This window comes from bacterium, assembly GCA_021372615.1.
Lineage (GTDB): Bacteria > Armatimonadota > Zipacnadia > Zipacnadales > UBA11051 > JAJFUB01.
The window spans coordinates 1-115,343 of record JAJFUB010000013.1; the positions used below are offsets into that span (position 1 = coordinate 1).

Annotated in this window: 77 protein-coding genes and 1 tRNA gene (1 of these 78 running past the window's edge); 38 read left to right on the forward strand and 40 right to left on the reverse strand. The window is 67.3% G+C overall.

Annotated elements, in window-relative coordinates; genetic code table 11:
* Positions 1 to 189: 189 nt before the first annotated feature.
* From LLH23_01105 to LLH23_01125, 5 genes are all read left to right on the forward strand, one after another.
* Complete coding sequence (locus LLH23_01105; GenBank protein ID MCE5237074.1) at positions 190 to 1,299, forward strand: Gfo/Idh/MocA family oxidoreductase; 1,110 nt, start codon at positions 190 to 192, stop codon at positions 1,297 to 1,299.
* 230 nt (positions 1,300 to 1,529) lie between these two features.
* Entirely contained in the window at positions 1,530 to 4,127 is a 2,598-nt protein-coding gene (locus LLH23_01110) for an insulinase family protein (protein MCE5237075.1), read from the forward strand.
* A 27-nt stretch (positions 4,128 to 4,154) separates the two neighbouring features.
* Complete coding sequence (locus LLH23_01115; GenBank protein MCE5237076.1) at positions 4,155 to 4,715, forward strand: SIS domain-containing protein; 561 nt, start codon at positions 4,155 to 4,157, stop codon at positions 4,713 to 4,715.
* A gap of 79 nt (positions 4,716 to 4,794) precedes the next feature.
* Positions 4,795 to 6,357 carry a VanW family protein gene (locus tag LLH23_01120; GenBank protein MCE5237077.1) on the forward strand — a complete coding sequence of 521 codons (1,563 nt, stop codon included), beginning with the start codon at positions 4,795 to 4,797 and terminating at the stop codon, positions 6,355 to 6,357.
* The gene (locus LLH23_01125; protein MCE5237078.1) at positions 6,354 to 7,370 is read left to right on the forward strand and encodes an alcohol dehydrogenase catalytic domain-containing protein; all 1,017 of its coding nucleotides are present in this window, start codon (positions 6,354 to 6,356) and stop codon (positions 7,368 to 7,370) included. The genes LLH23_01120 and LLH23_01125 overlap by 4 nt, the downstream gene beginning before the upstream one ends.
* Positions 7,371 to 7,382: 12 nt before the next feature.
* On the opposite strand, the gene LLH23_01130 is transcribed toward LLH23_01125, so the two are convergent.
* Positions 7,383 to 11,606 (reverse strand): VCBS repeat-containing protein, encoded by a 4,224-nt coding sequence (locus tag LLH23_01130; protein ID MCE5237079.1) that lies wholly within the window; start codon positions 11,604 to 11,606, stop codon positions 7,383 to 7,385.
* Positions 11,607 to 11,726: 120 nt separating this feature from the next.
* Complete coding sequence (locus LLH23_01135) at positions 11,727 to 13,745, reverse strand: hypothetical protein (protein ID MCE5237080.1); 2,019 nt, start codon at positions 13,743 to 13,745, stop codon at positions 11,727 to 11,729.
* 164 nt (positions 13,746 to 13,909) lie between these two features.
* On the opposite strand from LLH23_01135, the gene LLH23_01140 reads away from it, so the two are divergent.
* From LLH23_01140 to LLH23_01155, 4 genes are all read left to right on the forward strand, one after another.
* Entirely contained in the window at positions 13,910 to 16,771 is a 2,862-nt protein-coding gene (locus tag LLH23_01140) for a LamG domain-containing protein (GenBank protein MCE5237081.1), read from the forward strand.
* Positions 16,772 to 16,909: 138 nt separating this feature from the next.
* Positions 16,910 to 17,743, forward strand: a complete 834-nt coding sequence (locus tag LLH23_01145) for a zinc ribbon domain-containing protein (GenBank protein MCE5237082.1) — start codon at positions 16,910 to 16,912, stop codon at positions 17,741 to 17,743.
* Positions 17,744 to 17,796: 53 nt separating this feature from the next.
* A complete protein-coding gene (locus LLH23_01150; protein MCE5237083.1) occupies positions 17,797 to 20,268 on the forward strand; it encodes a DUF4091 domain-containing protein in 2,472 nt (823 codons plus the stop codon).
* Positions 20,269 to 20,346: 78 nt separating this feature from the next.
* On the forward strand, positions 20,347 to 22,389 hold the full coding sequence (locus tag LLH23_01155; protein ID MCE5237084.1) for a hypothetical protein: 2,043 nt from the start codon (positions 20,347 to 20,349) through the stop codon (positions 22,387 to 22,389).
* 56 nt (positions 22,390 to 22,445) lie between these two features.
* Here the strand turns inward: LLH23_01155 and LLH23_01160 are convergent, their stop codons facing one another.
* Positions 22,446 to 23,732, reverse strand: coding sequence for a carbon-nitrogen hydrolase family protein (locus LLH23_01160; GenBank protein MCE5237085.1), 1,287 nt, complete (start codon positions 23,730 to 23,732; stop codon positions 22,446 to 22,448).
* 133 nt (positions 23,733 to 23,865) lie between these two features.
* Here LLH23_01160 and LLH23_01165 point away from each other — a divergent pair, with 133 nt between their 5' ends.
* The gene (locus LLH23_01165) at positions 23,866 to 24,876 is read left to right on the forward strand and encodes a Gfo/Idh/MocA family oxidoreductase (protein ID MCE5237086.1); all 1,011 of its coding nucleotides are present in this window, start codon (positions 23,866 to 23,868) and stop codon (positions 24,874 to 24,876) included.
* A gap of 76 nt (positions 24,877 to 24,952) precedes the next feature.
* Here LLH23_01165 and queC read toward each other — a convergent pair whose 3' ends face one another.
* Together queC and LLH23_01175 are read right to left on the reverse strand one after the other, a co-directional pair.
* Positions 24,953 to 25,606, reverse strand: coding sequence for a 7-cyano-7-deazaguanine synthase QueC (queC, locus tag LLH23_01170; GenBank protein MCE5237087.1), 654 nt, complete (start codon positions 25,604 to 25,606; stop codon positions 24,953 to 24,955).
* A gap of 10 nt (positions 25,607 to 25,616) precedes the next feature.
* A complete protein-coding gene (locus tag LLH23_01175) occupies positions 25,617 to 27,542 on the reverse strand; it encodes a DUF4838 domain-containing protein (protein MCE5237088.1) in 1,926 nt (641 codons plus the stop codon).
* Between the two features lie 95 nt (positions 27,543 to 27,637).
* Between LLH23_01175 and LLH23_01180 the strand changes: the two genes are divergently transcribed.
* Complete coding sequence (locus LLH23_01180; protein MCE5237089.1) at positions 27,638 to 29,173, forward strand: Na+:solute symporter; 1,536 nt, start codon at positions 27,638 to 27,640, stop codon at positions 29,171 to 29,173.
* Positions 29,174 to 29,179: 6 nt separating this feature from the next.
* Here LLH23_01180 and queD read toward each other — a convergent pair whose 3' ends face one another.
* Both queD and LLH23_01190 read right to left on the reverse strand, forming a co-directional pair.
* On the reverse strand, positions 29,180 to 29,551 hold the full coding sequence (gene queD, locus LLH23_01185; GenBank protein MCE5237090.1) for a 6-carboxytetrahydropterin synthase QueD: 372 nt from the start codon (positions 29,549 to 29,551) through the stop codon (positions 29,180 to 29,182).
* 29 nt (positions 29,552 to 29,580) lie between these two features.
* Positions 29,581 to 30,972 (reverse strand): LamG domain-containing protein, encoded by a 1,392-nt coding sequence (locus LLH23_01190; protein MCE5237091.1) that lies wholly within the window; start codon positions 30,970 to 30,972, stop codon positions 29,581 to 29,583.
* 80 nt (positions 30,973 to 31,052) lie between these two features.
* On the opposite strand from LLH23_01190, the gene LLH23_01195 reads away from it, so the two are divergent.
* The 3 genes from LLH23_01195 to LLH23_01205 all read left to right on the forward strand — a co-directional run bounded on the left by LLH23_01195 (position 31,053) and on the right by LLH23_01205 (position 33,767).
* Positions 31,053 to 32,192 carry an aldose 1-epimerase family protein gene (locus LLH23_01195; GenBank protein MCE5237092.1) on the forward strand — a complete coding sequence of 380 codons (1,140 nt, stop codon included), beginning with the start codon at positions 31,053 to 31,055 and terminating at the stop codon, positions 32,190 to 32,192.
* 174 nt (positions 32,193 to 32,366) lie between these two features.
* A complete protein-coding gene (gene gcvH, locus LLH23_01200) occupies positions 32,367 to 32,801 on the forward strand; it encodes a glycine cleavage system protein GcvH (GenBank protein MCE5237093.1) in 435 nt (144 codons plus the stop codon).
* A 180-nt stretch (positions 32,802 to 32,981) separates the two neighbouring features.
* Positions 32,982 to 33,767: a lipoate--protein ligase family protein gene (locus tag LLH23_01205; GenBank protein MCE5237094.1), complete on the forward strand. Its 786-nt coding sequence runs from the start codon at positions 32,982 to 32,984 to the stop codon at positions 33,765 to 33,767.
* Between the two features lie 21 nt (positions 33,768 to 33,788).
* On the opposite strand, the gene LLH23_01210 is transcribed toward LLH23_01205, so the two are convergent.
* The 4 genes from LLH23_01210 to LLH23_01225 are packed head-to-tail and all read right to left on the reverse strand — an operon-like array spanning position 33,789 to position 38,506.
* Positions 33,789 to 36,707 (reverse strand): DUF4838 domain-containing protein, encoded by a 2,919-nt coding sequence (locus LLH23_01210; protein ID MCE5237095.1) that lies wholly within the window; start codon positions 36,705 to 36,707, stop codon positions 33,789 to 33,791.
* Positions 36,708 to 36,731: 24 nt separating this feature from the next.
* On the reverse strand, positions 36,732 to 37,160 hold the full coding sequence (locus LLH23_01215) for a DUF1844 domain-containing protein (GenBank protein MCE5237096.1): 429 nt from the start codon (positions 37,158 to 37,160) through the stop codon (positions 36,732 to 36,734).
* Between the two features lie 5 nt (positions 37,161 to 37,165).
* Positions 37,166 to 38,236, reverse strand: a complete 1,071-nt coding sequence (rtcA, locus tag LLH23_01220) for an RNA 3'-phosphate cyclase (GenBank protein ID MCE5237097.1) — start codon at positions 38,234 to 38,236, stop codon at positions 37,166 to 37,168.
* 6 nt (positions 38,237 to 38,242) lie between these two features.
* The gene (locus LLH23_01225) at positions 38,243 to 38,506 is read right to left on the reverse strand and encodes a hypothetical protein (GenBank protein MCE5237098.1); all 264 of its coding nucleotides are present in this window, start codon (positions 38,504 to 38,506) and stop codon (positions 38,243 to 38,245) included.
* Positions 38,507 to 38,622: 116 nt separating this feature from the next.
* Here LLH23_01225 and LLH23_01230 point away from each other — a divergent pair, with 116 nt between their 5' ends.
* Together LLH23_01230 and LLH23_01235 are read left to right on the forward strand one after the other, a co-directional pair.
* Positions 38,623 to 40,059, forward strand: coding sequence for an aspartate ammonia-lyase (locus LLH23_01230; protein ID MCE5237099.1), 1,437 nt, complete (start codon positions 38,623 to 38,625; stop codon positions 40,057 to 40,059).
* 3 nt (positions 40,060 to 40,062) lie between these two features.
* Complete coding sequence (locus tag LLH23_01235; GenBank protein ID MCE5237100.1) at positions 40,063 to 41,091, forward strand: nucleotide-binding protein; 1,029 nt, start codon at positions 40,063 to 40,065, stop codon at positions 41,089 to 41,091.
* Between the two features lie 189 nt (positions 41,092 to 41,280).
* Here LLH23_01235 and LLH23_01240 read toward each other — a convergent pair whose 3' ends face one another.
* Complete coding sequence (locus tag LLH23_01240; protein MCE5237101.1) at positions 41,281 to 42,069, reverse strand: alpha/beta hydrolase; 789 nt, start codon at positions 42,067 to 42,069, stop codon at positions 41,281 to 41,283.
* 197 nt (positions 42,070 to 42,266) lie between these two features.
* Here LLH23_01240 and LLH23_01245 point away from each other — a divergent pair, with 197 nt between their 5' ends.
* Together LLH23_01245 and LLH23_01250 are read left to right on the forward strand one after the other, a co-directional pair.
* A complete protein-coding gene (locus LLH23_01245) occupies positions 42,267 to 43,586 on the forward strand; it encodes a PQQ-like beta-propeller repeat protein (protein ID MCE5237102.1) in 1,320 nt (439 codons plus the stop codon).
* A 59-nt stretch (positions 43,587 to 43,645) separates the two neighbouring features.
* Entirely contained in the window at positions 43,646 to 46,489 is a 2,844-nt protein-coding gene (locus tag LLH23_01250) for a DUF1080 domain-containing protein (protein MCE5237103.1), read from the forward strand.
* 14 nt (positions 46,490 to 46,503) lie between these two features.
* On the opposite strand, the gene LLH23_01255 is transcribed toward LLH23_01250, so the two are convergent.
* Together LLH23_01255 and LLH23_01260 are read right to left on the reverse strand one after the other, a co-directional pair.
* Positions 46,504 to 48,537: a hypothetical protein gene (locus LLH23_01255; GenBank protein MCE5237104.1), complete on the reverse strand. Its 2,034-nt coding sequence runs from the start codon at positions 48,535 to 48,537 to the stop codon at positions 46,504 to 46,506.
* On the reverse strand, positions 48,480 to 52,832 hold the full coding sequence (locus LLH23_01260) for a beta-galactosidase (protein MCE5237105.1): 4,353 nt from the start codon (positions 52,830 to 52,832) through the stop codon (positions 48,480 to 48,482). Before LLH23_01260 ends, LLH23_01255 begins: the two co-directional genes overlap by 58 nt.
* Before the next feature lie 78 nt (positions 52,833 to 52,910).
* Between LLH23_01260 and LLH23_01265 the strand changes: the two genes are divergently transcribed.
* Positions 52,911 to 57,032 (forward strand): hypothetical protein, encoded by a 4,122-nt coding sequence (locus tag LLH23_01265; GenBank protein ID MCE5237106.1) that lies wholly within the window; start codon positions 52,911 to 52,913, stop codon positions 57,030 to 57,032.
* A gap of 62 nt (positions 57,033 to 57,094) precedes the next feature.
* On the opposite strand, the gene LLH23_01270 is transcribed toward LLH23_01265, so the two are convergent.
* A complete protein-coding gene (locus tag LLH23_01270; GenBank protein ID MCE5237107.1) occupies positions 57,095 to 61,054 on the reverse strand; it encodes a hypothetical protein in 3,960 nt (1,319 codons plus the stop codon).
* 321 nt (positions 61,055 to 61,375) lie between these two features.
* On the opposite strand from LLH23_01270, the gene LLH23_01275 reads away from it, so the two are divergent.
* The 12 genes from LLH23_01275 (at position 61,376) to LLH23_01330 (ending at position 74,846) form a co-directional block, all read left to right on the forward strand.
* The gene (locus LLH23_01275; protein ID MCE5237108.1) at positions 61,376 to 62,623 is read left to right on the forward strand and encodes an MFS transporter; all 1,248 of its coding nucleotides are present in this window, start codon (positions 61,376 to 61,378) and stop codon (positions 62,621 to 62,623) included.
* A 505-nt stretch (positions 62,624 to 63,128) separates the two neighbouring features.
* A complete protein-coding gene (locus LLH23_01280; GenBank protein ID MCE5237109.1) occupies positions 63,129 to 64,676 on the forward strand; it encodes a 2-isopropylmalate synthase in 1,548 nt (515 codons plus the stop codon).
* Positions 64,677 to 64,921: 245 nt separating this feature from the next.
* Positions 64,922 to 66,184 carry a 2,3-bisphosphoglycerate-independent phosphoglycerate mutase gene (locus tag LLH23_01285; protein MCE5237110.1) on the forward strand — a complete coding sequence of 421 codons (1,263 nt, stop codon included), beginning with the start codon at positions 64,922 to 64,924 and terminating at the stop codon, positions 66,182 to 66,184.
* Positions 66,185 to 66,259: 75 nt separating this feature from the next.
* A complete protein-coding gene (locus LLH23_01290) occupies positions 66,260 to 67,558 on the forward strand; it encodes a hypothetical protein (GenBank protein ID MCE5237111.1) in 1,299 nt (432 codons plus the stop codon).
* Complete coding sequence (locus LLH23_01295; protein MCE5237112.1) at positions 67,558 to 68,292, forward strand: hypothetical protein; 735 nt, start codon at positions 67,558 to 67,560, stop codon at positions 68,290 to 68,292. Before LLH23_01290 ends, LLH23_01295 begins: the two co-directional genes overlap by 1 nt.
* Positions 68,293 to 68,297: 5 nt before the next feature.
* Complete coding sequence (locus LLH23_01300) at positions 68,298 to 69,971, forward strand: DUF4127 family protein (protein ID MCE5237113.1); 1,674 nt, start codon at positions 68,298 to 68,300, stop codon at positions 69,969 to 69,971.
* Positions 69,972 to 70,190: 219 nt separating this feature from the next.
* Positions 70,191 to 71,258 (forward strand): hypothetical protein, encoded by a 1,068-nt coding sequence (locus tag LLH23_01305; GenBank protein ID MCE5237114.1) that lies wholly within the window; start codon positions 70,191 to 70,193, stop codon positions 71,256 to 71,258.
* Positions 71,259 to 71,299: 41 nt separating this feature from the next.
* Complete coding sequence (locus LLH23_01310; protein ID MCE5237115.1) at positions 71,300 to 71,806, forward strand: hypothetical protein; 507 nt, start codon at positions 71,300 to 71,302, stop codon at positions 71,804 to 71,806.
* An 8-nt stretch (positions 71,807 to 71,814) separates the two neighbouring features.
* Positions 71,815 to 72,360 carry a 16S rRNA (guanine(966)-N(2))-methyltransferase RsmD gene (gene rsmD / locus LLH23_01315; GenBank protein ID MCE5237116.1) on the forward strand — a complete coding sequence of 182 codons (546 nt, stop codon included), beginning with the start codon at positions 71,815 to 71,817 and terminating at the stop codon, positions 72,358 to 72,360.
* Positions 72,361 to 72,392: 32 nt separating this feature from the next.
* A complete protein-coding gene (gene coaD / locus LLH23_01320; protein MCE5237117.1) occupies positions 72,393 to 72,884 on the forward strand; it encodes a pantetheine-phosphate adenylyltransferase in 492 nt (163 codons plus the stop codon).
* 50 nt (positions 72,885 to 72,934) lie between these two features.
* A complete protein-coding gene (locus tag LLH23_01325; protein MCE5237118.1) occupies positions 72,935 to 73,429 on the forward strand; it encodes a hypothetical protein in 495 nt (164 codons plus the stop codon).
* 205 nt (positions 73,430 to 73,634) lie between these two features.
* Positions 73,635 to 74,846 (forward strand): acetate kinase, encoded by a 1,212-nt coding sequence (locus tag LLH23_01330; protein ID MCE5237119.1) that lies wholly within the window; start codon positions 73,635 to 73,637, stop codon positions 74,844 to 74,846.
* A 25-nt stretch (positions 74,847 to 74,871) separates the two neighbouring features.
* On the opposite strand, the gene LLH23_01335 is transcribed toward LLH23_01330, so the two are convergent.
* The 11 genes from LLH23_01335 to LLH23_01385 all read right to left on the reverse strand — a co-directional run bounded on the left by LLH23_01335 (position 74,872) and on the right by LLH23_01385 (position 86,326).
* Positions 74,872 to 75,918: a THUMP domain-containing protein gene (locus tag LLH23_01335; GenBank protein MCE5237120.1), complete on the reverse strand. Its 1,047-nt coding sequence runs from the start codon at positions 75,916 to 75,918 to the stop codon at positions 74,872 to 74,874.
* 207 nt (positions 75,919 to 76,125) lie between these two features.
* Positions 76,126 to 77,277 (reverse strand): hypothetical protein, encoded by a 1,152-nt coding sequence (locus tag LLH23_01340; GenBank protein ID MCE5237121.1) that lies wholly within the window; start codon positions 77,275 to 77,277, stop codon positions 76,126 to 76,128.
* 50 nt (positions 77,278 to 77,327) lie between these two features.
* A complete protein-coding gene (locus LLH23_01345) occupies positions 77,328 to 78,956 on the reverse strand; it encodes a hypothetical protein (GenBank protein MCE5237122.1) in 1,629 nt (542 codons plus the stop codon).
* A complete protein-coding gene (locus LLH23_01350) occupies positions 78,953 to 80,596 on the reverse strand; it encodes a proteasome accessory factor PafA2 family protein (GenBank protein ID MCE5237123.1) in 1,644 nt (547 codons plus the stop codon). The genes LLH23_01345 and LLH23_01350 overlap by 4 nt, the downstream gene beginning before the upstream one ends.
* A gap of 18 nt (positions 80,597 to 80,614) precedes the next feature.
* Positions 80,615 to 82,318: an ATP-binding protein gene (locus tag LLH23_01355; GenBank protein ID MCE5237124.1), complete on the reverse strand. Its 1,704-nt coding sequence runs from the start codon at positions 82,316 to 82,318 to the stop codon at positions 80,615 to 80,617.
* Complete coding sequence (locus tag LLH23_01360; protein ID MCE5237125.1) at positions 82,315 to 82,881, reverse strand: hypothetical protein; 567 nt, start codon at positions 82,879 to 82,881, stop codon at positions 82,315 to 82,317. Before LLH23_01360 ends, LLH23_01355 begins: the two co-directional genes overlap by 4 nt.
* Positions 82,869 to 83,819, reverse strand: coding sequence for a hypothetical protein (locus tag LLH23_01365; GenBank protein MCE5237126.1), 951 nt, complete (start codon positions 83,817 to 83,819; stop codon positions 82,869 to 82,871). Before LLH23_01365 ends, LLH23_01360 begins: the two co-directional genes overlap by 13 nt.
* A gap of 68 nt (positions 83,820 to 83,887) precedes the next feature.
* Positions 83,888 to 84,160 (reverse strand): hypothetical protein, encoded by a 273-nt coding sequence (locus tag LLH23_01370; GenBank protein MCE5237127.1) that lies wholly within the window; start codon positions 84,158 to 84,160, stop codon positions 83,888 to 83,890.
* A complete protein-coding gene (locus tag LLH23_01375) occupies positions 84,144 to 84,752 on the reverse strand; it encodes a hypothetical protein (protein MCE5237128.1) in 609 nt (202 codons plus the stop codon). Before LLH23_01375 ends, LLH23_01370 begins: the two co-directional genes overlap by 17 nt.
* Before the next feature lie 16 nt (positions 84,753 to 84,768).
* Positions 84,769 to 85,245, reverse strand: a complete 477-nt coding sequence (locus LLH23_01380; protein MCE5237129.1) for a hypothetical protein — start codon at positions 85,243 to 85,245, stop codon at positions 84,769 to 84,771.
* Positions 85,238 to 86,326: a ThiF family adenylyltransferase gene (locus LLH23_01385; protein ID MCE5237130.1), complete on the reverse strand. Its 1,089-nt coding sequence runs from the start codon at positions 86,324 to 86,326 to the stop codon at positions 85,238 to 85,240. The genes LLH23_01380 and LLH23_01385 overlap by 8 nt, the downstream gene beginning before the upstream one ends.
* 539 nt (positions 86,327 to 86,865) lie before the next feature.
* Between LLH23_01385 and LLH23_01390 the strand changes: the two genes are divergently transcribed.
* Positions 86,866 to 88,200, forward strand: coding sequence for a hypothetical protein (locus tag LLH23_01390; GenBank protein MCE5237131.1), 1,335 nt, complete (start codon positions 86,866 to 86,868; stop codon positions 88,198 to 88,200).
* Between the two features lie 29 nt (positions 88,201 to 88,229).
* Here LLH23_01390 and LLH23_01395 read toward each other — a convergent pair whose 3' ends face one another.
* The 9 genes from LLH23_01395 to LLH23_01435 all read right to left on the reverse strand — a co-directional run bounded on the left by LLH23_01395 (position 88,230) and on the right by LLH23_01435 (position 98,146).
* Entirely contained in the window at positions 88,230 to 89,030 is an 801-nt protein-coding gene (locus LLH23_01395; GenBank protein ID MCE5237132.1) for a helix-turn-helix domain-containing protein, read from the reverse strand.
* A gap of 18 nt (positions 89,031 to 89,048) precedes the next feature.
* Complete coding sequence (locus tag LLH23_01400; protein MCE5237133.1) at positions 89,049 to 90,317, reverse strand: radical SAM protein; 1,269 nt, start codon at positions 90,315 to 90,317, stop codon at positions 89,049 to 89,051.
* Complete coding sequence (locus tag LLH23_01405) at positions 90,314 to 91,513, reverse strand: radical SAM protein (GenBank protein ID MCE5237134.1); 1,200 nt, start codon at positions 91,511 to 91,513, stop codon at positions 90,314 to 90,316. Before LLH23_01405 ends, LLH23_01400 begins: the two co-directional genes overlap by 4 nt.
* A complete protein-coding gene (locus LLH23_01410; GenBank protein ID MCE5237135.1) occupies positions 91,483 to 92,061 on the reverse strand; it encodes a hypothetical protein in 579 nt (192 codons plus the stop codon). The genes LLH23_01405 and LLH23_01410 overlap by 31 nt, the downstream gene beginning before the upstream one ends.
* 13 nt (positions 92,062 to 92,074) lie before the next feature.
* Positions 92,075 to 92,965 (reverse strand): hypothetical protein, encoded by an 891-nt coding sequence (locus LLH23_01415; GenBank protein ID MCE5237136.1) that lies wholly within the window; start codon positions 92,963 to 92,965, stop codon positions 92,075 to 92,077.
* On the reverse strand, positions 92,962 to 93,957 hold the full coding sequence (locus LLH23_01420) for a radical SAM protein (protein ID MCE5237137.1): 996 nt from the start codon (positions 93,955 to 93,957) through the stop codon (positions 92,962 to 92,964). Before LLH23_01420 ends, LLH23_01415 begins: the two co-directional genes overlap by 4 nt.
* Positions 93,954 to 95,258 (reverse strand): B12-binding domain-containing radical SAM protein, encoded by a 1,305-nt coding sequence (locus tag LLH23_01425; GenBank protein ID MCE5237138.1) that lies wholly within the window; start codon positions 95,256 to 95,258, stop codon positions 93,954 to 93,956. Before LLH23_01425 ends, LLH23_01420 begins: the two co-directional genes overlap by 4 nt.
* A 147-nt stretch (positions 95,259 to 95,405) precedes the next feature.
* A complete protein-coding gene (locus LLH23_01430; GenBank protein MCE5237139.1) occupies positions 95,406 to 96,758 on the reverse strand; it encodes an MFS transporter in 1,353 nt (450 codons plus the stop codon).
* A gap of 26 nt (positions 96,759 to 96,784) precedes the next feature.
* The gene (locus LLH23_01435) at positions 96,785 to 98,146 is read right to left on the reverse strand and encodes a glycosyltransferase family 4 protein (protein MCE5237140.1); all 1,362 of its coding nucleotides are present in this window, start codon (positions 98,144 to 98,146) and stop codon (positions 96,785 to 96,787) included.
* A gap of 244 nt (positions 98,147 to 98,390) precedes the next feature.
* Here LLH23_01435 and LLH23_01440 point away from each other — a divergent pair, with 244 nt between their 5' ends.
* The 6 genes from LLH23_01440 (at position 98,391) to LLH23_01465 (ending at position 106,699) form a co-directional block, all read left to right on the forward strand.
* Complete coding sequence (locus LLH23_01440) at positions 98,391 to 99,956, forward strand: DUF1549 and DUF1553 domain-containing protein (protein MCE5237141.1); 1,566 nt, start codon at positions 98,391 to 98,393, stop codon at positions 99,954 to 99,956.
* A gap of 88 nt (positions 99,957 to 100,044) precedes the next feature.
* Entirely contained in the window at positions 100,045 to 101,352 is a 1,308-nt protein-coding gene (locus LLH23_01445) for a DUF1501 domain-containing protein (protein MCE5237142.1), read from the forward strand.
* A complete protein-coding gene (locus tag LLH23_01450; protein ID MCE5237143.1) occupies positions 101,352 to 103,634 on the forward strand; it encodes a PPC domain-containing protein in 2,283 nt (760 codons plus the stop codon). The genes LLH23_01445 and LLH23_01450 overlap by 1 nt, the downstream gene beginning before the upstream one ends.
* A gap of 79 nt (positions 103,635 to 103,713) precedes the next feature.
* Positions 103,714 to 104,745: a hypothetical protein gene (locus LLH23_01455; GenBank protein MCE5237144.1), complete on the forward strand. Its 1,032-nt coding sequence runs from the start codon at positions 103,714 to 103,716 to the stop codon at positions 104,743 to 104,745.
* A gap of 202 nt (positions 104,746 to 104,947) precedes the next feature.
* The gene (locus tag LLH23_01460; protein ID MCE5237145.1) at positions 104,948 to 106,564 is read left to right on the forward strand and encodes a PQQ-binding-like beta-propeller repeat protein; all 1,617 of its coding nucleotides are present in this window, start codon (positions 104,948 to 104,950) and stop codon (positions 106,562 to 106,564) included.
* A 58-nt stretch (positions 106,565 to 106,622) separates the two neighbouring features.
* Positions 106,623 to 106,699, forward strand: a tRNA-Met gene (locus LLH23_01465).
* Here LLH23_01465 and LLH23_01470 read toward each other — a convergent pair.
* The 5 genes from LLH23_01470 to LLH23_01490 all read right to left on the reverse strand — a co-directional run.
* Complete coding sequence (locus LLH23_01470; protein MCE5237146.1) at positions 106,656 to 108,365, reverse strand: recombinase family protein; 1,710 nt, start codon at positions 108,363 to 108,365, stop codon at positions 106,656 to 106,658. The two genes, LLH23_01465 and LLH23_01470, sit on opposite strands and share 44 nt — an antisense overlap.
* Before the next feature lie 274 nt (positions 108,366 to 108,639).
* Positions 108,640 to 110,751 carry a phage/plasmid primase, P4 family gene (locus tag LLH23_01475; protein ID MCE5237147.1) on the reverse strand — a complete coding sequence of 704 codons (2,112 nt, stop codon included), beginning with the start codon at positions 110,749 to 110,751 and terminating at the stop codon, positions 108,640 to 108,642.
* A gap of 429 nt (positions 110,752 to 111,180) precedes the next feature.
* Positions 111,181 to 113,184 (reverse strand): hypothetical protein, encoded by a 2,004-nt coding sequence (locus LLH23_01480; protein ID MCE5237148.1) that lies wholly within the window; start codon positions 113,182 to 113,184, stop codon positions 111,181 to 111,183.
* A 99-nt stretch (positions 113,185 to 113,283) separates the two neighbouring features.
* Positions 113,284 to 113,955, reverse strand: a complete 672-nt coding sequence (locus LLH23_01485) for a hypothetical protein (GenBank protein MCE5237149.1) — start codon at positions 113,953 to 113,955, stop codon at positions 113,284 to 113,286.
* A 29-nt stretch (positions 113,956 to 113,984) separates the two neighbouring features.
* Positions 113,985 to 115,343, reverse strand: partial view of a DEAD/DEAH box helicase family protein gene (locus LLH23_01490; GenBank protein MCE5237150.1) — the end only. Its footprint extends 1,560 nt past the window's final position; the window shows 1,359 of its 2,919 coding nt (coding positions 1,561-2,919); its start codon lies off the right edge, out of view; its stop codon occupies positions 113,985 to 113,987.

Consider the following 115,343-nt stretch of genomic DNA (forward strand, 5'->3'; position numbering starts at 1 on the left):
GGAAGCCACCCTAACCACGCTCCAGGCGGGGTCCCTGTCGGCTTCGCCGACACCCCGCCCTGACCCGCGAGCGCCGTTCTCCCGACAGTACAGGGTCACACCCGACCTGGATTCCCGGTTCCCCTATCCCGCCGTTCGCCCTATAATGCGGTGGCCTCACCTCACACTCAGCAACCCCGGAGCACAACCATGGCGCTTGAGAAGACCCGCATCGGCATCATCGGCTGCGGCGGCATCATGTATGCGTACGCCACCGCCAAGGACCGTCTGGACATCCTGGACATCGTCGCCTGCGCAGACCTCCTGCCCGAACGGGCGCGGGCGAAGGCGGAGGAGTTCGGCATCCCCAAGGCGTGCAGCGTGGACGAGCTGCTGGCCGACCCCGACATCGAGATCGTCGTCAACCTGACCATCCCCAGGGTCCATGCCGAGATCTCCCTCGCGGCCCTGCAGGCCGGCAAGCACGCCTACAGCGAGAAGCCGCTGGGCGTCACGCGCGAGCAGGGGCGGGCGATCCTGGCCCTGGCCCAGGAGCAGGGCCTGCGGGTCGGCTGCGCGCCCGACACCTTCCTGGGCGCCGGCGGCCAGACGTGCCGCAAGCTGCTGGACGACGGCTGGATCGGCGAGCCCATCGGCGCCAGCGCCTTCATGATGTGCCACGGGCCCGAGCGCTGGCACGCCGACCCCGACTTCTTCTATCACCCCGGCGCCGGCCCGCTGTTCGACATGGGGCCGTACTACCTGACGGCGCTGACGAACCTGCTGGGCCCGACCGCCAGCGTGGCCGCCTCCGCCACGATCTCCTTCCCCGAGCGCGTCATCGGCTCGCAGCCGCACTACGGCGAGGTCATCCGGGTGGACACTCCCACGCACGTCAACGGCCTGCTGCAGTTCGCCGGCGGCGCGGTGGGCACCATCTCCACGAGCTTTGATGTCTGGGCCAGCACGCACGTGCCGATCGAGATCTACGGGACCGAGGGCACGATGGTGGTGCCGGACCCGAACTCCTTCGGCGGGCCGGTGCGCCTGAGGCGCTGCGAGCACACGGAGTGGACCGAGGTGCCGCTGACGCACGGCTACGCCGAGCAGAACCGCGGCCTGGGCCTGGCGGACATGGCCTACGCGATCCGCTCGGGCCGGCCGCACCGCGCCAGTGGCGAGCTGGCCTACCACGTCCTGGACATCATGCACACGCTCTACGAGGCCTCGGACCAGCGCCAGTATGTGGAAGTCTGCAGCAGCGTCGGGCGCCCGGAGCCCTTCCCGGTGGGCCTGCAGCCGCGCACGCTGGACGCGTAGCGAATGCGGAGAGAGGCGGGAGGGGGAGAGGACGGCGTCCTACCCCCTACTACCCCCTACCCCCTCCCTGAAGGGAGGGGGGGACGGCACGGCCACGGCGACGTTGCCGTTACCCTCGACCCTTGACCCTGAACCCTTGACCCCCCGGCGGCAACTGTGCGACAATGCGGGCGGACCCCACCGCCGTACGGGGTCTGTCCCCATTTCTATGGTAGAGGCTGCTGACGGACATGCGCAGAGCACTGTGGCTGTCACTGTGGCTGTGTCTGGCGACGTGGGCGCTGGCCGCGCCCCGGCAGGAAGTGCTCGACAACGGGCTGACCGTGGTGCTCGATGAAGATCACAGCGCACCGGTCGCCACGGTGCAGCTCTTCGTGGGCACCGGGAGCGTCCGGGAGGGGGAGTACCTGGGGACCGGCATCAGCCACCTGCTCGAGCACGTCATCAGCGACGGCAGCCAGACGCGGACCCGCGAGCAGATCGAGCAGGAGCAGGCGCGCCTGGGCAACAACGCCAACGCCTACACCAGCACCGATGTCGTCAGCTACTATGTCATCACCTCGGGGCCGCAGACCCTCGCGGCCCTGGACCACCTGGCCGACTTCGTCTTCCACCCGACGTTCCCGGCCGAGGCCGTGCAGACCCAGCAGGGGATCATCGCCCGCGAGATGGCCCGGGGCCAGGACGACCCCGGCCGCGAGCTGTACTACGAGTTCGCCGGGCTGATGTTCCGCGTCTCGCCGGCCGGCGCGCGGATCATCGGCACCCTCGACCAGTTCCAGCGCCTGACGCGCGACGACCTGGTCCGGCTCCACCAGCGGTACTACGCCCCCGGCAACATGGTGCTGACAGTCGTCGGTGACTTCGATACCGCCACGGTGCTGGGCCACATCCGCCAGACGCTGGCCCCGCTGCCCGAGCGCGTGACCCCACGCGCGGCGCTGCCGTCCGAGCCGCCGCAACTATCGCCCCGCCGCTCCGAGCGCCACCAGGCCGGCCTGTCACGGGCGTACTTCATGCTCGGCTATCCCACCGTCAGCCTCTTCAGCCCCGACATGTACCCGCTCGATGTCGCGGCCTACGTGCTGACCAACGGTGGCGCCTCGCGGCTCGTGTCGCAGCTCCGTGATGAGCAGGGCCTCGTGGATGCCGTCAGCAGCGCCTCGGCCACGCCGGCATACGACGCGGGCTACTTCGCCGTGTCCGCCGAGACGACGCCGGAGAAGGTCGCCGCCGCCGAGCAGGCGATCCTCGCCGCGCTCCAGCGTCTCGGGCGCGAGCCGGTGTCGGCCGCCGAGCTGGCCCGCGCCAAGCGCCAGAAGGAAGCCGACCTCGTGTTCTCGGGCGTGACGACGCAGGGCCGGGCCGAGCGCTACGGCAACGACCTGCTGACCGCCGGCGACCTGCACTTCTCCGAGCGCTACGTCGAGGGCATCCGCCGCGTCACGGCCGCCGACATCCAGCGCGTCGCCCGCCGCTACTTCATCCCCGCCCACTACAACTTTGCGCTCCTCGCGCCCCCCGAGGCATCACCGACGGCCGCCACGCCGTCTGCCCAAGCCCCGTCCGCGAGCGCCGCCGCGAGCATCCACGAGGCGAGGCTGAGCAACGGCCTCCGGCTGCTCGTGCAAGAGAACCACGCCGTACCGGTCGTGAACTTCTTCGCGGCCGCCCCCGGCGGCCTGCGCTACGAGTCCGAGCGCAACGCCGGCCTCACCAGCCTGATGTCCGCGATGCTCGTGCGGGGCACCAGGACCCGCAGCCGCCTGCAGATCGCCCAGGCGCTCGAGAACGTCGGCGGGGTGCTGTCGCCGTACTCGGGCCGCAACAGCTTCGGCGTGTCGGCACAGGTCCGCAGCGAGGACCTGCCCCTCGCCCTGACCCTCGCCGCCGACGTGCTGGCCCACCCGACCTTCCCGGAGGAGGAACTGCAGCAGCAGAAGCAACTGCAGCTTGCCGCCCTCGCGGCGCGGGCCGATGACGTGGACACCTGGGCCAGCGACCTGATGCTCCAGACGCTCTTTGCGCAGTACCCGTACCGCACCCCCACTGCTGGAAAAAGAGAGAGTGTCGAGCGCCTGACGCGCCAGGACCTGCTGTCCTTCCACCAGGCCCTCGTCCGGCCCGAGACGATGGTGCTCGCCATCTTCGGTGACACGACCCCGGCGCAGGCCCAGGCCCTCGCCGAGCGCGCGTTCGGGCAGATGCAGGGCCATGGCGCCACGCTGCAGCCAGCGCCCGCCGAGCCGCCCCCGGCCGAGCCGCGCGTCCAGACCGTCGCCCGCGCCCAGCAGCAGGCAATCATCACCTACGGCTTCCGGGCCGGGACCGTGACCGACGCGAGCCGCTACGCGCGGGATGTGATGACCGCGGTGTTCGCCGGCCTGGGCTACCCGGGCGGGCGGCTGCACACCGCGCTGCGCGGCGCCCAGCTCGTCTACGCCACGTGGGCGTACGCCGTGCCCGGCCCCGACACCGGCTTCTATGTGATCTACGCGGGCACCGCCCCCGAGAAGGCCGCTGCGGCGCAGCAGCGGATCGAGCAGCTCGTCCGCGAGCTACAGGCCCAGCCGCCGACCGCCGAGGAGCTGGCCCTCGCCAAGACCGTGGCCATCGCCAACCACGCCGTCGGCCTCGAGAGCAGCGGCGACCGCGCGCAGGCGGTGGCTCTCGACGTGCTGTACGGCCTCGGCCCCGGCGAGATCTTCCGCTATGCCGATGAGATCAACAAGGTGACGGCCGCGCAGGTCCAGGAGCAGGCCCGCACGATCCTCGACTGGCCCCACCGGGTGCAGATCGTCACCACACCGCAGCAGGACCGTCCCTGAGCGCCCTGACCTGTGGAGGTTGCCCCCATGCACACCAACGCGACGTTCCCGGCCATCGTGCCCGAAGAGATCCATCACGTCATCTCCGCCATCTCGCCCGCGCAGGTCGAGGCCCTGATGCAGGCCATCACCGACGCCGACGGGGTGTTCGTGTGCGGCGCCGGCCGCAGCCTGCTGATGATGCAGGCCTTCGCCATGCGCCTGGTGCACCTGGGGATGCAGGCCTACGTCGTGGGCGAGACCATCACGCCGGCCATCGGGCCGGGGCATCTGCTCATCGCCGGCACCGGCTCGGGCCAGACGCGCATCACGCTGGCCATGCTCGAAGCCGCCCAGGCCCGCGAAGCCAAGATCGCCGCCCTGACCGCGCACCCGCAGTCGCCGATCGGCCTCGCCGCCGACCTGGTGGTCGAGATCCCCACACCCGTGACCGTCGCCCGGGGCGTCGTCCGGGCCAGCGTCCAGCCCCCCGGCTCATTATTCGAGCAGTGCCTGCTCGTGTTGTGTGATACAATGGTAATGATGTTCATGCAGCGGCTCGGCGTGACGGAAGAGCAGATGCGCGACCGCCACACCAAGCTCGAATAGCCCGCGGGGGATGGGCCCCGGTCACTGCACCGCCATCGCAGCCCTATCCGCAGAAAAAAAAGAGAAGAGCACACCTGTCGTGAAGTGGATCATCTATTCCCTGATTGCCTTGCTGTTGGTCCTCGCCGTAGCCGCCGGAGCCCTGAGCGTCAGCACCAGCCAGTTCCGCAAGAGCGATGTCATTGCCCAGCACGTCACCATCGCCGGGGTGGACGTGGGCAAGCTCACGAACGCGGAGGCACGGCAGAAGCTCGAGGCCGAGTGGTTGCCGACGCTGCCGCAGACCGTGTCGGTAGAGGTGGGGGGAGAGACACGCAAGCTATCCTGTGACAAGCTCGGCCGCCAGCCTCAGATCGAGCAGGCCGTCGCGCAGGCCTGGCGTGTCGGCCGCGAGGGCGGCCTCATCGCGCAGTTGGCTACTCGCCTGCGCATGATGAGGTCGGCGCTGGACATCCCGGTCAAAATCACGGTGGACGAGACGGACATGAGCGCCGAGCTGGTGCGACTGGCGGCGCAGGTGGACCGCGAGCCGGTGGACGCCAGCGTCACGGTCTCGGCCGATGACGACGTGACCGTGGTCCCGGGCAAGCCCGGGGTGAAGCTGGATCGCAAGGCCTCGGCCGCAACCCTCACCGACGCCCTGACGCAGTTGAGCCAGGAGCCGGTGAAGCTCGCATCCGCCGAGGCCCAGCCCCGCGTGTCGGCCCAGGACCTGGCACACCTGGAGGTCGTGCTCGGCAGCTACCACACTCCGTACAACTCCGGCAAGGTAGACCGCACGCACAACCTCGGCCTCGCCATCCAGGCCATCAACAAGACCATCGTCATGCCCGGCGAGGAGTTCTCGACCGACAAGACCATCGGCCCGCGCATTGCCGAGCGCGGCTTCCGTGAGGCGCCGATCTTCCAGGACGGTGAGGTCACGCCGGCGACCGGCGGCGGCATCTGTCAGATCGCCACCACCATCTACAACGCCGCGCTCTTTGCCGGGTTGGATGTCGTCGAGCGCCATCACCACTCCCAGCCCGTCACCTATGCTCCCGCCGGCCGCGATGCTACGGTCTACGCCGGGCAGCTCGACCTGCGCTTCCGCAACACGACCGGCTTCCCGATCCTCATCCTGGGGTCGGTCGGCGGCGGCGAGGTCAGCCTGAAGATCATCGGCAAGCGCGAGGCCAACCGCAAGGTGCGGCTGGAGCGGTCAGGCCTGGCGAGCATCCCGTATGACACCAAGGAGATGCCTGACCCCACCCTCGACCTGGGCAAGCGGAAGGTAGACAAGCCGGGCCGCAAGGGGATCAAGGTGACGGTGACGCGCGTCATCGTCCAGCCGGACGGCAAAGAGAAGCGTGAGACGCTGCACAGCGACGTGTACCGGCCGCAGACCGAAGTCATCCACGTCGGCACCAAGCCCACGTTCTACAAGGGCAAAGACGGCAAACCGATCGTCGGTCCCGACGGCAAGCCGGTGCCGGTGAAGCTCGGCCCGGACGGCAAGCCCCTGCCCTACAAACCGCCCGGCGCCAAGCCGGCCAAGCCGGCGAACGGACACACCGCCGCCAGGGGGGCGGCAGTGAAAAAAACAGGCGCCAAGCCGGCCGGCACCGCCCGGCCTAAGACGAAGACCGGAGCCCGATCATGAAAGCAGCCAGGATGTTTGCGGTGCGTGACGTGCGCGTCGTGGAGAGCCCCACGCCGGAGCCGGCCCCGACTGAAGTGCTCCTGCGCGTGAGGGCCTGCGCCATCTGCGCCTCGGACCTGCACATGTACGAAGAGGGGCACAGCAGCGGCGTCTACCCCTCCGGCCCCATCATCCTGGGCCACGAGTTTTCCGGCGAGGTCGCTGCCTGCGGCGCGGACATGACCGACTGGCAGATCGGGGAGCGCGTCGCCTGCGAGCCCAGTTGGCACTGCAGCCACTGCGACATGTGCGAGCGCGGCCTGACCAACCTGTGCCGCCACATCATCTTCCCCAGCTACCCCGACCGCGACGGGGCCATGGCCGAGTACATCGCGGTCCCCGGGTTCTCGCTGGCGAAGCTGCCCGGCAACGTGGACTTCATCGGCGGCGCGCTGGCCGAGCCGCTGGGGGTGGCCCTGCACGCTGTGCGCCTCTCCGGCCTGCAGCCGGGCATGAAGATCGCCATCCTGGGGGCCGGCGCGATCGGCCTGTCCATTCTGCAGACCTGCCAGGCCTTCGGCGCCGGGGAGATCTTCGTCGCCGAGCCCCGTGAGGGGCGCCGCGCCGCCCCGGCACGCCTGGGAGCCAGGGTCGCGGCCAGCGCCGAAGAGCTGAAGCCGTTCTGGGAAGGCTCCCCCGAGCCCGACGTGGTGTTCGAGGCCGCCGGCGGGGATCACAGCTTCGCCGAGGCACTGGACCTCGCCCGTCCCGAGGGCAAGGTCATGGTGCTGGGCATCCCCTCGCTCGACCTGCAGCAGTACTCGGCCAAGATCCCCCGCCGCAAGGAGGTGACCGTCGTGTTCTGCCGCCGGTCGCGCAACACGCTGCACGAGTGCCTCGCGATGCTCAGCGACGGTCGGCTCAAGAGCGAGGCTTTCCCGACGCGGAACTACACGCTTGACCAGTCGTCCGAGGCCCTGGAGGACTCGATCCGCCGCGAGGGCGCCGTCGTCCGGGCCATCGTCTGCCCGTAGGGTCCTTCCCCGCTACGGCAGCTTGATTGCCGCCACCTGCCCGTTGCTCTCCGTCACCACCGCCTGGCTTCCGACGATGGCGAGGCTCTCGGCGCGGGCCGGCAGCGGATGCAGCGACTGCACCTTGCCGTCCTTGCCCAGCACCGCGACCCCGGCCGCTCCGCAGCAGGCGACCAGCCTCGCACCGACCACCAGGGCCAGGTCGCTGCAGCCATCGGGCAAGCCGGTGCGCCAGACGATCTTCCCCTCGCCACTGACGGCGAAGACGCTGGCGCTCTCGGCGGCGCAGATCAGCTCTTGCTTCCCGTCGCCGTTGACATCCAGCGGCAGCATCCGCGTCACCTTGTCCCCCAGGTTCAGGTCCCACAGCCGCTGTCCGGCCGCGTCGTAGGCGTAGAGCAGCCCGCCATCCACGCCGGCGAACACCTCGGGCTTGCCGTCGCCCGTGACGTCCGCGGCGGCGACGGCCGTCATCTCGGGACCAATGGCCCCACCCCGCCACAGGCGCTTGCCGTCGTGCTCAATCACATTGAGCGTGTAGTACACATCTCCCGCCACGATCTCATCCTTGCCGTCCCCATCCAGGTCGGCAGCCGTCCCGACCGTTGCCGAGTGTGCGTAGATCACGTGCCCCCAGAGTTGCTTCGCGGTCGCGTCGTAGGCGAAGTACTGCCAGCTCTCCACGCCGCAGATGACCTCCGGGCGCCCGTCGCCGTTGACATCGCCGGGGAAGACGGTCATCACATCACTGTCAATACCGCGGAAGCGCGGCGGCCGCGCCGTCCACAGCAGCTTGCCGTCACTCGACAGCAGGCCCACTGTCTGCGCGTCCTGCCCGAACATGACCTCAGCCCGCCCATCGCCGTTCACATCGGCGCAGGCCAGGCTGTTGATCCGCGCGCGCTCCTTGCTTGCGTACTCCCAGACTGTCCGGCCGCCGGCGTCCAGCGCCCGGCACTGCCCGCCCTCGCCCCCGATGACCGCCTCGCTTGCGCCGTCACCGTTGAGGTCGCCGGCCGCCAGTGCCGTGACGCGAGGGCACTGACCGGTACGCAGACCGCGCACCTCCACCTCCGCTACGTAGACGGAGCTTTGCTCATTGGCCGGGGAGATCGTCAGGCGTAGCTGTTGCGCCTGCTGCCCGACGGGCAGCTCGAAGATCGTGTTGACGTTGCCGCCCCACGACTGCGTGCCCGTCTCGGCAAAAGCCCCCGGCATGGGGCGGATGTCCTTCCGGAAGCCGTCGCTGCTCAGCTCCAGCTTGCGGTCCTTGACCGCCCACGTCTCGTTCATGTGCCACTCGCGCAGCACCACGCTCCGCACCCGGGTGTCCTCCACGAACGCGATGTTGATGACCGCGGTCTGCCCCGCGGGCCACATGACCGAGCCCGCCGAGCTGCTGTACTGCCCGTCGCACAGCTTGCTCACAGGCCCGCGGGCGGCGGTCGGCTCGGGGCTCGAGGTCACTTCGGCCACCGGCAGCGCAGTCGGTAGCGGGTCAAAGCCGGGGGCTTCCCACGCCGGCGCCGCGGCCGCTTGCGGCCGCCCGGTCGTCGCCCCGGCCGCCGCCATCGCCGGCAGCGCCCGCGTCTGCTCGATGACTCGGAGCAGTTCCGGCAGCATCGGCGCGGCCGGGATCGTGACGGCGTGCCTCCCGGCGGCCTGATGGATGCTCACAGGCGCCGCCGCGCCAAGCTGGACCGTCACTGTCACATCGCCGGTGCTGACAAGACAGCCAGTGCCGTCCTTGAGCAGCAGCTCCAGCGACACCGGCGCCGAGGCCGTGATCTTCGCGGTCCCGGCGGTGAGGCTCGTCGCGCCGAACAGCCGGATGGCGTCCTGGCCGAGCACCAGGGCCGCGCCCCGGAACGTCAGCCCGGGCAGCTCCGCATCGCCCAGGCACGCCACCTCGGCGCTGCCGGCACGCTCGATGACGACCACGCCGGGCCGGACCTGCCGCGCCTGCGTCTCCTGCCACTGCTTCGCGTCCCCTGAAGTGATGACATTGATGAAGCGGTGCGACTGACCGGCGCGGAGGGGCAGGCCGATCTGCTCGGAGAAACGGCTGACCGGCATGTTGCCGCTCTGCTTGAGGTTCTCGAGCCGTGCTGGCTCGCCCGTTACATTGCAGACTGCCAGCCGCATCGGCGGGCTGCTGAGCAGAAGCGAGTTGTCTCGCACGCTCGCCTCCCCCCACGGTCGCCAGCAGCAGCGCAGGGCATAGTCGCCCGCCGTGAGAGCCTTGATCTCGTCGGCCACCAGCAGGTACTCGTTCGGCCGCCAGAGCATCGTGCGGGTCCAGTCGGCCCCGTTGTACTGGGTGAGGGTCGTTTGCGTACAGCCGGCGTTCGTGAGCATCTCGGCCCGGTCGAGTCGCGTCACAGCCGGCGTCAACTCCGCCTGTCCGTCGCGAATGATGACCATGCTGCTGTGGTACTTGGGGCTGTTCTTGATGTACTCGCCGTCGCACAGCAGCGGCAGCCCGCCGCGCGCGTAGCGCAGGATGGCATTGGCATCGAAGTGCATGTGATTGCCCCGACCGAAGCCATCCAGCAGCAGGTACTCATCGTTCCTGTCCCAGCCCGCGCGCAGGGAGAGCTTGTTGAAGGTCAGTTCGTAGGGCACGTTGGGGGCGGTGCGGTACTGCGCACCGACGGCGCAGTCGTCATAGTTGGGCCTGGGGAGGGGGCTTGCGACAATGCCGACCTGATCTCTGGGCTCGCGCGGCTCCAGGCGGACCGCGTAGCCCTGACGCAGCGGGTGCTGCGCGCCGCCGCTGGTGTGCTGCGCCCCCCACACGAACTCAGGGTCACGGGCATACCAGGCGGCCAGTTGCATGACGTCACCCAGCCCGCCCGAACCCATCTCCCCGGAGTTGTCGCCGAACGCCACCTCGTAGCCGGCGTTATCCATGACCTGCAGGGCGTCCAGCGCTGCCCGCCGCATGTGGCCTTCGGTGAAGAACGCCATGTCGCCCTGGGACAGGGAGTAGAGGGCGCAGTGCATTATCGGCAGCCACTGGTACGAGGCAGCATCCTCCATGGGCTTGCTGGTGTGCTTGAGGCCGTTGAAGACCCCGTGCGCGGCCTTGATCCAGTCCTCGGCCCACGCTGCGTGGTAGTGGCGCTGCATGTACTGCCCGGCGAACAGCAGGCCGAGAGCAGGGAAGGTGTTGTGGTTGTGGACGATGCGCGTGTTGGTGAGCCACTTCTCGCGCACGTCGGGCCGATCATGCCCCTGGTACAGGACGCACTCCAGGCCCAGGCGCACGACGAGGTTGGTGTAGTCGAGGCGCTCCTGGTCCTTGAAGAGCCCGCTCTCTTCCAGCAGATCCCACAGAATGGCGATCTGGAACGTCCAGGCATCGCGGAAGTCGTTGTCGTAGCGCCTCATGCCGTCCTGGTTGATGGTCTTGTCGGTGCGGTAGTACTCCAGCAGCGCGGCCATGGCGCCCTTGTAGGCTTCACCCCACCCCGGGTCGCCACTGCGCTGGAAGTTCAGGCCGGCACGGACCACCGCGGAGGCTCCACTGCGGCCCTCCCCGGGGCTCATGAAGCTCTTGCGGATGCTGGCCACCTGGTCCGGGACGCTCTGTGCAGCCAGCACCGGGACCCCCTGGTCGAGGCGGTCCTGCGGGTCGAACTTCAGGTCAAGCAGGCGCCCCAGCGTCAGCGCGCCCTGCCGCCCCTTTGCCTTCGCGAGGGCGGCGAAGGCCTCGGCGGCTCTCTGCGTCCCCTCGGGGAAGCTGCCGCCTACGAGGATTGCGTTCTGTCCCGTCCCGAAGGGGTCGTGTACCGAGCGGATCTCGTAACCGGTCCGCCCGGTGAAGCCCTGGTCGAGGCATACGAAGAAGTTGTGGTACAGCCGGGCGACATGCCGGTTGTTGTCCAGATGGCCCAGGAGGATGACCGGCTGCCTGAGGAAGTCCTCGCGCGCCAACTGCTGGTCGGTGAGGAGGGGCACGGTCACGCCGGTGGCAGCGGTGATGGCCTGCTGTACGGTCACAGCGGCCTGGCGCCAGGCCGGATCGTCGGCATGGCAGATGACCGCCTTCGCCTGGCCATCCACCACGATCGGCGTGTCCAGACCCAGGGGTCTGAGCTGCCCGGGCTTCACTTCCATGCTCTGGAGGAGGGCCTGTTGCTGGGCCAACTCCTCGGGTGCGGCTGCGCATGCCACCCCCGCGGCAAGCAGGGCCACTGCGACCGTCAACGTCCAGCCATGTCGGAGCATCATCTCACCTCAGCGTGTTGCTTCGACGGCCGGGGGCCAGCAGCCTGCAGAACGCACTTCGCCGGAGACATGGCCTGTCTCCGGCGAAGCTTCCGTGGGCGCTGGGGTCAGTCCCCTGCGGCGTTACTGGTTGATGCGGCGCTGCTGAATCTGCTGGTTGTTGAGGAAGCGCAGGTTCAGGTTCAGGCTGGTGCCGGGCAGGTTGTTCCAGTCACCAGGCGCGAGCTGGGCGCGGCTGTTGGCCTGCGTAGCGATGCCGCGGAACAGCGCCTGGCCGACCTGACCGTTGGCGAAGGTCTCGACGCGCAGGTCGAAGAGGCCCGCAGTGCCGGTCTGGACCTGCAACTGGTTGTCGTCAATGATACTCACCTGGGCTGCTCCGGCGCCCAGGTTCAGGCCCTGCAGATTGTACACGCGCTCGGCAGCCTGCACGTGGATGACGTGGATCTGCGACGGCTGCAGGGCGGGCGGGCTCGGCAGCTCGAGGCTACGGGTCGGGGTGAGGATGCGGTTGAGCCTCAGTTGGCCCTGGCCGGCAAACTCGGCACGGAAGACGCTGCCGGGTTGGAAGAAGCTGAGCCGCTTGGACCCGCCACCCGCGACGGTGAAGGTGAGGTTCTTGTTGGTGGCGTTGCTGAAGATGAAGATGGCCGGGCCGGTGTACTCCTGGCCGGCGGCCTGTACGGGAACGTAGCGCATCGAGTTGGGGATGCGCGTGTTGGGGTCGGCGTTCTCCGCCCCGTCCGCTCCGTAGAACTGGTGGCCGCCCTCATCCTCGATCTGCTGGACGCTGCCGCCCTCGACGACGGCCACGACCGTGCCGGTGGCCGAGGCTCCCGGCCCGCCGGCTGCCGTCGGCAGGTGCGGCGGCCTCATGCACTCATTGTAGGACATGCAGACCATCTTGTTGGCGGTGCCGTAGCTGTTGGCGTGGAAGCTGCTGTTGTTCCAGTCCACGTAGGCTGTGCTCTTGTCCGGCCCGCCGGTTTCGTTCTCAGCATACGGTTCGTTGTTGTCGTACCAGATGATGCGGTGCTGAGAACCCGAGATCGCCGTGCTGTAGGGCACGACCGCGTGGCCCCAGTGACCGACGTACCAGAATCCCACGACCGGCCGGTTGATCGCCTCGTAGACGAGACTGTTGATGCGGTCCCAGGCCTCCTTGTGGTCCTGGTTGTTCCACAGGTCGTTGATGGTCACAGCCATCTCGGCGCTGAGTTGCCCGCCTTGGTCCTCCTGCACCGACTCCTTGGTCTCGTTGCACCAGTCATAGAACCAACAGAACGGCTGCGGGTGTGAGGTGAACCAGGTGCGGTGGTAGGTGGTCATGTTGCCGTTGCGCAGGCGCAGGCTGGAGTTGCTCATGCCGTAGCAGTTGCCGCCGCCGCCCACGCCCTTGTAGGCCGAGTCATACCAGCTCTGCGCAGCGGGTCGGTGGGTGCCGTTGGAGTACTCCACCGCCGACTGACCGAAGAAGTCGCGGTACAGGTGCCAGGGGATGGTGGGCGCGCCGAAGTTGGCGAACTTCCAGCCGTATATGCCCCGGTAGCCACGCGTTGCGCAGCAGCGGTAGCTATAGGCGCTGCTCTCGTTGGTCGCCGAGCGTCGCACCCTCACCTCATGACTGGTGGCCAGAGGCGTGCCCGCGGGGATCTGGAAGCACAGCGAGTTGGGGAAGAACTCCACGTCTGGTCCGTAGTAAGTTGTGGCCCGCTCGACACCATCCCACAGCACCTTGTCGGCGGCCTGCAAAGAAGTCCCCATCACGACGACCCACGTGTTGGGCGGAGCGCCGTAGGTGGGCCAGCATGAGGTGATGCGCGGTTTCAGGACGAACACCGTGCCCGGACGCAAGAGCACGGCCTTGTAGGCCGGGGAGTAGAACTGCGCCCCGTACTGCTGGTCCATGGCCGTCAACAGTACATGCTGCAGGTCGGCGGGCAGAGCCTGGAACTGCTTCAGGGCCACATCCTGCTTGTCCGGCGCGAGTTTCTGCCGGACCAGCAGGTTCTTGAAGGTGTCCCCCAAGGACAGGGGCTTCATGAGCAACTGGGCGCGGGGCTGCAGTACCGGCGGCGCGGCCCAGGCCACAGCCGTTGCCGCGACGACGAGCGCCAACGTCAATGCACATCGCCTTGCCATCTTCCTACACCTCCTGGAGGTCTGCGTAGTCACAACATGACAGTCAGTATTGCATCATTGTACCACCATTCTACATTCCCTGCGCCTCCGGCAACCTCTTCTTTTGCTCATAGGATTGGGGCCGTCCATGGCGAAATACCCCCTATCCTCCGGAGGTTACGCCAATGCGGTACGCAACGACTGTCTGTCTACTGCTCTGGGCCGCCACCTGCCAGGCGCAGACCCGTCCGCTCGTTACCATCAGCTTCGACCAGGACCTCAACGGCGCCACTGCGGCTGGAGTGCTCGCCGGGACCGCCGAGGGCAAGCCTGTGCTGGCCGCCGGCAAGATCGGTCAGGCACTGAAGTCCGGGCCCGCGACAGGGTATGTGGACTACCCGGCGGACCTGCTCAAGCGTGAGGCTGGAACGGTGGAGATGTGGGTCTGTCCCCTGGACTGGGTGCCCTCCGAGCACGCCTTCCACGTCTTCTTCGACACGCGCGGCGAGGGCGCGCTGTATCTGTACAAGTACCTCGACGGCAACAATCTGCTCATGCTGACCTGTGAGAATGCCAACGGTCCGTACTTCTCGACGGCACGCAGCCTCACCTGGACGCCCGGCGAGTGGCACCATATCGCCGGCACGTGGTCGGCCCATGGCGTACGCGTGTACGTCGACGGCCAACCGGCGACGACCTTGCCCGCCCAGGGCGCGCTGCCCCTCAAGCTCGGCCCCACCTTCCGCATTGGCGACCATCCCTGGCACATCGAGCGCCAGACCAACTCCCTGATTGACGAGGTGCGGATCTACGACCGGGCGCTGTCCCCGGCGCACATCGCGGCCCATGTGCAAGGCAACTACGACTTCGTCGCTCCGTTGGCAGCGGGGCAGACGCTGCTGAACTACGAACTTGACCCACTCAAGGGTGAGGTCACAGCAAACCTCTCCACCGGCGGCGCGGACGTGCCCGACGACCAGGTGCGGGCGAAGATGGCCGTCGTGCCCAAGGGCCAGCCGCTCGGCGACGTCGCCGAGCGGAAGCTCACAGGCGGGGAAGTGGCAGCCACGCTGCCCCTCGATGTCTCCAAGCCCGGCCAGTTCGAGGTGGTGGTCCAGGTTCTGCAGCAGGGGAAGCAGGCCTTCGAACTGCGGCGCGACCTGATCGTGCCGGACATGACAGCCTGGCGCGGCAACAAGCTGGGGCTCGAGGACAAGGTCATCCCGCCGTGGACGCCGGTGAAGGTGAACGGCAAGGTGGTGTCGGTATGGGGGAGAGAGTATGACTTCGACTACGGTAACGGCGTCAGGCAGATCACGTCGGGCGGCGTGCCCCTTCTGGCGGAGCCACTGTCGATCGAGACCTTCACGGGGAACGCGAACAGCGGTCTCTTTGGCGGGAGGACAGTGATCGTCAATGCGACCGGCACTGAGGCCACCGTAGATGGCAACCTGCCCCTGCCGCAGATGAAGATGCACACCGCTGTGAGCTATGACGGTCTCGCCCGTATCGAGCTGTCCGGGAAGCCGGTTGAACCCCTCCAGACGCTGACGATAGACATCCCCGTCCGCCCCGAGGTCGCCATGTACCGCCACCGCTACGGCTCTGGCTGGGACACCAGCAAGCAGACCGGCCTGCTGCCCGAGGGGCAGGGCGTCGTGGACCACGACAGGTTCATCCCATACTACTGGCTGGGCAACAACGACCGGGGGCTGTTCTGGTTCTGCGAGAGCGACGAGATGTGGCCGAACGGCCAGTCGCCCGACGCCGTGCAGATCATCCGCGAGGCGGGCAAGGTCACGCTGCGCCTGAACCTCCTCGCGAAGGGGCAGAAGCTGCCGGACAACTGGAAGTTCGTCTTCGGCCTCCAGGCCACGCCGGTCAAGCCGCTACCGAAGGACTGGCGCAAGTGGCGGCTGCAGCCGGGCCGCAACGGCAACGTCGCCATCATGTGGCCGAGCCCCGCCAAGGACTCCATCCGGTACTTCGGCTACCCCGAAGCCACCGACCCGGCCCCGCACGCCGAGCGGATCGCCAAGCTGCACGAGGGGGGCGTCAAGGCCGTGCCATACCTGTGTCTGAGCTTCCTGTCGGGGGCCTGCCCCGAGTGGCCGTTCTTCAGCAAGGTCTGGGGCATGGGTCCGGTGGATGCCTCCTCGTCGGATGTGGCGGCCTATGGTGTTGGCTTCGCCATGGTCTCTCCCGTGGCGAAGGACTACGCGGACTTCATCGTCTGGAAGAACAGGCAGTTCATAGACCGGTATGGCATTGACGGGCTCTACCACGACAACACCCACCCGTACAGCTCCACCAATCTGGACGCCGGCTGCGGGTATGTGCGCGATGGGAAGGTACACCCGACGTTCCCCATCCTCGGCTACCGGGATTTGTACCGGCGCATGTACGCGGTGCTCAAGCAGTCGCCCCGCGAGACCTTCAGCATGGCGCACATGTCCGGCAAGGTCACGATCCCGATCCTGGCCTACGAGGACAGCTATCTCGACGGCGAGCATTTCCGGAGCCGTGTGAAGGACAGCTACATGGACATGTTCGGCCTCGACACGTTCCGGGCCGAGTACATGGGCCGGCAGTGGGGGATCGTGCCCTACTTCCTGCCCGAGTTCGACGCGGAACACGCCAAGCAGGTCGAGCCGACGCGCGGCCTGATGGCCTTGCTGATGCTGCATGACACAGCGGTCTGGCCGATCTGGTGCAACGCGACGGTGGCCAATGAGGCCCTGGCCGCCCTGGATGAGTTCGGCTATGTGGGTGCTGACTTCGTCGGCTACTTTGATGACCCGAGCCCGGCGGCGACGGACATGAAGGACGTCTATGTCAGCGCCTACCGCAAGGGCGGACGAACATTGCTGATCGTGGGGAACGTGAGCCGCGAGGACCGCCAGGGACAGGTCACGCTGAACGCCAGGTGCGTGGGCGCACCGAGGCAAGCGCTGGACTGGCCGAGCAAGCAGTCGCTGCCCCTGGCGGCGGGCAAGCTCGATCTATCGGTGTCAAGGCTGGGATACCGCATGGTGTGCCTGGAGTAGGCACGTCCCCCCCAAGGCCCGTAGGAGGCCTCTGGCGGAGTACCGGCGAAGATATGTTGGGTTAGCGGGTGATGATGGCGACGGTGCATGCCTGAACGGCCAAGCCATGGGACCGGCTACACGGCAAAGGAGCGGTCTATGCAGTGCCCAAAGTGCGGCGTTGAGAATGATGAGAAGCTCAGGTTCTGCCGAGCATGCGGCGGCGCCCTGGCAGCAAACCTGCCGGCTGAGCCGGCGCCAATGGCCGCCACGGAGCCGCTGCCGGTCGTGACGCCCCCCGCGGCCCCACCGCCTGCCGCGCCGCCGCCTGCTCCCCCGACACCGGCGATACCGCCAGTGGCTGCCCCGCCGCCGGTCTACACACCCCCTCCGGCGCAGACAGCGCCGCGCAGCAACACGCCGCTCATCATCGGCCTGGTGATCGGGGCGGTACTCCTCGTGCTCATCGCCGCTGTGGGCATCGCCGGCTTCTATGCCTGGAAGACCATGGGCAGCCGCGTCAGCACAACCGTCACCACGGCAACGCAGAACCTGCCCGATGATAGGTCCGGTACGACGACCTCCTCCGGAGCGGAGGAGGGCGACAAGGAGGCGTCCGCCGAGGACGGGACGGGTGAGTCCGGCGCCCAGCCGGTCTCCTCGACCGATCCGGTCGCCGAGGCTACCGTGGTGCTCGAGAAGTACCTCGCCGCCGACTTGGGGAACGACGGGCAGGAGATGAAGAAGTACCTGGGAGGCCAGGCGGCAGCGCGCTTCAACCCCGACGTGGTTGGCCAGGAGGACCTGACGGTCCACAGCAAGCAGATCACGGCCCACAATGTCCGCGATGACAACACGATCGAGTTCACTGTGTCCGTCGAGTGGTCGCCGTCGGACAGCAGCGCAGTGAAGACCGAGACGCAGAGCTACGTGTTGAAGCGAACCGAGCGGGGGTGGCTCATCTTCAGCACGCCGGAGTTCCCTGAAGGGTAGCCTGCCAGGACTTGAGCGTCCCCGTCCACACGGCTTCTCGGGAGGCCCACATCATGCAGCCCACAGCACTCGTCGTAATCCTGCTGCTGTTCGTGCTGAGCGTGGTTCACGCCGGCACGCCTCTGTTCAGCTTCGAGAACGATGACGAGATCACCGTGTGGCGCGCTCGGTCCCCCCAGCAGGACACGCTGGCGCGCGTGCCGGAGTTCGCCAGCGCCGGGCGAACCGCCATGCGCTTCCACACTCCGCAGTGGAGAGAGGGCATGGAGCAGTGGCCCGCCTTCGAGGCCAAGCCCCCCGTGCAGGACTGGCGCGCCTTCGACCGCCTCATCATTGACGTGACGAATCCCGGGCCGCGCGAGTTCTTCAGTGTGTTCATCTCCGACAGCAAGGTTCCGTTTCGCGAGGGGCTGTCGTTCGGGTTAACACTGCCCGAACGTGGCTTCAAGCGCTATGTCGTGCCGCTCAGCTTCCCTGAGAAGGTCAACAAGGGCGATATCGCCATCCTGCACTTCTTCAGCCAGCGCCCAACCAGCGAGATGGCGCTGTACCTGGACAACCTGGTGCTGCTCAAGCCTGGCGAACAGGCACCGGCGCTACCGGCAACCTTCCTGTCGCAGATCGCTCAGCTGGCGATGGGCAACCTCGACGTGCTTGAGCAGCAGATCAGCCAGCATCACGAAGCCCTGCGGGCGCGCTGCCGGACGGAGCAGCAGCGCGCCGGACTGCAGCTCCGCATCGGCGGGTTGCAGCGTGACGTGAAGGCGGCGCGCGAGGCAGCCACCTCGCCAGACCTGACCACCGAACGCCTGGCAGAGCTGCAGGCGGAACTGCCCCGGCTGCCCCAGCGCCTGCAACGCGTGGAGGCCATGCTGCAGTTCGAGTTGGCCTTCGACGAGACCGGGCTACCCAGCGACAGGCTCCTCGTGGGCTTCGCCAGCTCCATGGAGAAGGTCCTGCCGCGTGACGTCTCGTGCCGGCCGGGTGTCAGTCGCCGCGTCCACCTGAGCCTCGCCCGCAACGAGAAGGAGAGCTTTCAGGTCCTGGTGACGCCGCGCACCGGCACCGTGAAGGGCGTGCAGGTCAGCGTGACTGACCTGCGCACCCCGGGCGGCGCGGTGCTGAGCGCTGAGCATGTCAACTGCGATGTGGTAGGCTACGTCGAGACGAAGACGCGGCCACCGTACCAGGTCTCGTACGTGGGATGGTGGCCCGACCCGATCCTCGACTTCCTGGGCCCCGTCGAGGTCAAGGAGGGCGACCTACAGTCCTTCTGGGTCCGCGTGCGGGCCCCCAGGGACCAGGCGCCGGGGCTGTATCGGGGCAAGCTGCAGGTAGCTGCCGAGGGGACGCAGCCACTCAGCTTCGACCTCAGCGTCCGCGTCTATCCCTTCGCCCTGCCGGACTGCACGCCGCTGCCGACCGCCATCACCTTCTTCGAGCACCCGGACCAGATGGGCGGCAAGGGCCGCTGGCCCCAGATGAAGATGGCCTATGCGGACTTCCTGGCGGACTACTACATTGACTATGACAGCCTCTACCGCAGCGGGCCACCGGACTTCGAGATTCTGCGGCACCTGCACGACCGGGGGCAGCTCTGCGCCTTCAACCTGGGCAACGTGTTCAATGGCGGCGCGCCGGAGGAGAACTTCGAGCAGGAGGTCGCCAAGGTCATCGAGCGACTACGGCCCGGATATGAGCAGGCCAAGCAACTGGGTCTGCTCGACCACGCCTACATCTACGGCTTCGACGAGCGCGGCGCAGATCAGTTCCCGCTGCTGGAGCGCTGTGCCCAGGAACTGCGCAAGGCTTTCCCCGAGGTCGTCCTCATGACGACGAGCTACGATGCCAGCTACGGGATGGCCTCGGTCGTCAACACCATGGATGCCTGGTGCCCGCTCACGCCCTCCTTCGTCCCGGCCAAGGCGGAGCAGGCGCGGGCGGCGGGCAAGTACGTCTGGTGGTACATCTGCTGCGGCCCGCACAACCCCTTCGCCAACTGGTTTGTGGAGTATGCCGCCATCGAGTCGCGCCTGCTCATGGGCGCGATGGCCGCCCGACAGCGGCCCGATGGCTTCCTGTACTACTCGCTGAGCATCTGGAACCAGAACAGGCCCATCCAGAGCGGGCCGTTCACCGACTGGAACCCCGTGAGCTGGACGACCTACCATGGCGACGGGTCCCTGTTCTGCTCAGGCGTCGACGGCAAGCCGGTTCCCACCATCCGCCTGGAGAACTACCGCGACGGCCAGGAGGACTATGCCTACGCCGTCATCCTCGAGCACATCATCAGGGCCTATGAAGCGAGACCGAGTCTGACCGGACAGGAGCGGGAGTGGCTGGCGGAGGCGAAGGCCGCGCTCCGAGTGCCCGAGAAGCTGATGAAGACCATGAGTGACTACTCGCATGACCCGGCCGTGCTGTACGCTTGGCGCGACCGGGTGGCCGAGGCCATCAGCGCCTCGGGCATGACGGACATGGACCCGTGGGGCAAGGACTTCGGGGTACGCGGGTTCCGCAGATGAGGTGTGGTGCGGCCAACCACGTTGGCAGTACCGCCTAGGCCACATGGCCGGTGAGGCTGGCCATGACAACAGTTGACCATGCAAGACCGCATCATGCATACAACCCATGAGCGCTCGGCGCCGGGGCCCCACCCCGGCGCCCGCGGTGTCACGCCGCGCGCTCTGCTCATCGCCTGTCTGCTGCTCCCCCTGAACGCCTACTGGGTCATCCAGATGGAGGTCGTGCGCTACCAGGGGCACCCCACCACGGTCTCTCTGTTCTACAACTCGGTCTTCATCCTGCTGGTGTTCCTGCTCGTCAACCACCTGCTCGCCAAAGTCTTCCCGCGTTGCGCCTTGCACCGCAACGAAATGCTGGTCATCTACCTGATGGTCACCATCGCCTCGGCGCTGGGGAGCCATGACCTGATCGAGGTAGTGGCCCCTCAGGTGGTGACGCCCTTCTACCTGGCCTCGCCTGAGAACAAGTGGGAACAGCTGTTCTTCCAGTACATCCCCAACTTCATCAGCATCCGCGACCCGCGGATCTTCGAGCCGGCGTTCGAGGGCTACAGCACCTTCTTCACCAAGGAGCGGATGCTGGCCTGGGCCGTACCCGGAGGAAGCTGGGCCATCTTCCTGGCGGTGCTTAGCACCATCATGCTGGCGATGAACGCCCTGCTGCGCCGGCGCTGGATGGACCTGGAGAGGCTGAACTACCCCATCACACACCTGCCACTGGACCTGAGCGAGCCCGGCCTGCCGCTACTGCGCAACAAGCTGATGTGGGTGGGCTTCGGCCTGGCCGCGCTGGTGGACATCATCAACGGCGTCCACGAGTTGGTGCCCGCGTGGCCGCTCATCAAAGTGCGCGTGGTCCACTACGACCAGTACATGGGGACGCTGCTCAAAGGCTACCCCTGGAGGGCTCTGGCGGGTACGCGCATCTCGTTCTACCCGTTTGCCGTCGGCCTGGGGATGCTGCTGCCGCTGGACCTGGCGTTCTCCTCATGGTTCTTCTACCTGTTCTGGAAGGCACAGCGGCTGGGGGCGCTGCTGGTCGGGATGGACAAGATCCCGGGCTTCCCGTACGTCGAAGAACAGTCCTCGGCCGCTTACCTGGGGCTGACAGCCTTCGCGCTGTGGATGGCCCGGCACTACCTGCGGAACATCTGGCAAGACCTGACATCGCGGGGACGGGGGCAGGCGAAGGTGGGCGAGAGGGGCGCCGCCGGGCCGGCGCCGCCCCCGCAGGGCGCCGCGCCCCTCGACGCTGGGGAGCCCATGGCCTATCCCGTGGCCCTGTGGATCATCGCTGCCGGGTTCGTGTTCCTGCTGCTGTTCGCCCACGCCCTGGGCATGTGGGCCTGGGTCGCGATCATCTTCTTCGCCATCTACTTCGGCATCTCACTGGCGGTCACCCGCGTGCGGGCCGAACTGGGGCCGCCCGCCCACGATCTGCATCGCGGCGGCCCGGACCTGATCCTCACCAACCTCTTCGGCACCGACCGCACGGTACTGGATGCCCAGCAGCTGACGTCCTTGAAGCTCTGCTTCTGGTTCAACCGCGCGTACCGGGCCCACCCCATGCCGATCCAGCTCGAAGCCTTCAAGATCGCGCAGATGTCGGGCATCAAGCAGTCCTCGATGGCCTGGGCGCTGACATTGGCGACGTTTGTCGGTGTGTTCTCGGCGTGGACGGCGCAGGTGCACCTGTTCTACAGCTATGGCATGGCGGCGCGGGCGGGGGGCACGAGCCGCTACTTCGGCCAGGAGCCCTTCACGGAGCTGGCCTCGTGGCTCAACGCCCCCTTCCACACGCGTTGGCCGCGCATCGGCGCCTATGTCGTGGGCTTCCTCTTCACGTGGCTGCTGATGACGTTGCGCGTCAACTTCATCTGGTGGCCGTTCCACCCCGTCGGCTACGCAATCTCCAGCAGTTGGTCCATGAACTGCCTGTGGCTGCCGATCCTGATCGCCTGGTGCATCAAGTGGGTGATCCTGCGCTACTTCGGCTTCAAGAGCTTCCAGAACGCCATCCCGTTCGCATTGGGCCTGGTGCTGGGTGAGTTCGTCGTCGGTAGCCTGTGGACGATCATCGGCATCGCGCTGCAGATCAACACGTATAGCTTCTGGGTGTAGGGCTCAGAGGCCGCGTGGGCGGGCGTGTCCTCACGCCCGCAGCCTGGCCGCATGCGCTACCTGTTCTGCGTCAGCATCAGCGGCCCGTACGTCGGCTCCCGCCGCTCCCACCAAGCCACCCCACGGAAGGTTGCCCACGTCCACGTCCGCGGCAGGACACTCAGGTCCACGTCCGCGTGCACCAGCCGCTTGTCCGCCGCGAGGGCCAGGACGTTGCCATCCGGCCCGAAGATCCCCGTGCCGTTGCCGTTGTTGCGCGAGATGACCATCCAGAGCTGGTTGTCCATGGCCCGTGTGCGCTGGATCGCCAGCCAGCGGTCCATCTCGAAGTCGCTGTCCATGCCCGTCCAGTAGCGCTGGGCGCGGTGATCGCCCATGATCGGCAGGCAGAGGATCTCAGCGCCCAGGCGGGCGGGGACGCGGGCCGACTCGAGCGCCGAGGAGTCCATGCAGATGTTCATGGTGATCTTCGCACCGTCCACTTCGTAGACCGGGAAGTCGTGGCCCGGGGTCACCCCCCACCACACCTCCAGCGGCGAGGCCAGGTGCACTTTGCGGTACTTCCCCACCAGCGCGCCGTCCTTGCCGACCAGCACCGCGCAGTTGTGCACCATCTCCCTGTTCCGCTCCCATGCTGAGAAGCACAGGGCCATCCTGGCTTCGCGGGCCAACTCCTGGAAGGGCTCGATGGCCTTGCCGGGGATGGGGATCGCCTGCCTGGCGATCTCCTCGGGGTTGCTGGGCAGGCCGGCGCTCAGCATCACTTCGGGGAGGCAGAGCAGGTCCACATGCTGCTCGGCGCCGGAACGTGCGAGAGCGAGGTAGGCCTCGGTGTTGGTCCGGAAGTTGCGCTTGCCGCCCCCGAGCGGCCCGCCGGCGGCGCCCAGCCGCCAGCGTCGCGGTGCCGGTGGCTTCGCCTCCTGCACGCTCACTTCCGACCAGCGCAGTTCGCCCTGGCCAGCCCAAGCGATCAGCAGCCGCAGCAGCATCCCCTTGGCCCCCGGCGGGCGCTGGCAGTGGGCCTGGAAGATGAGGTCATCGCCGGACGTCTGCAGCGGTAGCAGCGGCTCCCACTTGACGCCCAGGGGCTCGAAGCCCTCCCACACGACGGCCGCATGGACATGATCCAGCCCCCAACGCAAGCCCAACAGCTTCACGCGCACTCGCACCGTGACCCATTCCGTCGGCGGCAGGGGGTAGGCCAGTTCCCAGCCGCCATAGCATCCCTCGCTGCCATTGGAGGTCACGACGAAGCCATCGCCCGCGCGCGTGACACCGGGCATGAGTTGCGGGCGCGGCGACCAGGGGCGAGCGTCGGTGTAGACCAGGGGCTTGGGGGGCATGGGACGGTTCCTCCGCGGAGTTTGCTGGCAGTTCCAGTCCGGTCGCGGGCGGACCTCCCGCGCCCGTTGGGCCGGCAGGAGCCGTCGAGCCACGAGGCGAAGGTGTGCCGGCCAACCGAAGGGAGCATGGGTCATGTCGGAGCGTTGCGTCGTCGTCGGAGCCGGAGGCATCTCGAACGCCTGGTTCCCGCCGCTGAAGGCCGAAGAAGTCGAGATCGCCGCGGTCGTGGACCTGCAGCCCGAACGGGCGGCTGCGCAGATCGCCAGGTACGAGCTGGATTGCCCGGCCAGCGATAACCTGAAGGGGACGCTCAAGCGGGTCCGGCCTGACTTCGTGGTGGATCTGACCGTGCCCGAGGCGCACTGCGCGGTCACGTGCGCCGCCCTCCGTGCCGGCTGCCATGTTGTCAGTGAGAAGCCGATGGCGGCGAGCATGGCCCAGGCGCGGCGGATGGTGAGGACGGCCGAGGAGACGGGCAAGCTCTACATGGTGAGCCAGTCACGCCGGTGGGACGGGCGGCATGAGCGCGTGCGGCAGACCGTCGCTTCCGGTGAGATCGGGCAGGTCACGACCATCAACTGCGACTTCTACCTGGGCGCCCACTTCGGCGGCTTCCGCGACGAGATGCCCAGCCCGCTGATCCTCGACATGGCCATCCACCACTTCGACCTGTGCCGCTTCTTCACCAGGCTTGACCCCCTCGCCGTCTATGCCCGCGAGTTCAACCCCGTGGGCTCCTGGTACGCCGGGGACGTGGCGGCGAGCTGCATCTTCGAGATGACCAGCGGAGTCATCTTCACCTATCGGGGAAGTTGGTGCGCGGAGGGGTGCCATACGAGCTGGAACGGCAACTGGCGCATCATCGGCGACCAGGGGACGGTGCTGTACGAACAGGACCAGGAGCCGCATGGGCAGGCCGTCGCGGGCAACGAGGGCTTCAATCGTGCCCTGCGTGACCTCGCCCTCGCCCAGGCGGACGCCCCCGCGGCCGGCATGCACGGCGGCCTGTGCGAGATGCTGCGCTTCCTGCGGACCGGGAAGCAGCCCCAGACCGAGTGTCACGACAACATCAAGTCGCTGGCCATGGTCTTCGGGGCGATCGAGAGCAGCAAACGGGGAAGACGGGTGGGGATCGCGGGGTAGTCTCAGGGCTTGGCCGTGGGAGCGGTCACCGACCGCGACCGGCAAGCGATCGCGGTCGGTGACCGCTCCCACATCTCTAACCCTCGGCCTCCGCGAACGCCCGTTGGGAGCGCAGGCAGGACTCGCACTTGCGGCAGGGCGCTGGACCGGCCCCGTAGCAGCTCCAGACGAAGTCGAGCGGCGCGCCGCTCTCACGGCCCGCCCGGACGATCTCCGGCTTGGTCATCGCTACCGTCGGCGACACCACTTGCAGGCCCTTCTGCGTCGAGAAGCTGAAGGCGCGCTCGGCGGCGTGCATGAAGGCCGGGGTGTTGTCGGGGAATGTCGTCCCCTCCTCGGCGTTGAAGCCCACGATGACCGCCTGACAGTGCAGCGCTTCGGCGAACACCCCCGCGATGTTGAGCAGTAGGCCGTTCCGGTTCGGCACCCATACCGCCGCGGCCGACTGTACCGCTGCCTTCGTGTCCAGCTCCTCGGGCTTCAACTCCGGCAGCGGGCGCGAGGCATCGGTGAGCGCGTCCTGAGCCACGGTCTTGAGCCACGGCAGCGGCACGACCTGGTGCGGGGCGCCGAGGGCCGCGGCGATGCGCGCGGCGGCCTCGATCTCGCGTGCCGCGGCGCGTTGGCCGTAGTCGCAGGTCAGCGCCAACGCGACGGTCATCTCCTGGGCAGCCAGCCACGTAGCGACGGTCGAGTCGAGCCCACCGGAGAGCAGGGCGATGGCGTTCATGTCGGCCTCCTCATGCCTCGGGCGGCTTGCCGAGGGCCAGCAGTTCCTCGCGGCACAGCCCCAGTATCCCGCCGAAGGTCAGCACGAACTCGAACACATCGAAGACGTGCTGCAGGCGCTTCTCGTTGGTGCGCGCCCAGGCGATGACCTCGCGCGCGGCCTCAACCCAGTCCGGCGACCCCGTGTGCTTCGCCACGAGCGCCTCGCTCTGCAGGACGCACAACTCGCCGAAGTCCGCCAGCAGACGCCAGGAATGGGCCTGGCAGGCATCGGGCGCGCCCAGGTTGCGCGCGATGATCGGGGCCATCCTGTCCACTGCGGACGGAATGGCCTGCCAGTCCTTGAGCGCCTCCTCCGGCTTGGCCTCGCCACGCAGCACTCGTGGGGCGAAGAGCTTCGAGAGCTGCTTGAGGTACTTCAGCACCAGTTCCCCGTCCGCGCCGAAGCATGCTGCCATGTGATCGCGCGCAATCTCGCCGAAGGACAGCTTGCGGTTCCACAGCGTCCGCCCAAGCACCGTCATGCCCAGACCCGTGGGGAAGAACAGGCGCTGCACCTGGCAGCTCATGAAGCCATCCAGGCCGATGGCCCGCAAGCCCTGCACGTCGCGGTGCAGGACGTGCGCCAGCGCCGTCTGCCCCGGGTCCTTGTAGTGGTCCCACATGAAGTGGTAGTCGAAGTCGAAGCCCTCGCCGCGGAACTGGTCCTGCCAGCCCTTGAGGAAGGCCAGGTTGATCGCCGGGTCGGCGGGGAACTTGAGCTGGTTGCGCTTGTAGGGGGGCAGCTTCGCTGCGCTCACGCCCGCCTCGGTGAACGAAGTCGAGTACGAGCGCGTGATCGGCGCGAACATCAGGATGAAGCGGTCCTGGTTCTTGAGGCGCTCCTTCAGCGGCGGCCACAGCAGGTCCACATAGGCCAGGAAGACGATACGCACGGGCGAGCCGGCTGCCGTGAGCTTGTCATCCAGCTCGTTGAGCATCTTCACGTACAGGTCGGCGGGCCGATGGTCGCGACACAGTGGGCACTCACACTGGTTGTTGCTGCCGTCGGCCAGCCAGAAGTGGATGATGTCCACATCGGGGTTGGCCCCGGCATACTCCACGATGGCGTCGGTCACGATGCGCCGTGTCTCGGGGTTGCCGTAGCACAGATTGGTGTTCAGGGCGATGTTGCCCCACAGCTTGCGCTCGCCCCTGATCTCGGCGAGGTACTGCACGGCGTCCGCGGGGATAGGTCCCTTGTGCTCGAACCACCCCGGCCCCGGGATGCCGAAGGGCTCGCAGGTCCAGCCGTGTCCGACCAGGTGTAGGTCGAGGCCGCGCCGCTTGATCTCGCGCCGCAGCCTCGTCGTCAGTTCCGCCGCCTGCTCGGTGGTGAACTGCGCACGCGGCCACAATGGGTTGGCCTCATGCTCGTACCAGCGCTGGAAGAAGTTGTAGGCCTCGCGGAACTGGATGAAGTAGCCGTTGAACCCCAGCTTCGGGAGCCAGTCCACCATGTCCCGCACATGCTCCCAGCTCACCGCGCCCTCGATGCACACGCCGCGGTGGCGGTACGAGGCCGTCTCCTGCAGTCTGACCGGGGGCAGGGCGCGCAGCGTGGGCAGGGACTCGCCCGTCTTGCCGGGCCGCACCCAGCGGCAGCCCAGTTCGGTCAGGTAGCGGTAGGCGGCGAGGAGGATACTGCGAGGGTTCGAGCCGGCAATGAGACCGCGCTTGGCGGTGGCTTCTATGGTCACTTCGTCGGCTTCGGGTGCCGGCTGGAAGCCGGCGCTCCTACGGCTGCCCAGCCACAGGCCGGGGGCCTTGGGGTCATAGGCACGGGCGCTGCGCACGGACCACTCCTGCCCGGTCATCTGCGAGAGGCAGCGGCGCAGTTCACGGGCCGCCAGCTTCGCCGGTTGGCTCGTGTCAAAGCGGACGATCGTCGGTTGCATGGCCGTCATTCCTTTCAGAGACCCGGGAAGGGATTGCCGGCGCTGTCGGGCAATACAGAGCCAGTCACGCAGCCTGCCGTCGCGGAGGAAGCCCCTTGTTCACCACCGCTGACTGGATCGTTGTCATCGCCTTCTTCGCACTGATGGCCTCGCTGGGCTTCGTCACCCGGCGCTTCATCCATGGGCTGGACGACTACTTCGCCGGGGGGCATAACATCCCCTGGTGGCTCGCGGCCATCTCGCACCACGTGTCTGGGTACAGTGCCTTTGCTTTCGTGGGCTACGCCAGCCTGGCCTACAAGGTCGGCTTCAACATCTGGACCGTTTTCGCCCTGCCCGTCTTCCTCGCCATGGTGGCAGGGGCCTTCATATGGGCGCCGCGCTGGACGCGCCTGAAGGTCATTACGCCCTGCCAGTACCTGGAGGAACGCTTCAACAACCTGGTGCGGCAGGTGGTGGCCTGGAGCGGCATCGGCGTGAAGTTCGTGGATGAGGGGGCCAAACTGTACTCGCTGGCCAAGATCATCAACGCCTGCACGGGGCTGCCGGTCAAGGGTACGATCGTCGCCAGTTGCGCCGTCACGATCCTGTACCTGCTCATGGGAGGGCTGTGGGCCGAGCTGTACAGCGACTTCATCCAGTTCATCGTGCAGTACGGCATCACGCTGGCGTTGGTGCCGATGGTGCTGGCCGCAGTCGGCGGCTGGCGGGCCATGTGGCGCGATCCGCGCACCCCGGCCTTCAGTCTCCTGAGCAAGGATTTCCCACTGTCGCGCCTGTCGGTGTTCCTGGTGGTCATCACGCTGAGCTACAACGGCGGCACGTGGGGTCTGGCGCAGCGGTTCTACTCGATGGGCAAGGCCGCCGAGGCCAAGAAGGCCGCCCTGCTCTCGGCCTTCCTCTATCTGCTCTACCCCATCGCCCTGTACATCCCGGTGTGGGCGGCACCGATCCTCGTGGGGCAGGTGCAAGACCCTGAGATGGCCTACATCGTGGTCGCCCAGCAGCAGTTGCCGCAGGTCATGCCGGGGCTCCTGGGGCTGCTGGTGGCCGGGATGTTCGCGGCCACGATGTCTATGGTCAACTCCGACATCAGCGCTCTCGCGGCGGTCTTCACCAAGGACATCTACAGCCGCACCATGGACCGCGTGGCGGGCGAGAGCAAGCTGCTCAAGGTGGGCTATCTGGCCACAGGGGGCTTCGGCCTGCTGACGATCATCGGGGGCATGGCGACCGAGGGCCTCGGGGGGGCCTTCAAGGCGATGATGGACTGGTACGCGGCGGTGCTGGGGCCGGTGTCGGTGCCGCTGCTGTTCGGCATGCTCGTCAAGCGCACGACGTGGCGGGGGGCCCTGGCGTCATGGCTCGGCGGGTTCGCCACCTTCGTGCTGTTCAAGTACTGGCTCACGAACGTGGTCGCCCTGTCGTTGTTCGGCGCCCCGCCGGATGAGGCCCTGGCCTGGACGTTGACGACGGGAGCCGAACTGCTGGTGACCTTCGCGATCTTCCTGGGCGAAGGCTACCTCGTCCGGCAGACGCCCGAGGAGCAGGCACGCGTGGCGGGGCTGTTCAAGCGGTTGGAGGGGGGCCTGGAGGCGCAGGCGGGAGACGGTGAGGCGTCCGGCGCGTAGCCGGCCTCAGTCCTCCCAGTAGGTCACACTCGACGTGTCGCCCTCCCACAGCCGGACGCGGGCCATCGTGATGCCGGGGAAGGGCAACCTGTCCGCAACCTGACGGTAGATGAACGCCGCCAGGTTCTCGGAGGTCACGTTCTGCTCGGCAAAGGCAGGTAGTTCGTTGAGGCAGCGGTGGTCCAGTTCGTCCAGCACCCCGTCGCAGATCGCCTTCAGTTCGCCGAAGTCCAGCAGCATCCCGTTCTGCAGCGGTTGCGGCCCGGCGACCGTGATCTCCACGCGGTAGTTGTGCCCATGCATGCGCGCGCACGGCCCGTCGTAGTCGCGCAGGTGGTGTGCGGCGGAGAAGGTGCGCTGCACCGTCAGTTCGTACATTCGGTCCTCCAGATCGCGGTCGGGGCCGCTCAGTTGTCGCCGATGATGCGCGCCGTCCACATCACGGCATTGCGCAACATCGGCCGCGTGTCGGCGGAGCCCTCGGGGTGACCACTGAACACGACCACTCGTCCCTTCCCCAACGCGCGCACCACAGTGTGTGAGAACGTCGGCAGCGGCGGGTCACCCACGTCGAAGGTCAGGACCGTCTGCTGGTCCTCACTCTTGGGGACGAACAGAGGGCCGCTGGCGTGGGGGAACAGGATCATCCGGCTGGTGTCATAGCCGTCCGTGAGGGGATGGGGCTGGAGCTTCACCCACACCGGCCCACGCACGTTGAACTTGTAGGTCGTGCAGTCCACTAGCCCGTACTGGTTGGCTGTCGTGGCGCCCCCGCAGATGCCGACATACCCCCCGCCATCGTTGACGTACTTGAGCAGCGCCTGCTTGTTGGCGTCCGTCAACCGCAAGCCCCCACCGCCTGGAACGATCAGTGTCTTGTACTGGCTCAGGTCCGTCTTGGCCAGGTCGTCCTCCGAGATGGCCGTCGGCACGGGCAGATCCAGAGCCTGGTACAGACTGTCCGGCCAGTTGAGCAGCGAGGTGGAGCGCCCATAGATGATGCCGACTCTCGCCGCGAAGAGCTGCTCCCGCCGGCGAGCGGCTTCGCCATCGTCGGCGGCCACCAGGCCCGCCATCTCCTCCATCTTGCGGATGTGGGGCAAGGCTGCCTTCGCGGCCAGAGCCTTCACCTGCAGCCGGCTCAGCCAGCGGTTGTAGATCGTCAGTTCGTCGAGATGAGCCTTCGCCCACGGGCCCGTAGCGGGGGACTTGCAGCCAATGCGGATGGTCGCCGGCTGCTCCATGGCCTGGTACGTGGCCGGGTAACCGGTCTCAATGCCATCGCGGTACAGACCCAGGCCGGCCGGGCTGGCGCCCGCACTGTCCCAGGTGATGACCAGGTGGCTCCAGGCGTTGCCCGGCCAGCCCCAACCATAGCGCCGGAAGGTCCTGCCGCCGGTGCGGACCGTCACCTGGGCCGACATCTCCACGTGAGTGAAGGTGACCTCCATGATGGCGGATCCGTCCTGCCGCAGGAACTGCAGGTAGTAGTGATCCTCCATCTCCTTCGGGTCGTGGAGCGGCCTGACCAGTAGCTCCAGGGCGCCGGAAGCCAGGTTAAGCGGCGGCAGATTGGTGTACTCCACGCACTGCCCGCTCTCAAAGTCCCCAGCCTGCCCGGCCTTGCCCTCAACGTATCTGAGCTTGTCGGCACCGGTGACCGACACCGCCCCGGGTGTCGCTGTGGCCGCGCCGTCGAAGGCGACGTGGAACGGCGCCATCAGCGGCGGCAGGTCCGCCGCAAGTGCCGGCACTGACAGCACGGTGAGGAGCAGGAGAAGTCCCGTGGCGTGGCGCATAGTGACTCCGCAATCTGCCGGCGGGAAGCGCAGCGGCTTGGGTCGCACGGCGTTCCCGGGACACTCGAGGAGGGATTGTGATGCCGAACCTGTTTGGCCGCACCTGGACACGTAGCGAGCTGATGAAGCACGTCGGTGACATTGACCAGATCGGCGGCGCGCGCCGTGTGATGCTCGCCGAAGGCAATGAGGCCGGCTGCGAGGCCGTCTTGTTCCGCACCGGCACCGGACTGACCTTCACCTGTCTGGCCGGACGCGGGTTGGACATTGCGTCGGCGGAGTTCTGTGGCCGCTCGCTCTGCTGGCGCTCGCAGACCGGCGACACCGCCGCTCCCTTCTTCGAGCCCGATGGTCTCGGCTGGCTGCGCAACTTCTATGGCGGCCTGGTCATTACGTGCGGCATGAGCTACGCCGGCGCCCCGCACCAGGACACCAGCTCCAGCGAAGGCGAGCCGACCTGGGACCCCGAGACGGGTCAGTGGATTCCCACCGGTAGTCTCGGTCTGCACGGTCGGGTCAGCAACATCCCCGCCAAGAACCTGTACGTGGATGGCGAGTGGCAGGGCGATGACTACGTCTTCTGGGCACAGGGCAAGATGCGGGAAGGCATTGTGTTCGGCGCGAACCTGCTGCTCGACCGCAAGGTCAGCGCCAAGCTCGGCGAGAACACGATCTGGATCCACGATGAGGTCACCAACGAGGGCTGGAACCCCCAGGAGCACATGATGCTGTACCACTGCAACCTGGGCTTCCCGCTGGTGTGGGATGACAGCAAGTACCTCATCAACGCCCGGAGCACTCGCCCCCGCGACGCTGCCGCCGCCCCCTACGTGGACAAGTGGGCCGAGTTCCCCGCTCCGACACCAAACCAGGTGGAATGGGTCTACTACCACGACATGGCTACCGATGCGGACGGCAAGACCATGGTCGGCTTCGCCCGCAAGGGCTCCGGCGACTGCTGTGTGCTGGGGCTGTACATCAAGTACGACAAGAGCCAACTGCCCCACTTCGGCCAGTGGAAGATGCCAGCGGAGGGGACCTATGTGACGGGCCTGGAGCCGGCTACGTGCCGTGTTGAGGGGCGCGTCAAGGACCGCAACGAGGGGCGCCTGAGGGTGCTGCAGCCCGGTGAGACGGCCGCCTACGACCTGGAGATTGGCGTTCTGAACACGCTGGACGAGGTGGCAGAGGTCGAGGCGCAGATCGCCGCGATGAAGTAGCGGCAGAGCGGAACCAGCCGTCGCGTGGCAACGTCCTCTCCCTGCCCCGGCTGCCTGGCTGAACAGGGGTCTTGCACTAGATATCACTAGCAGGTAAACTGCCAAGCGTTCCGCAGGGGTGCCCGGCGCCCCGGGCGTGGTAGCAGTGCTGGAGATGTCAAGGAGGAAGCACCGATGGAGTCCACTGACGAGCTGAGGTTCCATGAAGCCCATGCATGGGTGCGGCAGGAAGGCAATGAGCTAGTCATCGGCATCACCGATTACGCGGCTGAGCAACTGGGGGATGTGGTCTTCATCGAACTGCCCGAGGTGGGGACAACCATCACGGCCGACGATCCCTTCGGCAGCATCGAGTCCCCGAAGGCTGTCGAGGACCTGGTGGCTCCGGTCAGCGGCGAGGTCGTACGCCGCAACGACGAGGTCGTGGACAGCCCCGAGACCGTCAACGACGACCCTTACGGCGAGGGCTGGCTGATCGCGGTCAAGGCCGACGAGAACACCGATCTCGACGCCCTGATGAGCCGCGATGAGTACAATGACGCCCTGGAGGCTCTGGGCGAGGACGACGAGGCCGACGACGACCTGCTCGACGAAGACGAGGAGGAATAGCGCGCCGGCACAGACCTCCCGGACGCCCCGTGCGGCGTCGTCCGCATGCGCTGGTTCACTCAGACGAGGCGGCCGGTTCATCAGATCGGCCGCCTCGTTCATTCCCCTGCCCGATACACCATGAGCAAGCCAAGACACTGGCGATTGATCTACAGCGGGCCTGCTGACGGAGCCCGGAACATGGCCGTGGATGAGGCCATGCTCGAGGCTGGCGTGGCGGGGCTCATCCCGCCGACGCTGCGTTTCTACGCCTGGCAGCCGCCGGCGGTGTCGCTCGGGTTCTTCCAGCCCCTCGACGACCGCATCAGCCTGACTGAGATCGCCGCGCGCGGCTTCGGCCTGGTCCGGCGCCCCAGCGGCGGGCGCGCCATCCTGCACAAGGACGAACTCACGTACAGCGTGGTCGTCGCTGACGACCTCATCCCGGACGGCCGCAGCGTCATGGGGTCATACCGGACGCTCTCCCGCGGCATTGAGGCGGGGCTGGGGCTCCTGGGCCTGGGCGCCGAACTGGCCGACCGGGCCACGCCTGAGCGCATGAAGGCCCAGGGCCTGCCCACCGTGTGCTTCGCCAAGGCGGCCAAGTGCGACATGACCGTCTCGGGCCGCAAGATCGTCGGCAGCGCCCAGACCCGCCGCCGCGGTGTCATCATGCAGCACGGCTCGGTGCCGATCCATCTCGACCCGGCCGAGCACCTGGCGGTCATGCCGGGCGAGGGCACGGATGAAGCCAGCCAGCAGCGTCTGCTGCAGAAGGCCTGTGGCGTAGCAGACGCACTGGGGCGGTCGGTCCCATTCGAGGAGCTGGCGGAGGCTTTGCGGCGGGGCTTCGAGCAGCGCCTCGGCATTGTGTTGGAGCCCGGCGAATTGACGGCGTGGGAACTGGCCAAGGCCGATGAGCTGTACGCCACCCGCTACGCGACACGCGCGTGGACTGACCATCCCGCCAAGCGCGGGGAGGAGTAGCCACCGTCGCCCCCTCACCGCCTATTCCGCCACGACCTCCACATCGTCAAACCACACCTTCCCCGTCCCGTCCATCACGTTCAGGTACAGGCCCATCGTCGTCCCGGCCGGCTTGATGTGCTCGATCCTCAACTCCCGCCACACCCCCTGTGTGCTCAGCCCCTTGACTTCCTTGGTGCCCTCCGCCGCGCCCGTTGCCCAGACACGGACTGTGCCGCGGAAGTCAGCGTCGGTGAGGTACCACACGCGCAGTGCGTAGCTCTTTCCCGCTTCGACAGGGGTGTCACCACGGTACCATCGGCCCCAGGCCTTCGTACGCGCCCGCTTCTCATCTTCGGCGCTTCCTAACTCCTGGCACCCGATCAGGCCGGCGGTCTGGCCAGTGCGGTGCTTGCCCGCATCGCGCTCGAAGCGGAACTTCCCGCTCTGGACATTCTGGCCCCATGTCGTCGGCTCCGCCTCGAAGCCTCCGTCCTTGACCAGGTTGGCTGCACTGGGAGCGTCGCTGGCACAAAGCCATACCGGCTTCCACAGGCCTCCGGCCCCGGCATTGTCCTCCACGCACACGGCGAGGACGTTGGGTCCGTCCGCGCGTGCCCGATCCGTAATGTCCACCTCGAAGGACTCGCGCCAGGAATCGGTGTTGCCCTGGAACGGGTAGGGCCGCTGCAGGATCAGCTCGCTGTTGAGCCAGACCTTGCAGGCCTCGTCCGCCGCGCCGAAGACGAGCCGCACCTGCCGAGGCTTGTCGCTCCTCGGCACAGTGAACGTCGTGCGATACCAGGCCAGTCCGTCATAGTCGGCCTTGTGCTCGGCCTTCCACTGCTTGCCGATCTCCTGGTTCTCCCACGCGGCGGTCGTGTTGATGGCGTGCCACTTGTCGTCAGCGAAGCCAACGGCGAACCATCTCTCCGCCTCGCCGATCTTCTGCGGGTCCCACATGAACTTCCACGGGTCGGGCAGGCACTGGCCGGGCTGGGCCATCAGCCGGATCAGGTCGCGGTCCCATGTCAGGCTCTCCGACCACGCGAGGTAGGCCATGTTAGCAATGAACTCGCCCTCATGCGCGGCGCGGAACTCATCCAGTGCCGCGAGCGCGGCCACGTAGTCATCCAGCTTGCCGGTCTGGCGATACTCACGGAACGCCCGCTGCGTGGCCAGCGTCAGCTCGGCATTGCGCAGGCCGCTGTCCAGGAACGTCACCCGCGTTTCCGCGTCGGCGTCGCCCCTGGCGGCCATCGTGGCCTTCTCCAGCAAGGCACGCCCCTTCATCATGACGTCGGGCATGAAGATCACGTCGGCATCGCGATAGAGGCGCGACCAGTGCAGGTCCGCAGCCTCGTAAGCCTTGTCGGTCACGCCGGCCGAGACGCGCGCCCAGTGCTCGAAGTACGCCTGCACCGCCGGAGCGGCCTTGCCAAAGGCGCTGTAGTACTCGGCCAGGACCTTCGGGGGCTCCAGGCCCGGATCGTCATGCAGGCGCGCCAGCATGTACAGGTTCGGCCCCTGGGTAGCGTACTGCCCTGTGAGCGAGTCAAAGTCCGTACCAATGAGGCCGTGCTTCGCGGCGAACTGGAAGTCCTCGCCCAGGGCCTGCGCGATGTTGAGCGGCAGGTTGTGTCCGTCGAGCATGTAGTTGGGGCGCAGAAACATGCGCGCCCCGGTCGCCGACCAGCCGTTCCACTGCTCGATGAAGGCCTGGCGCTTCTCCGCGGTCCACGGGTACATCAGCGCCGGGACGACGCCGATGATGATGTGGTCGTTCAGCATTGTTCTGTGCGGGGGCTTGACGTAGTTGGCGTACGCGTAGCCCATCACGATAGCCTCGGGGTCCACCTTCTGCGCCTCGGCCTGCAGGGCCAGGTACGTGCGGGCGTAGCGATCCGATAGCGAGCCAAGAGCCTCGACCCACTGGGGGTCGCCGGCCTCGAAGCGCCGTGTGGCCTCCGCTGCACGCTGGTCGAACGGCACCTTGCTGTCCGGGTCGGGCTCATCCAACGCCAGGCACTGCGGGCAGGTGCATCTGCCGGGGGTGTCATTCTCGCTGGCGTCCACGTGCGGCCGGTCCGGGCTGCGCCTGGCGGCCCAGTCGGCGATCTTCTGGCGGATGAAGCCGGGGTTGCTCACGCACATGGAGATGAGGCTGGGCGAGCCGCCGTGGTAGGTCGGGTCGGAGCGCCGTGTGCCGTCGGGCAGCAGGTTGAAGTACTCGGGGTGATCGGCGTGGTACTTGTCCCACCACTGGGTGTAGGCGTGGGCCATGTCCATGTTGACGCCCATCGCGAACCGATGCCGACGTAACCACTTCCCTTGCTCGTTGAGGAAGACAGAGCGGTTCTTCTGGTCGGCCCAGCCCTTCGGCCCGGACATGGCGGCGCCACCCTCGCGCCACCGCGCATGCACGAAGGGCGGCGCGAAGGCCTGGTCGGCGAAGGTGGCGGCGATGTCGGCCTGGCGAGGGATGACTTCGCCCAGAGGGCCCGGCCACAGCCAGCGCACCCCAAGCTGCTTCTCCAGCAGGTCATACACCGCGAACAGCGTGCCGACGTGCGTGCGGTTGCCGTGCTGTACCCAGAACACGTCGCCCGGGCTGTCGTCGCCGATGAGGTGCAGATTGCCGGCGGCACTCCGCGCCAGGTAGCCGTTGGGCCTGAGCTGATCGAGCTTCAGGCCGAGCGCCAGCGTCGCCTTGCACGGCCCCAGGAAGAGCAGGCCCGTGCCCGTCCGGCAGTCGGCCTCCCTCACGATAGGCAATGTGGCGCCGCTGGCTCTGGCTACGTGGTACTGCAACTCCTCCGCCGCAGCCTTGACGACAGGGAGAGCCTCGTCGGGGATAACCAGCGTGGCGACGGGTGCTCCGGCGCGCGTGAGCTGCAGGGCGGAATGGGCCGGCGCGATGGCGGCGGTTAGCAGCGATAGCAGTACCATGGTTCGCAGCATGGAGGGCTCCGGGGGACACGGCGTCTAGGTCCGCTGAATGTAGTTCATCCGCAGCGTCGCCAGGATCTGCTCCACCTCGCGCTTCTCGGCGCCGCTGAGGCTCTCGCCCAGGGCTGTCTGGATGTAGGCTATGGTGTCAATGGCCAGCCGCGCCTGCGGCAGGTCCATCTTGGTCTCCTTGGCTCCCGGAGCCAGTTGCAGGCCCAGGTGGACCCACGCCTGCTCAACACACATGCCGAACACCATCCGCAAGATGCCGTGCATGTCAATCTGCACGGCCTCCTCGGCCGGCGTCTCGGCTGCGGTGTTCTCGGCTCCAGCGTCGCTGTCAGGCGCGGGCGCAGGCCCATCAGGCCCTGTCTCCGGAGCCGCCGCTTCCTCGTTCTGGTGGCCGATGCGCTTGTCCACCTTGTGGTACGTCTCCTGCTGTTCCTCGTCGCGGTCATCAACCATGGTCGTCACCTCACTCCGGGCTGCCACCCGAGTCCGGGTATGTCCACGCGCACGTTGCGTCCGGCCTCGCCGAAGGCACAGCGCACGCCGGTCAGCTGCTCGATCACGTCGGCATTCGTCTGCAGGTGTCCCGTCAGCCGCGGCGTCACATACGACGATGGACCGTCGGCCAGGGCGCAGTAAAGCTGCAACTGGTCCGCCAGGCGCTCGTCCACCGTCGCTTCGCTGGCGAGGAAGTCGCGCAGCTGCCGCCCGGCCTCTGCCCCGACCTCCTCGGCCTTCTTGCCGCGCTCACCGAGTGCGGTGAAGCCCCCGCCGCCGGGCTCGAAGGCTGCCACCGTCATGCAGGTCGTCCCCGACCCGCCGGACCGTGGCTGCTCCTCGCGTTGCTTCACCGTACCTAACCCCGGCACTTGCGCCGCCGCCGCCTGGTTCTGCCGCTCGGCAATGTGTCGCGGCAGGTGGTCGGAGACGATGCTGCGGGAGGACAGCCGCCACCCCTGCCCCCGCACCTCCAGCGTCAGCGGTCGCAACGGCCCCGTCAGTGGCTCCACCCAGGCCTCGATCTCGCCCCCTCCCACCGGGTACCAGCCGGCGCAGTTACGGTGTAGCTCTACTGCCACGCCCATGCGCGCAACCGTCGGCACGAAGACATCCTGCAGGTATGTGAAGACGGGGCTCCAGGGGACGTCGGTTCCCCCGCGCAGCACTACATGCGAGGCCTGACACGCGAACAGTAACGGCGGCAGGATCGCCTGGAGGATCAGTCCCACCGACCCAGCGCTAGGGGCGACATCAGCGACGTCAAACACAAAGCTCCCGCCGGCCAGACCACCTGGCTGCAGCGCGATGGCCTGCGACCGCAACTCGTCACCTTCCAGGCGGCCCTGGCAGACGGCCGCCACCGCGCGACAGGCTGTCAGGTGCTGCGCAGCCAGACCGGGCTTGGGCCGCCCGGCACGGATACTGGCGATTCGCACCGGCTTGCCCAGCACGGCCGCCAGCGATAGGCTGGTGCGCAGCATCTGCCCACCGCCCTCGCCCCGGGAGCCGTCAATGACCAGTACATCACTCATGGAGCGTCAGCAGCAGAACTCCATGCTCTGCACTTCCACGCCCTCGATGGCGGCCAGCTTCTCGCCCAACTCACGGCACTTGGTCTCGTCCCCGAACATCTCCAGCAGCAGCAGCCCCTTGGCCGAGCAGAAGCTGTCGTCCACATTGTGCAGGCCCAGGCGCGTCTTGATGTGGCAACCATACTCGGTGAGCAGAGACTGCACCGACGCCGCGCCGGCCATGCGGTCCGTCAGCAACACGCCGTAGATCAGCCGCTTGTCTTTCATCATCCGCACCTCTCATCCTGTGCTCGGGATGGTACAATAACCAGGCTACACGTCTCACCATAGTTCCCGGCAGGGGGCGGAGATTCCTTGTTCGTCCCCCTCAGCCAACGAGGTGCATCTTGTCCGACCAGTACCGACTTGAGCATGACTTGCTGGGCGCGCGCCAGGTCCCGGCCCAGGCCCTGTACGGCATTCACACGGACCGGGCGCTCGAGAACTTCCCGCTCACCGGCCGTCGCGTCAACCCCGCCCTCGTTCACGCCTATGGGGCCGTGAAGCTGGCATGCGTGCGGACGAATGCGGAGTTGGGGTACCTCGAACTGCCCGCCACGACCGAGGCTCTGCAGCAAGCCTGCCACGAGATGATGGAGGGCCTGCTTGATGAGCACGTCGTCGTGGACGCCCTCCAGGGCGGCGCGGGGACCTCGACCAACATGAACGTGAACGAGGTGCTCGCCAACCGCGCTTTGCAGACCATGGGACTGCCCTTGGGGAGCTACGAGGTCGTCAGCCCGCTGGATCATGTGAACCTGCACCAGTCCACGAATGACACCTACCCGACGGCGCTGAAGGTCGCGGCGATCAACCTGCTGCGCGAGTTGGAGCGCGACGTGATCCAGTTGCTCGAGGAGTTCCAGCGGAAGGAGCGCGCCACAGCGGGAGTTGTGAAGGTCGGGCGCACACAGCTGCAGGACGCGGTGCTCACAACGGTGGGGCGCGAGATGTCCGCTTACGCCGAGGCCTTCGCGCGCGACCGCTGGCGCATCTTCAAATGCGAGGAGCGTCTGCGGGTCGTCAACCTCGGCGGCACGGCCATCGGCACCGGACTGGCCGCCCCGCGCCGGTACATCTTCCGGGTCATCGAGCACCTGCGCGACATCACCCACCTGGGTCTGGCACGCGCCGAGAACATGGTCGAGGCCACCCAGAACACCGATGTCTTTGTCGAGGTCAGCGGCATCCTGAAGGCCTGCGCGAGCAATCTGCTCAAGGTCGCCACCGACCTTCGCCTGCTCTCCAGCGGCCCGGACGCGGGGTTCGGGGATATCCGCATCCCCGCGCGCCAGGCGGGCTCCTCCATCATGCCGGGCAAGGTCAACCCGGTCATCCCCGAGGCGGTCAGCCAGGCGGCGATGCAGGTGATGGCGAATGACCAGACCATCGCAATGGCGTGCAGCCTGGGCAACCTGGAGCTGAACGCCTTCCTGCCGATCATCGCGGATGCCCTGCTCGGCAGCCTGGACCTGCTGCGCCGCGCGTGCGACATCTTCACCCGTCTGTGCGTGAAGGGCATCGAGCCGAACGAGTCCAGAACGCGGCAGCAGGTCGCCAGCGCCACGGCGACGGTCACGGCGCTCGTGGAGCACATCGGCTACCACAAGGCCCAGGAAGTCGCCGCTCGCGCCAGCGCGGAGGGTAAGCCCGTCCGCGACGTGGCCGTCGAGATGGGGCTGCTGACGGCGGAGGAGTTCGACGAGTTGACGAGCCCGGAGGCGGTGACGAGGCTGGGGAGCCCGGAGGGGACGAGTAGGCACGATACCGAATGGGAGGGATGATGAATGCCAGATATAGGGATTGAGACATACGGATGCGGTGGCCGTACCAGACAGGTGCTTGGTGATGTCTGCCTCGAAGTCAACGGATGCCAGACCGTCTACCACTGTGCTCTTGGGGACGATCACCGCGCTGATGCGCCGTCAGTGGACACTGGCTCGCTGGACGCGCTGGTAGAGCAGCTTACTGATGGGGGGCACGTCAAGGTCATCGTCACCGACCTGCCATTTGATGACAACTGGTTCGCACACCATCGCCGGCGCGCTGCGGTGCTCACGACCGCCGACTGGGATGACTACTACGCGCCTCCGCCGCTGAAGACGTACCTCAAGTACATTCTGGCGCAGAGCCTGCTTCTGTCGGCCGCCGATCTCGACGAAGACGCAGTGCTCGACCGGCACCCCCATCTCCATCAGACGCATGCATGCTGCTTTGATCTGTGTGCCTGGAAGACAGACATCCGGTTCGGCCTGCAGTCTGGAGCTTTGTGCCACGAGTGCCGATCACTCCTCCAGCAGATGGGCGCACGGCGCGACGCTATGGAGGCCGCGGACCAGATCCTCGACCAGGTGCGGTACGAGGCACTCGCACGAGCGCATGCATACGAGCCCCGGTCGGCTTTCGTGGTGATGCCGTTCACCACAGCCGGCGACGACAATGAGGAATGCTACAAGTGCGCGATCGCGCCCGCGTTGGAGGACGTTGGCCTGCGGCCGGTCAGGTATGACGAACAGCGCAGGCCCGGGCGCATCTACGACGGAGTGCTCGACTGCATCGCTCGATGTGGGGTCGTGGTGGCCAAGGTGAACCCGCTCGACAGGGAGCAGTCTGTTCGCCCGAACGTTGCTCTCGAAGCTGGGCTAGCGTACGGCATGCGCAAACCGACGTTCCTCATATGCCGCACGGACAAGATGGACAAGTTCAAGAAGCGGTGCTCAGACCTGTCAAACGAGCATCTGGTCGGGTACCGGGTTGGGGCATACGGTGAGTTGCGCGCTGAACTTGTCCAGTGGCTGCGACACTATGCCGGCTAGAACGCGCCCGGCGCGCCTGTGCCATCGGCCCCCGCAGGCGGCGACCGACAGTAGCCACGGGTGGAGCGCAGCGCAACCCGTGGATTCTGGCTCCCTATTCCTCTGCTCTCGCGTGTCGTGGCGCCTGTCCGCGTCCGTTCCGGGCAGCGGCCAGAATGCAGTCTCTGTGCATATTGGCCGGGCCGCCGCTCAGGCCTCCCACCCCGCCAATCTCAGCATCTCCGCCACCGGCACAAACAGTGGGGAGTCGTGATCGCCCCCGGGCACTTCCCAGTATGTGAAGCGCGGCTGGTGCTGCAGCGCGGCAGCTTCCTCGCGGACCTTGTCCACCGGGATCAACGCGTCGCACTCGCCGCTCGCCAGCAGGAACGGCATCGTCAGCCGGTCGGTGCGGGCGATGACCGAATGGGCTGCATAAACCTCCGGCACTTCCTCCGGCGTGCCCCCGTAGGCCGTGATGATTGCCTGCGCGAGGTCCTGGAGCACGGGCAGATCGCTCTGCCGCGCGAAGTCCAGCCGGTCCGCGAGATCACATGCGCCCAGCGCCACGAGCCCTCGCACGCGCTCGGGGTGGCGGACGGCGAAGATCTGGGCGCTCGACGCCCCGCCTGAGCCACCCAGGAAGATGAACCCCGCCCGTGGGGAGAAGCGCGCCTCGATCTCGTCCAGCAAGTCCGCCGTGTCCACCACCGTCTTGGGGCACATGTACGTCGTGCCGCGCAGGTTGGGTGTCAGGAGGCCCATGCCTTCTTCCAGGAAGACCGGCAGGAAGTGGTCGCGGATGTCCCGGCGGGTGTAGAGCTGATCCCCGGTCGAGAAGGAGCCGTGCAGGTAGACCAGGACGGGCTTGCCCGGGTCGCCGGGACGGAACAGTGCCCAGTCGTGCAGGCCGTCCACGTCGCTGGTGAAGCTCAGCCGCGTCGTGCCCTGAGGGAACACCTCGCCGTCGCCGATGTCCACAATGTCCGTGACCTTCATGCTCAGTACACGCTCCTATCGTGCGGTTCGCCGCCGTCAGCCCGAGCCCTGCCCGCCATCGGAGGGTCGGGGCCAGGGCGTCGCTTCAGATCGCGCTTGCCTAGATGCGGCGCAACGTGTAACTTGTATTCACTCTGTGACGTGGCGCCGGTCCGCACACGGCGCCACGTCGCTGCTATCTTGGATCGGAGCACCACATGCGCCAAGGCTTGCCGGGTTACTGCCGCCGCTCCCTCGCCATCCTGCTGGTCCTGGGTGGGGCTCTTCCGCTATCGGCGGCTGACTGGCCCGGCTTTCAGGGCCCGGGGCGGCGGAACGTCTGGGACGAGACGGGCATCATGCGCCAGTTCCCGGCCGAGGGGCTGAAGGCGGTGTGGCGCACGCCGATCGGCCCTGGCTACGGCGGGGCGGCCGTGGCCGGGGGGCGTGTGTTCGTGGGCGACTACCTGAAGCGCGAGGGGGGCGGCGTTGAGCGCGTGGTGTGCCTCGACGAGCAGACCGGGCAGATCCTGTGGGCCTATGAGAACCCCCGGGCCGATTACACCAAGATCGCCTACAACAGCGGCCCCCGCTCCACACCAACGGTGGACGGCGACCGGGTGTACTTCGTGGGTGCGGGCGGCGATCTGTACTGCTTGAGGACCGAGACGGGGGTCCCGCTGTGGCAGGTGAACCTGCCGGCCCAGTTCCAGGCCAAGATCGCGCCCTGGGGGTATGCCGGCAGCCCGCTGGTGCAGGGCAACCTTGTCATCACCGGGGCGGGCGCACCGCAAGCCCGGCTCGTGGGGCTGGACAAGATGACCGGGCAGGAGGTCTGGCGGGCGCTTCCCACGTCCAGCGACCTGGGCTACGGCTCACCGATCATCGTCCGGACCGGCGGTGTGGACCAACTCATCAGCTACACACCCGGCGAAGTCGCCTCGCTCGACCCACAGACGGGGAAGGTGTACTGGCAGATCCCGTTCCCGGGGGTGCAGTGCTGCATGACCCCGGCGTTCGACGCAAGCCGCCTCCTGGTCAGCAACTTCTACACCGGCTCAGCGCTCATCACACTTGCTCCCGACCAGCCCGCAGCGGTGCTCGCGTGGAAGTTCGGCGGGCAGAACGAGGTCAAGACCGAGGGGCTCCATGCCCTGATGTGCTCCCCCGTGTTCAGCGGCAACTACTTCTACGGGGTCTGCAGCTACGGACAGTTCCGCTGCCTCAATGCCCAGGATGGGCAGCGTGTGTGGGAGACGCTCGACGTCACCCGCGAGAACCGGCGCTGGGCCAATGCGTTCATCGTGCGCAACGGCGACGTGTTCTTCGTCAACAACGACCGCGGTGAACTGATCATCGCCGACCTGCAACCAGACCACTACCGCGAGCTGAGTCGGATGCAGCTGATCAAGCCAACGTCCGGCGGGGCCGGAGCACGAGAGCTGGGCAAGGTGAACTGGGTGCCCCCGGCCTATGCCAACCGGCATATCGTCATCCGCAATGACGAAGAGATCATCCGCGTGTCACTGGCGCAATAGCGGAAACACTCGTGCCCCCGACGACACTAACAAGAACCGCTACGACCCGGTGTCACTGCATGGAACGCCCATCCCTGCCGACCGCTGTCGCGTGTCTCCTGCTGCTCGCCTGGGCGCTGAGCAGCGCCGCGGCTGCCCCTTCGTCCTTCCCCGCACCCGAGCCACTGCACATTGGCGTGGCCGGCGACTACCCGGACGGGCTGGACGGCGTGCTGGCAGTACGGGGGCTGCCGCATGAGCGCATCTTCCCATGGGAGTTGGCTGACCCGGCGGTGCTGAAGCAGTACGACCTGCTACTGCTGTCGTCGCCGGTCGCGACGCGCGGGGACCTAGATCCGGCTCTGCGTGGCTGGGTAGCGGCCGGCGGGCGAGCGTACATCGAGGTCTGGGCGGGGATGCGGGGCCCCTGCCCCTTCGCGGACCTCGTCTTTGTCGGCGGGAATACGCCGCTGCAGGCGGACACGCTCCTCTCAGCCGCGGAGAGCCCCATCCTCGCCGGGCTGGACCGCGCGCTGCCGATCAACACGTTCCATCTGCAGGGCACGTTTCTCCGGCCGTTGCGACCCGAGGCGAAGGTGCTGGCGCAGTTCTGCCCTGACGGCGGCGGCACGCCGTACCCGTACGGGGTGGCGGCCATCGCCCTGCCGTACGGGCAAGGCGAGATCGTCTATTCGGGCTCACCTTTGTCGTTCTGTTGCTTCCATCGGGGCCCAACCACCGAGCCATTCCTCATGAACATCATCGGCTATCTGGCTCGTGGCCGCGCCGTCGCCCGTCTGACGACGGGCGCGCCCGAGCCTGAGGAAGCGACCGGGGCGCCGCCGCCGACGGGAATGATGCCGGGGCAGAGCGCCGAGAGCGCCGCCAAGCCTCCGCCCGGACTGGTGCTGGTGGAGGCGGAGGCAGAAGACCCCTACAATGTGGGGCTCACGATCAAGCCCCCACCGCGTCCGAGTGACCAGCCGGCGGCCATCGTCCTCGACGCGCACTACAGCCCTCGGGGCCAGCTCCAGCGGCCGGCGCTCTGGTTGGTGCTGACCAGAGAAGGCCTAACGCTGCGGGCCGGGGCGACGGCGAAGTCACCCGCGTTGGCTTCAGCGAGGTGGCAGCCCCCCGCCCAGGCCACGCCACTGCTGATTCGGCGACGCGCTGGCAGTGTAGCGGTGACGGTGGGCGAGAACGAACTGCTGCGAGCGACGACGACCGTGGCCCCAGGCGGGGCCATCGCTGCCGCCAGTGGCTGCGTCAGTCTGATGCAGGCCCACTACCAGCCCGTGGCGCCGCCCGACTTCGCCGATGACTTCATGCGTGACCCCGGAGACCCCAGCCCCTGGACCACGGTGAGCGGACAGTGGCGGGTCGTTGGCCTGGGCAATGAGGAGCAGTCCGTCAATGGCTTCTACCTGCAGGGCACCGGGGCAACCGAGGCGCTGACGGCGACAGGCGACAGCTGGTGGGAGAACTACGCGGCCAGCGTGGCGGCCCGGCTCGACGGTGACGGGGCGGCCGGGTTGTGCGCGCTACGGCAGGACAACGGTGACTACGTGGCCTTCACCGCGGACTCGTCGCGGCAGGCTTCGGCGGCACTGAAGCTCGTGCAGGTGCGCGGGCAAAAGGAGACGGTGCTGGCCCAGAAGGCCGGGGGCATCGCGCCCGGGCAATGGGTGCGGCTCACGATCCGCGTGCAGGGGGACAGGACCGAGGGCCTACTCGACGGTCAACCGGTGCTGCGGGCCTCGCACCGTGAAGTGCGCGGCGGGGGGATCGGGCTGCTCATGCGCGGCGGCGGCGCGCGCTTCGATGACGCGATGGTGCAGGCGGCCACGGAGGCGCTGACATCGCCACGGCATGAGGGGTCGCCGGCCGCAGATGTGCCGCCCTCGTTGGGGCCGCAGGATGCGCTGACATGGGCCAATGCGGCAGCGGCCTGGACGGCCTCGGCAGAACGGCCGTCGCTGCTCTGGCATGAGGGGCAGTTTGGCACCCTCACGTGCTCGCTGCGCCTGGAGCCGGTATCGGAGCCCGCGTTGCGGCGTCTGATCCTGGCGCCATCGTCGGCAGCCCCGGAGGCGGAGTGGCTGACCCTCACAGCGGAGGCGCTGCCCGGCACCAGGCAGGTGCAGGTGGTGCTGCAAGCTCCCGGCCAAGCGGCGGCGGAGAAGCACGTGGAGGCGGCAGAGACCGGGCGCCTGGTCCTGTCCCGAGAAGGCGAGCGGATCACCGTCACGTGGAACAAGCAGCCGCTGCTACGCACGACTTGCGCAGCCCCGCTGCCCTGTGTTGGCCTGGAAGTCATGGGGCCACCCCTGCCGGTGGAGGGCGTGCGCGTCACCGGCCCGCAGGTGCGAGACTACATGTTCGGCGTCGCGCCGGTGGACTGGCAGGTGTCAGCCGGCACGTGGGAGGTCGCCTCACGCTGGGCATGCGACAACCGCTGGTCATGGTTCGCCGGTTGGGGCTACGGCGACTTCGCGACGTGGAACAAGCACCGTATAGACGGCGATGTGGCGATGGAGTACACGATGGGGATAAAAATGCAGGCGCCGGGCGGGTCCGAGACCACGCGCTGCCGCGACCTGAATGCGGTTCTGTGCGGTGACATGACCAACCCACGTACCGGCTATAGCTTCATCGTGGGGGGCGATGGCGGCGTCAAGACACAACTGCTCCGCAACGGTGCGGTTGTGGCGGAGGCGCCCGACATGCGCGTGCCGGGTGGCTACGGCATCCATCACGAGTGGTTCCGGGTGCGTGTGGCGCGCATCGGGCACCGGGTGGAGATGGACTTCGAGGGCCGCCCCGTATTCCGCTACAACGACCCCGAGCCGCTGCTTGGTGGCTTCGTGGGCCTGTGGAGCCGTGACAACGGCATCCTCGTGCCGCGGGTGACGATCTACCAGTAGCCCGGTCCGCTGTCTCAGATGAAGTTCTTGTATGTCCTGATGTGCGCCAGCGGCCCGATGGCCCCCCACAGCGAGCCCAACACGTAGTCCCCCAGCAGCAGCCCCAGGAAGAAGCGGAAGGCGTGCTGGTGGCCATGTCGGCCGCCATAGCGCAGCACCACGACCTTCACCAACCAGCCTACCAGGAACGAGTTCCAGAAGTAGTTCATCGCGAAGCTGTTGGCCAGCGCGTAGCCGGCCGGGTGCAGCGGCAGCGGGGTGTTGAAGTGCACCCAGCGCAGGCCCCAAAAGAGGAAGCCGCCAACGCCCATCGCTACGACCGACGCGCCCTTCGGCCCCGGCATCGCGTTGAGCCAGCCCGCCAGCCGCGTGTAGCTTTCGTTGCCCACCCACGACTTGAAGGCCATGCACTTGGCCTGCGCCCCCTCGCGGAAGGTGATCTGGGCGTTGGCCCAGTAGGCCATGAGGAGCCCCAGGACGGCGGCGATGATGAGAGTCCGCACCAGGGCGCGGAGGTCCAGCCCGGACAGATCCGCCATCTTCATGCTCTCGAGCTGGAAGGGCATCGGGTGGCTGCGGTAGCCGCGGTTGAACCAGTAGACAACGGAGAGGGCGGTGAGTTGATGCGCCCCCAGAGCCCGCGCGCCGAAGGCGGATACGAGGATGCGCTGGGGGTTGATGTAGTAGATCTCGTGCGGGGTGCCCAGCTCCGCACGGACCCGCGTGATGGCGATGGAGAGCAGGAAGAAGACTGCCATGAAGGCGAGCATCACGCCAAGGTTCATTCCTGCGAACATGAAGAAGGCACCAAGCGCGACCAGGCAGACGCTGCCGCCGATGATCCCGGCGCGGTACTGCCGCGCTTCCGCGTCGTCCTGGCTCCAGGCAGCTTGCCAGACACGCGCCAGGTGCGGGCGGCTCGTGGCCAGCGCCCCCAGGGCCAGCGCCAGCCACGCTCCTGAGGCCTGGTCGGCCACGTAGGGGAAGCCCTCAGGCGGCGCGGCGCGCAGGCCGATGGTGCCGGCCACGATGAACTGCAGTTGGCTGACCAGGAAGAAGAACCAGCAGGAGAACGACAGATCGGACGGTAGGAAGAAGGCCAGGGCCACCGCAAACGGGTACAGCCCGTAGTTGAAGCGGTACAACCACGTCCAGGGCACCTCGCGGAAGGGCGGCCAGACGAGCTTGATGAGCGGCACGGCCGGCACGGCCTCATTGAGCACATGCAGGCCGTTAAGGACGTCAATGAGTGCAGCCGCCGCGAAGCCGCCCCAGAGCAGACGGTCGGCGAAGAGCGTCCCCCCCGTCGTCGTTGTCTCGCGCGCCATCTCCACCGGGAGGACGACCAGCGGGTAGGTCAGGCGCTCGTGGTTGATCCACTGGCGGCGGATGAGCACGTTGAAGGCCAGCATGGCGCCCATCATCGCGCAGAGCATCAGGCCCCAGCCCAGCAGCGGGCCCAGGAACGGCCCGATGGCACGCGGGTCCAGGAAGCTGGCCTCCCCCTCGTAGAACAGGCGCAGAGCCGTCGGGTCGGAGACGACGAGACCGCGCGGAAGGTACTCGTGGAAGAGCAAAGCCCACTTGTTCTCGGGTGTGGCTGACCAGTAGGCGTGGCCGATGGCGCCGAAGAGGTTCTGCACGAGGTCGTGTGCCGCCAGCGTCTCAGCCACGACCATGCAGCAGTAGATCGTGAGCAACTCGACGGGCGTGAGCGCCAGCCCCCGGCCGCAACGGCGCACCAGCAGGTTCAGCAAGGCCACCACGAAGAGCAGGAAGATCGGGGTAATGAACAGAGGCAGACACGAGCCATCCATGATACCCCACCGCGCCTCGGCGAGCACCACCCAGTAGGCGTTCAGCGCCGCCAGCGCCAGCCCAATCACCAGCGCGCGAGGCGTGGCCCTGGTGGCGCGATCTGCCGCGCGCGCCTGGCTGTCGGGCGCCTCAGGCGTGGTCAGCCGCTCTGCTGCGAGCTTCGGGCCCTGTGTCAGTACCCCTTCACCTCCCACGGCCGTGTCGCCGCCTGCTCGACGAGAGCCGTCCACTTACTCACTTCCGCCTTCTCGCAGACCAGGATGAGGCAGGTCATCGTGTCCTCGTCCAGGACGACGGCCTGTGCTCCGGGGCGCGTCTCCAGCGTGTGCCACTTGCCGTTCTCGAGGTCTCCCAGCACCAGCACGGGTTCCCGCAGCGTGCTGTCTGCCAGTCGTGGGAGCTTGCCCGCCGACAGTGGCGCCACCAGCAGCGCTCGGGCCTGCGGGACCGGCCTGCGGTCCAGTGACAGGATCATCACATGCGCGTCAGACGCCTGAGATGGCGGCATGGACACGGCGACAGCCTGCCCTGCCACATCGGTAGCCCTGAAGGCCGGGTAGCGAATGCTGTCCCCCGGCAGCGGCGCCAGCGGGTACTTGAGCATGAACGTTCCGCCGCCCTGCAGTGGCTGGCTAATCGTGTGGCACTCACACTGGGCGGGCAGGAGTTCCCCAGGCGAAGTGTTCGGAGCTGGCAGGACGGAGGCGTACAGCGCCGCCAGCGTCGTCTTGCCTTCAGAAGTAGCGTCCAGCTCCAGCGGATCCGCGCAGTACGTCACCTCACCCGCGCCGACCTTGTTGCGGTAGACACCGACGCCCAGCACCCGTGCCGTAGTCGGTCTCGCCTCGAGGCAGGGGCGTAGGTCCACGTCCTGCCCGTTGGGCGTCGCCCGCTGTGCTTCCGGCCCTCGCTGAGGGGGCGCCGCCAACTCCCTCACGTGTTCCACGCCGCACAGCTCCGTCAGCCGCGCCGCTCGCGTGCGCTTGCGGTCCCAGTTGTACGAGAGATCGCCCGTCACCAGGAGCTTGCCCCCCTGGCGCACCCACTGCAGCACGCGCTGGTATGTCTGGTCGTCCGGGCAGTACGGCGCGGGCCAGATGAGCAGCTTCGTCGCCGGCGTGAGTGCATCCGCGTTCTGCTCATTGAGCACGTTGAAGTTGGCGCTGAGGCCGAGCAGCGTGCGGAAGCTGCTGAAGACGGCGGTCACCGCGAGTTGGCTCTGGTTCCCCAGACGCAGGCTGTCCGGCTGTAGCACGGTCACCTCGGCGGGGACATACTTCGGACGCAGGAAGCGCCAGACGAGGCTCAGGTTGCGGTGCCAGTAGGCCACGTCCTTGGGCACACGGCCGTTGGGGTAGAAGACACCCCAGGGAAAGCAGTTCTCCGAGGCGTCGCGGAGGCACCAGTTCTGCACCTTGCTCGCGCCCATGGCCAGCCCGTAGCAGGCGACGGCCATGAACAGCTCCTTCTGCTGCTCCTCGGTGCGCACGATGTGGTAGCCTCCGGCACCGTTCTCGACGCTCCAGGCCGGGTGGGTCTTCACGCCATACTCACCCAGCGAGACGGACTTGCCACGCACGCGCAGGTCATTGAGGCGCAGGTGCAGGGGTAGGTACTCGATGTCCTCGTTCGGCAGGCGGAAGTACCCGATGTTCGACAGATCCTGATCGCCAATGGAGAGGATCAGGTCCAGGCCGCCGTAGGGCTGCTGGTAGTACTCCGAGGTGATGGGGTGGTCCGTGTCTCGCGCTCTGATCGCCTGGACGTGGCGCTGCACCCAGCGGCGGGTCAGCCCGACCTCGAAGCGCGCGACATCGGCCGCCCGCGTACTGGCCCACCCGGCGGCCGGGGGTGGGGGATAGGCGAGCTTGCCCCACTCGCCATACATTTCGTCGCCCCAGGAGGCCTTCAGGGTCCCGGCGGAGCCGTACTTGTCGCCAAGCCATCCATTCCACAGCGCCGTCAGGTTCTCGGTGTCCTTACGGGTGAGCTGGAAGTCGCCGTTGAGGTAGTAGAGGAGCCCGGGGTACGGTCTCATGTGCTCGGCATAGGCCTGGCACTCGTTCGCCTGTTGCTCCAAGGCTTTGTCGCCAATAGCGACGTCGTGGCCGCAGAGCTGGCACGGCATGAACACCAGGCCCTCGCGCTGGCACGACTGCGCCATGGCCTCGAACTGCCGCCAGTCCGCTTCGCTGTACGTCCAGCCGGGGTTGACGAACTGCAGGTTCTCGTAGAGGTTGAAGCCGAAGTCCCGGGCCGCCACGTGGTCCAGGTGCCATGTCCACGGGTTCTCACAGGCGCTCCGGTAGCTGTTGGAGTACGTGTCGCTGCCGAACACGAAGAGCGGCTGGCCACCCAGGTGTAGGTAGTTGTCGTGGAAGCGCAGCTCCGGCCCCTTCGCAATGGCCTGCGGCGACTGGACCATGAAGCCGCTCGCCATCGCGTCGAGCGGCTGTCGGTCTTGCAGCAGCCTCACCCGCACCTGGTAGAGGTCGCTCGCGAACTCCTTGGGCGACCAGGTCCCCTCGACGACCTCGCTGCCTCCGGCGGGCACTGTCACGCGCCAGGCCGCGGCACCGTCGGGCGTCCTGCCACCATCCCTGTAGATCAGGACATTGACATCGCACGTCTGCGGCGACGTGCCCTGGTTCTGCACCGCCACCTGGTACTTGACCGGCTCGCCTTGCCTGTAGAGCGCAAGGTCGGTCTTGAGGTTGCGCAGGAACAGACCGCGCGCGATGAAGCGCGCAGTGTTGACCAACCCAGTGTCCAGCCACGGCGACGTGCCATCGAACAGGTCACGGTTCTCTACCCCAAAGAACGCCCACATGGAGCCGGAGAAGTAACCGTTGTAGTGCAGCATCAAGGCGCCCGCAGCTCCGCGCGGGCGGCCGAAGCGGTCCCGCCCCTCGAGCAGCTCCACCCAGCGTGCGTTGTCATAGCCCTGAACGCCGGCCGCGGCCCAGCCCGACAGCGGGGCTGTCAGCGAGCCACCGGTGGGGAAGAGGTACTGCTCCGCGCCGGGCTGCAGCCTTGCCACTCGGCGCAGCGGGAACGACGCGTCGAAGGCGCCGATCTGCGAGGGGGCCACGCCAAGGCCGTCACCGGGACGGCCGGTGGCCGTGCTCATCGGTGTGGGCTTGGCGTCCCCCAGCACCGAAAGGCGCAGGTTGTCGAACCAGGCGGTGCCGGAGGCCTGGTACAGGCCCATCTTGAGGTGCAGGCGAGTGGTGCCGGGGGCGGGGTTGAAGTCGTGGGTGTACTGTTTCCAGGGAGTGGTCCCGCGGGCCACGCCGAAGTCGCGCCACTGCACTAGCTTGTCGCCGGCATATTCGTACACCGCGAGGTAGGCCATGCCGGTGCCGGTGACGCTGTCGCTGCGCATCCAGCCGCTCACGCGGCAGGCTCCCCCCTTGGGCGGAGGCATGTCGAGGTACCAGCGTTGCTCGTGGCGCCTGTCGGCCGGCACGACCACCCGGGCGCAGGCATGACCCTCCTGCGGCTGTTCACTGACGATTGTGCAACTCGTGCCGTCGCGCCGCCAGGTGGCATCGAGTGCGGTGCCGCCGATGGGGGCGGCATCGGTCGCGCGCTCGAAGCCGCCGTCGGGCAAGACGGTGTGCTTCAAGGCCTCCTCGACCTGCGCGGCCAGGACGTCCTTCTCCTCCACCCAACGCCCATCTTGCTGCAGCAGCAGACGGTTGAAGGCGTAGCCGCCAGTGGAGATGAAGCTGCCGCCCAGGTGCAGGTAGTCAATCAGTGCCCGGCGGGCGACTGCCGGGAAGGAGGCACCGCACGGTAGGGCGACGAGAGCGTAGTGCCGGGGCTGCAGCCGTCGCCGGTCAGCCATCTCAGCCGCCGACAGATACTCGACGCGCAGCCCCGCCTGCCCCAGCAGCTTTCCGAGGCGCTCGGGGCTGGAGGCAGCGCCCGTGGCAGGCAGGCCCGGCTCCCGCAGGATGGCCGCGGTGGGCTCAGCCGGCCTGCCGCCCAGGGACGACTGCGCGACCTCCTCGATGGCCATCGCCCGGTTCCCCGGCACCAGCGTCCAGTTGTCGAACCAGGCGGTGCCAGAGGCGTTGTAGACGCCGCAGCGCAGGCTGATCGTCGCCGCCTGTGGCGCCAGCGCGAACGTCCACGCGAAGCGCCGCCAGTCCTGCGTGCCGGTGACCTGTCCGAAGTCGTGGTAGGCCGCCAGGTTACCCGCAGCGTCTAGCTGGTAGACCGCCACATAGGCATACCCGGGGCCGCCGGTAGGCACGACGTTCTCGGCGCGGACGTCGCACGCGACTGAGAACGTACCGCTGAGGCCGTCGGTGGGGATCTCCTGGCTGGCGCTGCGGCCGCCGGGGACCTCCAGGCACATGCCGCCCCCGGCTCGGGGCACCCGCCGCGCCCCGGCCGACAGGGACCACAGGGGGGCGCCCTCGAAGTCGCCGTTGAGCACCAGCGACTCGGGTTTGTCCTGCGCGAGCAGCAGGCCGGCAGCCATCAACAGCAGAATAGGGATAGCAAAGTGTCGCATCTTCGTCCCTCCGGGTCGCTGAGCTGGTGCTAGCCGGCTATTCGCCGCCGCTCGCCGGAGGCCTCCGAGGAGGAACCCATGCGTACCACGGCACTCGTCCTCGCGTCTCTCGTCACGCTCTCCGCCAGCATCTGCGCGCAGCCGCGCCAGTCGCTGGACCTGGGTGGGGAGTGGGAGTTCGTCAAGGTCAAGAACCTTGCCGATGGCCCGCCGGCCGAAGGGTGGGCGAAGAAGACGGTCCCCGGCGTGATTGGCGGCGTGGACTACGAGCGCGCCTGGTTCCGCCGCGACTTCACCATCCCCGCTGCGATGCAGGGCAGCCGCATCACGATCCACTTCGGGGGCGTGAAGTGGAACAGCGTCGTGCGCGTGAACGGCCGGCAGGTCGGTGGGCACTATGGCGGCTACGAGCCCTTCACAGTGGACATCACGGACGTCGCTCGGGTCGGTGAAGCCAACCGTCTCGAGCTGGGCTGCCATGACTGGACCGGGGTGTTCGTTGACCATGAGACGGACTTCTCGGTGCTCAAGCAGCGCCCGGCCGATCCGCGCGACCTGCCCCGCGACAAGATACTCTCTCCCGTCGGCGGTCGCGTCTCCGACTACGGGCCCTGGGATCGCATCACGCTGCAGTCTCACCCCGCCATCTACGTCAGAGACCTGTTCATCAAGCCTTCGGTGCGGCAGAAGAAGCTGACGGTGGAGTACGTACTGGCCAATGAGACGGCGGCGGCGACGACGGTGTCGCTGACTGCTGCCGCCGAGGGCTACACCGGGCTTGGCCCGCCGAGGCAGATCGGGGTTCCCGCAGGAGGTGAAGCCAAGGCCACAGTCGAGGCCGCTTGGGCTGACCCGCATCTGTGGTCGCCCGAGGACCCGTTCCGCTATGGCCTCATGACAGCCCTCTACCAGGACGGGAAACGCGTGGATGAGTTGCACACCCGCTTCGGCTTCCGCGAGTTCTGGGTCGAGGGTCCGCGCTTCTATCTCAACGGCTCACGCATCAACCTGCTCGCGACCTCGTGGTGGCCCGAGATCGGCGTGACGGCTGACTATGTGCGGCAGCGACTGCAGGCCATCAAGCGTGCGAACTGCGTGGTCTTCCGCACCCACACCCAGCCGTGGCCGGAGGTCTGGTACGAGGTGGCCGATGAGGTCGGCCTGCTGATGATCCCCGAAGGCCCGGTCTGGAACGACCGGGAGACGTACCGCATCAACGACCCGAAGTTCTGGGAGAACTACGCCACGGCGCTCAGGGCGATGGCGGACCGCGACAAGAACAAGCCCTCGGTCATCATGTACAGCCTCGAGAATGAGTTCTACGGTGGGCGACTGAAGCAAGGGACGCCGGCGGCGCAGGAGCTGGCGCGCATGGGCCAACTGATGAAGCAGTGGGACCCGACGCGGCCGATCTACTACGAGTCCGATGGCGACCCGGGCGGCGTGGCGGACGCCGTCGGTCTGCACTACCCACATGAGTACCCGGACTACACGCAGTGGCCCAACACTGCCTACTGGATGGACCAGCCACTGCTCAACAAGTTCTTTGCCCCGACCGATGAAGCCGCGAAGAACTGGGTGTGGGACCGCACGAAGCCCGTCTACATCGGCGAGTTCCTCTGGATCCCGTCGTCCGACCCGTCGTGGGATACGGTCTTCCACGGGGATGAAGCCTACCTCGACTACCATCGCTATCATGTGCAGGCCAAGGCCGACTCGTGGCGCATGGCAATCCAGGCCTATCGGCACTATGAGGTCGGCGGCATCTCGCCCTGGACGATGGTGGAGGGTGGGGCGCTGGACGACAGCAACGCCATGTACGTCGCCCAGCAGTACGCCATGCAGCACTTGGCGGCCTACGTGCGCGAGTACGACCACAGCTTCTACAGCGAGGAGAAGGTCACGCGCACGGCCGACGTGTACAACGACATTCTGCAGTCGTCGAAGCTGACGGTCCAGTGGGCGCTCGTGGACGCCGCAGGGCGGGGTGTCGGCGAAGCCGACAGGAACCCCGCCGGGACGGTCCTCGACATGAAGCCCGGCGAGCGGAAGGAGATCACCTTCACCGTCCCACTGCCACAAGTGACGGAGCGCCGGCAGGTCGCCCTGCGTCTGCGCATCGAGCGCGAAGGCAAGGTCGTCTTCGAGGACACGAAGCCATGGTCCGTCTTCCCGCCGCTGAAGCTGCAGGCCACCGTACCGGTAGGGCTCTATGACCCGCCCGGGAAGCTGGCTCCGAAGCTACAGCGGGCCGGCCTGACCACAGAGAGCGTGGCCAATCTCGGCCGTGTGCCGCCGGGCGTGAAGCTGCTGATCGTGGCGCCCGGGGCGCTGCAGCAGGCCGAGCCGAAGCCGCCCCGGATCGGCGAGAAGCGGGAAGGATCGGGGCGCCTGCTGGACTATGTGCGCGGCGGCGGTCGGGTGCTCGCGTTGGAGCAGATGGACTACCCCCCTGGCGTGACGCCGGCGGCCCTGTCGGAGCATGCCTCGACCATGACCTTCCCCCAGGTGCCCAACCACCCGCTGCTGAGAGGGGTGCGGCCGGATGACCTCAAGTGGTGGCGGCCTGACAACCTCGTGAGCATGGCTGAGATCGTCCGCCCGACGCAGGGCGGCGCGCGGGCCATCGTCGTCTCCGGCAGCCGCACCGGCCTATCCCACGCACCGCTGCTGGAGTTGACGCTCGGGCGAGGCACGCTGGTGATGTCGCAGTTGCGGATCGGCGAACGGCTGGGCGTGGAGCCGGTTGCAGGGATCATCCTGCAGAACGCGCTGGACTACCTCGCCGATGTCAACCCGAGTACGGTAGCAACTGCGCTATACTGCCAGGACCAGCAGACGCGCGAGGCTCTCCAGGGGCTGGGTCTGCAGGCGACGGACATCACCGCGGCGCCATCCCAGTCCGACTGGCCCGTGATCGCGCTGCTGGTCGCTTGCCACCCGATCACGGGGCTCGAGCCCTGCCTGCCACAACTGCAGGCGCTGCTGCAGCGCGGCGGGACGATCCTGCTGCACGGTCTGGAGCCGGGAGAACTGCACGAGTTGAGGAGCCTGCTGCCCACGGAAGTGAAGCTCGCGACCTACCATGGCGCTGCAACGAGACTGCCGGGGGCCGGGCCTCTTTCGGACTTCTTCGCCAACGAGGACCTCTACTGGCTGGGCCGGTCCACGGCTGTGCACTCATGGGCGACACGGCCGCGCGCGACCGACATGACAAGTGCAGTGGTGTCGCGCGGGTCAGTGGGCAAGACAGCTACGGAGTACAGCCACACAGCGATGACCGTGGCCGGGGCCTATGCCGCGGACCGCCCCGAAGGTGCCGTTCTACCCAGCGGCGGCAGCACGGCGACAGCGCATGTGGATATCCCGACGGACGGCGCTTACGTCCTCGGTGTTGTGGCAGGCGGCAGCATCGCGGCGGGCGAGTGGCCGGCTGGCAGTGTGCTCGTGGACGGCCAGACCGTCGGCGAGTTCGCCTGCCAGAAGGGAGAGTTCGACACCTATGCCCTTCCCGCCGACCTGAAGGCCGGGAAGCGCGAGGTGACGATCCGCTTCACCAACGACATGTACGATGAGGCCAACAAGCAGGACCGCAATCTGCTCGTGAAGGCGTTGCTGGTTGCTCCGGACGACCGGGCTCGTGAAGTCACGTTCCTGACGTCGCCGCCGGCGCTGGCGGTGGTCAAGGCAGGGCCAGGGAGGGTCGTGCTCGACTGCATCAACTGGGATAGGACGCAGAGCAACACTGAGAAGGCCACGCGGTACGTCGCCGGTCTACTGACGGGGCTGGGAGCACCCTTCGAGCCGGTGGGGGCGGGGACGGTTCTGGACCTGAACAGCTTCACGCCACAGCCGGATCTGCCATGGTTCCGGCATGAGGGTGGCGGTCTGTACATGGGGGCCGCCGGCTACGTACGGGGTGACATCGAGTGCGCACGCAGCGGGCTATACGTGATGAGGGTGACGGCCCGTGGGACGCCGGCGGCGGGCCAGTTCCCGATCGTCGCGGTGGAGATGGACGGTCAGGAGGTCGGCAAGGTCGAACTGAAGAGCGACGGCTGGCGCACCTACCGACTGCCGATCAAGCTGGCCGAGGGCAAGCACGAGCTGAAGCTGACGTTCACCAACGACATCTACGAGCCACCCGAGGACACCAACCTGTGGATCGGGCGGGTGGAGGTGGGGGAAGGGCAGGACTGAAGAGAGAAGAGCGAAGAGCGAAAAGTGAGGACGGCAGGGCAGAATCCTGTCTCTTCCCTCTTCTATCTTCCATCTCCGGTCTCTGCCTTCCACACCACCGCCCAGTCATTCTCGGTTGTGCCGAGGTCGAGCCTGCCGTTGCCGGCAAGCTCGACGCGCTTCTCCTCGCCTGTATCCAGGTCCGTGGCTGTTGCGGTCACCTTGACTTCGGGGAGGGCGAACGTCAGGACCAGGGGAGCAGGCTTGCGGTCACGCAGGAACATGTCGCACCTGTTGGGCACAGCCCACTCACGGATGCCGGCGAAGTTGCGGATGTAGGCGAGGCCCTGCCCGGTCTGGTCTTGCATCGTCGCGACCTGCCAGCCGGGGCCCGACGTGCATGGTCCCGCGCCCGGCACCGGCTTGAACTCCTTGAGCGTTGCGGTTGCGGGGTAGCCTGTCGGTTCCATGGTGAAGTCGAAGCTCTCGCCTCGGCTGCGGTAGTGCTGCGCCAGCCTCCCCATCATCCAGTAGTCTGCCTGGCCCTGGGGTGTGCGGTAGTACTTATCGTCGGTCCAGGGATGGTCCACGACGATTCCCGCACTGGCCGGCTGGCGCTGCCAGTGGCTCAGGTCCAGCGTGGCCATGGCCTTGCCGGCTAGACGGAACTGTTCCACCTCGAACCCACGGGCGTTCCAGAAGAAGCAACCGGGGTTGCCATTCACGAGGCTGTACCAGATGAGGTCACGCATGATGTAACGACGATCGGCATCGCGCTCCTTGGGGTAGTACCCGAACTCGTCCCCCGCGGTCTCACCGAACATGCACAGGCCAGCCATCCGCCCGTAGGTCGTTAGCACATCAGCCGCCGCCCCGAAGTCGGTCTCGGCAGAGGTGGAGCCACGGTGCGGGTACAGGTGGTAGGTATAGAAGTCCACCCCGGCGTTCTTGGTCCACCACAGCGGGTCCGCAGTGTTGAGGCCACCGCCGCCATGGCTGGCGCATATGGGAGTAACCGAGTCGGCCACACGGATTACCCTCGCCATGTGCTGGGCCCACGACTGCGGGCAGTCCACCATCTCGTTCTCGAACTCCCACGCGAAGAGCTGCGGGTTGTCTTTGAGCAGGCCGACGAGCTGGCGGGTGTACTGGTCCTGGCAGGCCATCACGTCCGGGTCGGTGTACTTCTCGCCGATGACGCCGATGAGCTTGCGGTCGCGGATGAAACGGCGCTGATAGGGTGGGAGAGCATCCAGGTCCTCGCCCTCGTACTGCGGCAGGCAGAACGTCTCCAGGGCGCGCTGGTTGTAGTACGCTGGTTTGGTGTAGTCCTCGTGGATCGTTAGCATGAAGCGGATATCATGCTGGCGGGCGAGGTCCATGTAGCGGAGGACCTTGGCGAACAACGGCATGTTGACCCGACCGATGATGTCCATCGGTTCCATGCCCTGCTTCGTGTGCGCGCGCAGCATAAAGCGCAACCCCGTGACGCCCTGGGAAGCCAGGAAGTCCAGCCAGTGGCTGAGTTCCTCCTCGGTCGCGTCCACGAAGGAGACCAGCTTGCGTCCCTCTTCGCCGCCCTCGGGCAGCCCCACCCAGTTGGCGTAGAAGCCGCCGAGAGGCAGCCAGACAGGGCCGCCCTTCCCCTCGAGGAAGTAGCCGTGAGCGCCGACCACGATGGGATCGGTGCGCGCCTTGCCGGGTAGCAGGCAGATGGCCGCCGACTCGCCCGTGAGGCCCTGGTCGTCGGTGACGCGGACGCGGTACACCCAGCGCAGGCGCTCGTCGCCCCGCCAGGAGGCGAAGGCCTTGCCGGTGGTGTCGAGGGAGGTGGTGAGGTCCGCCAGTCTGGCGGACTGGTCGGTACTCCAGGTGAGCTTCCGCTTACCGGGCACGGGGTTGTCGAACTCGTCCACGAGCTGGGCCGAGACCCTGAGCGGGAGCTTGTCAGGCTTCAGCGCGACGACCTGCGTGGGCGCGACGCGGTAGTGGTGCGGCGGGCCAGCCTTCGTGCTGACGACGAGCTCGGCCGGCGGCACGCCGCCGTGCGACATGCCGAAGGCGTCGCCCTCGTAGAACTCACGCCAGGCGTACAGCGTGTCGGCGATGTCGGTGGCGTGCCGGTTGGCCGTGTAGCGCACGGTCAGCTTCCCGGCGGCGTCGGTGAGGCCGCGGCGAGACTGGGGCGTGATCGCCAGCGAAGGATGAGAGGCGGCAGCGTCAATCATGCCGCCGCGCACATCTGTTAGCCCGACCTCAATCGGCTGGCCACTCACGGGCCTGCCGGCGCGATCCTTGACGGTGACTGTCACGTCCTGGCTGGAGCCAGCCACGACCCTTAGGTAGGGCCAGGCCGGCAGCCTCATCGTGATCTGCTCGGGCGCACCGGACGGGTGGCCGATCGTCTCGACGGCGTTCTGTTCCGTCACCGTCACCGCCAGCAGACGCACCCAGTCAATCTCGATGTGGGCGTCCTGCACGCCCTGGGTGGGGTCAATGCGGAAGGCCGACAGCACGCCGCGCCAGCGAGCATCATGGCGCAGGTCAATCCGCACGCGCTGCCAGCCTGAGCCGCTGACGACGAAGTTGTATGACAGCAGACTACTGCTGTTGCCTACCCGGCCGTATAGCTCCCACTTGGCCGAGGGCACGCTCTGCCGGACCTTCATCTCCAGGACGGGGAACTGGTCGAGGTCAATGGCGACCTTCTGGTGGGTGGCGTCCACCTGACCCCACATGTCGCCCCAGATGAACCAGGGGTCTTGCGCGACGTCGAAGCTGAGGATGCCTTTCTCCACCTTGCGGTTGCGCAGGAATTCGGGCTTGTTGCCCCACTGGTCAATGCCGCAGACACTGCCGTCCTCGAAGTCCCAGGGTTTGCCGTACGTGAGGGTGGCATAGTCAGGAACAGGCGGCGGCGCCGGTGTGTCGGTGGCTGGCGCGACGAGGCGCTGTGACGCCAGCGGCTGGGGGAAGGCATAGGTCGCAGTGCGGAAGTATAGCCAGAACCGCCGGGCGCTGCCGGCCGGGATGACACCGGGCGCCCGCCACTGCACGAGATCGTCCTCGACGCGCGCCGGCAAGACGGGGTGGGCGGGGTCGGCGGGGTCGGCGGAGACGTTGTCACCGACGACGCGCACGGAGGTCATGTCTACGGCGCCGGCCTGCCCCAGACCCGACAGGTCCGGTTTGAGGTGGCACTCCACGAAGACATCGCGGCGCTCAGCCTCGGTCGGCATCAGGAAGGCTTCCACCCGGTATGGCCACGCGGCGTTCCACCAGTCGGGAACGCTGCGGGCGGCGGGTGTCTGGGAAGCCACGTCGTACGGAAGCGCGCGCGACTGCTGCACGCCTGCGGCAATCTCCTCGGCTGTCAGCGCCCGGCTGTAGATGAACACGTCATCCAGGTCGGCCTCACCATAGTCGGGCGAGCCGTCCTGATCGCGGCCGAGGGCCATCACCTCGTCCGTCGGCCCGACATCAATCCGCTTTCCGGTCAGTGCACCAGCCGGAATGCCGTCCAGGTACAGGTGCAGCTCCGCGTTCGCCTGCCCCGAACTGATGTTACTCCACGTCACTGCTACATGGTGCCACTCGTCGGCCTGCCACGCACGGATGGAGCCGCCGATGCCGACAGACCCGCCAGGCGTCTGCAGGTAGACCGAGAAGTAGCACTGCCCGCCGGCGCAGTGCACATTGAAGCGGTTGTGGGCCCATGACTCGGGTTGGTCGCGTCGGCCGTAGAGGCAGAAGACGTAGTGGCCTGTGGGGTCGGTGCCGCTCCAGTGCGGGCGCAGCCAGCAGGCCAGCGTCCCGGCGCGCGGATCGAAGTTCCCGGGGACGGCGAGGAGGCAGTCACTGGTCAGGCTCACCGCCCCGCCCCTGAGGCCAGGGGCGAATGTCAGCAGCCCCCCCTGCTGAAGGCCGCTACCGCGGGCGAAGGCGGGATCGGCCGTGCCGTCGAAGGGGGCATGGAGCAGCAGGTCGGGCGGTTGGGCCCACGCGGTGGCGCATAGCAGCACGGCAAGCAGAGCGATACGCATGGCAGGACCCCGTCTGAGGAGGGCGCCACCGGGAGAGGGACAGCGTGCGTCCATGCCCGGCACGTCGCCGACCCCGCAGCTAGTCTGCACATCGGTGCGCTGGGCCAGGGTTCTGGTCGCCTGACGGTTGTATGCCTCTGGTCAGGAACCGGGTCCGGGCGCTACAATACGACCTGCGCTCCGGTTCGTCCCCTGGACCGCAACTCTATTCGCCGCGGCAGGGCCTTACGCCTTGTCCCGCGAGGGCTGACCTGCGGCGCCGGCTAGGGCGAGACCGTGCTGCAACTCTCGCCGGAACGGAATACTGCCTTCAGGACCACCATGATTGCGCGCCTACGTCAGGCCAGCCCCCAACTGCTGCTCTACTTCCTCGGTGTTGCCTTCGCCGGCGTCGCCTCGACCTGCTTCAACGCCTCGTACAACAACTTCCTCGATGATGTCTTCCACATCGGGGCTGATGCGCGCGGCGTGCTGGAGTTCCCGAGAGAACTCCCCGGTTTCCTGGTGGCGCTGATGACCGGCGCCCTGGCCTTCCTGCCCGAGACCCGGGTGGCCGCGGTCTCGATGCTGGTCACCTTCGCCGGGATGATCGGCCTGGGCGGGGTGGACCTCAACCCGACCGCGCGTCATGCCTGGGAGTGGATGATCTTCTATACGCTCCTGTGGGCGGCGGGTAGCCACCTGGTCATGCCGGTGCAGTCGTCCATCGGCATGAGCCTGGCGCCTCCGTCACGGCATGGGCGGCGGCTGGGGCAGGTGTCCGCCGTCGGGGCGGCAGCGAGCATCCTGGGCTCGGTGTTTGTCTGGGCTGTCAGCGCCAACCGCACGGGCCCGCCGTACTGGCTGATCTTCGGTGCCGGCGGCGTTGTGGCCCTCGCCTCTGGCTTCACGTTCCTGAGCATGCGCGGCATCGGCCGACAGACCGCCCGGCCCCGCCTCGTCCACAACCGGCGCTACGGGCTGTACTACGTGCTGAGCCTGCTGTTTGGAGCCCGCAAGCAGCTCTTCATCACATTCGGCCCGTGGGTGCTCATCAAGGTGTTCGGGCAGAAGGTGCCGACCTTCGCCAAGCTGGGCATCGTCAATGCTGTGCTGACAATGTTCACCAATCCGGCCATTGGCACGCTGATAGACAAGTGGGGCGAGCGCCGGACGCTGGTGCTTGAAGGCCTACTGCTTGTACTGGTGTGCGCGGGTTACGGTGTGGCTCACCTGGTGGGGCCATGGGGCCTGTACCTGGCCTTCGCCTGCTTCGTCCTGGATCAGGTGATGTTCGGGTTCGGCAACGCCCGGACGACGTACCTGGCCAAGATCGCCGAGAGGCCCGAGGACGTGACCGCGAGCCTTAGCCTGGGCATCAGTCTAGATCACGCGGTCTCGATGTCGCTGCCGACGCTCGGCGGGCTGGTGTGGGTCAGATACGGGCACATGTGGGTGTTTGTGGGCGGAGCGGTGCTGTCGCTGGTCTACGCCCTGTGCGCAACGTTCGTCCGCGTGCCGAGCAAGGCGGCCGCTGCGAGCAGCGCGGGTGAGACGCGGGCGGATGAACCGGCGGCGCCAGCATCTTGACACTGTGCCCGCCCGTTTCTATACTGCCTACAAACCAGTGTCCAAAGACCACGAAAGGGAATAGTAGGCGGAGAGCGCGATAGGCGCATGAGTCATGCGTAGAGAGACCGTCCCGCGGGCCTTGAGCCCCAGGCTGGAAGACGGTTATCGCAGCACCGCTGAAGCTCGCCCTGGAGTCGCGATCTGAACGGGCCGCAGGCCCTAGTAGGTGAGACGGTGGCTCCCGCCGTTATCGGGGAGAGGGCATCGCCGACATAGCGGCCGTGCCTGCCAGAGTGGGCGGCCCTCCGGGCCGCCAAGAAGAGTGGTACCGCGCAGCGCGCACTCGCGCCTTGCGTCTCTTCACTGAGGCGCAGGGCGTTTTTGTTTGGGTGTATTGGGAGGTGATGGTCATGGTTCGTGTCCTCGCGGGCCGTGGTCTTGCAGGTGACGTGACCGCCTAGCGGCGCGATTGGTCGCGCCCCCGGGCGCCAGGCATGGCGCCATTACACACAAGGAGCCAACCATGTCACGCAAGATCACCATATTCGACACGACGCTGCGCGATGGCGAGCAGTCGCCGGGCGCCAGCATGAACCTGAACGAGAAGGTGGCAATTGCCCACCAACTCGCCCTGCTGAACGTAGACGTCATCGAGGCGGGCTTCCCGTACTCCTCGCCGATGGACTTCAAGGCCGTTGAGACCATTGCCAACGAGGTCCAGGGCCCGACCATCTGCGGACTGTGCCGCACCAAGGAAGAGGACATTGAGGCGGCCTACAACGCCATCAAGGCCGCGCCGAAGCACCGCGTCCACATGTTCGTGGGCACCTCGCCGCTGCACCTGGAGAAGAAGCTGAAGAAGACCGCGGCGGAAGTGCTGGACATGGCCGTCCGCAGCGTCCGGTTCGCCAGGGAGCGCTGTGATGACGTGGAGTTCTCGGCCGAGGACGCGATGCGCACCGACCTGGTGTACCTGAAGGACGTCGTGACCGCGGTCATCGAGGCAGGCGCCACGACCGTCAACATCCCGGACACCGTCGGCTACAGCGTCCCGTGGGTGACGGAGGACACGATCCGCTACCTGTTCGAGAACGTGCCCAACATCAGTGACGCGGTCATCAGCGTCCACGAGCACAACGATCTGGGGCTGGCGGTGGCGAACTCACTGGCTGCCGTGCGGGTTGGCGCGGGGCAGGTCGAGTGCACCATCAATGGCATTGGCGAGCGCGCAGGCAACTGTTCGCTCGAAGAAGTCGTGATGGCGATCAAGACACGTTCCGACGTGATTGACGCCCACACCGACATCCGCACCCAGCACATCGTGAAGACCTCGCGGCTGGTGTCCAACTACAGCAGCTTCGTGGTGCAGCCGAACAAGGCAATCGTCGGCGCGAACGCCTTCCGCCACGAAGCCGGCATCCACCAGCACGGCGTGCTGATGGACCGGCAGACCTACGAGATCATGGAGCCCAAGGACGTGGGCTGGAGCGACAGCGTCCTGACCCTGGGCCCCCGGTCGGGCAAGCACGGCGTCCGACACCGCCTGGAGGACCTGGGCTACCAGATCTCCGACGAGGACATGGAGACGATCTACAAGCGCTTCATCGAGATCGCCGACCGCAAGAAGCAGGTCTACGATGAGGACCTGGAGATGATCATGCGCGAGGTCAACGCGCAGGTGCCACAGGTGTGGGTATTGACCAGCCTGCAGACCACGTCGGGCGGCCACACCACGCCTACGGCAGTGGTCACCCTCAGCAAGGGCGAGCATGTGGCGCAGGATGTGGCGCTGGGCAATGGCCCCGTGGAGGCCGCCTACAAGGCCATAGACCGCATCACCGGCGTCTCGCTGACCCTCCAGGACTACGTGGTGCGGAGCATCACGCGCGGCGGCGACGCCGTCGGCGAGGCGACCGTGCACGTGCGCACCGAGGAGGGCGAGGAAGCCGTGGGGCGCGCGGCAGACACGGACGTGGTACAGGCCAGCGCCGCCGCGTACCTCAACGCCATCAACCGCCTACTCGTCCGCGAGCAGTCCGAGGCCCGTCGCCAGGTGCGCGACGGCGTGTAGCATGGCGCAGTGCGCAACTCCCGTCCGGCGCAGTTGGGCGGCGCGGGATCGACGAGGAGCCCTGACCGAGGCTTCCGGGCACGTGGGAGGAGGTGAGACGCCTCCCGTTGGGCCCGGGCCTCGGTCCGTCTTTGTCGGGTGCAGCCGTTCCCGCCCCTCGCATTGACCGCGTGCCGGCAAACCGGTACAATCGCCTTCGCTTAGCGCAGGTCCTGAGCACCCGATGTCACCGAAGGAGCCCCCCTATGTCAGACGCCGCCTCCAAGCCCAAGATCATCATCTTCCTGGGCGATGGCCTGGGCGACCGGCAGGTGCCTGCCCTGGGCGGCCGCACGCCCCTGGAAGCGCTCGACACTCCGCACCTGGATCACCTCGCCGCTGAGGGGCTGTGCGGGATGCTCGACCCCGTCTCGCCGGGCCGCCGGGTTGGCTCAGACACCGCTCACATGGCGATCCTGGGTTACGACCCGTTCAAGTACTACAAGGGACGTGGGCCCTTTGAGGCCAAGGGCGTCGGCCTGGACGTGCTTCCCGGCGACGTGGCGTTCCGCTGCAACTTCGCGACCGTGGACGGGCGCAAGCTGGTGGACCGGCGTGCCGGTCGCATCAAGGACGGCACCGACCAGCTCGCGGCGGCCGTCAACGAGAAGGCCGGCCTCATTGACGGCGTGCAGTGCATCTTCAAGGAGTCGGTCGAGCACCGCGCGGCCCTGGTACTGCGCGGCGCCGGCCTGGACCATCGCGTGAGCGAAGTGGACCCCCACCACGAGGGCGTTGAGTACCCCGACTGCGCGCCGCTGCCCGAAGCAGCCAACGATCCGGCCGCGCAGAAGACGGCGCGGATCGTCAACGAGTGGGTGCGGCTGGCGCATGAGGCACTGGCAGCCCACCCAATCAACGCCGCGCGCGCGGCCGAGGGTCTGCCGCCGGCCAACGCCGCCTTGCCCCGGGGCGTAGGCACCGCCGTGGAGCTGCAGCCCTTTGCCGAACGGTACGGTCTCAGTGGCGCGATGATCGTGGAAGTGGATCTGGTCCGCGGTCTCGGGCAGTACCTGGCAATGGACGTAGTGGACGTGCCCGGCGCGACCGGTGGCAAGGACACCGACGAGATGGCCATCGCTGCCGCCGTCGTCGCGGCGCTGGACGATCACGACTTCGTGCTGGCGAACATCAAGGCTCCGGACCTGGGCGGCCACGACGGTGATGTCGGGCAGAAGATGGCGGGCATCGCGAAGGTCGAGAACGCCATCGGCTATCTGCTGGAGCGCCTGGACTTCACGCAGACTGTCATCATGGTGACCGGCGACCACTGCACGCCCGTCACGTTCGGCGACCATACCGGAGACGCCATCCCAGCCGTGTTCTATGGCTGCGGCGTGCGCCCCGACGAGGTGCGGTCGTTCGGCGAGCGCCCGTGCATGCGCGGCGGACTGGGGCACTTCACGGGCGAAGACATCATGACGCTGCTTACGAACTTCACCGGCACGCAGGAGAAGTTCGGGGCCTGAGTGAGGATGCAGGCAGGACTGAGGCACACACCCGACGAGGCTGGGCCCGTGAGGCGGAAGGAGTGGGAGGCGGCGATGGCGAGGCGACCTGACGCCCGTCAGAGCGCTCTGCTGTGCGCTCTGTTGCTGCTTGCGCATCCTCTCCTGTGTTCGGCTGCGCCGATCGAGTCGTTGCGCCTGCGGATCACCAACGCGGTCGGTGGGGCGGTCGAGGTCAGTGCGGACCGGGGCGTGACCTGGGAGCGGCTGGGCAGTGTGACCGTGCCGGCCGACCGCGTCAATCCGGCCAGCTACACTGCCGCCGGCTGGGCGCGGGACAGCCACGTGGCCGCGACGGCGGTCAACGCGATCCACATCAAGGTCGCCGCCAACCCGCAGACCGGGCGGCCCATGACGCTCTCGATCACGCCGGGCGGCGAGATGATCGGGGCGGCGACCCGGCAGCGCTCGTCGGCCATTGTGACTGACCTCCCCGGCGGCAGCGGCATCTTCGGCGGCGGCCTGGGGCCGTACGTGAACTCGCCGGTGTATGTCGCTGTCAGAAGGGGACGTGTACCCCCCCCAGATACGTCAGGCGCGGTACAGGCCCCGGCCCCGCAGACCCTTCCCCCGGACTACCAGCCTCACGACGGCGATGTTCTCCTGATCGTCCGCAATGAGCCCGCGCGCCTGCCGCTGTATGCCGTGTTCGAGAACCGGGCGGGGGGGACGATCACGCTCGACTACGGCGCCGGACCGGTAGCGGCGGGGATGGTGGACCGGCCGGTCACCGGCATCGGGCGCTTCGAGGGCGGGCTGTACTCCTGGCCCGGCCGTATCCGCGCTAACCACCCCGGCGTCATTGACGTCTCGACCGCCCCCCATGGCATGATCGGCGGGTTCCAGATCATCCCTCGGCAGCACGCCCGTAGCCCGGAGATGGCCTACGTCGCGAGCGGGCATCAGTGGATGGTCATCGGGCCGGCGGACAGTGGCCAGGGAGCACCAACGCCTGCCCTTGAAGACTTCGCCGGGCAACCGCCGTTCTTCTCCGAGACGATCCTGCCCAGCTACCGGCCGGACGACATCCTGGGTCGCTACGCCGACTGGGTACAGCGCGTGTGGGCGCGGGCAATGGTGCAAGTGCGCTACGGCGACGGGCCGTGGGAGCTGATGCCGCGCATCGCCTTCTCGGACCGCGTTGTGGAGAGCAACGCCGAACGGGCCGACCGCGGGCGGCACGGGCTGTGGCTGATACCGGGGCGACCGCGCGGCGGGCGGGCGATGGAGCAACAGACGCGGGAGTTGGCCGACCACGCCCTCGATGGCGTCACGCACCTGCGGATCGTGTTCCCGCTGACAACCTTCCCCCCGCCGCAGGAGGACAAGCACTGATGGGCGACTGCCGCACACTGGAGTTGCTGCAACGCGCCGGACCTCCGGCCCTGCTCGTGAGCCTGCCGGCAAACGACCCCGAACTGGCCCGGGCCGCCCGCGACGGCGGGGCCGAGGGCCTCAAGGTGCACATCAACATCACGCATGCGGCGGCGGGTGTGAAGTTCGGCTCTCTGGACGAAGAGGCGACGGCGCTGGCGGAGATCGTGGCACTGGGGCTGCCGGTGGGGATCGTGCCCGGAGACTTCGACACGATGGCCTCGTCCGACGATGTGCGCCGCCTGGAGGAACTGGGGTTGGACTTCCTGGACGTCTACCTCGGAGCGATGCCGGTATGGATGCTGCGCCAGGAGAACCTGCCGGTCATGGCGGCCCTGGGGGCGGAAGATGTGCGGCGGCCGGGGCGGATCGAGGCTCTGGCGACGCTGCCGGGGGTGCAGATGGTGGAGGCCTCGATCATCGAGCACTCCGGCTACGGCAAGCCCTTGTCAGTCAGCGACCTGTGCGATTATACTGATGTGGCCCGCGCCTGTGGGGGACGGCCGGTGGTCGTGCCAACGCAACGGCGCATCATGCCCGAGGACATTCCGGCGCTCACGGCGACGGGCATCCGCGGGCTGCTGATCGGCGCGATCGTCACCGGCGCAGGAGCGCAGACCCTGGAGGCGGCAACGCGCCGGTACCGGGGGGCCCTGGCTGAAGGTTCAGACTGCGGCGCGGTCCGCACGAGGTGAGAGCGTTGACACTCCGACACCGTCCGCACAAGGTGATCGTTGTCCCCCTGGATGACCGCCCGTATTCGGTCAAGCAGGTGCGTATGCTCGCCGAGATGGTGGACTACGAGCTGAGCATGCCCCCGCTGGAACTGCTCGGGCGCTTCACGACACCCGGTCAGCCTGAGGAGATCGCCGAGTGGCTACTGGCCGAAGCACAAGGCGGGGCGGACGCCGCGATCCTGTCACTGGACATGCTTGCCTACGGCGGCCTGGTCGCCTCGCGCACCCCGCTGGTGCGGACGCAGTTGGCCCTCGAGCGGCTCGATGTCGTCTCGACGTTGCGGCAGCGCGCTCCGGACATGCAGGTGCTCGCGAGCAACGTCATCATGCGCCTGTCCATCACCGCCGCAACAGACACCTCGGCCTTGTACTGGCAACTGCTGCGGCGCTACTCTGAGCTGGTCGGGCTGGTGGATGAGTTCGGGCGGGAGAGCCACCAGCGCGAACTGGAGCAGGTGCGCCGCCGGATCCCCCAGGAGTTGCTGGGACAGTACCTCGCCTGCCGCGAGCGCAACCACCTGGTGAACCTCAGAGCGATAGATCTCGTGGCCGAGGGGGCGCTGGGCTTCCTGGCTCTGACGCAGGAGGATGCCGCGCCACACGGGCTACACCGTAGCGAACATGCCGCACTGCAGCAGCGAATGGCGGAGCGGCACGTGCAGGACAAGACCCTCATCTATCCCGGCGCCGACGAGACCGGCGCCACCCTTTTTGCCCGCTTCGTGCACTCACACATGCAGAAGGTCCCGCGTGTGTATGTGTTGCCCTCCAATGGCACACATATGAAGAACATCGCGACCTTCGAGGATCGTCCCTTTGCCGAGACCTTGGCTGCGAACATCAAGGTCATCGGCGGCGAGCCGGCGAGCACGCCGGAGAAGGCCGACCTCGTACTGGCCGTCAACGCGCCGCTGCGGCGGCCCCGCGACTACTACGCCGCGGAGACCCAGCGGCCCGCGCGGCAGGGCAAGTGCCGGCAGTTCGCCCAGCGAATTGCTGGCCTCAACCATCCCGGCCTGGCCATCTGCGACGTCGCCTTCGCCAACGGCGCCGAGGACGATTTCGTCACCGCGCTGCTGGCTGCGGGGGTAGAGCCGCTGAAGCTACTGAGCTTCGGCGGCTGGAACACTGCCGGCAACTCCGTGGGCTCGGCCCTGGCGCAGGGCACGCTGCGCCTGATCGCCTTGCAGGACAAGGGCGCTTTCGATCTCGCCAACGTCGTGGTCAGCCTCTCGCCGATGCGCTACTTGCGGTTGCTCAACTCACTGATCGCCAGCGAGCGCGCACACGTCGAGTTGCTGTTCACACACCTGGTGGACGACTGGCTGTACATGTCGCAGGTGCGGCCGCGCGTGACCAAGACCGTCATGAACCTGCTCGCCGCGTCAGTATTCGACCTGGCCAACAGCTACCCACAGGCCGAGGCGATTGTGCGCGAGGAACTGACGCACGGTGCGGCCGATCTGTGGATCGAGCACTTCCTGGGCCGGCAATCGGTCTCCATCGGCTCGGGTGACACGCGCAGCGGCCTCGTGCTCGCCGACCTGGAGGAGACCCGCGTCCGCCTACCGTGGCGACGGCTGTTCGAGGTGGACATAGATCTCGAGTTCGGGGTGCAGATGGTTGCCGAGCAGTAGACGCGACGCCCGCGCGTGTTCCTAACGGGTGACGGGTATCGGGGCGAGGATGAGGCGGCCTGCGGGCGGCTCCGTCGCTGCCGAGCCCGGCCCTCACGTCGGGCCGCCGGAGACACCCCTGCCACACACGCGGACTTGCCTCCGACCGCTTCTGCGGGTAGACTACCATCGCGTGTGGCGCAGACTTGGGCGAGGTCTCGACCGCAAGGAGGTGCGAAGATGTTCGCGCGTGCCTGTATACTGGCCGTCATCCTCAGTCTGTCTGTAGGGCTGGCCGCAGCTCAGACTGTCGAGGCCTCCGCCGTCGCCCAGTCGCTGCTACGGGACATCGCCAGTGCCCGCAGCGTGCTGCAGTCGAACCAGTCACCGTGGCAGGACACAGCCGCGCGCCCACAGCCTCAGCCCCTGGCGGTGCTGGCCCAGGAGCTGCCGGGCAACTCCATCTGGTTAGCCTTCAAGCCGGTGGACGAGCGTGTGCGGGCTGCCTACTGGCTGCAGCGGCAGAGCTATCTGGAGAAGGACGCGGCGGTGCGTCAGCGCCGCGAAGCACGCGAGCTGCTCCCTGCCCTATCCGCCGCGATCCGCGCCGAGCGCGATCGCTACAACCCCACCGTCATCAATCTGGCCGTGCGCCAGGTCGCGCAGGTGGACAACGCCCTCGTCCACCTGGAGTACCACGCCGCCCTGTGCGTGCTATGGAGCATGGCTGACCTGCTCGGGCTGTGGGATCGGCAGGCGGCGCTGGAAGTCGCGCAGGATCACCTCAGCGATCTGCGGCACGATGGCGCCGGGAAGAGCGAACTCCGTGCCAGCATCGCGCGGGGGATGGACCGCACGCTCGAGATCATCGCGCAGATGATCGAGACGGCCATCGCGTGGCGGCCCGTCGGCGAGAGCCAGAAAGCGCCGAGCATCGGGCCGAGCGATATCGGCCCGGCCGGCAGCCCCCGCTCCGACGCAGAGCGCCACTTCGCCGACCATGCCGTGCTGGGGCACGCTTTCGACCCCTGGCGCCATGACAGTGTCGTGACCAGCGGAGCGACGCCCCTGGTCTACGACGAGGTCAACGCCCGACTCGCGCTGTCCCGGCCGCCCAAGGAGACGAAGTGTCTGGCTGCGTGCCCCCGGTACCGTGACTGGCAGGACAAGCTGGAGGACCACCGTCACGGGTGGTCTCCCTACATGAACTCAGCCGCCCGACAGAAACCGTGCTGTGACTGGCGCGCCCTGCAGCCGTGGGCCGCATGGCCCGCTGCCAAGGGTGCAGACAACGCCGGCGGCCTGTAACCGCGCAGCGCCGCATTGCACGAAGCAGCAGGAGTATCCGCATGACGAACCCGGCCCATTTCTCCGGGCGTGAAGTCTTTGACCTGGCGGTGCAGACCGAGACCAACGGTCGCGTCTTCTATGCGGCGGCGGCCCAGGCCGCCCGCGACGCCGCGGTGCGGCACATCATGGAGCGTCTTGCCAACGCCGAGGCCGAACACGAGGCAACCTTCCGCCGCCTGCGCGACGAGGCGTACCCGCCGGGACCAGTCGCCGCGGCGCCGCCGCTGCCCGAGACGTACGCCGATGAGTTCGGCGAGTACATGGCGGCGCTGCTGCGCGCGCGTGTGCTGCCCGACGAAGCTACCGGCCTGCGCGTCGTCGCCGAGATGACCGACGACACCACTGCGCTCGATTTCGCCCTCGCCTTCGAGAAGGACACCATTCTGTTTATGCAGCAGATGCGCGAGGTGATCCCCGAGAACGAGCGGGAGCGCCTCACAGTGCTGATCCAGCAGGAGTACACCCACGTGCGCCTGCTGCAGGAACTCAAGGACGCTCGCGCGTAGGCTCGGCCATGCGCATCATCGCCGGCAGTGCCGGATCTCGCGCCCTGACCGCCCCGAAGGGCGTCACCATCCGCCCCACCGCGGACCGGGTACGGGAGGCGCTGTTCGCCAGCCTGGCCGACCGGACTATTGACTGCCGCTTTGGCGACCTGTATGCTGGCAGCGGCAGCGTCGGCCTGGAAGCGCTCAGTCGTGGGGCGGCGTGGTGTGTCTTCGTCGAACGCGACCCGCGCTGCCTGCACGCCGTACGTGCGAACCTGGCGGCGACCGGCTTGTCCGACCGCGCCGAGGTCATACGGGGTGACGTCCTGACGCAGATCGAGCCGGCCTGGGAGCGCGGTCCGTTGGACGTCGTCTTCATGGATCCGCCCTACCGCGAGAGCGCCGAACCGCTGCTGCGCTTGGTCTTGCGTCTAGCCCGGGACGCCCGGCACGACTGCCTGGCGGTCGTGGAGTGCGAACGGGGCATGGAACCAGCGCTCGCCCCGACCAAAGAGAAGTGTTACGGCCGCACCAAGCTGCTGTACTATGAGGCGGCGGATTGCCCGCCCTGAAGCCGTCGCCAATCCCTGGTACCCAGTCCCTGATGCCCACCACTGACGTCGTCGCCTACTGTCCCGGCAGCTTTGATCCCATCACTTACGGCCACCTGGACATCATCGAACGGGCCGCGAAGCTGTTCGGCACCGTCATCGTGGCCGTAGCGACCGATGCCCAGAAGGATCACCTGTTCAGTACGGACGAGCGAGTGGCGCTGTGCCGCGAGGTGTGTGCGCACCTGCCCAACGTCATCGTGCAGCCCTTCGCAGGACTGCTGGTCGAAGCCGCGCACGCCTCCGGAGCCACGGTCATCATCAAAGGCCTACGGCAGCCCATTGACCTGTCGCATGAGGGCCCGATGGCGGCCATGAACCACAGCCTACGGCCCGAGATCGAGACGATGTTCCTGCTCGCGAGCCCGGCCTATACGTACGTCAGCTCGAGCCTCATCAAGTGGGTGTGTGGCATGGGCGGGGATATCTCGGCGCATGTGCCCGCGGTGGTGGGCCAGCGCCTGCGCGAGAAGCTTGGGGCCTAGACTCGCCGCCGTTGCGTTCTGTCCACGACCCATCCAGCGGAGGGTACACTATGGATATTGACCAGCTCATCGGCGAGTTGGAGGCCATGGGCGAAGAGGGCGAGCACCGCTGGTATCGCTTCATGCTCTTCGGCAAGACCGTGCTGGATGCCGAGGAGTTCTACGACCTGCTCACCCAGCTCAAACGGTCGCTACCGCAGGAAGTAACCACTGCCGCACAGATCACCGCCGAGCGGGACCAGATCATCGAGGAAGCCCACCGCGAGCGCCAGAAGATCATCGACTCGGCGCGCGAGCAGGCGCAACTGCTGGTCTCCAACGACAGCCTGGTGCTCGAAGCGCAGAACCGCGCTAAGGAGATCATCAAGCAGGCCCAGGTCGAGGGGGACGCCGTCCGGGCCGAAGCCGAACAGTGGGCTCGCGGCATCGTCGAGCGACTGGAGAGCTATATCAGCCGCATTGCCGCTACCGTAGACAAGACCAAGAAGGCGATGGTCAGCGCCCCGCCGGCGCCCGCCCGTCCACCGGGGCCGCGGCCGCAGTAGGCCGTGCGGCGCGTCGGAGCACACAAGCCAGACAACCAGTCACACAGGCGCGAGCGGTCATAGACCGCATGAGCCGCACGTCCCCGCGCGGGCGGGCAGGTCTGTCTGTGTCTGGTCGGGGGATTGCCGCACTGTCGCGCAGTGACCGGCGGTGACAGCGCCGTCTGTTCCATATGCAACCATCTCACACTCTCTGGGTACTCGCATGATCCTCGTCATCAACTGTGGCAGTTCCTCCCTCAAGTACCAGCTCTTCCGCCAGGACGAGACCAGCCTGGCGAGCGGGCTGTGCGAACGCGTCGCGATCGACGGCGGCGTGGACGCCCGGCTCACGCATAGCTGCAACGGTCATGTGGTGGAGAAGGCCGCGCCGATGCCCGACCACGGCACGGCGCTGGGCTTCGTCATTGAGGCCCTCTGCGACCCGGTGTGTGGGTTCATCAAGGATCTGTCCGAGATCAGAGCTTGCGGCCATCGCGTCCTGCACGGCGGCTCCAAAGTCACCGAGTCGGTGATCGTCGATGACGCAGTGCTGGGCGTCATCAGGGAGATGATCGTTCTCGGGCCGCTACACAATCCCGCGAACCTCAGCGGCATCCTCGCCTGCATGAAGCTGCTGCCGGGCACCCCTCAGGTGGCGGTCTTCGATACGGCGTTCCACCAGACCATGCCCCGCAAGGCCTACCTGTACGGTCTGCCCTACGAGATGTACGAGGAGCACCAGATCCGGCGCTACGGCTTCCACGGCACCTCCCACCGGTATGTCAGCATGGTGGCGTCACAGATGCTGGAGGAGCGCGGGGTGCCGTTGGCGGACCAGCGCGTCATCACCTGCCACCTGGGCAATGGCTGCAGCATGGCCGCCGTCCGCGCCGGCAAGGTGCAGGACACCAGCATGGGCCTGACACCACTGGAGGGGCTGCTCATGGGTACCCGCTGTGGCGACATGGATCCTGCCATCGTGGTCTACCTCGCCGACAAGCTGGGCCTCACCCCCCCTGAGATGGACGAGTACATGAACAAGAAAAGCGGCCTGCTGGGCGTGTCCGGTCTGGGGAGCGACATGCGCGACATCCAGGCCAGCCGCTTCACCAACGAGCGGGCCGGCGCCGCCTACGAAATATTCTGCTACCGCGTGCGCAAGTACATCGGCGCCTATGCCGCCGCTCTCGGCGGCCTCGACGCCCTTGTCTACACGGCCGGGATTGGCGAGAACGACCCCGAACTGCGCGCCGAGTGTGTCGAGGGGCTCGATTTCCTGGGGCTGACCATAGAGGCGGAGATGAACGCCGCCCCCAAGCGCAAGGATGTGCCCGGCTGGGAGATCGGCCGCAGCGACGCCTCGTCCCGCATCTTCGTGATCCCCACCGACGAAGAGCTGATGATCGCCCGGGACACCATGGCGCTGATCGCGTAGGCCGCGTGGGGCCGGACGTCCGCGCCTACGCTTCCTTCACCAGCACGTGCAGCGACGGCTCCAGCCCGCCCAGGCTGAGCCGCTGGTGGACCACCAGCCGCATGTCTGGACAGCTCTCGCGGAACTTGCGTACCAGCGATCGCTCGCTGGTCAGGATCACGACACGTCCGCCAGGGCGCAGGCACCTGCGCAGGTGCCCCAGCATCCACGGGTAGAGCCTCTCATTGGCGGTGTGGCTCGCGACCAGCCGTCCCCACGGTGGGTTGAGCAGGAACTTGTCCACCGTCTCATCGGCCAGCGGCAGCCGCGACGCATCCCACTGCACCAGTTCCGCCGGCACCCCCAGCGCCGTGAAGTTCTCCCGCGCCATCGCCAGCTTCTCCGCGAAGCGATCTCCGCCGATCAGTCGCACCCGCGGGTCGTGCAGGTACCGCTCGGTCAGCACCGTGCCCCCACCGACCGTCGGGTCCACCACGAGTTCCCCGGCCTCGGGCAGCGACAGCCGTGCCATGGCGGCGGCTACCGTGGGGTTGAGAGTGACACGGGGATGCACCACTCGCGAGCGCTTGTGCAGGGCGCGCTGCGAGAGCCGCACCCCTACCAGCGCCTGGTCCTGCCGCACATCCACCCGCACCTCGATGTCGAAGCCCTTGAGGTCCACGCCCCAGCCCGTGCTCGCGACAACTCCCGCGCCTGCGGCACCCGCTACGTCCGGTGAGTGGAACTCGTGCCGCCCCACTCGCTCGGCCGTGACACGGAAGGTCGGGGAGGGGGGCAGGGGTCTCAGGCGGCCAAGCAGCGCCGCGGCCGGCCCGAAGTCCGTACGTGCCAGCAGCCCTTCTACATCGTCCAGCCACTGCACCCGCGGCGAGACTTCGGGGATCGCCAGCACCGTCACGAAGACGTTCTCGACCGTGCGCAGCTCCAGCAGGCGCACGGGCTCGCCCGGGAAGACCAGGTGCAGGCGGCCGTACTCCGCACCGGTGACGCGCGCCTCGGGCAGTCGCTCCGCGACCTCGTCACGGACGACACTCTCCAGCCCACCCACATGGCTCAGATAGTACTCGGTCATAGGAAGGGGAATGGCGACGGCTCAGTGCCAGCGGCAGGGGAAGCACCGTAGTGCGGGCTTCCAGGCTGCTTGGCAAGGGGAGGTTTCAGCGGGGGAAAGGGGAGGACCTCCGGGCGAGAGGCGACAACGGCGGCCTACCCCCTGCCCCCTCCCTGAAGGGAGGGGGCGCCGCGCGGCGGCGGGGGTAGGCTGCCGTTCCGCCGATGTCTACCCGTTCCCCCCCTCCGTCGCCTCCCCCCCGTTCGGCGCGCTCGAGTCAATCGAGTCCATCAGTGAGTGCAGGAGCAGGTCCTGACTGGCTCCGAACTGCAGTAGGCTCATCTCCACGGTCGCCGCGGTAATAGCCGGCGGACCCTCCTCCCTGGCGCGCACGCCGGCCATCGCCAGGCCCCGACGGCACGCCAGCCGGAGCACCGTTACCAGCGCCCCGGGCGCTACCTGATACACCGTCGGGCTGGGCCTTTCCGTCCGCACCCCCGTGGCGTGGTCGAAGATGTAGTCGACGGTCGCCTCGGGAATGGTCACACCCAACTCGACCTCCAGCGCCTCGGCCGCCTGCGCGAGCATGGCGTACACCTGGTGTGGCGATAGCTCTGGCAGGACGATGTGCACAACGTCGCTGACCGTGGCCAGCAGGGCTGCCTCCATGGGCGTGGTGCAGAAGGCCACGCCGCGTAGGCCCGCCGGCAGGACACGCGCCAACTCCTGGACATGCCCGCGCGGGATCACCGGCACATGGCCACTGCACGTGAGGTCCTGCACGACTTGCGCCAGGCGTTCCTCGGTCCCCAGGGCACCGCTCTGTGTCTGCGAAGCGCTCAGTTTCAGCCAGTCGAGTTCCATGACCCGCCCGTGGCGCAGCTCCGGCAACACCGTCTCCCCCGCCAGCATCCGGCGAGCCAACTCGATCGCGACCGCGTGGCAGCCCGTACCGGGGAAGCCCTGGACGGCGACCAGGTGGTCCGCCGCCACGGCATCCGCCAGAGCTTGCACGACTTCCTCTCGCTCCACACAGGGCGTCGTAGGGAAGCAGGCGACGTGCAGGCCCCAGTCGCGGCAACAGCGCGCTGCGCCCGGACGGATGCCCTTCAGCCGGGGCGGGGGTGCCGTCATGTCTGGCCCACCCAGCGCCAACACGCTCTCGACGAGGGCCTCGTCGGGAGTGGCGTAGTGGCCGATGGCTTTGCCGAGCAGATCGAGGGAGACGACATCCTCACCCTCGCGCGCAATGTCGAAGCCCCGGTGGTGTATGTCCCGGCAGGGCACACCGCGCAAGCGCAGTCGCGCGGACTCCTCGTCCATCTCAACCGAGACGCTGCCCATGGCGTCGAGCCACTCGATGTTGTGTGCGTTGAACATGTCACCCATCTCCACATGCTGCCGAGCCTGCGCTCACCCCCGCCCTTCGGCTACGTGGGCTCCCGCTCGGTCAGCACCTGCTCAGCCGACACGCCGACCAGGTCGGCATAGCGCTGCATGAGCAGCCAGTCATCGCGTGTGACGGTGTCATTGAGCACGTTGCCCAGGTGGTGCATGTGTATCAACTGGCCCTCGTCGGTGCGGAGCTTGATGCCGATGCGGTCGAAGCCGGCGAAGCAGGGGGCCAGCCGGCCGGCGCTGCGCTCGGAGATCGCCGCATAGGCTTCCATGAGGCGCTGCCGCTTGGCCGAGCGAGTGGGCGGCACGTAGCTCGGGTCGGCGGTGTCTCCGAAGGGAGCGCGCTGCCAGGCGGCCACATGCGGGTACGCCTCCATCAGGCGCTCGTACAGGCCGTCGGCCATCGCGAAGTCGTGGTACAGCAGGTTCAGCCCGAACATCTCCCGCTGCAGTTCCATGGCCTCGGTCACGAAGGGCAGACGGGCGGCATCGCCGTCCGAGGTTGGCGCCGCGCTGGCGGTCTGCGCCACCGTGGACGGCTCGTAGCCATGCTCCTGGCACACCGGGCGGAAGACGAACTCGTGCTTGATGACAGCGTCCAGGCCCAGCAGCGGGCCGGACACTTCCCCGGGATAGCGCTCCAGCGCGCCGCGCAAGGCCGTCAGCTGCTCCAGGGCCCAGGCGACCCATGCCACCTGTGTCTTCTCCCCCTCTGTCAGTAGCCGGTCGTACAGCGCCAGTCGCAGGTCTAGCAAGTCCAGGTGCGTCCACTCCCTGCCGCCGATAGCCACGGGCTGGTGAATGGTCTCGCCGAAGCGCTGGCTGAGGGCCAGGCGAATGGTGAACCACGGATCGGGTGGCGCGATCTCCAGGCCGCGCTCCTTGAGGAGCCGCAGCACCTCGGCCGTGTGGTGGCAGCCCAAGTGGGCGTCCATGGCCACCGTGGCCGCCGACAGGGCCCGCTGGTAGGCCGACCGTGCCCATCCCGCCTCATAGTGGGTGTAGTGCAGCGTTTCGATCTCCTTCACCTCAAAGGCCGGTACCTCGCGTCCCGGCTGCAGGAGGCCCTTGAAGGAGATGCAGTCATTGCTGATATCGGTGACGATGGCGCGGCTGCGGACCTCCCACTCCGGGCCGAAGTGCACACCGATGCCGCCCCAGACCTGGCAGGTGCCCAGGAAGTACAGCATCACCTGGCGCACGTCGTCGCGACGCAGGGCGGTGCGCAAGCCCGGCAGGCTCGGATCGTTGAGGCTGACATTCAGGTGCGAGCCGGCGAAGGTCAGGCGGCGGCGTCCGCCGCGCACATAGCCGCAGGCCCCCAGCTTGATGCGCTCGCCCAGGCGCTCGCGGAGGATGCGCCGGTTCTGGTCCTGCGCGGCGGCTAGCTGGAAGGGGGAACCGCACTCGGGGGTCTGCGTCTCCAGCAGGTCGCTCTCGCGGGACACGTCGTAGTAGAAGGCGCCCCCGCCACGCAACATGCAGTAACGCGGGAAGCGCCAACGGATCTCGTCGGTGGGCATGGTGTCGGTGTGGGGCATGGCACAGCGGCGAATGATCTCCGCGCGCTGTTCGGCGAGCAGGTGGCTGTTGCCACCGGTCGTGAGGTAGTGCTCGCAGTCATTGCCCATGGCCACTCGCGCCAGCGTCTCGGTGCTCATGACAGGCTCCCTTCTTCATACGGTCCCATCAGCATGGGGTACATGCCGTGCCCGGCGCCGCCCCCGGACGGGCTGGACGGTGCCGGCGCTGACACCACCTTGCCCCCGCTGCGGACGTGGTGCTGCGTCCGGTAGCGGTGGGTGTAGCTCAACTCGGTGCGGTAGGGGGCGGCCGGGCCGTCGAGGATCTCGTCCAGGCTCAGCCCCTCCAGGCCCCCGATCCGCGCTAGTGAGCAATCCTCAGGCGTCGGCAGCGACAGGCGGGCGCTGCGACGCGGCAGGTTCAGACCATCCCAGTCGCACATCTGCAGCCGCTCGCCCTCAGTGATGCAGCGCTGAGCAATATGGCCCCGCAGGTACGCCCGAGTGACCGTCGGCGGCGTGGTGAACGCCTCGGCGAGCTGGAGGGGCGCGAACGGCGGGGCGTGTCCCAGGACGCGGGCGATGTGCTGACCCTCCGGCTCAAAGAGCGCCGGCTCGATCTGGTGCCACAGCACGTCCAGCTCGCGGGCGGTGCGGTTGTCGGCGGCCTCGAACGTCATCCTCTTCGCAGCCCACTCGACGCCGCTGGCGAAGAGGTCGCGGCGCCGCAGCGCGTCTATGACCTGCCGGAGCCAGCGGTCGTAGCGCCGCCAATGCGGCAGAGCCTCCGCCGCGTGTTCATCGTCCTCCAGGACCGCCGCGATGGTCGCCAGCCCCTGCTCGGCGAGGTCCAGCGCGTTGGCGGAACGGCCGTCGTTGAGTGGCACGGGCAGCCACGGATCGCGGTTCATCACGGCTGCCGCCAGCAGCGGCTGGCGCAGCGACAGATCCGGATACGGCCGCACGGGAGCGGGGCGCAGCAGGGCGTAGGTGGCGGCCTGCACCAGCGCGATGCGCAGTTCCTGCGTTGGGCTGACAGTCGTGTCGTGCGGGCCGATGCAGTGGTTGCGTGTGCGGCTGGCGTCGTCGTTCAGTGTTTCGCGGTTGCCGCGCAGGTTCAGGCTGATCGTGCGCTGGAAGGTCGTCTCGTGCGACGGGAAGAGCGTCTCCATGCTCTCCAGCCGCTGTCCGCACAGGAAGGCGGTCTCGTCGTAGTCGTCCCCCACCGCTCCGCTGCCCAGCAGTACTGCCGCCGCGGTCACGAACGGCACATAGGCGCGGAGGACCGTGGAGAAGCACTCGCCCACAAGCAGCCGCCAGTCGTCGCGCCCCACCTGCACATTGATATGTCCGGCTCGGTAGACATAGCCCGTGCCGCGTGACTTGCGCGAACGGTTCATGAGCCAGACCAGGGCCTCCTGGGGACATTCGGCGGCGGCCTGGGCCAGCATGTACTCGGTGGCGCACAGATGCAGATAGGCCTCGTGCGGGTCCAGCGTCTCGCACGAGGTGACCTCGGGCTGGTCCAGGTCAATGTAGACGGCGCCGCCGTCGGGCAGGGGCAGCAGGTCAGCCGACGCTCCCCAGTAGCCCCCCGGCGTGCTCAGCCCGTAGCTGGTCCGTACCGGCTCATCACCGAATACACGCTCGTTGAGGGCCTGTAGTACGTGACGCGCCCCCTGGGCCTGCGGGTCTGGCCAGCGCTGTGTCGTCTTGGTGACAGCCAGATGCTCCCATTCGTTGCCGAGGATCGGCAGGACACAGGTCTCGTTGCTCATGTTGCACACTCCCCGGGTCTAGCTCGCATTACGGAAGCGCATCCGGACCTCGCGGGCAGAGGTCGTGTCCAGCAGTGCCTCGCGGTCCACGTGCAGACCGGTCACGCGCTGGGCTTCCTCGCCCGACAGCCCCAGCGCCACGACCAGGTCCTCGGGTGCCAGGAACGCCACATTCGCGTAGAGCTGGCGCTTCAGTTCGCCGGCGAGGCTGAAGGCGCTCAGGCAGGTGTCGTCGTAGTACGCAGCCCGTGCCGCTGCCTGTACGCTCTGTTCCAGCGTGCGTCCGCTGACCGCCTCGGAGGCCTGGTAGACCCGCCCATGGTCGCTGCTATCGAACACCAGGCGGATGAGCGGGAAGTCCAGGCCGCACAAGGCCATCTGAGCCGTCGTCTCCGGCTCGTCGTCAAGCTGCACCCGCGACAGGTACGCAGTCAGGATGCGCACGGCCGTCTCGCGCTCCGGCAACCCCACCGCCACCGTCTCGGAGATGCGGCTCAGCAATGCGGCATCCAGCCGCGACTGGTAGTTGCTGGTGAAGGCCAGGATGCGGATCGGCTCGCCGGGCTCGCGCGGACGGCCCAGCATGTCGGCGATCACCGCGAAAATGCGCGAGGTGACATCGGCGCTGGTGGAGTCCATGTGGGCCCCGCGCTTGCGCATGATCGCGTCCACCTCGTTCATCACGATCAGCGTGTTCTGGTCGCCGCCGGCGGCCAGCGCCTCGCGCATCAGCTTCTCACTGCGGCCGAACCACTCAGAGGTGATGTTGGACGTGTCTATGCGGATGGTCTGGTAACCCAGGGCCGCCACCTCACGCGCCAGATGGCGTTCCGCGATGGTCGTCTTGCCCGTGCCGCTCGGGCCGGCGAACAGGATGGTCTGCGGCAGGCCTATCCCGTAGCTGGCGGCTCGCTCGGGGTCGCGCATCACCTTGATGATCTGGCCGATGCGCTGCAGCACTGAGGGCGAGTAGATGAAGTTGTCCTCCTCCGCCGGGAGCGGCGTGAACACGTTGTAGAGCGGGTTGCGCCGCGTCTCGGCAGCCTCGTCGGCCTGGGGCGCAGGATACGCGATGCGGATCTTGCCGTCCGTCACGCGCACCCGGTCCCCGGGCGTCAGCTCCGCCAGGTGCGGCTCCAACTCCGCCGAGGCGATGGCCACCACGCTGTCTTCGGCCAGCACGCCGTCGCGCAGCTCCAACTCGACATGGATCCGCCCCTCGCCCGCAGGCTGGACGGCCTTCAGTCGCGCTGAGACCAGCCCCACATGGTCGTAGCCGTACGAGCCGAAGTAGGCGGCATCGCCCTCAGCGCCCAGTGCGAACTGCACGGTCTCGCCCAACGACGGCGCGCGGGCATCCTGCGGCAGGATGATGAAGTCGGCATCGTCAATCCAGATGGCCACCAGCGGCTCGCCGTGGATGATCTCCTGCATGATCCGGGTGACGCGCCCGATACGGCGGGCCGACGAGGCCTTCACACGATCGAGTTGCTCGCGCACGGCCTCGTACTCAGCTCGGGCGTCGGCTACCTGTTGGGTGTAGCTGTCAAAGGCCTCGCAGATGCGGTCTACCGCGTCTGGCGGGACTTCGGCCGCCAGCAGCGAGCCCCGGAGATGGTCGCCAATGCCCACCGGGTCCAGGGGGAAATCCCGCTGCGAGGCCGCCGCCAGGTGCTGGTTGATGATGCTGGCGATATCGGCTATGAGGGTCCGTCGTGTCATGATTCGCTCCACCCTTCTTGCCCCTTGAGCATGAAGCTCTCGCGTTGCCGGTCGGTGCGGCAGATGGCGCAGGAGCAGACAGGACATGCGGTCGGCTCCTCACCTTGCAGACATTGCGGATGGAAGGCCCAGGAGCAGGCCGGGCAGTAGACCACCTCGTCACCGGCGTGCAGTGGTTGCCCGTCGTCCATACAGGCCGCGCACAGCACGGGCCCGCTCGCGACGTCGTCCGGCGCCCAGAGCGGCTCAGTCCGCTCGGGGTCGAGGAAGTCCTGGGTCACGTAGCGCCAGACCTGCGCGCCACACTCGATCGTGTCGCCGTTGACGACGCGGCAAGTGCCCGCCAGCAGGGGCAGACCGCGCACACGTGCGAGGCCCGGTGGGGTTAGCAGTACATGGCCCCCGTCGTGCCCCACCAGCACCGGGACATCCACCGACTCGCCTGGCTGCAGGCGCCGGAGCAATCCGGCCGGCTCGTCGCCACTTAGCACGACCGCGGCGTGGCAGGGCAGGCCGATGGACTCGACGGCCTCGTTGTCCTCCAGGCGCATCAACCGAGGCATGATTCGACCTCCTGGTCGTCTGTGACGGGCTCTGTCTCCGGGCCGGCCTCGATGTGTAGGTTCACCTGCTGCAGGGAGCCATTGATCCAGCGGAAGCCGGCAGCCGTCGGCTGTTGGCCGACACTGGCGGCGATGATGAACAGGCCCTCGGCGCCCGCCGACCACAGACACAGGTCCCAGTCCATCGGGGAGGGGGCGATCAGGCCGTAGGGGTGTGTGTGGCAGGGCCCCAGGATACGGAAGGGCGGGCCCATGGCCGCCACGCTGTCTTGGGCATAGGCCCAGTCCTCGGGGCTGAACTGGACGGTCGCGGCCCCGGCGCCCTCAGCCGCGCCAGGCGGAACGATGACATCGGTCACGACCGGCACGCCGCCCGGCCCCAGGACCCCGACCGAGAACGCGCGCTGCTCGGCCTCGTCGGTCATCGCCACCAGTTGGCTGATGACCGCGCCGGCCTGCGCCGTGAGCATGGCCTCCCTGGCCTTGACCGAGTAGTCGCAGTCCGGCAGCACGTAGTCGAACACCGGCACCTCGGGCACGGCCTGCTGGTCCACATACAGGGCAGCGGTGGCACGGTCGCCGGGCAAGAAGATGTTGTGATGGCTGGAGAGAGCCTCGACCAGGGCCTTGGTCTCCATCAGCAGAACGGCCGACATGGGGAGGTCGCGTGCGGTCGCCACGGTGCCATCGCTCGCTCGCACCTCGATCCGGCAGGTGACGAGACGGAGGCGCCCTGACGCCGTAGTCTGTCCCTGGCAGGCGACGCGCAGTTGCAGGGGTGTGCCACCGGCGAGGCTGCTGCCCAGTTCCTCGAGGGCCACCCCCTGCGCGGCCAGCTCCAGGCGTCGCCACAGGACCTCCGGCGCCATCAGGAAGGTCGTGGCGACATCGGGATTCGTCTGGTTGTGGATCGTCACATGAAGGCCGTTGCCTGCCATGGGATCATCTCCTCGTCGGCCGATGGACGGGGAGGAGTCGAACCTCCCCGTCCGCTTGGGGCCGGCGCCTACGCGGCGGTCAGGCGCGGGATCACCGTGACCTGACCGGCGGTCAGCAGGTCGCGCACGCGCTCATCCTGCAGGCTCTCGCTCGGGCGCAGGAGCTCGCCCGACTCGGCCCGCAACTGGTAGTCCAGGGGCATATTGCGCTGACTGCGCGACGGCAGTTGCAGCCGCCACACCGCCTCCGCCGCGACATCGGCGATGGTCGCGGCCGCACCCAGCTCTACGCTGGCTCGGCGTTGACCCGTCAGGTCTCGGCACTCAACCGTGTTGCTCACGATGGTTCCCTCCTTCCTGTTGCTGAGGTGCTCGCCACCAGCGACCCCAGTTGGCAGCCAGCCCGGGGTGGTTGCGCAGCACCTCGAGAATGGGGCGCAGTTCCACCGCGATGTACCGCAGAGCTGCGTCCACCAGCTCCACGTCCTCGTCGGTGGGCTGCAACAGCGGAATGAAGATGCTCGCCTTGGTGCAGGCCTGATTGACGGCGATAAGGTGTGTCTGCGTGTTGGCGGCCGTGACCCAGAGATGCCGCACCGTGCCTCCTATCTCGGGCGGGGTCAGCGGGATCCAGCACTCCAGACAGTCCTCGTGCACAATGACCTGGGCCTTCACGCTGCCGCCGCACAGCCGCCGCAGCGGTTCGGCCAGCCTGTCGCGCCACGCCGCGCCGATGGCCTCGCGCTCCACGGCGCTGAGTTCCGGCCCCTTCCCGCCGGCGAGCCACCGCGCCGCGCACTTGTCCTCGCGCCAGCTGAGCGGGCCATCCACCGCGTGTCCCGTGTGCGTACGCTTGGACCACCGGCGCTCTTGGGGCAGCGTGTGCCGTGTGAACTCACCTCGGGTTGTGGCTTGTGCCTGAAGCTGCGACATCTAGGTCTCCTTCAGATCACCGCAGGGCGTGCGCATCGAAGGGCAACTCGCCCCGGGCCTGGGCCGCCGTGTACCAGCGGGCGGCGTGGGCGTTGTAGATCCCCTCGGACATGGCCCACGACGCCCCGGCGATAATATCGAACACCAGGGAGACCACGGACCACAGCGGGATGACCGGCCCGCGCTCAAGCTGTTGCTCGAGGTTCGCGCAGATGATGCGCGGCGGGTCGGGTCGGATGTTGGGGTGGAAGGGCCGCTCACCGTCCTGCGGCTCATAGACGGCCATGAGACCATGCAGCTTCTCGGCCCCCACGAACCGGACGACATGGCGGGGCACGATCTCAATGCTGCCTTCGGGCCGTTCCACCGCGCCCAGGCAGTCGAAGGCAACCAGCAGGTGCATCGGCCCTCGCTCGATGATCTCGGCGCGCGTGCGCGGATCGTTGATGAAGTCCACCGTCTCGGCTATCTCGCGTTCGGTGCGGTCAGTCATCCTGCACCAGCCCCTCGACTGCAATGGTCACGGCTGTCTGTGGTTGACTGGGTGTACGCCCCCGGCCGCGCAGCAGCAGCAGATCGCGCGCGGGTAGTCCTAGTGAGGCAGCGCTGGCGTCTGGCCGTAGCTGGTCCAGGGCCAACTCGCTCGTCCAGCCTTCCAGGGCCACCACGGGTGACTGGCAGTGCGGGCACGGGTTGCGGAAGACGCGCGGATTGGGGCGCCTGCCGCAGGCGCACTCGCTGCCCAGCGCCAGGGGTCTGAGGAACTCCAGGCGGGCCGTACCCTCGGTGATCCCCACGTCCCGCGCCACGGCCGACAGCACGGGCAGGATCGGCTCGGCCGCACCCAACGTCACCGTCGCCTCGGGCCAGGGGGTCACCCGGGCGCAGTCGAGGAGACAGTGCGGGTCGCGGGTGAGGCGGCTGGCAAAGGCCTCACAGGCCGGGCCGAGGGCCAGGGTCGTGTCCACGCCCGCCGGGGCCCCGATGGCGCTGAGCGTCAGGGCCGCCGCGGCTTGGCCCTCGGCCGCCCCGTAGGGCATCGTGAAGGCGTCGCCGCCCTCGGCCACGGCCTGCTCGCAGGAAAAGCCGTCTTCGTTGAGGATGGATGAGATGAAAGCCTCCCCGCTGCCGCACAGAGGACAGGGCCCAGCGGCCAGGGGGAAGAGGAAGGAGCGCACTTGGGCGGCCCCCTCGCTGACATGACAGGTGAGGAGAGGCAGGGGGTGGTTCGGTGTGGCCAGACGCAGGCAGATCCCGGTCACGCGGCGCGTGGTCGCGGGGCGGTCCGTGGCGAGCACGATCAGCTCCGCTTCGCGCCACTCCTGTCCGCCGACGACGTCCTCGATCCGGCCGCAGCGCGCCGACAACTGATCTGGGCGACCGAGGGCCGCGGCCTGCTGCTGCAGCGCCAGCACCTTTGGCTTGCCCACATCGGCCGGGCCGTAGACCCGCTCCGTGGTGCGTGCCGTGACAGGCTTGGGGTCGGCGGCGATCAGCTTCCACCCCTGGCGCAAAAGGGCCAGCACGATGGTCGTGCCTGGTAGTCCGAGGCCGGCGCTGATCGCCTTGTGCATCCGAAACTCCTCCTGTGTGTCGGAACAGCTTCGTATGTCGTTGGGGGTCGTTACTACTCGCCTTCGTGGTTGGATTGGGCCAGATCGTGGCGCTCGTGGGCCGTGTTGCGGAACTGGTCTACGATCGCCAACGGCTGGAGCCGGGGCATGGATACGAAGCGTTGCTCCCGGTTGTCGCCGTCGTCCCCCCTAGAGGGGCCTTCGTGTTCGCGGAAACGCTCCATGTCTTCCCTCCTTCCGCAGAATGGTGGTTGCACATTAGGCTAGAACAGTCGTCTAGAAGTCTTGACCTGTAGTGTGAACTTGTATATCATGTAGGCGGGTCCCGTGTCAACACCCTTGTTGGGCACTGTCTCCATTCCGGACAGGTAGGCTGTACCGCCCGCGTCGTGGACCAATTGTGCGGCAAGACGCGCTACAGTCAGCAATCATCTGAATGCTGCAACGTGCACAGGAGAGGCAGCAAGGGTCGAGGACCGGGCAGGCGGCGTCTTCGTGTGCCGGGAAGCTCCCCGGCGCCAATCCGTGGGAGGTGTACGATGGCGACGGACATCTTCGCACAGAGGGAACTCCGCGAACGCATCACGCACTGCTATCAGGAGCTGTACGGGGACTACTGGGGTGGACTGTGGCGCAACTTCTACGCCCGCAGCGGGGGCGTCTGTCTGGTAGGCACTTACGGGGACGTCCGCCTGCGCGACGCCTTCGCCGTGCGGGAGATCATCCAGGTTCTACCCCTACGTGAGATGGCAGTGCTGGTGATGGACGACGCCGAGGCGCGTTTCCCGGGGGATGTCGTCATCATCGCTCGCCCCGACCTCTTCGCCAGCCGCCATGCCAAGCGCGTGCTGGCCGACGCCCACCAGGTCCGCCACTTTTTCCATCTGGGGCGCTACGCCTTCATCAACGTCACCGACGGGAAGTGCTACTGGCGGGCCCGCCAGGGGCCAATGATGCGCGAGTACGGGTTAGTGGCACGGCGCGTCCGTTCCAACGGCCACCACGTCATCACCGTCTCCGGCCTCAGTCGCATCGGCACATGGGCGGCAGCCAAGAGCTGCAGCGACATGCACTACCTCGATGCAGTAGAGAGCCTACTGCAACCGCGGCTGCAGCAAGTGGCTGCCGAGAGCGGCAAGGACCCGGCCAACATCGGCTTTGAGGTGCTGGTGGAGGTCACGTACGAAGTCGAGAAGCAGGAGAAAGCCTACCTGGCGCAGTTTGACCTGGATGCCACCCTCTATCCGCTGATCACCTGCGAAGGACCGCCCCCCGCTTACTACGAAGGATCCAGTGGCGATGTCGTACGCGAAGAGGATCTGATGATCCGCCCCGTTGCCGTCGCCACGGAGTTGCAGACGCCGCGCGCCGAGCATGTGGTCATCGCCCTGGTCAAGGGCGACTGCCCCGCGAACGCCACGACCGACCCGAACCTCATCACACACTTCGTAGTGGATGGCATAGACCTGGTGGAGAAGGGGACGAACCGGTTCAACATGCTGCTGCAGGCCTGGTATCGGGGACCACGGAGCGAGAAGGAGTTCGAGAGCGGGGAGATCAAGCCGAGCCTGCACTACCCCGCCAAAGACGCCCGCACCATCCGCTGCCAGTTCAACCGCGAGGCCAACCGCTTTGGTGTGCCGGGGGAGCTGGCCCGCTGGTCCGGCCACCAGTACTACATCAACACGATCTCACAGCACTGGCTGCCGGCCTGGGAGCACGTAGACATGCCTGGGCTGACCAACCCGCCTCCGGGGCTGTCGCCAGTGGCGCAGACGCCGGCCGGTGCTCCGACAACTCCCCGCAAGCGGCGTCCCAACACGCCCCGCGACGAGGTCACCTGCCCGCCGACAGGCACCGATCCACTCGGTTAGGGGAGCGTGGTTGATGCCGCAGGGCTGGCTCAGGACGTCTCGTCCGCCCCGAGCATGTCAAGCAGCTCGAGGTCCGGCTGGAGGTCCTCGCAGAAGCGGTTGGCTAGCGCCTCCGCTACTTCCTCATCCTGCCGGGTGTAGATGGTGACGTTCTCGTGCCGCTGATCGCCCGGGTCGAAGGGGGCCGTGTAGGGTTCCTCGTTCAGCCACTCACCGTCTCCGGGCGGTAGGCACAACACCTTCCCGTCCGGCCCCAGCTTGTTCTCTAGACTGAGCATTAACACCGGTCGCGGACCCCGCGAGGACGGGATGAAGGCCGGCACGTGCAGCAGGCTCTCGCACCGTCCGCTACGGAAGAACGGCGCCTCACGGGTGCGGCGATAGCGCTTGGCCTTGTGCTGGGTGATGTGGTAGCCCCCCAGGTTGATGAGCTTGCCCGACCGCAGCGGCTCGGTGGTGAGCGAGGTGTCCACCAGTGGAGCTGTGCACGTGGCGGTCGTGAGTTGCCGACGGCGCCGTGTCTCCAGGTCCTGGAAGCGGGCAGCGGCCGGTAGCAGCAGGCATTCCGCATCCTCCACCAGCCAGATGGCCGCCAACTCGCTGGGAATGGCGTCGAAGGCCTCCTCGCACAGCCTACCCAGCACGTCCTCGAGCACGCGGGGGAGGAAGAAGTGGCGCAGGCCGTTCGTCTCCAGCAGCGAGAACTGGCGCGGCGGGTCGGCCGCCTCCCAGTTGGCGATGGTGCGCGCCGACAGGCCCAAATCCACGGCGATCTCCGCCTGCGACAGCCTGGTGCGCTTGCGCAGTTGGGTGAACTGGTCCGAGTTCATCAGCGTCACCTCCAGCATTCAGCAGCCTTGCAGCGGGCACAGCGGGTCAGGGCCGGCGAAGTCCCCCCTGGCCAGATAGGCATGCACGGGACATGACCCAAAGCAGCCGTAGCCGTACCGCGTGCATCGGGTGCAGGCCGGGTTCTTGCTCAAGCGTAGGTCCCGGAACACGCGCCAGACCTCCGCCTGCAGCCATAGGCCATGGATCTGGCAGGCCGACATGTGTCGGACATTGCCCGCGGCGAACGGGGCGCGCGCCGCCGGGTCAGGCGACCCGCCCGGCGAGCAGCCACACGCGTGCATCCAGCCGGCCGGGGAGATGAACGCCGCCTCGCGGCCCGCCGGGCACCAGCGCACCTTGTGGATTACGGGATCGCTGGCCTGCCCGGCCACGGCTCCGACGTCCGCGCCATACTGGAATTCGACCTGCAGGTCGGCCTGTCCTTGCCGCTGGCCCAGCAGATGCGACACGGCGGCCATTTCGGTCGCGCCGGGGCGGTCCGCGGCGAACTGCCCGGAAGCGCCGCGCCCTGTCGGGCGGGGAGCGATCAGCGACAGATGCCGCACACCGCGAGCCTCCAGCCAGCGCATGAAGTCAGACAGGACCGGTAGCAGGGACCGCGTGATGACGGTGTTCACGCGCAGGCTGCGTCCGGAGGCCAGCAGCCAGTCCACCGTCGCCATCGTCCGTGCGAACGCCCCGGGCCCACGCAGAGCGTCATTGATGTCCTCGGGCCCATCCAGCGACACGAGGTACCGCCCGATCGAGCGGGCGAGCAATTCCTCGGCGAGCCCCTCGCGCCATACGCCGTTCGTGCCCAGAGACACGTACAGGCGGCACGCGAGGGCCTCGTCAATGAGTTCGGGCAGATCCGGCCGCGCGGTCGGCTCCCCGCCGGTGAAGCGGATCTCGCGGACACCGATGGCCGCCAGACGGTGGATCAGGGCGCGCAGCTCACCGGTCCCGAGTTCCGGCTCCGGCGCAATCGTGTCGCGATAGCACATCACACATGACAGATTGCAGCGCCCTGTCACTTCCAGATAGATGCGGTTGGGGCTGCTCAGGCAGCCCTCAGGCAACTCCTCGGCCCACGAGCGCGTGGCGAAGTAGAGCAACGTGTCATCGTTCGCGGCGGCACGTCGCAGGGACTGGAGTTCCTCCTCGCCCAACTCCGTGACGACGCCGGTGTGCGGATCGAGGGCCTGTCCGCCGACGCGCTCCTCGCGAATGCGTCGCGCGATGGGGACCGCAGGTAGACCCTCCTCGGGAATGGTATGGAGGATCATGGCCGTGCCTCCGCCAGCAGGTCCACGAAGCAGTACGGATCGCCCGCGTCCATCGCTCCGTTCACGACCAGCGCCGACACGGCGCACCCGCCGAAGCACGGCGAGCCATACAGATAGGCGCAGCGACGGCACTTGTCCGCGAGCCGTGCATTGACCAACGGACAGGCATCACGCGACCGCCGCCAGATGGTCAGCAGGTCGTCCTCGCGGACATTGCCGACGCGGGACTCCGGACGGCCGGATAGCTGCCCGCAGGTGAAGCAGTCCCCGCCAACAGTGACCGAGATGCCGCCTTGGCCGCAGCCCAGACGCTTGTGGGCGCCCTGGACAGGAGGCCCGGGCGGCGCGGCCAGGTAGTCCCAGGGCGTGTCGAGGCGCATCTGCGGGTACTGCCGGCGCAGGGCGACGACCCGCTCCACGAGGGCACGGTGCTCCTGCGCGTCAAGCATATCGCCAGGCGCGGCTCCGCCGACCGGTCGCAGGGGACTGAAGGCCGCGGCAGCACCCATCTGGGCCGCCAGCGCTACGACGTGATCCACGCAGTGCTGGTTGCGGCGGTGGAAGGTCATCGAGAGGCGCACGCGCTGCCCGGCGGCACACAGTGTGCGTGCGCTGTGGACACACTGGTCATAGCTGCCCGCGCCGCGGATGGCATCGTGGGTCTCGCGGTCGCCCTGCAGCGAGAGATAGACGGCCGATATGGGGGCATGTGCCAGCTCCCCCCGCAACGCCCCGGCGATCATCCCGTTGCTGACCAGGACGGTGGTCATCCCCAGCCCGGCGCTGGTCGCGATGAAGCGCAGCAGGTCAGGATGCAGCGTGGGCTCGCCCCCGGACAGTCGCACCTCCACCCCGCCGTGCTCGGCGTGGGCGCGAATGAGACCCTCGATCTCCCATGTCGTCAGCTCGTTCTCCAGGGCCCGACCGGACCGGTTGTAGCAATACCAGCACGAGCACTGACACGCGGCTGTGAGGTCCAGGAAGAGCGACAGCGGCGCCCCCCAGTGACGGCTGCCGGGCGCGTAGACGGTACGGTAGTCAATGGGCTGCACATCGTCGCGGTTGGCCCAGGTGAGCAGGTCGTCGCTCGGCAGGTACTCCCAGCGCCCGGACACGCGGTCGTGGTGGATCAGGCACGTGCTCTCAGCACGAACCAGGTGGGGCTTCACCTGGGGGGCAAGCTGTGGCGTCGCCATAGCAGCCTCCACAGACGCAGCGTTGCCAGGGGCCGGCGCATGGGCTGGGGGTGGGGCCAGTCATCGCCGCAGGCGGCGAAGAAGCCGGCGGCGATGGCCATCTCGTGCTCGTAGGCGGTCGCGAAATCCGCGCCCGCGCTCGTGGCCACTGCAGCCGCACCGCCAATGATGCCAATGAGGTGTTCCTTCGCGCCCGGGGACTCGCTCAGGGCTGCCAGGTCGCGACACATGCTCAGGATGACCGCAGAGGGGCGGTCGGGACGTACGTCGGGGATCGCGATGCGCTCGGGCAGAGCCACACCATCATCGCGGGCCAGACGGATGGCGATGAAGGCGACATCACAGCACTCGTCGGCCAGCTTGGCGGGCAGAGCTTCACCGCGCCGGAAGCCTTCGAGTCTCTGCGCGATGTGCCCTAACGACCCCAGTTCCCCCAGCAACTCCAGCAGCACGGCCTGCCGATCCCACGCCCTCGGTTCGACCCGCGCGAAGCCGTCGAAGACGGGCAGGGACAGCTCGGTCAGATGCCGCATGTCCAACTCGGCCATGGTTGTCATCCCCTCAGTCCGAGAGGTGGCCGGCGACAGTCAGGGCGTGCTCCTCGATGGCCAGCCGGTCGCCGGGATCCGGCAGGCTACAGGCCGCAAGGGCCTCCTCGACCATCGCGGTGGAGTTGAGGCTGTCGTAGGCGGGGCGAGTGACCGGGCTGATGAGGCCCAGCATCTCCGAGGCCCCGTAGCGGTTCTCCTGTGACGGCGCGCGCTCCAGTCCACGGGGGATGACATACAGCCGCCCGCCGCCGACCAGCGCGAAGTTGTGGGGCCGCAGGTTCGAGGCGGCCATGTAGCCCTGCAGCCAGCGCGCCAGACCCTCCCACGGGCCCTGCATCACGAGCACAAAGGCCGGGTAGTCCACGACGCGCGACAACGTGAGTCCTCCCGCCTCCGCCAGTCGCTCAAGGGGCTTGTTGAGCAGCGGGAAGGCCGCTACATCCCCGCGGTCGCCGTCCGCGCCGGGCAGGCGGTCATCGTGCAACTGGGCGTGGAAGTGCTCGGGCAGCGAGGCCGCTGAGCCGCGCAGGTTGATGCAGATCACGACATCGCTGACGCCGTCGGCGAAGTCCCCCAGTTGCACAATGTCGTCCGGGCGAATGGCGGCCCGGTGTTCCGTCGGGTAGCAGATGCCGTGCAGGGACTTGATGGGATAGGTCGCGGGCAGCCACTGCAGGCTGCCGACGAGGCCCGTCAGTGTCCCGCCCTCCTGGATGCGTTCGCACAGTGGACAGTTGGCGCGCGTGTGGGTCTTGTACTGCTGGTAGGGGCGGTGCTGCCGCGCCGGGCAGAAGATGACCGGGTAGACGCTTCCCGCCGCCCCGGCCAGGAGCTTCACCTCAGATTGCACCAGCGGCTGCGGCTCGCCCGCTACTGCCGCGATGGCCCCGGCGTAGTTCACTGGTGTTCCCCTCCCCTCGCCACCGGCGTGTCCAGCAGTTCGCGCACCCAGTGCTGATAGCCGCCGCGGCCCCAACTGCTGAGCGACGGCCCCGAGCACTTCTGGCAGCACTTCAGGTATGGCCCCGCCAGCGTCGCCCCGCGGATCGCGTCGAAGGCCGCGCCGGTCCAGACCGACTTGATGGTGCTCCCCGGCTCGTTGAGATCGCCGATCAGTTCCGCATCGCCCCAGTCGTTGTAGCAGGCATTGACCTGTCCCCAGGTGTTGACGGAGAACCGCTCCCAGAGCTGAACGCAGGGGATGTAGTCACCGGTGGTGTGCTCGCACGCGTACGGGTCCTCCAGGCGCCCGGCATAGGTGTGGTAGGGGCGGACAATGACCTTGTCGGCGATGGGCGCCCAGCAGTCCATGAAGGCCTCGCGGTGGGGCCGGAAGTCCGGGTGGTCCACCGCCGAGACGACGATGCGCGTCGGGCTGTCGGGCAGCTTGCCGCGCGCGGCATGGAGGTCCGTCACGGCGGCATGGATACGGCGGAAGTTGTCGGTGCGGCGCCACTGTAGGTAGGTGTCGGGGTCCGGAGCATCGGCGCTGACTTCCAGCATGTCCAGCGGCGCCTCTAGCACCGCCCCGATGTGCTCGTCCAGGGCAATGCCGTTGGTGAAGCTGGTGAGGGTGCCCACGCCATGCGCCTTGGCGTAGCCCAGCATCTCGGCGTACTGCGGGTGAACCATGGGCTCACCGCGCGAGTGGATACGCAGGATGGCCCAGGGGTATGCGGCCATCTCGTGCACGATCCTGCGGAAGAGACCGAAGTCGAAGAAGCCCGGCCGCAGTTCCGCCGCCAACGCCGGCGGCAACTCCCCCATGTTCTTGCGGCCCATCGGGCAGTGGCGACAGCGTGACTGACAGACCCCCGACACGAGCGCGATCTGCACGACCGGCGGGAACTCCGCGTAGCGCGGGTCATTGAAGCCGAAGGCAGTGGCGCTCATGTCACGATCCCCAACTGGTCTGACCAGGCGATGCCAAGGCGGTCGAAAGCCTGGAGGAACTGATCGCGCCAGCACCGCACTTGCTCGGGGCCGAACGATCTGGTGGCCAGCAGGTAGCCCGTGGAGCGTTCGTGCCCGGCCTGGATGTACTTGGAGTAGTCCGGGTCGATCCAGGTGATGCCGTAGGAGCTGGGGCGGACGGCCAGATCGGTGCCGGGGTAGGGCAGGCACGGGTAGCAGGTTGCCTCATCGAGCGCGAGGTGGGGGAGAGCGTCCAGCGTTCGGGCCACCGTCTCGTCGGTCTCGCCCGGGAAGCCGACGATGAAGAAGCCCCGGGTAAGCAAGCCGGCGGCCCGGGCTCGCGCCAGGCCCTCCTGGATCACCGACACCCGCTGCGCCTTGGCCATGCGAGCCAGCATGGACGGGTCGAGGGATTCGATGCCCACCCCTACGTGCATGCAGCCTGCTCCCGCCAGCGCCTCACAAAGCCCCGGTGCGGCCAGGTCCTCGGCCCGACAGAAGATGCGGAACTTCAGGTCCAGCGGGCGCAGCAGACGGCAGATCTCATATGCCCGCGGCCGGTCCGCCAGGAACGAGTCGTCGTTGAAGCGGAAGGCCCGCCAACCGGCCTTGTGGTGCCATCGCACCTCCTGCAGGACGCTCTCGGGGCTGCGCGGGCGCCAGCACCCACGCTCCATCACCCGTGAGTTGCAGAAGCGGCAGCGGTTCGCACAGCCTCGCGAACTGTCCAGGGCCATGACCGGCAGTCCGGCAATGCGCCGCGAGTAGCGTTTCATGTCACACAGACCGCTGTAGTCGGGGTACGGGAGGGTGTCGAGGTCGTCATTGGGCCGGGCCCGGATGAGGTCCGGTATGGCGGCACGCTCGCCACTGGCCAGGTGGTCCAGGATCGCCGCCAGCGCCTCCTCGCCCTCGCCGCATACCACAGCATCGAAGCCGTGGGCCAGGACCTCCTCAGGCACGGCGCTAGCATGGGGGCCTCCCGCCACCAGGAACGCCTCCGGCCGCGCCTGCCGCAGGCACGCCACGAATCCATAGGCGAGGTAACAGGTCGCCGTGTAGAGCGACAGACCATAGACCTCGGCCTCCGGCAGGTGCTCGGGTGTCAGTTGGTCGGGCGGGGTGCCGGCCAGGTCACAGATCTCGGCCTCGTAGCCGTGCGCTCGCACGAAGGTGGCCAGAGCCACGAGGCCACCCGGTGCCTGGCGCTGGTCGTCATCAATCTGGGGAACAGGCAGGTTCACCAGGACGACCCGTGGGGCGCCATGTTTGCCTAACACACGCGCATCATCCCAGCCATTTGGCATCAGCGCAGAGCTGCGTTCCGTGCTGAGTATGAAAGGCTTTCTGTAAGCACATTCTCGCTGAGATGATGAGCCTTCGACCGCGGGTTGTCAAGACTGTTGTCTTCGTGCCCCCGGTACCGATCACTTGCCCTCGGCCGGGTCTGGGTCTGGGTCCGACCTCTGTAGCGCGCTTCCCGCCATCTCTGCGCGGTGCGCGGGCGTCTTGAGCCGAAAGACGTACCAGAACCAGATGCCGGAAAGCAGCTTCAGCAGTGCCCCAAGGGCGAAGACTAGCACAAAGTGGCCCCCGTCGAAAAGCCAGCCGAAGATCGGGCCGCCGATGGCGTTGGAGCCCATCAGGATCATCAGTCGGGCGGCGCTGAAGGCTCCTAGGTGCTCGGCCGGCACGAGGTTGATCGCGCCGAGCGGCACCGTGTTGTCCTCGAGGTTGCGGCCAAACTGCGTGAGGAAGTACAGCACCAGGAAGGCCGCGGGGTTCCCGCCGAGAAGCACGACGGTAGCCATGCCCACGGCGTAAAGCACGTCCCCCAGCAGAGTCGCCCACGCCGCACCCCAGCGGTCCGCATAGACCGCCACCCATATGCCCGCCAACACCGTGGCAATCTGTGTGGCCGAGGTGGCGTAGCCCGGGTAATGCTCGGGCATATGCAGGTACTTGAGGCCCAGCGGCACGGAAAAGCCGATGACACTCATGGTCAGCCCGCGCACGATGTGGGGCCCGGCCAGCCATCGGAACTCCTTGAGCGCCAGCACGCGCGCCACCGACGCGAAAGGCAGGGCCGAGGTACTGGCCCCGGCCACGGCCAGGTCAGGCAACTCGCGGACCCGCGAGTACGTCACTGCACGGACCGTGATCGCCGCCGCTGCCGCCAGGAAGCACCAGGCATAGCCCATCGGGTAGGGCATGTCCTTCAAGAGCCCGGCGGCGAAGACGCCGATGAGAATCCCGGGAAGGCCATAGGAGAGGTTGCTGAAGCCAAAGAGACGCCCCCGCACACCAGGCGCGATGGCCCGCGCCCAGATCGGGTAGTCGAGCATCACCGGGATGGAGTTCGCGAGCGCCTGCGACACGCCGATGGCAATGAGCGCCACGAACACGCCGGTGAGCGGGAGCGCAACCCGCGGGATCAGAGCAACCCCGACCGTCGCCAGGGGCGCCAGCGCGAGAAGCCCGATGACCAGGCAGGCCGTGCGCACCCGGTTCCGCACGCGGTCGCCGAGCCCCATGAAGGCGAAAAGGCCGCAGGCGGTGGCGATCAACCCCGCGAAGCTGATCCAGCCGATCTCCTGCAGCGAGAACCCCGTTCGCTCCAGGAAGCCGCTCCATAGCTCGCCGCCAAAGAGCGTGGCCCCGGCGCCATTGAGCAAGTACGCCAGCGTGACCCAGAACAGGTTCCGCCGCTCGGCCGGGTCGTGCGAGGCCCGCCCCAGCAGTCGCCCCAAGACGCCGTCGAGGGCGCTGTCGTGCGCCATGCGTGCCTCCCGTCGGTGTTGCGTGTTCAGTCGGCACTGGCGCGGTGGCGGCTGCACGCCCGTTCCACCGCGGCCAACACCTCAGTCACAGCCACATCCACGCTGTAGCGCGTGGCGATGGTGCGTGCCCCTACCTGCCCCATGCGGTAGCCTCGCGCCGGGTCGTCAAGCAACTTGTTCAGGCAGGCTGTCAGGGCCTCGGCCGCGCCGTGTGGCCCCGTCTCTCCGACGGCGAACTGCAGTCCCGCCTCCGTGCCCTGCAGTAGCTCCGGGAACACGCCCTGGGCCGTTACCACCACGGGGAGCCCGGAGGCCATCGCTTCCATCGCCGCGACTCCCCGGGCCTCGGCGAAGCGGCTGGGCAGACAGAAGATGCGGCACTCACGCAGCAGTTGTAGCTTGCCCTCGCGCGTCACCTCGCCCCGGAAGTCCGCGATCTCCTGTAGGCCACCCCGGGCGATCTGCCGCTGAACTTGCTGCCAATAGCCGTGGTTGAGCACGCGACCGGCCACCAGCAGGCGTACCGGGCGCCCGGACTGATGCAGGCGCGCGACGGACTCTACCAGCAGGTCGAGACCCTTGCCGGGGGTGATGACCGAGAGGTAGCCGATGGTGCACGGTCCGCCGGGAGGCGCAGGGCAACGCCCAGCGGCGAGCGGCGCGAAGTCCGTGGCGTCCAGGCCGGTACGCACGACCGCGATGTCGTCGGCGGGCAGGCCGAGCGTCTCACCCATGCGTCGGGCGCAGTCGGCGCTCGACGCAATGAATAGGTCAACTGACCTGGCATTCCGCCGGATGTGGGCAAGCGCCTGCTCAGTATGCGGGGCGCCCAGGGCTTCCAGGAAGGCGTCCTCGCCCTGCAGGCCGCAAAGGACCGGCGCCCCGAAGTTGCGGCGCAGTTCCGGCGCCAGGCCAGACAGGAGCGAGTTGGTGATGATGAAGGCGGTCTGGCAGGTGTTGGGGGTCGAGGCGGAACAGCCCGAGCCGCTCTGCCGCAGATAGGCCATGAGGCGCTCGAGTTCCTTGCGCTGGCGCCCTTCACGGCCGGCCAGCACCGAGACGGTCATCGGCCCCAGACGCGCCGCCTCGGTGCGGACCGCGAACTGCGACACGAACCGGAGCAGAGCGGGGTGGTCGAGGACGCGATCCGCAGCGGGCGGCAGGCGGCGGAAGAGGCTGCTGTGCTGCTGGAGAAAGGCATTGAGTCCACCGAGGAACACGGGGCGGAGGCCGTCAGGGGCCTCTCCCTCGATCCGCAGAGGCGTGTACAGGGGGATGACCTCAGCGTCGTGTCCCCGGGCGATCAGCCCGCGCACGAGAGCAAGGTCGCGGGCACAAGCGCCACAGTACATCTGCCCGGCGCCGGCGGCAAGGTAGATGAGGTGCATATCTGTGGCGGGGCAATTCGCGCTGAGAGGCCCGGTTCCCTGCCCGACACTGTGGAGAGCAGCCGCCGGCGGGAAGGCAGGCTAGCCGCCGTCACGGCCCGCACTTGTCTTCCAGGCAGTGTCTGGATACACTCTTCATGTTGGCAAACGGAATGACATGCCCGCGCGGCGCGTCAAGAGGTCCACTGGCGCCTGTCGTCGGCACCATCGTGCAAACGGGCAGATCTCGGGAACCCTCACCAACATGGGACAACGCTCCTTCGTCGGTCTCACCGTCCTCGTAGCCCTCATCGCCGTGGGCGCGGCAGCCCATGCGACCACGCCCTACGACTCCGAGCAGCCCTTCACCCCAGCCAGCCCCGTTGACGAGAAGGTGCTGGTCATCCTGCGCAAGCAGGGGATCGCGCCGGCCAGTCGTTGTAGCGACGCGGTCTTCGTGCGGCGGGTGTACCTGGATGTCATCGGCACCTTGCCCCGCCCCACCGAGGTCGAAGGCTTCCTCAGGGACCAACGCCCCGACAAGCGGGCCCTGCTGATTGATGCGCTGCTGGCGCGCGACGAGTTCGGGCAGTACTGGGGCCTGAAGTGGGGCGACCTGCTGCGGATCAAGTCCGAGTTCCCCATCAACCTGTGGCCCAACGCCGTCCAGGCCTATGACCGCTGGGTCCGTGACGCCATTGCCGCCAACATGCCCTACGACCAGTTCGTCCGCGAGCTACTCACGGCCAGTGGCAGCAACTTCCGCGTGCCGCAGGTCAACTTCTACCGCGCCGTGCAGAACCACGAGCCGGTGGGGCTGGCTTCGGCCGTGGCGCTCACCTTCATGGGTACGCGCCTGGAGAAGTGGCCCGAGACGATGCGGAACCAGATGGGCACCTTCTTCTCGCGCGTAGCGTACAAGAAGACGGGCGAGTGGAAAGAGGAGATCGTCTACCCGGACCCGATGAAGACCGACCCGCTGCCGGTGGTCTTCCCCGATGGCAGCAAGCTGACCATCCCGGCCGGCAAGGACCCGCGCGCCGTGTTCGCCGACTGGCTGCTGGCACCGAACAACCAGTGGTTCAGCCGCGCCATCGTCAACCGCGTGTGGTGTTGGTTATTGGGCCGGGGGATCATCCACGAGCCCGATGACATTCGCTCCACCAACCCCCCGGTGAACCCGGAGTTACTGACCTACCTGCAGGGCGAACTGGTTAAGAGCAAGTACGACCTCAAGGCCCTGTACCGGCTGATCCTGACCTCGGCGACCTACCAGCAGTCATCTGTCCCGGCGAGCAAGCAGCCGCAGACGGAGGCTTTGTTCGCCGTCTACCCGGTGCGTCGGCTGGATGCCGAAGTGCTGATTGACGCGCTGTGCTGGCTGTCGGGGGACGGGCAGGGCTACTCCAGCCAGGTGCCGGAGCCGTTCACCTGGATCCCCGAGAGCCATCGGGCCATCACCCTGGCGGACGGGAGCATCACCAGCGCGTTCCTGGAGATGTTCGGGCGCCCGCCGCGCGATACCGGACTGGAGTCCGAACGCAACAACCAGCCGAGCGACGCGCAGGAGCTATACCTGCTCAATTCCGTGGACATGCAGAAGAAGATTGAGCGCAGCAAGATGTTCCAGAAGTTCGTGGAGGCGGCCAAGGGCGACCGTCGCGCCGTCATCGGCTCAGTCTACCTGGCGGTCCTATCTCGCCCGCCGACGGATGAAGAAGTGGCGACCGCGGAGAAGTACTACCAGACGCCGGGGCTGACGGCCAAGCAGGCCCAGGACGACCTGGCCTGGGCGCTCATCAACAGCAAGGAGTTCCTGTATCGTCACTGACCCCCCTCGACCGGCAGGACAGGCGGGACCGCCCATCCCGCCCGAGAGACGAGGCGACCAAGTCCCTCGGTCTGCAGGAGACTAGAACATGCGACCCTACCAGCGCTTGTCAATCTGCCTACTAGCTGCCCTCGCCACTTGCTTGGCCTGTGCACAGACAGCCCCCGCCAGCAAGCCCATGGCCGCGAAGGCCAAAGCCCTGATCCAGATCTGGATGTGGGGCGGCCCGGCTCAGACCGAGACCTTCGACCCCAAGCCCGACGCCGGGCGCGATGTCTGCGGGCCGCTCACCAAGCCCACCCAGACGAACGCGCCGGGGATGATGATCGGGGAACTGCTACCCGAACTGGCCAAGCAGGCCGACAAGTACTCCATCATTCGCAGCATGACCCACGGCAACAACGGCCACGAGACGGCGGCGTACATCATGCAGACCGGCCGCAAGCCAGGTGGCTCGCTGGTGTTCCCCAGCGTCGGCGCGGTGGTCTCGCTGTTCAAGGGCTATGACCACGGCTACACCGGCCTGATCCCCCCGTATGTGATCCTGACGCAGCCGCAGGGGCGCTTCTCAGAAGTCGGCTTCCTGGGGCCCAAGTACAAGCCCTTCTGCACGGGCGGGGATCCCAACGCCACGCGCTTTGCGGTCGAGGGTGTCGTGGCCCAGGGCATCACCGACCAGCGACAGCAGGAGCGGCGCAAGCTGATGGCCGCGCTGGACACGCTGGGCAACTGCATGTTGGTCAACCCTCGGTTTGAGCAGACCAACAAGAGCCAGGAGAAGGCCTATGACCTGATCCTGGGCGATGCCGGCAAGCTGTTCGATCTGTCGCAGGAGCCCAAGGAGCTGCGCGACAAGTACGGACGCACCACCTTTGGCCAGTCGTGCCTGATGGCGCGCCGCCTCGTCGAGGCCGGCGTACCCTATGTGACCATCAACTACGGCGGCTGGGACACCCACAAGCAGCACTTCGAAACCATGAGGCGCAGGCTGCCCGATATGGACCGGGGCTTCGCGACACTCCTGCAGGACCTGTCGGACCGCAAGCTGCTGGACAGCACCATCGTGTGGTGGGGCGGGGAGTTCGGTAGGACGCCGCGCGTGCAGTGGGAGGCGCCTTGGAACGGCGGTCGCAGTCACTTCGGGCAGTGCTTCTCCGTGGTCGTAGCCGGTGGTGGCTTCAAGGGCGGTCATGTGATCGGCTCCTCGAACGCGACCGGGGAGCAGGTGGCGACCCGCCCCGTGTCGCCGCAGGACCTGATCGGCAGCTTCTACGAACTGCTCGGCATTGACTCCAACGGCCCGCTCCCCAATCCGCGCGGGCTGAAGCTGAAGGTGCTACCGTCGTCTGAGGAAGAGGGCATCAAGTCCGGCGGCCTCCTCAGGGAGATCATGTGATGTCATCCCCGAGACTCTGCGCTCTGGCGTTGTTGGTTTCATGCGCCGCGCTCGCCTGGGGACAGTCGCCCCGGCGCGGAGTGCCTACCGCCGGCTACATCTACCCCGCCGGTGGGAAGCAAGGCACGACTGTGCATGTGGCCGTCGGTGGGCAGAACCTGGCTGGTGTGAGGGCCGTGCATGTCGGTAGTGCGGGCGTGCGCGGAGTCGCCGTGGACTACGCGCGCCCGTTGAACCGGAAGCAGCTTCGCGACGTCGGCGAGCACCTGCGCGTGCTGATGCGGATGCGCTGGGCCCAACTCATGGGGAAGCCGGTGACGAGCAAGGACGAGGAGGACCTGAAGGCTCTCGAACCCCTACCCGACCACCCCTGGCTGCGCGGCCTGGACAAGAAGAAGCTCAAGGAACTCGACGACCTGCGGCTGAGGCTGTTCAACCCCAAGGCCCAGCCGAACGCCCAGCTTGAGGAGATAGCGTACCTCGACCTGACGATTGACGCGCATGCGGCCCCGGGACTGCACGACCTCCGCGTCGAGACCCCCAACGGCCTGTCCGACCCCGTCCATTTCACGGTCGGGAGCCTGCCGGAAGTCAGCGAAGCCGAGCCCAACTCGATGGAGACGGCTGGGACCGTCCTCGATCTGCCCGTGGTCCTCGATGGCCAGGTCATGCCGGGCGACACCGATGTCTGGCGCTTTCGGGCCCGGCGCGGGCAGAAGCTCACGCTCACGACCCAGGCCCGCAGCTTGGTGCCGTACCTGGCCGACGCCGTGCCCGGGTGGTTCCAGGCCACGCTCACGCTCTACGACGCTCAGGGCAGGGAAGTGGCCTTCAACGATGACTACCGCTTCGATCCGGACCCCGTGATCTTCTACCAGGTGCCGCAGGACGGGGAGTACGCGCTGGAGATACGCGACTCGATCTACCGCGGGCGCGAGGACTTCGTCTACCGGATCACGGTGGGCGAGCAGCCGTTTGTGACCAGTCTCTTCCCACCTGGCGGCACGGTCGGCAAGCCGCTGACGGCACAGCTCACAGGCTGGAACGTGCCGACGGCCCCGGTGAAGCTGGACACAACGGCCGGCGGGCCGACGATCCGCCACGTGTCCTGGCAGTGGGGCAACAAGCGCTCGAACACCGTAGCCTACGCGGTGGATGACCTCACCGACAGCGCCGAGGCCGAGCCCAATGACACGGTCGCGAGCGCGCAGAAGGTCTCCTGGCCGCTGGCCGTCGACGGTCGCGTCGGCAAGCCGGGGGACGTGGACGCCTACCGGCTGGAGGGACGCGCCGGGGACGAGCTGGTCGTCGAAGTGCAGGCACGGCGCCTGGGCTCGCCGCTGGACTCGCTGGTGCGCGTGCGCGACGCGGCCGGCCGCGTCACCGCCCTCAATGACGACCACGACGACAAGCAGGCGACACTACTGACGCACCAGGCGGACTCGTGGCTGTCGGTGAAACTGCCGAAGGCCGGAGCCTATACTGTGCTCGTGTCCGACGCGCAGGCGCATGGGGGCGAGGAGTACTTCTACCGCCTGTGCCTGCGAGCGCCGCACCCGGACTTCGCCCTGCAGATTGCGCCCTCGAGCCTGAAGCTGGACGCAGGGCGGACGCAGGTGCTGGAAGTGCACGTGCTCCGCCTGGACGGCTTCAGCGGCCCGGTGGAACTGGCTCTGGGTGGCATGACCGGCGGGTTCGTCCTGAACGGTGGCCGTGTGGGCGCCGGGCAGGATGTGGTTCACGCGACCGTGACGGCGCCGACTGAGCCGCCGACCGGCGCGGTCGCCCTGCAGGTCGTGGGCAAGGCGCAGATGGGCGGGGCCACGGTCACGCGAACGGCGGCAGCGGCGGACGAGATGATGCAGGCGTTCGCCTACTGGCATCTGGTGCCCGCTCAGGAGTTCGCCGTCGTCGTCGGGCCGGCGCCGCGTTGGCCGCCCCGGCTGGACATCGTCAGCGATGGCGCGCCGCTGCGGCTGTCACCGGGGGGAACGGCTCAGGTGCAGATCAAGACGCCGCCTGTGCCCACGCTGATCAAGTCTCTGCGTCTGGAGCTGAAGTCCGCCCCCGAGGGCGTGACCATCAAGGAGCAGAACGCGCTACCGAGCGGCCTGGCGCTGACGGTGCAGGCCGACCGCGCGAAGGTCAAGCCCGGCTCGGCGGACAACCTCATCGTCGAGGTCTTCATCGAGGCGGAGGTCAAACGAGGGAACGGACAGACCGTCACGGTGCGGAACTCGGTGGGAGTTCTGCCGGCGGTCCCGGTTGAGGTCGTTCCCTGACGATAATCGCGTTGGAGGACGCAGCATGCAAGACGGGTTTGCCCAAGGTTGCCGTACGCGCGAGGTGTCGCGCGAGGGTATGCAAGAGCTGTCCATCACCTGCGCCGGGAAGCCGGCCGACGACCTGGAGTTGCTGGCCCGGCATGTCACCAGTGAGTGGGACGCGGGCGTCATCGCTGCGGAGTACTTCGGGCCCCGCCTGAACGGGTCAGCCCCGAGGGCGCGCGAAGTTCTGGCCCAGGCGACTATGCCCCTGACCTGGGTGCAAGGCGGCGACAAGGGAGAAGGCCTGGGGGGCATCCACCTGCGCGCCGTGACCGGCGCAGAGGTCCGGCCACTGCGGCTCGATGGCGTGGTCGTGGGCTCCGTGATCGAGGGACCCTATGCGGTGGAGTGCCTCCTGGGTGGCGTGCACTGCATGGACACCAGCCTCTCCGCCCCCGCGCAGGCACGGGCCACCTTCGAGCGCCTCGAGGACGCCCTGGCCCTGGCGGACATGGACTTCTCCCATGTGGCACGCACGTGGCTCTTCCTGGATGACATCCTCTCCTGGTACGACGACTTCAACCCCGTCCGCACCACCTTCTTCACCGAGCGCGGGGTCTTCGACCGGATGGTGCCGGCCAGTACCGGCATCGGCGGCAGCAACCCCCATGGCGCCGCGATGGTGACCGGCGCCTACGCCCTCAAGAGCAAGCACCCGGCCGTGACAGTGCAGGCCTTGCCCTCGCCGCTGCAGTGCCCGGCCCTCCAGTACGGCAGTTCGTTCAGTCGCGCCGTAGAAGTGGCCATGCCGGATCTGCGGCGCGTGTTCGTGTCCGGCACGGCGAGCATCGCCCCGAGCGGCGAGACCGCCCACGTCGGCGACGTGGCGGCCCAGACCGCGCGCACCTGTGAGGTCGTCGAGGCCATCCTGCAGTCGCGGGGAATGGGCTGGGAGCACGTGACACGGGCGACGGCCTACGTGCGCTACGCCGAGGATGCCGGGGTGCTCGAGCAGCACTGCCGCACGGCGAACCTGCCTCCGCTGCCGGTCGTGGTGGCGCACAACGTCATCTGCCGCGATGACCTGCTCTTCGAGTTGGAGGTCGACGCGGCGCTGCCGGTGTAGGGTGCGGCAGCACCGTGGTGCTGCAGTACTGACGGACCACTTTGAGCGCCCGCTAGTGCGGGCGCTCAATGGTGTCCGCCAGCGGACACCGGGCAGGTCACCGCGCTCGGGACAACGAAGTACGGTCGTCGCGTAGAGCAGGGGCAAAGACCCGGCAGCCCTCGGGTTGGCGCCTCATCTCCGCCGTTATGAGGTCCCAACCATGAGGGTCGGTCGGTCTGTGCTGCTCGCATCCCTACCCGTGCTGCTGTCCGCGCTATCTCCCTTCGCCATCGCCGCCGACTGGCCCCAGTGGGGCAACACTCTGGGCCGCAACATGGTCGCCGTGGAGACTGGGCTGCCGAGCTACTTCTCCGTCGGCGTGCCCGGCCGCGGCGACTCATGGGTCACCAAGCCCGAGAACCTCAAGTGGGCCGCTCGCCTGGGCAGCCAGACGTATGGCAGCCCCGTTATCGCTGGCGGCAAGGTGTTCATCGGCACGAACAACGGCGCTCCCCGCAACTCTCGGCTGACCGGCGACCGGCACGTACTGATGTGCTTCAGCGAGGCTGACGGGAAGTTCCTGTGGCAGATGGCCACCCCGCGGCGAGCGCGCTCGGCGAACTTCAACCCCGACTACGGGATGCTCGGCCTGTGTGTCGCGGCCGCGGTAGACGATAGCCGCGCCTACGTCGTCACCAGCCGCTGCGATGTGGTGTCCATGGCCCTGGACCCGCTGGGCCCGGAGAAGAAGCCCCTCTACGCCAAGGAAGCCTCCTACCTGGCCTTCCCCGCCTCCGAGCACGTCGGCGCCAGCCGCAGCGGCCCGGTCGTGAGCATCCGCCCCGGCGGTCCCGTCGCGCTCAGCCAGAGCGATGCGAATCTCGCTTGGGTCTACGACATGGTCGCTGGCGCGGGCAGTTGGCCCCACGAAGCCAGCAGCTCGTCGGTGCTGCAGGTGGATGACGTGCTCTACGTCGGCACGGCGAACGGCAAGGGCAGCGATCACCGCACCACTCCCTCGCCCGGCGGTGCCAGTCTGATCGCGCTCGACAAGCGTACCGGGAAGCTCCTGGCTCGAGACAACGCCGGGATCGCGCCAGGCGTCTTCCATGGCCAGTGGTCGTCCCCGTCCTATGGGGTCGTCAACGGACGTCCGCTGGTGTTCTACGGCGGCGGGGACGGCGTGTGCTACGCCTTCGACGCCAAGCCCGAGCCGCGCGGCAACGGCAAGCCGGGCGCGCTCCGCTGTGTATGGCGATGTGACGGGAACCCGCCCGAGGCGCGGCGGAGAGGCTACCGCGACTCCGCCGGGCCGAATGACATCATCGGCACGCCCGTCTTCGACAGCAACCGGGTCTACGTGGCCACCGGCCAGGACCCGCGGCACGGCCCCGGCCGGGGCTGCCTGACTTGCATAGACGCGACAAAGGCGGGCAAGCTCACCGACGGGGCGGGCGTGCGTTGGCGCTACAAGGGTATCGGCCGCACCTGCTCGACCGTCTCGGTGGCTGATGGCTTGGTGTATGCGGTGGACTTCGCCGGTACGCTGCACTGCGTGGACGCGCAGACCGGCAAGCTGGTGTGGAGCCAGAACCTGCAGTCCAAGGTCTGGGGTTCGACTCTGTGCGCTGACGGCAAGGTGTACGTGGGTACCGAGCGCGGTCAACTGTGGATCATGAAGGCAGGCCGGCAGAAGCAGGTACTGTCCACCATAGCGATGCGCAGCCCGATCTACACGACGCCGGCCGCCGCGAATGGCGTGCTGTATGTGGCGACCCACCGGTACCTATACGCGTTCGCCAGGCCGAGCCAGGATGGCGAAGTGGCGCGTCGGTGACACAGGGCACAAATTGCTGTTGCATCGAGTGGGGAGTCTGAGTATAATGGCAATCTATCGCGCGGTGGAGCAGTCCGGTAGCTCGCAAGGCTCATAACCTTGAGGTCAGAGGTTCGAATCCTCTCCGCGCTACCAAACCATTCACCACTGGCTCCGGAACCTTGTACTGTATCTCTACAGTCAGGTCATCCGGGGTCAGTTTCATTTCTGAGACATGGTTGCGAACGAGTCTCTTCAGGTCTGCAGGGCTCCCTCCGGCGAGCAGGCGCTCCGTGTCGCGGCGGTAGGCCATGACCTCCTCGGTCTTCAGCATGGGTAGATCGCGAGCCACTCCTCGCTGGACCTCTGCCTGTTGCTTCTCGAACTGCAACTCTCGCAGACGCTCATTCGCCCGGGCTGCGTCCGCCAGGCCATCCTCTATGGCTGTGCGAACGTTGGCGATCTTCTGCTCGACCCCCTTCAGGCTCTTGTCGGCGGCCGCTGTCAGAGCCCCAGTCGCTCCACACAGGGCGCTCAGTTCGTCGTTGACCATCCGAGTGAACTTGCCAGCGTCACTGCAGAAGCCCAGAAGGCCCTGCAGCCCCGCCATGACCTCTGCCTCCACCTCCTGTTGGGGGACGTAGACCCCCGGCCCACAGCCAAGGCCCTTGCGATATGGCTGGCTTCCGCACACATAGTAGTTCTGCCCCTCAGCCACGCGGCGGCCTATCATGTTGTTGCCACAGCGTGCGCACTTGAAGAGTCCCCCGGACAGTAGGTACCGCGATTCACGACTCCTGCCGTAGCCCGCGTCAAAGCCCTGGTGCCTCTTCCGTTCCCGCGCTTCCAGCACCGCCCGCGCTTCGTCTTCCGTGATGAGCGCCTGGTGGGCCTTCTCGACGATCAGCCACTCCGACGGGGGACGCTTCCGCCCGTTCTTGTGGTGGACGTTCCAGACCCCGAAGCCGCAGTACTGCAGCAGCACGTTGGGCTCCAGCAGTGAGTTCCAGGTGGAGGTTGACCAGAAGGGATTCCGTCGAGCCGGGATCGCGTGATGGTTGCAGAAGTCGCGGAGTTCTTCGAGGGAAGCGCCGTTGGCGGCCAGATTCACAAAGCAATGCCTTGCCCATTCCATTGTCGGCTGTCCAGCGACGATGGTCTCGTCTGGGACCCAGACGCTCTTGGTCTGCGGACGGCCATGCTTGACCTGGCCTCGGTCGAGTTGCTGTAGCCGGTACCCCCAGAGAGGTTGTCCGCCATTCTTGTAGCACCAGCCGGTCTCCGGATCGCGCGTCTGCACGTTCGCGCGACAGCCCTTGCGCGTATGGAATGCCACCTCCCGACTGAAGGCCTCGTTCTTGGCGAAGGTGATGGCCTCCAGGTAGACCCCCGAGACGGTCTCCGTATCCATGTCCGGGTCGTTGAGGGACACAATCTCCAGCCCCTGCGCCTTCAGGTCCCGGAAAAGTTGCCTGCCCTTCATGCTGTCCCGCGAGAAGCGCGAAAGGTCGTGGACCAGTATGATCGTGACATCGGCCCGCGCCTTGGCCACCTCGATCATCCGGCGAAACTCATGGCGGCGCTCCTCGTGCCGGAAGGCGCTTGCGGCTTCTTGGAAGGTCTCGACGATCTCTATGCCGTGGCGCTCAGCATATTGCTCGATCTCGCGCAGTTGCTCCGGGATGGACAGGCCTCGTTCCTCCTGGCCCTCCGTTGACACGCGGCCCCAGGCCAGAGCCTTGCGGGGTCCCTTCTCCGCCGCTCCTGAACCTGGCTGCGATGCGCGGATGATCTGTTGGGCGAGACTGATCTTGTCTTCCATAGGAGCCCCTCTGGCTGCCTCTCGCGGACCTGCGATGTGCACTCCCCCTGATTATACAACGTGACGGCGATTATGTCTTGATGGCAATGGCCTGACAGCGCCGCGCCTCCAGTACCGTGCCGCGGGGAAGGCGGCTGCACGGCTACTTCTGCCAGCCGTCCATCACCCCTGTTGCAGCGTTACAGGGTTACACCCCTGTTGCAGAACTCCTCCCGCGAGGAGTAGTAGCCGCAAGTTCTGGAACAGACCCCTCAACCTGTAACCTTGTAACCCCCTATGCCGTCTTCAGCCCGATCCCGGTGTACTGCCGCGTCGGCCTGCCGTTGTGCCGCAGAGTCACCTTGTCGAATCGCTCCCCGATGTTCGTGCCGAACGTCGTGCTTGACATGCGCTCGCGTGGAGGCAGCCCGGCCTCGTCGCAGTAGTCCTGGTAGGCCTTGAACAGTTCGCCAGCGGGCACTCGCAGGTTCTCGCCGGCCTCGCAGTATTGGGCGAGGAAGTCGCCGAGACGGTCGGACACTTCCTGCCACTGCTGCGAGGCCATCACGACTGCCTCCGGTTGCGGTAGCCCTTCGGCGATCCACAACCCTGCGCCCGCCACCGCCCAGGCGAGAATCCCCGGCAGTTCGGCCATGAGCCTGTCGCGCAAGTCCGGTTCGGCCTGCGGGCTGAAGCTCCGCGTGAAGGGTATGAGGCGCACCCTTCGCCAGAAGTCGAGGCTGTCGTCGTGAACACGCGGTCGGTGGTTGCAGGCCAGCCAGAGCTTCCCGCAGGGCTGGAACGAATAGGGCATCGCATAGAGTGCCCGCGCCGTCATGGGGTCCCCGCCTGTCCAGGCTTTGAGACGGCTCTCGTTGAGACGGGCGGCCTCGGCGGTCTCGCTGGCAGTGACTACGCGCGCGCCGTCGAGAACCACCACGTCACAGGATACGCTCGCTCGGTTCGCGGCCTCGAAGGTGCCGAAGCCCGTGTTCGCGGCGTAGTCGCCGAGGACCGCGCGAAGAAGGTCAAGCAAGACCGACTTCCCGTTACTGCCGCGCCCATGTAGCAGGAAGAACACCTGCTCACTCATAGCTCCGGTGAGGCTGTATCCGATGGCCCGCCAGACGAAGTTGACAAGCTCCCCGTCATCGGCAAAGGCCTCCTGCAGGAACCGACTCCACCGCGGACACGTCGCCTGCGGGTCATAGGCCACGGTCGTCTGCTTCGTCACGAGGTCGGCGGCGGCACCGTCGCGCAGGGCCGCCGTCCGCAGGTCCACAATACCATTCGGCACACCTAGCAGGTAGGGGTCGGCGTCCCAGTCGTTGCCCCGATCCGCGATAGGCAACTCGTTCTTCGCCAAGTCGAGACACGCGGTCAGCTTCGCCGCCGACTCCGAGGAGAAGGCCCAGGTCCGTCCCTCCTTGTCATCGAGTCGGCCAGCAGCATCATAGCGCCGCCGCGCGGCTGCCTTGACAAGGCGCTTGAGTTCGCCGCCACTGTCCACTTGCCAACGGTGTTCCGCAAACAGCAGCCATCGGTTGCGCCGATGGTCGAATCGGACGCGATCACCGAACAGGTCGGCGAATAGCTCCGCGTTGCCGCTGTCGGTGCGGCGGTACGCATTGATGCGCGCGTCATGCGGTTCCAGGTCCCCCACCGGTTCGTACCGGCCTATGCTGGCGGCGATCCGGGCGACTTCCGAATCAGGCAGGGGCGGCTGGTATTCGCGGTTACGCGCTTGCAGTGCCGCCAGCATTTCCTCCGCCCTCAGTCCCGCTCGCCGCAACTTCCCGGCCAGGCTCGCCAGGGCGCAGTTCCGCTCGCCCTCTTTGATGGGTCCTACCGCTGCTGGTCTGCCCTTCTGCGGCTTGTCGGCGTCCGCGCGCAGGGCCTCCAGCAACCACTGCGGACACTCGGCCAGGGCGACTTCATCCGGGCTGCAGCCGTAAGCCCACGAGTATTCAGCCCCTGTGGGATGTATGCTTCCTGCCGCCACTACATAGCCGCCTGCGGCTTTCACGTGCAAGCCGGGTCCAACGGCTTCTCCCCGCGAGTCGTTCCTCACCGGGAATGGTGGATGCGCGAAGTAGAAGTGAGTCCCGCCGCCGGGCCTCCCGGTCTCGACGGCCAAGGTCGCAGGCATGGGCTTGCCGGCCAGAGAGGAGCGCCCCTCCTCGTCGTCAACGTCCAGCACGAGCAGCCCCGAGGTCGGGCCGCAGGCAATGCCGACGTTCGCGAGAGACCACTTCCCCCACCATGCCCTGATCTGCGCCGGGTCGGTGGTTGCCTCAGTGACACCGTGCTCATTCTGAGGTCTCTTGGCGCGCGGTCTGAGAGGAAAGACGGGCCATCCTCGGGCCGCATACGCTAAGGCTGTCTCCACGAACACCCTAGTTGACATGAGTTCCCTCGCGGTAGGGGAGGGATCAAAGCGGGGGCCGCACCGCGAGGAAGACGGCCCCACGCATCGATCCAAAGTTCTGCAGAGCTACGTGGCTGGAACTGCCTCCTCGCCAGGTTGCGCCTGTGCAGGCGGCTCGTCAGGAAGCAAGCAGCGGACATTCGGGTTCTTCGTCGGCGGTTCGGTGAGCAATCCGGGATGGTCCGCCAAGTACGCCTGCGCCACCAGTCGCGCCAACACGGCCTCAAGCTCGCGGAGCGCCGCGCCCGGAGCGGTCTGATCGCCAAGGGTATATGTCATCTTGTACTGTATGAGGCGCGCTGACATGCCCATTCGCTCTCGAAAACGAAGAAACCGGACACGTGGCCCCTCGTGCGACAAAGGCCAGTGTCCGGCTTCTATCCTGCCGACTGTGCTGCAGGAAGTGAACTACATCTTGCCGCGCTCCTTGTGTGGACTCGACCTAAGCAGCTCCCTTAGGTGTAGTAGTGCCTGCTTGGGGTCGTCACCTGCGGCCTGTCGCGCCTTCTCCCAGACAGCGACGAAGGCCCCAGGCGAACCGGCTGCCTTGAAGTCAGCCTCGGCAAGCTCCTCCGCCCGCTGCCAAAGTGCCCTCTTCTCATTCTGCAGTAGCGTGTAGTTCTGTTTGCACACTGCACGCCCGCAAGTGCTGCCGCCGCGCTCGGCGAGGTAGAACGTGCCACATTCCGGCGCGTCGGCTTCTCGCTCCTCAAGCAGGTAATCCCAGTGCGCGGCGATACCAGAGGGCACGCGGCACTTGCGCAGACAGGGGTTCCCCGTCTTCGCGATCTGGAGAAGCAACCGCAATGTCCCGGCGATCCGCACGTCGTAGGTGCTGGCCTCCCATTCGGCCACCTCTCGCGTGTCAATCAGGAGGTCAACTCGTTCGTCGCATGGCTGTGGGCAGTAGCAGTCGCCGTCAGGATTGTTGTAGTTGAAGTACCCCTCGGTCTCGCCGAGGCCGCCAGCCATGATCCAGAACCGCGCCAGGCGCTCGCCCCTGCTGGCTACCTGTCGGAGTTGCTCTACCTCGCCGAGGGCGAAGTCACGGAAACGTATTGCCCCTGTCGCGTCTTGAGTGGACGCCTCTCCTCCAGGACATATGGCATCTGCCACTCGCTGCAGCGTCAGCACGCAACCATAGAAGCGAACCCGTTCCTCCTCGTGATCTCGCACAATCCAGTGTGCTGGTGTGGAGCAACCGAGCACAATCGGGACCTCACTAAGACCGACCTTGGCCTCGGCTTCCGCTCGCATCTGCTCAACAAGCTCGGGGTCAGCGTTCAGGAGGCCGAGGAGGCGCTGCTCTTGTGCCGAGATAGGCGGGCTCTCGGAGTAGTCCTCGTGCCAGGCCCATCCGAGATCGAGGACCTTCCGTGCGTCGTCATGCCCGGAAATCCCCGCCGCCTCTACGCCTTCTTCGGCCAGTGTCTTGGTGAGCAACTCCTTGGCTTCGCGCCTCCATCCGCCCGCCTTCAGCACCTCAACGAGTTGTGCTCTCATCAGAAGCCTCGAGTGGCCGAGCAATGGGTCACTATCGTCCTTGAGCATCCCCAGCGACCGCTCCAATGCTCCCCGCGCATCGCCATACAGTCTGGCCTTCTGCTGCAGGTCCGCGAGCCTCTGCAGAGCGTAGAAGACGCCGAGTTCGCTCTTGCGGGTCACTGCCAGTTTCTCTTCAATGGACACCACCTGCGCCTGCAGCTCGGTCGCCCGCTGAATGTCATTTCTCTCTTCGCGGACGCGGGAGAGGTTGGACAGGATATTCGCTCGCGCTTGAGACTGATCGGATGAGTCGGCAGCGTCGGAGGCCGGCAACAGAGTCAACGCGTCATTCAGTCGGTTCTCGGCGCTCGCATGATCCCCGCCGAACGACAACGCATAGCCAAGTTCGCTGAGGGCGTGTGCTTGCAGAACGGTCCTGTCAGCTTCATCGAGGTCCTTGCAGTGTTGGAGCCACTCGGCGGCAAGCTCATAGTACCTGATCGCATAGGGATAGGCAGCGCGCGGGGTCTCCGATCCCTGATCCTTGTACAGCAATGCTCGTCCGAGGGACTGGCAGGTATGGTACCCGAGGAGGCCAAGCTCCCCCACATGGAAGTGGCGGAGTGCGTTCGCGGCGTCGTAAAGCGTTGCCGAGAGTAGGAAATCATCGTCTTGCGCCAAAACGAGCAGAGTGGTTGCGCACTTCCTCACATCCTCTGCCGGCAAGCCGAGCGCCTCGGCCTGGCGTAGGTTGAGGGTAGCAAGCCGCAGCGTGGCGTAACTCGGCCCGGAACACTTCCATCCGCCGGCAAGGTGCTCGTCGAGTTCGAGGACATCTTCGGGCGCCACGTCGGGGAGATCGTGGTCCTCGATGACGATGTCATCGGGAGGACCCATGACAACGTCAGTGCACATGAAGAGCTGCACGACGGAGTTCTGCTCCGGGGTACCAGTCGCGGGCATGGCCCACCGCCCTGCTCCAGGTTTTGACTACTGACCAGGTCCCTCTCGCGGCCGATCTGTTGGCTACGGTCCAGAGTCACTGAAGGACCGCATTTCCGCCTTGCCATCGAGATACGCGGACAGCATCGCGTCTATCCCGTCCAGCAGGCAAGCGATCTTGTCCATCACCACCTGCACGTTACGAAGCCCCACCCTCCTCAGCCTTGGCAGCGTCGGATCGCCCTTCGTCGTTTCGGGGTAACGGAAGGCCTCAGATGTGCGGTCATGCTCGCAGAACTCGCCGATCAGACGAGCAACGTCGTCCAGCACCTCCACCGGGCCGCCAGGTGACACGCGGATCACCAAGGTTCGGCAAATGCCCCAGTGCTTGCCGATGTCATGCGAGCGAAGGCTATCACCCGGCTCTTCGTCGAGAAGCTCCCAGGCGCTTCGGATGAGGCTCTTGATCGCCAACTCCAGGTACTGCCGATAGAGGAACAGGATGGGGTACAGGAGGAAGTCCTGGTCTCGCAGTGTGCCTGTCACGTGCGCCACGACGATGTCGGCCGCCCGCTTGTAGCCTTCCGCATAGACATACCAGCGGTGGCCGAACTCGTGCGATAGTAGCGCATCAGTGCGCCAGTCCTGGCTGTCACCGGCGAACATCCGATCGTCCGCGCCCGGCCATTCCCCGGACGGCTCAAACGGTGCTGTATCGTCCACTTCCCTCTCCTCGCCGTCGTCACGAATGCTCATGGCCCTCATCCGGTGGGAGAATGGGCCTGTCAGGCCCTCCCTGCCAGTTCCGCCAGCACCTTCGGCATGTCCGTCATCTTCTTGACGACCGCGAACTCCCACTTGCCCCACTGCCCGGCGTTGTTGACCGCCCGCACCCAGCGTTGCGCCGCCGCCCACTTCTGCCGGTCAATCTCAGTCTCCTGGCCTTTGACCTCGATGAAGAGCATTACCCCGTTCCTCATGCGAACGAGGTAGTCGGGAATGTAGGAGTGCGTGGTGTCGGCGAACTCGTACGGAATCACGAACCCGAGGTGGTCGTTCTTGGCATAGGCCTCAACCTGCTCCGAGGCCTCCAGGCAGAAGGCCGCGCTGCCTTCCCATAGCTCCGAGTCGAGCACGACGTGGCTGATATGGCTCTTGCGCGTCGGGCGGCACTCGCGCTCCGTCGAGAAGATCACGTCATGCGTGGACCCCTTCGGGCGGAACCGCTCGATGCGCGGGAGAATGGCCGGCTCCCCCCGGTCGCTGTCGGGCTCGATCGCCTGCAGGAGTCGCTGGGCGATCAGTTCGCGGTAGTTCAGCAGCCCGATCTCCTTGAGGTTGACGCCCTCGCACACTACCCGCCTGCGGATGAACTCACGCACGATCTGCAACACCTGCGGGAACAGTTGCGTCCGGGCCTTGAACCGGAAGGCCTCCTGCCTGTCCTGCCCGGCCAGGAGGTCTCTGGTGATCGTCTGCGCCAGGTCGAACTCGATGCTCTGCAGCCGCACCTCGCGGTAGAACGCCTCCCGCGTCTGGGTCACCGTCTCGCCGGGGCCGGCCAGCCCTGGCGGGCCGCCCTCGCTCCAGACCTTCGGGCGGGAGATCGTCGCGGTCGGGTCCACGTTCGGCTCGACCTTGACCTCGGGGATCGCGTCCAGGTCTGCCCTGATCCGGTCGCTGACTCTGTAGACGTACCCCTCCACCAGCGGGAACTCAATCGCCAGGTGCTTGCGCTCCGGCAGGTCCTTCACGATGGTCTTGTCGCGTTCCGGCGGCGCCGTTCGTTCCGCGCGCTTCTTGACCGGGATGACCTCGAAGGGCACCCCGTACACGTCCACATACTCCTCCGTGAGTAGCCCGGTCTCTTCGTCAACGGTGTAGTTGATCCGCCGCAGGCCTCGCCCCACGACCTGCTCGCACAGAAGCTGCGAGTCGAAGGCCCGCAGGCCGAGTATCTGCTTGACGTTGTTGGCATCCCAGCCCTCGGTCAGCATCGCCACCGAGACCACGCACCGCACCTGCTCCCCCGGCTCGCCGGCCTTGCCGACCGTGGACACCTTCCGCCTAAGCTCGTCCCCGACCACCGTCCGCGTCTTGCCCTCTTCCTCATTCTCGGCCTCGGCGATCAGGCGCGAGTCAAT

Excerpts from the sequence above, each read along its gene's own strand:
- LLH23_01340 (MCE5237121.1), bottom strand. The coding sequence starts at position 77,277 with ATGTTCAACGCACACAACATCGAGTGGCTCGACGCCATGGGCAGCGTC.
- LLH23_01345 (MCE5237122.1), bottom strand. The coding sequence starts at position 78,956 with ATGAGCACCGAGACGCTGGCGCGAGTGGCCATGGGCAATGACTGCGAG.
- LLH23_01310 (MCE5237115.1), top strand. The coding sequence starts at position 71,300 with ATGACGAACCCGGCCCATTTCTCCGGGCGTGAAGTCTTTGACCTGGCG.
- LLH23_01190 (MCE5237091.1), bottom strand. The coding sequence starts at position 30,972 with ATGCGCCACGCCACGGGACTTCTCCTGCTCCTCACCGTGCTGTCAGTG.
- LLH23_01455 (MCE5237144.1), top strand. The coding sequence starts at position 103,714 with ATGCAAGAGCTGTCCATCACCTGCGCCGGGAAGCCGGCCGACGACCTG.
- LLH23_01380 (MCE5237129.1), bottom strand. The coding sequence starts at position 85,245 with ATGACTGACCGCACCGAACGCGAGATAGCCGAGACGGTGGACTTCATC.
- LLH23_01150 (MCE5237083.1), top strand. The coding sequence starts at position 17,797 with ATGCAGCCCACAGCACTCGTCGTAATCCTGCTGCTGTTCGTGCTGAGC.
- LLH23_01325 (MCE5237118.1), top strand. The coding sequence starts at position 72,935 with ATGGATATTGACCAGCTCATCGGCGAGTTGGAGGCCATGGGCGAAGAG.
- LLH23_01385 (MCE5237130.1), bottom strand. The coding sequence starts at position 86,326 with ATGCACAAGGCGATCAGCGCCGGCCTCGGACTACCAGGCACGACCATC.
- LLH23_01360 (MCE5237125.1), bottom strand. The coding sequence starts at position 82,881 with ATGCCTCGGTTGATGCGCCTGGAGGACAACGAGGCCGTCGAGTCCATC.
- rsmD (MCE5237116.1), top strand. The coding sequence starts at position 71,815 with ATGCGCATCATCGCCGGCAGTGCCGGATCTCGCGCCCTGACCGCCCCG.
- LLH23_01165 (MCE5237086.1), top strand. The coding sequence starts at position 23,866 with ATGTCGGAGCGTTGCGTCGTCGTCGGAGCCGGAGGCATCTCGAACGCC.
- LLH23_01245 (MCE5237102.1), top strand. The coding sequence starts at position 42,267 with ATGCGCCAAGGCTTGCCGGGTTACTGCCGCCGCTCCCTCGCCATCCTG.
- LLH23_01420 (MCE5237137.1), bottom strand. The coding sequence starts at position 93,957 with ATGAGCGCCACTGCCTTCGGCTTCAATGACCCGCGCTACGCGGAGTTC.
- LLH23_01290 (MCE5237111.1), top strand. The coding sequence starts at position 66,260 with ATGGCGAGGCGACCTGACGCCCGTCAGAGCGCTCTGCTGTGCGCTCTG.
- LLH23_01355 (MCE5237124.1), bottom strand. The coding sequence starts at position 82,318 with ATGACACGACGGACCCTCATAGCCGATATCGCCAGCATCATCAACCAG.
- LLH23_01485 (MCE5237149.1), bottom strand. The coding sequence starts at position 113,955 with ATGAGCATTCGTGACGACGGCGAGGAGAGGGAAGTGGACGATACAGCA.
- LLH23_01155 (MCE5237084.1), top strand. The coding sequence starts at position 20,347 with ATGCAAGACCGCATCATGCATACAACCCATGAGCGCTCGGCGCCGGGG.
- LLH23_01390 (MCE5237131.1), top strand. The coding sequence starts at position 86,866 with ATGGCGACGGACATCTTCGCACAGAGGGAACTCCGCGAACGCATCACG.
- LLH23_01140 (MCE5237081.1), top strand. The coding sequence starts at position 13,910 with ATGCGGTACGCAACGACTGTCTGTCTACTGCTCTGGGCCGCCACCTGC.
- coaD (MCE5237117.1), top strand. The coding sequence starts at position 72,393 with ATGCCCACCACTGACGTCGTCGCCTACTGTCCCGGCAGCTTTGATCCC.
- LLH23_01225 (MCE5237098.1), bottom strand. The coding sequence starts at position 38,506 with ATGATGAAAGACAAGCGGCTGATCTACGGCGTGTTGCTGACGGACCGC.
- LLH23_01210 (MCE5237095.1), bottom strand. The coding sequence starts at position 36,707 with ATGCTGCGAACCATGGTACTGCTATCGCTGCTAACCGCCGCCATCGCG.
- LLH23_01240 (MCE5237101.1), bottom strand. The coding sequence starts at position 42,069 with ATGAAGGTCACGGACATTGTGGACATCGGCGACGGCGAGGTGTTCCCT.
- LLH23_01235 (MCE5237100.1), top strand. The coding sequence starts at position 40,063 with ATGCCAGATATAGGGATTGAGACATACGGATGCGGTGGCCGTACCAGA.
- LLH23_01115 (MCE5237076.1), top strand. The coding sequence starts at position 4,155 with ATGCACACCAACGCGACGTTCCCGGCCATCGTGCCCGAAGAGATCCAT.
- gcvH (MCE5237093.1), top strand. The coding sequence starts at position 32,367 with ATGGAGTCCACTGACGAGCTGAGGTTCCATGAAGCCCATGCATGGGTG.
- LLH23_01205 (MCE5237094.1), top strand. The coding sequence starts at position 32,982 with ATGGCCGTGGATGAGGCCATGCTCGAGGCTGGCGTGGCGGGGCTCATC.
- LLH23_01445 (MCE5237142.1), top strand. The coding sequence starts at position 100,045 with ATGCGACCCTACCAGCGCTTGTCAATCTGCCTACTAGCTGCCCTCGCC.
- LLH23_01460 (MCE5237145.1), top strand. The coding sequence starts at position 104,948 with ATGAGGGTCGGTCGGTCTGTGCTGCTCGCATCCCTACCCGTGCTGCTG.
- rtcA (MCE5237097.1), bottom strand. The coding sequence starts at position 38,236 with ATGAGTGATGTACTGGTCATTGACGGCTCCCGGGGCGAGGGCGGTGGG.
- LLH23_01125 (MCE5237078.1), top strand. The coding sequence starts at position 6,354 with ATGAAAGCAGCCAGGATGTTTGCGGTGCGTGACGTGCGCGTCGTGGAG.
- queC (MCE5237087.1), bottom strand. The coding sequence starts at position 25,606 with ATGAACGCCATCGCCCTGCTCTCCGGTGGGCTCGACTCGACCGTCGCT.
- LLH23_01145 (MCE5237082.1), top strand. The coding sequence starts at position 16,910 with ATGCAGTGCCCAAAGTGCGGCGTTGAGAATGATGAGAAGCTCAGGTTC.
- LLH23_01440 (MCE5237141.1), top strand. The coding sequence starts at position 98,391 with ATGGGACAACGCTCCTTCGTCGGTCTCACCGTCCTCGTAGCCCTCATC.
- LLH23_01110 (MCE5237075.1), top strand. The coding sequence starts at position 1,530 with ATGCGCAGAGCACTGTGGCTGTCACTGTGGCTGTGTCTGGCGACGTGG.
- LLH23_01135 (MCE5237080.1), bottom strand. The coding sequence starts at position 13,745 with ATGGCAAGGCGATGTGCATTGACGTTGGCGCTCGTCGTCGCGGCAACG.
- LLH23_01470 (MCE5237146.1), bottom strand. The coding sequence starts at position 108,365 with ATGGAAGACAAGATCAGTCTCGCCCAACAGATCATCCGCGCATCGCAG.
- LLH23_01365 (MCE5237126.1), bottom strand. The coding sequence starts at position 83,819 with ATGGCAGGCAACGGCCTTCATGTGACGATCCACAACCAGACGAATCCC.
- LLH23_01215 (MCE5237096.1), bottom strand. The coding sequence starts at position 37,160 with ATGGTTGATGACCGCGACGAGGAACAGCAGGAGACGTACCACAAGGTG.
- LLH23_01330 (MCE5237119.1), top strand. The coding sequence starts at position 73,635 with ATGATCCTCGTCATCAACTGTGGCAGTTCCTCCCTCAAGTACCAGCTC.
- queD (MCE5237090.1), bottom strand. The coding sequence starts at position 29,551 with ATGTACGAACTGACGGTGCAGCGCACCTTCTCCGCCGCACACCACCTG.
- LLH23_01175 (MCE5237088.1), bottom strand. The coding sequence starts at position 27,542 with ATGCAACCGACGATCGTCCGCTTTGACACGAGCCAACCGGCGAAGCTG.
- LLH23_01410 (MCE5237135.1), bottom strand. The coding sequence starts at position 92,061 with ATGGCCGAGTTGGACATGCGGCATCTGACCGAGCTGTCCCTGCCCGTC.
- LLH23_01160 (MCE5237085.1), bottom strand. The coding sequence starts at position 23,732 with ATGCCCCCCAAGCCCCTGGTCTACACCGACGCTCGCCCCTGGTCGCCG.
- LLH23_01195 (MCE5237092.1), top strand. The coding sequence starts at position 31,053 with ATGCCGAACCTGTTTGGCCGCACCTGGACACGTAGCGAGCTGATGAAG.
- LLH23_01405 (MCE5237134.1), bottom strand. The coding sequence starts at position 91,513 with ATGGCGACGCCACAGCTTGCCCCCCAGGTGAAGCCCCACCTGGTTCGT.
- LLH23_01335 (MCE5237120.1), bottom strand. The coding sequence starts at position 75,918 with ATGACCGAGTACTATCTGAGCCATGTGGGTGGGCTGGAGAGTGTCGTC.
- LLH23_01305 (MCE5237114.1), top strand. The coding sequence starts at position 70,191 with ATGTTCGCGCGTGCCTGTATACTGGCCGTCATCCTCAGTCTGTCTGTA.
- LLH23_01375 (MCE5237128.1), bottom strand. The coding sequence starts at position 84,752 with ATGTCGCAGCTTCAGGCACAAGCCACAACCCGAGGTGAGTTCACACGG.
- LLH23_01275 (MCE5237108.1), top strand. The coding sequence starts at position 61,376 with ATGATTGCGCGCCTACGTCAGGCCAGCCCCCAACTGCTGCTCTACTTC.
- LLH23_01250 (MCE5237103.1), top strand. The coding sequence starts at position 43,646 with ATGGAACGCCCATCCCTGCCGACCGCTGTCGCGTGTCTCCTGCTGCTC.
- LLH23_01270 (MCE5237107.1), bottom strand. The coding sequence starts at position 61,054 with ATGCGTATCGCTCTGCTTGCCGTGCTGCTATGCGCCACCGCGTGGGCC.
- LLH23_01430 (MCE5237139.1), bottom strand. The coding sequence starts at position 96,758 with ATGGCGCACGACAGCGCCCTCGACGGCGTCTTGGGGCGACTGCTGGGG.
- LLH23_01400 (MCE5237133.1), bottom strand. The coding sequence starts at position 90,317 with ATGATCCTCCATACCATTCCCGAGGAGGGTCTACCTGCGGTCCCCATC.
- LLH23_01285 (MCE5237110.1), top strand. The coding sequence starts at position 64,922 with ATGTCAGACGCCGCCTCCAAGCCCAAGATCATCATCTTCCTGGGCGAT.
- LLH23_01295 (MCE5237112.1), top strand. The coding sequence starts at position 67,558 with ATGGGCGACTGCCGCACACTGGAGTTGCTGCAACGCGCCGGACCTCCG.
- LLH23_01265 (MCE5237106.1), top strand. The coding sequence starts at position 52,911 with ATGCGTACCACGGCACTCGTCCTCGCGTCTCTCGTCACGCTCTCCGCC.
- LLH23_01280 (MCE5237109.1), top strand. The coding sequence starts at position 63,129 with ATGTCACGCAAGATCACCATATTCGACACGACGCTGCGCGATGGCGAG.
- LLH23_01450 (MCE5237143.1), top strand. The coding sequence starts at position 101,352 with ATGTCATCCCCGAGACTCTGCGCTCTGGCGTTGTTGGTTTCATGCGCC.
- LLH23_01350 (MCE5237123.1), bottom strand. The coding sequence starts at position 80,596 with ATGAGCAACGAGACCTGTGTCCTGCCGATCCTCGGCAACGAATGGGAG.
- LLH23_01260 (MCE5237105.1), bottom strand. The coding sequence starts at position 52,832 with ATGCGACACTTTGCTATCCCTATTCTGCTGTTGATGGCTGCCGGCCTG.
- LLH23_01395 (MCE5237132.1), bottom strand. The coding sequence starts at position 89,030 with ATGAACTCGGACCAGTTCACCCAACTGCGCAAGCGCACCAGGCTGTCG.
- LLH23_01435 (MCE5237140.1), bottom strand. The coding sequence starts at position 98,146 with ATGCACCTCATCTACCTTGCCGCCGGCGCCGGGCAGATGTACTGTGGC.
- LLH23_01475 (MCE5237147.1), bottom strand. The coding sequence starts at position 110,751 with ATGTCAACTAGGGTGTTCGTGGAGACAGCCTTAGCGTATGCGGCCCGA.
- LLH23_01105 (MCE5237074.1), top strand. The coding sequence starts at position 190 with ATGGCGCTTGAGAAGACCCGCATCGGCATCATCGGCTGCGGCGGCATC.
- LLH23_01130 (MCE5237079.1), bottom strand. The coding sequence starts at position 11,606 with ATGATGCTCCGACATGGCTGGACGTTGACGGTCGCAGTGGCCCTGCTT.